This is a genomic window from Pseudoalteromonas sp. MM17-2 (assembly GCF_022347945.1).
Classification (GTDB): Bacteria; Pseudomonadota; Gammaproteobacteria; order Enterobacterales; family Alteromonadaceae; genus Pseudoalteromonas; species Pseudoalteromonas ruthenica.
This window is the reverse complement of sequence record NZ_JAKRFV010000018.1, coordinates 1-85,237: the sequence shown is the minus strand read 5'-3', so window position 1 is coordinate 85,237 and position 85,237 is coordinate 1. Positions and strand designations below refer to the sequence as shown.

69 protein-coding genes are annotated in these 85,237 nt (G+C 48.6%); 42 read left to right on the top strand and 27 right to left on the bottom strand.

What is annotated here, in order from left to right:
- Positions 1-95: 95 nt before the first annotated feature.
- From MHM93_RS14265 to MHM93_RS14240, 6 genes are all read right to left on the bottom strand, one after another.
- Positions 96-413, bottom strand: coding sequence for a hypothetical protein (locus tag MHM93_RS14265; RefSeq protein ID WP_239449520.1), 318 nt, complete (start codon positions 411-413; stop codon positions 96-98).
- A 64-nt stretch (positions 414-477) separates the two neighbouring features.
- Positions 478-741 carry a hypothetical protein gene (locus MHM93_RS14260; RefSeq protein ID WP_239449519.1) on the bottom strand — a complete coding sequence of 88 codons (264 nt, stop codon included), beginning with the start codon at positions 739-741 and terminating at the stop codon, positions 478-480.
- Positions 742-863: 122 nt separating this feature from the next.
- Positions 864-1,373: a hypothetical protein gene (locus MHM93_RS14255; RefSeq protein WP_239449518.1), complete on the bottom strand. Its 510-nt coding sequence runs from the start codon at positions 1,371-1,373 to the stop codon at positions 864-866.
- Entirely contained in the window at positions 1,361-1,657 is a 297-nt protein-coding gene (locus MHM93_RS14250) for a hypothetical protein (RefSeq protein ID WP_239449517.1), read from the bottom strand. The genes MHM93_RS14255 and MHM93_RS14250 overlap by 13 nt, the downstream gene beginning before the upstream one ends.
- A 419-nt stretch (positions 1,658-2,076) precedes the next feature.
- Positions 2,077-4,482, bottom strand: a complete 2,406-nt coding sequence (locus MHM93_RS14245; RefSeq protein WP_239449516.1) for a DUF2309 domain-containing protein — start codon at positions 4,480-4,482, stop codon at positions 2,077-2,079.
- The gene (locus tag MHM93_RS14240) at positions 4,482-6,050 is read right to left on the bottom strand and encodes an NADH-quinone oxidoreductase subunit L (protein ID WP_239449515.1); all 1,569 of its coding nucleotides are present in this window, start codon (positions 6,048-6,050) and stop codon (positions 4,482-4,484) included. Before MHM93_RS14240 ends, MHM93_RS14245 begins: the two co-directional genes overlap by 1 nt.
- Positions 6,051-6,147: 97 nt before the next feature.
- Between MHM93_RS14240 and MHM93_RS14235 the strand changes: the two genes are divergently transcribed.
- The 4 genes from MHM93_RS14235 to MHM93_RS14220 all read left to right on the top strand — a co-directional run bounded on the left by MHM93_RS14235 (position 6,148) and on the right by MHM93_RS14220 (position 12,374).
- Positions 6,148-7,035: a LysR family transcriptional regulator gene (locus MHM93_RS14235; protein ID WP_239449514.1), complete on the top strand. Its 888-nt coding sequence runs from the start codon at positions 6,148-6,150 to the stop codon at positions 7,033-7,035.
- 162 nt (positions 7,036-7,197) lie between these two features.
- A complete protein-coding gene (locus MHM93_RS14230) occupies positions 7,198-10,206 on the top strand; it encodes a TonB-dependent receptor (RefSeq protein ID WP_239449513.1) in 3,009 nt (1,002 codons plus the stop codon).
- Positions 10,207-10,333: 127 nt separating this feature from the next.
- On the top strand, positions 10,334-11,440 hold the full coding sequence (locus MHM93_RS14225; protein WP_239449512.1) for a Xaa-Pro peptidase family protein: 1,107 nt from the start codon (positions 10,334-10,336) through the stop codon (positions 11,438-11,440).
- Positions 11,427-12,374 carry an ornithine cyclodeaminase family protein gene (locus MHM93_RS14220; RefSeq protein ID WP_239449511.1) on the top strand — a complete coding sequence of 316 codons (948 nt, stop codon included), beginning with the start codon at positions 11,427-11,429 and terminating at the stop codon, positions 12,372-12,374. Before MHM93_RS14225 ends, MHM93_RS14220 begins: the two co-directional genes overlap by 14 nt.
- Positions 12,375-12,579: 205 nt before the next feature.
- Here the strand turns inward: MHM93_RS14220 and MHM93_RS14215 are convergent, their stop codons facing one another.
- Both MHM93_RS14215 and MHM93_RS14210 read right to left on the bottom strand, forming a co-directional pair.
- Entirely contained in the window at positions 12,580-13,902 is a 1,323-nt protein-coding gene (locus MHM93_RS14215) for an iron-containing alcohol dehydrogenase (RefSeq protein ID WP_239449510.1), read from the bottom strand.
- Between the two features lie 107 nt (positions 13,903-14,009).
- Positions 14,010-15,710, bottom strand: a complete 1,701-nt coding sequence (locus MHM93_RS14210) for a collagenase (RefSeq protein ID WP_239449509.1) — start codon at positions 15,708-15,710, stop codon at positions 14,010-14,012.
- A gap of 125 nt (positions 15,711-15,835) precedes the next feature.
- On the opposite strand from MHM93_RS14210, the gene MHM93_RS14205 reads away from it, so the two are divergent.
- Together MHM93_RS14205 and MHM93_RS14200 are read left to right on the top strand one after the other, a co-directional pair.
- Complete coding sequence (locus MHM93_RS14205; protein ID WP_022945818.1) at positions 15,836-16,318, top strand: glutathione peroxidase; 483 nt, start codon at positions 15,836-15,838, stop codon at positions 16,316-16,318.
- Positions 16,319-16,765: a MarR family transcriptional regulator gene (locus MHM93_RS14200; protein WP_022945819.1), complete on the top strand. Its 447-nt coding sequence runs from the start codon at positions 16,319-16,321 to the stop codon at positions 16,763-16,765. It abuts the gene before it with no gap.
- On the opposite strand, the gene MHM93_RS14195 is transcribed toward MHM93_RS14200, so the two are convergent.
- Positions 16,762-17,769 carry a mechanosensitive ion channel family protein gene (locus MHM93_RS14195; RefSeq protein WP_239449524.1) on the bottom strand — a complete coding sequence of 336 codons (1,008 nt, stop codon included), beginning with the start codon at positions 17,767-17,769 and terminating at the stop codon, positions 16,762-16,764. The genes MHM93_RS14200 and MHM93_RS14195 overlap by 4 nt on opposite strands.
- A gap of 189 nt (positions 17,770-17,958) precedes the next feature.
- On the opposite strand from MHM93_RS14195, the gene MHM93_RS14190 reads away from it, so the two are divergent.
- Positions 17,959-18,927: a YihY/virulence factor BrkB family protein gene (locus MHM93_RS14190; RefSeq protein WP_022945821.1), complete on the top strand. Its 969-nt coding sequence runs from the start codon at positions 17,959-17,961 to the stop codon at positions 18,925-18,927.
- 55 nt (positions 18,928-18,982) lie between these two features.
- On the opposite strand, the gene MHM93_RS14185 is transcribed toward MHM93_RS14190, so the two are convergent.
- Both MHM93_RS14185 and MHM93_RS14180 read right to left on the bottom strand, forming a co-directional pair.
- Positions 18,983-21,259 (bottom strand): CHRD domain-containing protein, encoded by a 2,277-nt coding sequence (locus MHM93_RS14185; RefSeq protein WP_239449508.1) that lies wholly within the window; start codon positions 21,257-21,259, stop codon positions 18,983-18,985.
- Positions 21,260-21,402: 143 nt separating this feature from the next.
- Positions 21,403-22,263 (bottom strand): DMT family transporter, encoded by an 861-nt coding sequence (locus MHM93_RS14180; protein ID WP_053910887.1) that lies wholly within the window; start codon positions 22,261-22,263, stop codon positions 21,403-21,405.
- 203 nt (positions 22,264-22,466) lie between these two features.
- On the opposite strand from MHM93_RS14180, the gene MHM93_RS14175 reads away from it, so the two are divergent.
- The 6 genes from MHM93_RS14175 (at position 22,467) to MHM93_RS14150 (ending at position 31,023) form a co-directional block, all read left to right on the top strand.
- Positions 22,467-22,901: an organic hydroperoxide resistance protein gene (locus MHM93_RS14175; protein WP_045979053.1), complete on the top strand. Its 435-nt coding sequence runs from the start codon at positions 22,467-22,469 to the stop codon at positions 22,899-22,901.
- Between the two features lie 214 nt (positions 22,902-23,115).
- The gene (locus MHM93_RS14170) at positions 23,116-25,218 is read left to right on the top strand and encodes a hypothetical protein (protein WP_239449507.1); all 2,103 of its coding nucleotides are present in this window, start codon (positions 23,116-23,118) and stop codon (positions 25,216-25,218) included.
- Between the two features lie 166 nt (positions 25,219-25,384).
- On the top strand, positions 25,385-27,103 hold the full coding sequence (locus MHM93_RS14165) for an ATP-binding protein (protein WP_239449506.1): 1,719 nt from the start codon (positions 25,385-25,387) through the stop codon (positions 27,101-27,103).
- Entirely contained in the window at positions 27,100-28,455 is a 1,356-nt protein-coding gene (locus MHM93_RS14160; protein ID WP_022945827.1) for a sigma-54 dependent transcriptional regulator, read from the top strand. Before MHM93_RS14165 ends, MHM93_RS14160 begins: the two co-directional genes overlap by 4 nt.
- Before the next feature lie 160 nt (positions 28,456-28,615).
- Entirely contained in the window at positions 28,616-29,563 is a 948-nt protein-coding gene (locus tag MHM93_RS14155; RefSeq protein ID WP_239449505.1) for a porin, read from the top strand.
- A gap of 11 nt (positions 29,564-29,574) precedes the next feature.
- Complete coding sequence (locus MHM93_RS14150; protein WP_239449504.1) at positions 29,575-31,023, top strand: SLC13 family permease; 1,449 nt, start codon at positions 29,575-29,577, stop codon at positions 31,021-31,023.
- Between the two features lie 57 nt (positions 31,024-31,080).
- On the opposite strand, the gene MHM93_RS19455 is transcribed toward MHM93_RS14150, so the two are convergent.
- The 5 genes from MHM93_RS19455 to MHM93_RS14125 form a co-directional block, all read right to left on the bottom strand.
- Positions 31,081-32,574, bottom strand: a complete 1,494-nt coding sequence (locus MHM93_RS19455; RefSeq protein ID WP_239449503.1) for a VCBS repeat-containing protein — start codon at positions 32,572-32,574, stop codon at positions 31,081-31,083.
- A 146-nt stretch (positions 32,575-32,720) separates the two neighbouring features.
- Complete coding sequence (locus MHM93_RS14140; RefSeq protein WP_239449502.1) at positions 32,721-34,070, bottom strand: O-antigen ligase family protein; 1,350 nt, start codon at positions 34,068-34,070, stop codon at positions 32,721-32,723.
- 14 nt (positions 34,071-34,084) lie between these two features.
- Entirely contained in the window at positions 34,085-34,573 is a 489-nt protein-coding gene (locus MHM93_RS14135; protein WP_151174012.1) for a hypothetical protein, read from the bottom strand.
- 17 nt (positions 34,574-34,590) lie between these two features.
- The gene (locus tag MHM93_RS14130; RefSeq protein WP_239449501.1) at positions 34,591-36,567 is read right to left on the bottom strand and encodes an EAL domain-containing protein; all 1,977 of its coding nucleotides are present in this window, start codon (positions 36,565-36,567) and stop codon (positions 34,591-34,593) included.
- A gap of 7 nt (positions 36,568-36,574) precedes the next feature.
- Positions 36,575-37,159, bottom strand: a complete 585-nt coding sequence (locus MHM93_RS14125) for a transglutaminase-like cysteine peptidase (RefSeq protein ID WP_275444263.1) — start codon at positions 37,157-37,159, stop codon at positions 36,575-36,577.
- Between the two features lie 310 nt (positions 37,160-37,469).
- Here MHM93_RS14125 and galU point away from each other — a divergent pair, with 310 nt between their 5' ends.
- From galU to MHM93_RS14025, 20 genes are all read left to right on the top strand, one after another.
- Positions 37,470-38,396 (top strand): UTP--glucose-1-phosphate uridylyltransferase GalU, encoded by a 927-nt coding sequence (galU, locus tag MHM93_RS14120; RefSeq protein ID WP_053910850.1) that lies wholly within the window; start codon positions 37,470-37,472, stop codon positions 38,394-38,396.
- A gap of 36 nt (positions 38,397-38,432) precedes the next feature.
- Positions 38,433-39,566 carry a UDP-N-acetylglucosamine 2-epimerase (non-hydrolyzing) gene (wecB, locus tag MHM93_RS14115; RefSeq protein ID WP_239449500.1) on the top strand — a complete coding sequence of 378 codons (1,134 nt, stop codon included), beginning with the start codon at positions 38,433-38,435 and terminating at the stop codon, positions 39,564-39,566.
- An 11-nt stretch (positions 39,567-39,577) separates the two neighbouring features.
- Entirely contained in the window at positions 39,578-40,831 is a 1,254-nt protein-coding gene (gene wecC, locus MHM93_RS14110; protein WP_239449499.1) for a UDP-N-acetyl-D-mannosamine dehydrogenase, read from the top strand.
- On the top strand, positions 40,831-41,376 hold the full coding sequence (locus tag MHM93_RS14105) for a serine acetyltransferase (RefSeq protein ID WP_138509604.1): 546 nt from the start codon (positions 40,831-40,833) through the stop codon (positions 41,374-41,376). Before wecC ends, MHM93_RS14105 begins: the two co-directional genes overlap by 1 nt.
- Complete coding sequence (locus MHM93_RS14100; protein ID WP_239449498.1) at positions 41,373-42,521, top strand: VpsD family glycosyltransferase; 1,149 nt, start codon at positions 41,373-41,375, stop codon at positions 42,519-42,521. Before MHM93_RS14105 ends, MHM93_RS14100 begins: the two co-directional genes overlap by 4 nt.
- The gene (locus MHM93_RS19450; RefSeq protein ID WP_239449497.1) at positions 42,514-43,932 is read left to right on the top strand and encodes a lipopolysaccharide biosynthesis protein; all 1,419 of its coding nucleotides are present in this window, start codon (positions 42,514-42,516) and stop codon (positions 43,930-43,932) included. Before MHM93_RS14100 ends, MHM93_RS19450 begins: the two co-directional genes overlap by 8 nt.
- Positions 43,925-45,172: a VpsF family polysaccharide biosynthesis protein gene (locus MHM93_RS14090; protein ID WP_239449496.1), complete on the top strand. Its 1,248-nt coding sequence runs from the start codon at positions 43,925-43,927 to the stop codon at positions 45,170-45,172. The genes MHM93_RS19450 and MHM93_RS14090 overlap by 8 nt, the downstream gene beginning before the upstream one ends.
- Entirely contained in the window at positions 45,156-45,998 is an 843-nt protein-coding gene (locus MHM93_RS14085) for an AAC(3) family N-acetyltransferase (protein WP_239449495.1), read from the top strand. Before MHM93_RS14090 ends, MHM93_RS14085 begins: the two co-directional genes overlap by 17 nt.
- The gene (locus MHM93_RS14080; protein ID WP_239449494.1) at positions 45,998-47,005 is read left to right on the top strand and encodes a hypothetical protein; all 1,008 of its coding nucleotides are present in this window, start codon (positions 45,998-46,000) and stop codon (positions 47,003-47,005) included. Before MHM93_RS14085 ends, MHM93_RS14080 begins: the two co-directional genes overlap by 1 nt.
- Positions 47,006-48,331 (top strand): phenylacetate--CoA ligase family protein, encoded by a 1,326-nt coding sequence (locus MHM93_RS14075; protein WP_239449493.1) that lies wholly within the window; start codon positions 47,006-47,008, stop codon positions 48,329-48,331. It abuts the gene before it with no gap.
- A 2-nt stretch (positions 48,332-48,333) separates the two neighbouring features.
- On the top strand, positions 48,334-49,413 hold the full coding sequence (locus tag MHM93_RS14070) for a glycosyltransferase family 4 protein (protein WP_239449492.1): 1,080 nt from the start codon (positions 48,334-48,336) through the stop codon (positions 49,411-49,413).
- On the top strand, positions 49,403-50,611 hold the full coding sequence (locus tag MHM93_RS14065; RefSeq protein WP_239449491.1) for an aspartate-semialdehyde dehydrogenase: 1,209 nt from the start codon (positions 49,403-49,405) through the stop codon (positions 50,609-50,611). The genes MHM93_RS14070 and MHM93_RS14065 overlap by 11 nt, the downstream gene beginning before the upstream one ends.
- Positions 50,608-51,630, top strand: coding sequence for an acyltransferase (locus tag MHM93_RS14060; protein WP_239449490.1), 1,023 nt, complete (start codon positions 50,608-50,610; stop codon positions 51,628-51,630). The genes MHM93_RS14065 and MHM93_RS14060 overlap by 4 nt, the downstream gene beginning before the upstream one ends.
- A gap of 9 nt (positions 51,631-51,639) precedes the next feature.
- The gene (locus MHM93_RS14055) at positions 51,640-52,374 is read left to right on the top strand and encodes a WecB/TagA/CpsF family glycosyltransferase (RefSeq protein WP_239449489.1); all 735 of its coding nucleotides are present in this window, start codon (positions 51,640-51,642) and stop codon (positions 52,372-52,374) included.
- Between the two features lie 137 nt (positions 52,375-52,511).
- A complete protein-coding gene (locus tag MHM93_RS14050) occupies positions 52,512-53,912 on the top strand; it encodes an undecaprenyl-phosphate glucose phosphotransferase (protein ID WP_026111244.1) in 1,401 nt (466 codons plus the stop codon).
- Between the two features lie 16 nt (positions 53,913-53,928).
- Positions 53,929-55,125 carry an outer membrane beta-barrel protein gene (locus tag MHM93_RS14045; protein WP_239449488.1) on the top strand — a complete coding sequence of 399 codons (1,197 nt, stop codon included), beginning with the start codon at positions 53,929-53,931 and terminating at the stop codon, positions 55,123-55,125.
- Positions 55,125-55,640, top strand: coding sequence for a polysaccharide biosynthesis/export family protein (locus tag MHM93_RS14040; protein WP_022945851.1), 516 nt, complete (start codon positions 55,125-55,127; stop codon positions 55,638-55,640). Before MHM93_RS14045 ends, MHM93_RS14040 begins: the two co-directional genes overlap by 1 nt.
- Before the next feature lie 14 nt (positions 55,641-55,654).
- Positions 55,655-57,868 (top strand): polysaccharide biosynthesis tyrosine autokinase, encoded by a 2,214-nt coding sequence (locus MHM93_RS14035; protein ID WP_239449487.1) that lies wholly within the window; start codon positions 55,655-55,657, stop codon positions 57,866-57,868.
- A gap of 8 nt (positions 57,869-57,876) precedes the next feature.
- Positions 57,877-58,599 (top strand): CpsB/CapC family capsule biosynthesis tyrosine phosphatase, encoded by a 723-nt coding sequence (locus MHM93_RS14030; RefSeq protein ID WP_239449486.1) that lies wholly within the window; start codon positions 57,877-57,879, stop codon positions 58,597-58,599.
- Positions 58,572-59,330: a hypothetical protein gene (locus tag MHM93_RS14025; protein ID WP_239449485.1), complete on the top strand. Its 759-nt coding sequence runs from the start codon at positions 58,572-58,574 to the stop codon at positions 59,328-59,330. The genes MHM93_RS14030 and MHM93_RS14025 overlap by 28 nt, the downstream gene beginning before the upstream one ends.
- Here MHM93_RS14025 and MHM93_RS14020 read toward each other — a convergent pair.
- The 3 genes from MHM93_RS14020 to MHM93_RS14010 are packed head-to-tail and all read right to left on the bottom strand — an operon-like array spanning position 59,266 to position 60,915.
- Positions 59,266-60,069 carry a Rossmann-like fold-containing protein gene (locus MHM93_RS14020; RefSeq protein ID WP_239449484.1) on the bottom strand — a complete coding sequence of 268 codons (804 nt, stop codon included), beginning with the start codon at positions 60,067-60,069 and terminating at the stop codon, positions 59,266-59,268. The genes MHM93_RS14025 and MHM93_RS14020 overlap by 65 nt on opposite strands.
- A gap of 2 nt (positions 60,070-60,071) precedes the next feature.
- Positions 60,072-60,440, bottom strand: coding sequence for a hypothetical protein (locus tag MHM93_RS14015; protein WP_239449483.1), 369 nt, complete (start codon positions 60,438-60,440; stop codon positions 60,072-60,074).
- Positions 60,441-60,495: 55 nt separating this feature from the next.
- Complete coding sequence (locus MHM93_RS14010; RefSeq protein ID WP_239449522.1) at positions 60,496-60,915, bottom strand: DUF3429 domain-containing protein; 420 nt, start codon at positions 60,913-60,915, stop codon at positions 60,496-60,498.
- A 256-nt stretch (positions 60,916-61,171) separates the two neighbouring features.
- Here MHM93_RS14010 and ahpC point away from each other — a divergent pair, with 256 nt between their 5' ends.
- The 4 genes from ahpC to MHM93_RS13990 all read left to right on the top strand — a co-directional run bounded on the left by ahpC (position 61,172) and on the right by MHM93_RS13990 (position 66,218).
- Positions 61,172-61,741, top strand: coding sequence for an alkyl hydroperoxide reductase subunit C (gene ahpC, locus MHM93_RS14005; RefSeq protein ID WP_022945858.1), 570 nt, complete (start codon positions 61,172-61,174; stop codon positions 61,739-61,741).
- A 71-nt stretch (positions 61,742-61,812) separates the two neighbouring features.
- Positions 61,813-63,381 carry an alkyl hydroperoxide reductase subunit F gene (gene ahpF / locus MHM93_RS14000; RefSeq protein WP_239449482.1) on the top strand — a complete coding sequence of 523 codons (1,569 nt, stop codon included), beginning with the start codon at positions 61,813-61,815 and terminating at the stop codon, positions 63,379-63,381.
- A 643-nt stretch (positions 63,382-64,024) separates the two neighbouring features.
- The gene (locus MHM93_RS13995) at positions 64,025-64,378 is read left to right on the top strand and encodes a 2OG-Fe(II) oxygenase (RefSeq protein WP_239449481.1); all 354 of its coding nucleotides are present in this window, start codon (positions 64,025-64,027) and stop codon (positions 64,376-64,378) included.
- A gap of 214 nt (positions 64,379-64,592) precedes the next feature.
- Positions 64,593-66,218, top strand: coding sequence for a methyl-accepting chemotaxis protein (locus tag MHM93_RS13990; protein WP_239449480.1), 1,626 nt, complete (start codon positions 64,593-64,595; stop codon positions 66,216-66,218).
- A gap of 11 nt (positions 66,219-66,229) precedes the next feature.
- Here the strand turns inward: MHM93_RS13990 and MHM93_RS13985 are convergent, their stop codons facing one another.
- Together MHM93_RS13985 and MHM93_RS13980 are read right to left on the bottom strand one after the other, a co-directional pair.
- Positions 66,230-67,081 (bottom strand): patatin family protein, encoded by an 852-nt coding sequence (locus tag MHM93_RS13985; RefSeq protein ID WP_343224174.1) that lies wholly within the window; start codon positions 67,079-67,081, stop codon positions 66,230-66,232.
- A gap of 118 nt (positions 67,082-67,199) precedes the next feature.
- On the bottom strand, positions 67,200-67,634 hold the full coding sequence (locus MHM93_RS13980; RefSeq protein WP_022944611.1) for a hypothetical protein: 435 nt from the start codon (positions 67,632-67,634) through the stop codon (positions 67,200-67,202).
- A gap of 347 nt (positions 67,635-67,981) precedes the next feature.
- Between MHM93_RS13980 and MHM93_RS13975 the strand changes: the two genes are divergently transcribed.
- Both MHM93_RS13975 and MHM93_RS13970 read left to right on the top strand, forming a co-directional pair.
- The gene (locus MHM93_RS13975) at positions 67,982-68,899 is read left to right on the top strand and encodes a cation diffusion facilitator family transporter (protein WP_045979060.1); all 918 of its coding nucleotides are present in this window, start codon (positions 67,982-67,984) and stop codon (positions 68,897-68,899) included.
- Between the two features lie 81 nt (positions 68,900-68,980).
- Positions 68,981-71,722, top strand: a complete 2,742-nt coding sequence (locus MHM93_RS13970; RefSeq protein WP_239449478.1) for an ATP-binding protein — start codon at positions 68,981-68,983, stop codon at positions 71,720-71,722.
- 33 nt (positions 71,723-71,755) lie between these two features.
- Here MHM93_RS13970 and MHM93_RS13965 read toward each other — a convergent pair whose 3' ends face one another.
- Positions 71,756-76,270: an EAL domain-containing protein gene (locus tag MHM93_RS13965; RefSeq protein ID WP_239449477.1), complete on the bottom strand. Its 4,515-nt coding sequence runs from the start codon at positions 76,268-76,270 to the stop codon at positions 71,756-71,758.
- A gap of 240 nt (positions 76,271-76,510) precedes the next feature.
- On the opposite strand from MHM93_RS13965, the gene MHM93_RS13960 reads away from it, so the two are divergent.
- The gene (locus MHM93_RS13960) at positions 76,511-77,041 is read left to right on the top strand and encodes an isochorismatase family protein (protein ID WP_239449476.1); all 531 of its coding nucleotides are present in this window, start codon (positions 76,511-76,513) and stop codon (positions 77,039-77,041) included.
- A 29-nt stretch (positions 77,042-77,070) separates the two neighbouring features.
- Here MHM93_RS13960 and MHM93_RS13955 read toward each other — a convergent pair whose 3' ends face one another.
- The 5 genes from MHM93_RS13955 to betI all read right to left on the bottom strand — a co-directional run bounded on the left by MHM93_RS13955 (position 77,071) and on the right by betI (position 82,865).
- Positions 77,071-77,772 (bottom strand): TorF family putative porin, encoded by a 702-nt coding sequence (locus tag MHM93_RS13955; protein ID WP_275444260.1) that lies wholly within the window; start codon positions 77,770-77,772, stop codon positions 77,071-77,073.
- Positions 77,773-77,780: 8 nt separating this feature from the next.
- A complete protein-coding gene (locus MHM93_RS13950) occupies positions 77,781-78,998 on the bottom strand; it encodes a BCCT family transporter (protein ID WP_239449475.1) in 1,218 nt (405 codons plus the stop codon).
- A gap of 123 nt (positions 78,999-79,121) precedes the next feature.
- Positions 79,122-80,789, bottom strand: coding sequence for a choline dehydrogenase (gene betA, locus MHM93_RS13945; protein ID WP_239449474.1), 1,668 nt, complete (start codon positions 80,787-80,789; stop codon positions 79,122-79,124).
- A gap of 12 nt (positions 80,790-80,801) precedes the next feature.
- Positions 80,802-82,265, bottom strand: coding sequence for a betaine-aldehyde dehydrogenase (betB, locus tag MHM93_RS13940; RefSeq protein ID WP_239449473.1), 1,464 nt, complete (start codon positions 82,263-82,265; stop codon positions 80,802-80,804).
- The gene (gene betI / locus MHM93_RS13935) at positions 82,266-82,865 is read right to left on the bottom strand and encodes a transcriptional regulator BetI (protein WP_138509652.1); all 600 of its coding nucleotides are present in this window, start codon (positions 82,863-82,865) and stop codon (positions 82,266-82,268) included.
- A 375-nt stretch (positions 82,866-83,240) separates the two neighbouring features.
- On the opposite strand from betI, the gene MHM93_RS13930 reads away from it, so the two are divergent.
- Positions 83,241-83,435, top strand: a complete 195-nt coding sequence (locus MHM93_RS13930) for a (2Fe-2S)-binding protein (protein WP_022944621.1) — start codon at positions 83,241-83,243, stop codon at positions 83,433-83,435.
- Positions 83,436-83,525: 90 nt separating this feature from the next.
- Positions 83,526-85,079, top strand: coding sequence for a phospholipase D family protein (locus MHM93_RS13925; protein WP_239449472.1), 1,554 nt, complete (start codon positions 83,526-83,528; stop codon positions 85,077-85,079).
- The last annotated feature ends 158 nt before the right edge of the window (positions 85,080-85,237 follow it).

The following is an 85,237-nucleotide window of genomic DNA, read 5'->3' as shown; positions in this document are numbered from 1 at the left end:
AAAAATGGTGGTGATCTTAAATTCGATGCTCAGAGATGGGGTAATGTGGGAAGCGCCAAAAGCTTAAAAAGAGCTATTGACGCCATAGTCTCTTGTTAGGTGTTTTTAAATCTTTGCATTAGATATATACCACCAGCAATTGTACCAAATGGAACACTCAACAGAATAATAATGGACACAGGCAATGCAAATTTGTGAACGGCCTCATTTTGTTTTAAGAGATACACACCACAGAGCAAAGCTAAAAAATTAATAGCCAACAATGTATTAATTAGCAAAAAAACTGAAACTGGTAAGGATTGAACGCTAGAAAGTTGAGTTACACCAAATATATAAGAACATAAAGATGCTAAAACTGCGCATGCTCCATAAATGGTAAATGCGATACCTGAAACCTTAAATTGACTATCCATAATTTTAATTTATCTCCATCCTAAAGAAACACCTAACGTCCCAGCGAGCGGTTACAGTGGTTTGTTATGCATGGCCAAACTCCAAAAGAGCCATGAATGCAAAAAGTGATAAAGCACTGCCGATCATGTAAAACCTGGCTTGCTTGTAACTATTAAGATTGTCTATTTTATTGATCATCTGCACCAAACCTGAGCAAAATGCTTGTAGGCTGGCAGTGGATATTTTCTTTTCTAAAACGATCATTCCTAGATTGGCAGCAAAGAATATAAACAGTATTAATAATATTACTGTTGAGATAATTACTGATGTACTTTCAATATTTACCAATCCCAATCCTTTCTATGCATAACGCCCCACTAAGGAGCGAGTAATTGTTGGCTAAAATGTGTAGCGAAGCGAAACCGAGCCAACGGTTACGAGTCCCGCTTCAGTGGCTTGTTATATACCGGTTAATCACCAGCCTTATTTTTAGGTAATTGCACTTTTAATAAAACATAAGCTGGTATTAAAGGGAGGAAGGCCAACCATGACAATGGAGATACAATCCAAAACCAGATAAACCAACATTCGGCAGCAACTAGCAGTAAAAATTTAATGGCACGATGAAGTAACATTAAATCACCCATAAAGGCTATAGGTAAACCAAACCCGAGCATAGCTACTAAAACAATAGATGGATGAAGTGCCTCAAAGGTTAATCCTTTAAACGAGTGATAAAATTCCCACCCATAACTGAAAAGCAATGGGCTTAGTATGCAAAACACACAAATTATAGCCCAGCTAGTATCCCGCTGATGTTTTGAATGTGCGTCATTTTTTCCTTGAAGTTTACTCAATGCATCCATAGGTATATAACGCCCGGCTTTGGGGCTGACTTGTAGCTGCGAAGCAGCGAAGAGGCAGTCCCAGCCACGCAGTGGCGACAACAGCCGCTTGTTATGCGTAATTACACTACCCATGTTGAAATCCACCCCAGCACTAGAAAAAGTGGAGGTAAGCCTACTGCTAACTGAGCCTCCAAAGAGCTAAACATACGCTGAAATAAAGCTAGCACCACCACCGCAACCCACATGCCTGCTGCGGATAAAAATGCAACGCCCGTTATCCCAGTTAGCCTACTCCATTCTTCATAGTTCCCAGTACCCGACTTGTCCATTGCTTGATCAGCTTGCCATCCAAACCAAACAAAACCGACTACCAAAATCAGTTGTACTACCAGTGCTAAATCAAAAATCCTTTTCATGAGCATCTTGCATAACAGTGTATTAGCGCGCATTTCGGGTTAAGCCAGAAACTTAAATGATAAACACTTAGTTGCACACTTAATATTTGTCCATAAATTCATAAAGTTACCAGAGTAGATTGGTAATGTCTAAATAGAATAGGGTGGTGGGAAACGAGCATTGAGATATCCGAGCCTAACTATGGCACGGTATGTAAAATAGTAACTTTAATATTTTCAGTGCTTTAGCCTGATTTTATACTTATTCGAGCCAAAAGCTGTTCTGTATAACGAGCCTCATTTTGACCTTAGTGGACAACTGCACTTATTCCAAATTTACATGCTGATGCGCATTACCACTGAGCGACTCCGAAAAGCCAAGTCGAGCAGCGGTTCTTGCTTTTGGCTGTTATGCACTCATGGCACAACAGCGTGTATGCTTAGCAGGTTTGCCACGCGCCGTCACAAAAGCGTTCAATCTGGCCATCGTCGTCCCAGCGCATTAAGTTGAGCCAACGGTTATCAACCAGGCTTTTAACGCTTTCGTGGCGCGCATAAATAGACTCAATAGGCGTTCGTGGCGCGGCGATGTACACGCTCAAACGCAGTGGCTCGTGCATCCAGCGCTTGCCATTGTGGATAGATTGCATCGCCAGGCCAATACGTAAGTCGCCGCCATTACCCTCAAAGATCCCTATGTTACCGCCTACCGCATTGTGCAATACCTTATTGCCACTGCCGTATTTGTAGTTATCGGTGACCGATGCGGTATATTGGCTGTTGATCCAATTAGTTACTATCATTGGCGCGGTCATAATAAGCTCTAAAGTGCGAAAGGCTTCATCATGTTGCCAGTGGTAGTCGTGCAAAAAGCTACGCCCTTGCAGGTTTGCATTGCGTGTCCAGCTACGCGGTGCGACGATAAAAGCGGCATTATTCGCCAGCCCCCATTCCGGGCGCACTTGCGACCAGTCGCCAGCGCGGTTTAAATAGGCTTTGTCGATGTCTTTATCGCTTTGCTCTTTAAGCTCAGGGGCAATATTGATCAGCCGTTCGCGCTGAGCTGTATTCGTGGCGTTATCGAGCCACTGACGGCTTTGCTTGTCCAATTCGCTATCAAAAATCTGAATATGGTCGGTGGTGGTGTTATGCAGCGCGGCAACAAACTCGGTGACGCTAGGAATAGTGATCCCTTTGCTTGCCACCTGTTCACGTACTTGTTCGTCATTCAATAATTGCGCTAGCACACGCACATTCACCTCGCCGCTTTGTCCGCCACAGGCGCCGCACTCAAGGCCGGCAGCGTGAAGGTTATTGGTGGTGTGGCTGCCGTGACCCACTAACAACACCTTGGGCGCATACCGCTGTATGCCCATGGCTTTGAGGACCCCATAAGCGAATTCAGCTTGTTGCGCCAAGCTTAGGTTATGGTCGTCCTTATGCAGTTGCCACTCAATGTGCTCATTGTGTGCGGCTTGTTTGGCGCGTTTAAAAGAGTTTTTCAGCATTTTCAGGGCGTACATCCAGCCTGCGGATTCCACCATCGAAAATGACGACGGCGCCGCCTTTGACCAGCCTTGCCAATGAGCACTGAAGTGGCGTTTGCGTTTTGCACCTTTAGGCGCCTGCGCTTCACTTACTTTGATAACAGGTTTAAGCAGCCCCGGAAGTTGTGGGCGTTTGAGCGCGCTGTCTGCTGGTTGATATTCTAGCGGCAAGCCAAAAAAGCCAGCAAAACCAAAGGTATGAATGTGCTCACTTTGTGCCTCTAAGGCACGGCGCATCACTTCTGAGCGCACATCAATACAAAACACAGCCTGTAGCGCACTTTCGCTAGGGGGAGCAGGCTCTGCTGCTTTGAGTGTGGCGTGCAAGTTTTGTTGGTAATTAACCTCTAACGCTTTGGCCCACACCCACAAAGGTTTTTGCGCTGCTTTAAACGCTTGCGTACGTTCAGGAAGATGCTGTTTTTCACATTGCCATTGCTCATGCAACACTGCGAACGTGCTGGCGTGTTGCGCTTTCAAATAGCGCCAAATGACCACATCCCAAGCCATGCGGATCGCCAGTAGTTGCAGCATGTCGTCCTGCGGCTGTTGGTATAGCCTGCCTTGCCAGCGAATGTAGGCCACCCATGAGGCCCAGCCGTTCATATCGAGCAATAAGGCATGGGCATAGGGCTCAAGCATATTATCATCCAGCTCTAACAAACGCAGGCTTTGCGATAACAGCTCATCAGCCGTTTCCGGTAGTTGTTGAAAATATTCGTGCAAGCCGGCTTCATCCATGACGATACTAATGCCTTTGTCAGCGCGAATAACACTGAGCCAGTGTTGATATAAGTCTGGCATTGACGAGACATTGTCACGGTACAGCATTGGCCTTAATTTCTGGTAATGGGCGGCGCAAAACTGACTGATCTGATGGATTATTTCATCCCGCCATGCCATTTTGTGGGCCGGGCGGTGGGCGTCTAGTAAATCGGCGATATTGTGCCAGTGCTGCTGTGGCAGCGCGATTTCCAAAGCACTGTGCAGTTGCTCGGGGGTGAAGTCATAGCCTAATTGACTGTTGGCCATGGCCAAATGCGCATCGGTGATGTCGCCATCGGCCCAGCGCTGGCGATAATACGCACGAGGCATGAGCAAGTCGACATTGGCCAAGGTTGCCAGCCGGGCAGCCACATCTTCAATGGCAAGGCCGCGCATTTCCCAAAACGGATTAACCGCTATCATCTGATCTAACGGCCAGTTCGGCGCTATGTATTGGCACGCTTGGGTAATAGCTTGTTGCTGCGTGCTGCTCAAGCTAAATAGCGGTGCAGGCGAGGGTTGCTGAGCGCTCATTAAAAGTTCTCCTTAGCTGAACTGGCGGACGAGTGTGAGGCAGTTTTAGCATTTTGCCGGGTGGGCAAGCGCGTAGGCCATATTCTCAGAGTGAGTCGAGTCAGCCATTCATCCAAGTACAAACCTGCGAACAAGATAGCCGAGAGTGCTTGCACTCTAGGTTTATGGTTTTGATAGCGTAAAACATAACTGCAACACATCAGGCTGACAATCAGTAATAAGGTCCACAGATCGGCAGCACTCAAGGGGGCCTCTCGCCAGTTACTTGCGGGCACAGCAACTGCAAACAGCGATTTAAGGGCTGCATAACAGCTGGCCAGAGCCAAAGCTAACAGCGCCATGGTGACAAAGTGACCGTTGGTGATAAGCCCACGACGAGTAGCAATAAGCACACTCAAGGCGAGGGCAACCAACGCCCATACACTGATGGCGCCGTAGTAACCGCTAAAATGGTATACCAAAGCTACGGCAATGCAGGAGAACACGCCACTGGCAAGCCAGTCTTTGCCATTGGGTGAGCGCCCTGGTGACAGCCGCCGAGCGATATCTTCTTGCACGGCGCTGCCTGAATTTAAAAATGCGTGTGCTTTGTAGGCTGAGTGGGTCACAAGGTGCAGCAGGGCGAGCTCAAACAGCCCTAATGCGCACTCAACCAGCATTAATCCCATTTGTGCACTGGTGGACCACGCCAAGCGTACCTTCACGCTTACTCGAGTGGTCATCACAAGGGCGCTGATCACTGTGGTGAGTCCGGCAACAACAAGCACTAACCATTGTCCCACGGTGGCTTGCATAAATAGGGGCGCGAAGATGATTAACAAAAAGCCGCCTAGGTTGATAACCCCGGCGTGTAAAAGCGCACTAACCGGGGTCGGAGCTTCAACTACTTGCATCAGCCAACCGTGAATGGGTAGCTGTGCACACTTAATCAAGGCTGCTAGGGCAATAAAAAACCCGGCGCAGTGTTCGATGAGTGTCAATGGCACCGTGTTGTTAACATAAGAAGCGGTAATTTCATTGATTAACAAGCTATCGTGATGCCAATAAAGCAGAGCAAAGGCCACTAACAGCGAGGTTTCTGCGCAGCGTGCCACAATAAACTTTTTATGGGCAGCCATCACCGCACGCGGTCTGTCAGGATAGAACATTAGCAATCTATGGAGGGCGAGGCTAATGGCTACCCAGCCCAGCCAAAACAGCACAAGGTGGTTACTAATTACCACTAAGGAGACCGCGCTTAAGGTCGCGATTAAGCGTCGCCAAAATAAGTTGATTCGCTGTTCACCGGCCATGTAATTTCGGCAAAACTTTATTAATATCAAACTCATGAAAAGGATAAGACCAAGGACGATTAAGCGCGCTGGGGACAGTGTTAATACGCTAAGGGGAGTGGCATCAAATTGGCTGTAAAGCACCGCTGTGGCGGTGAATATTAAGCCAAGTAGGGAGATAAGGCGAAACGCTCCGTTGCCATTGTTGGCACGCTTCTGCGTCCCTATATACCAAGAACTTAGCGCCAAGCTCACAGGAATAAAGGCCAGTAGAACAGAAATTAACATGTCACTCATCGATGGCTCCTTGGTTGAGTGCAGCTAGTATGGCAAAGATGCAAAAGTAAAAAAAATATATATAATTTAACGAACCGTTCTGTTTTGTAAAAGTATAATGAATCGACTCAACTATCATCACCTGTATTACTTCTGGCGTGTCGCTCGTTTGGGAAACCTAACCCAAGCAGCGCAGGAGTTGCATGTATCGCAATCAGCGTTATCGGTACAAATTAAGCAGCTCGAACAATCAATGGCAATTAAGTTGTTCGCTCGCCAAGGTCGCAACCTTGTGTTAACCGATATGGGGAAGCGGGTATTGGCCTATGCCGATGATATATTTAATAAAGGTGAAGAGCTCTCGTCGTTTTTATTAAAAGGAGTACAGCAAGAGAAACAGCATTTGTCGATTGGTGTGCTTAATACCTTATCGCGGAACTTTATCGAGGGCTTTATTACCCCACTACTGAATCATCAAGATGTGAGCTTTTCTTTGACTGCGCGGCGCATGGAGGGGTTGCTCAATGGCTTGATTGATCATGAACTGGATGTGGTGCTAACCAATCGCGCTATCAGCCCAAACCATCAAGACGATCTCTGGCAGAGCCGGTTGCTATCCCGTCAAGCCTTGGCGATAGTCGGGCCGCCGAGCACTAAAATAGACAGTGATTTTCCCTTGGGGTACGAGCAGGTGCAGTGGGTGGTGCCGAGCGAAAACTCAGAAATTCGTGACTCTTTTAACGCCTTGTGCGCGCGATGGCAGTACAAACCCGATATTAAAGCACAGGCAAATGATATGGCGATGCTTCGGCTATTGGCACGGGACAGCAGTGCGCTGGCGGTGCTGCCACCGGTGGTGGTAAAAGACGAAATAGAGCAAGGTATATTATGTCAGTATCAAAGCCTGCCAGATGCTTACGAGCACTTTTACGCCATCACCGCACAGCGCAAATTTATGCCCGATGCCCTCGCTCAGCTATTTGAGCAAGTTGCGGTGATCCCCTAACGACCCCGACCGCCGCTATAACCGCGATGATCTCTCACTCATAAGAGAATTGACTAAGTATATAAGCATTTTGTGTATATTTAATATTGTATACAATATGTAAAAGCGATATGGTGTGTTCGCCTTGAGCAATAAAACAACAACATCAAACAGGATAAAACCATGGCAACAGCATCAAAGCGCCGCTCCCGCAAGGGCATGCAGGCATCGTTAAATCGTCTTTTTCAAGTTAGTACCTTGGCCCTTGCAGTAGCCAGCGCCACGCCTGCAATGGCGGTGGATGGCAGCAGTATCGTTAAAGGCACCATAGTCAGCAGCGCCGGTGAAGATATTACCCGCGCCACCATCACTTTAGTGCATATCAGCAAGGGGTTAACTTATGAAGTCCGCACCGACGCCGATGGCGAGTACATTTTGCGGAACGTGCCGGTGGGCACTTACAACGTCACCATAAGCAAAGAGGGTTATCAAAACGTCATTGAGCAAGGTGTGAAAGTAAGCATTGGTCAATCCATCATCTTAGATGCGCAAATGCTACAGGCCGGTGCGCAGCCCATGGAGCGCATTGCTGTTACCGGGGCTGCCATTCGTCGTGTCGATTTAGGTTCATCGACTTCTGGGTTAACTTTCTCTGATGAGGAAATCAAGGTTATGCCCGTGCAAAGTGGTTTTGAAAGTATCGCTTTACTGGCACCGGGCACCGCTGCTGCTGGTGGCAGCAGTTTTAATGGCGCTTCTAGCTTTGGCGGCGCATCTTCTGCGGAAAATGGCTATTACTTTAATGGTTTGAATGTAACCAGCATTCGCACTGGGCTGGGCTCTATTCGCCTGCCTTGGGAAGCTATTTCGCAAACCCAGGTCAAAACCGGAGGGATCAACCCTGAATTTGGCGGCGCAATGGGGGGTATTGTCAATGCAGTGTCTAAATCCGGTGACAATGACTTTAGCGCTGGCGCCGAGGTGCGCTGGGAGGGGGATAGCCTGCGCTCCCAGCATGACTCAATTTATCAAAGTAATGGCACCATCAGCACCAATACCCAGCGCAGTGCCTACGACTTTAGTGAGCTGCAAGTATGGGCCAGTGGCGCCCTGATTGAGGACACATTATTTGCCTATGCTTTGTTTAATCCGCGCCGCGAAAGCTCAGAGGGCGCAGGGCAAACAACCTTTAGTGATTTCTCCCGCGATGAAGATCGCTGGTTCAGCAAGTTAGATTGGTTTATTAATGAAGATCACGCCGTTGGCTTTTCAGCGATGAACAACAAGCGCGAATGGGAAACGGACACCTACGGCTACAACTGGCAGCAGGATAGCATTGGCGATCAGCAGGGAGTGACGGCACCCGGTGAGGACGGCGGCAACATGTATAGCCTGTCGTACAATGGCTACCTCAGTGATTATTTTTCTGTGTCGGCGGTAGCCGGGCGCGTTACCGAGAATGTTGAAAATGTAGTTGCTTCAACTAACCCGGGAGTTTGGGATGAACGCGATGGGTTTATTACGCTTTCCGAGCACACCAATGCCAATGTCTCGGCAGAGGAATATACCCGAGACCAACTGCGGCTAGATTTTAACTGGGACTTAGCCGCCCATGCGCTGCAGTTTGGCGTCGATTACACCAAGGTCGAGGTGGATTACTTCTCCGGACAAAATGGCGAGGGTGATGCCATGGGCTGGTGGACCATTGCCACCGCCGCAGACAATGATATTTCCGGTGCCGCCGCTGGTGAAGATTACATTGAGCGACGAGTACGCACTCGGGCCGTTGATTCCGATACCAGTGCGTTGGCGTTTTACATTAACGACTCATGGCAGGTCAGCGAGCAGCTGGTGCTGAATTTGGGCTTGCGCTATAGCCAATTTGAAAACACCGTCAGTGACGGGCGCGCCTATGTTGATATCGACAACCAGATAGCGCCGCGCCTGCAAGCCATATATGACTTATGGGGCGATGGAAGTGCCAAGGTCTATGCCACGTATGGGCGTTATTTTCAGCCCGTGTCGGCGAATATGAACATTACCCAAGGTTCGGCATCGGTGGAATGGTTTGAATACTTTGAGCTCGACGAGCTCAATGGCTCGGGCGAACCTATCTTACTTGCGGATGGCTCTCCTAGTCGGGGCGCGATGCTACGCGACAGACGCTGGCGTCAACGCGGGATCACTGAGCCGGGGCTGATTGCATCCAGTAATCTTAAACCCATGTATTCCGATGAGTGGACTGTTGGCTACCAACAAGAAGTGTTCAGCGACATGACCTTTGGGGCACGTGCCATTTATCGCAAGCTTGGGCGCAGTGTTGAGGACACAGATGTAGGGCCGGTGCTGGCGAAAAAGCTGGCTGAATTAGGTATTGCCGATAATGTCGGTCAAGGCTCCTATTATGTGCTCAATAACCCCGGCGAGAGTGTACAAATGAGCTATGACTTTGACGGGGATGGACAAGTTGATGAGGTGACCTTAAGTGCCCAAGAGCTGGCATTGCCAAAGGCTGAGCGCAAATACCTGGCTTTTGAGTTCACTTTGGATGGCGCCATCACCGAGCAGCTGCGCATTGACGCTTCTTACACCTGGTCGCACAGCTGGGGCAACACCGAAGGCTTGGTGAAAACCGACAACGATCAAGCCGATCCCGGTTGGACAACCTCCTATGACTATGGCGATTTAATGGACCATGGTTATGGCAACCTGCCGAATGACCACCGTCACGCAATTAAGCTCTCGGGAACGTATGATATTACCGATAATTTAACCTTTGGCCTGGTTGCTCGGGGCATATCAGGTCGACCGAAAAGCTATTTCAGTGTGCACCCCGAGGGCGTTGATAGCTGTGCCCCAGGCAACCCCTGGGATGCGTGTATCAGCCGCTACTACGATCATGCCTCGCATTATGATGAAAACGGTGAGCCAGCACCGCGTGGCAGCAAAGGCAACTTGCCCTGGAGTACACAAATAGATATGTCGTTAAGCTACTACGGCGAGCTATTTGGTCAAGAAGTGATGGTTAAGGGCACCGTGTATAACATGCTCAACGATGATACCGCCATCGCCATTAACGAAGAGCGCACGCAATATGGTGCCAACGGCCTCGAGCTTAACCCAGATTATGGTATGACAACTTGGCGTCCAGCGGCGCGTTACGCCTCATTGGTGGCGCGTATTCGTTTTTAATTCCCTGAACTGCGTTATTACGCAACCCCGCCGGGCACCTTAGGTGCTCGGCATTTTTCGTTAACGACTAAGGTGCGGTATGTGCGCCTTAGCGGCAATCACTATAGAGGAACTAGAGCGAGGAGTTATGGCGATACCATTTGATTTTCAGCGCCGTATGGCGCGCTTAAGAGCTCAGCTTGAGAGTCATCACGTACAGGCATTGATCATTCACAGCGGTGAAAACATTGCTTATCTCAGCGGGTTTAGTGGGCATGGGGCCACCTTGGTTGTCAGCGCCGAGCAAGCGTTACTGATCACCGATTACCGTTACTACCTGCGTGCGCTAGAGGAAACATCAGGGATGGAGGTTATCCAGCGCGATCGCGACCGCGAAAGCATTGGGCAATGTTTAGCTCGGGTGTGCGCCAAACACAGCGTTCTGGGCTTTGAAGCAGAGCATTTTAGTGTTGGTCAATGGCAGCATATCGCCGAGCATTTGCGCGCTAATACCTGTGTTGCCACAGTGCAGGTGGTCGAGAGGTTACGCCGTGTTAAAGATAGCCAAGAGATAGCCTGTATCCGTGGCGCTGCTGAGATTGCCGATGCGGCCTTGGCCGATACGCTTACTTTGCTTGAAAGCGGCATAACTGAGCGAGAGTTGGCAATAGAGCTTGATTATCAAATGCAACGACGTGGCTCGCAAGGGGTGTCTTTTGACACGATTTTACTGTTCGCTGAGCGTACGGCCTTGCCCCACGGTGAGCCAGGAGCGAAGCGCTTATGCGAGGGCGATTTAATATTGATTGATTTTGGCGCCGTGCGCAGCGGCTATCGCTCAGATATGACCCGCACCTATGTTTGGGGCAAGCCCACTAGCGAGCAGCAAGCCTTGTTTGACACCGTTGCCAAGGCACAACAAGCAGCGCTGCAACAGGTCTGCGCAGGCATTTGTTGCCATGAGTTAAACCACGCCGCTCAGCAAGTGTTGGCATCGAGCCCGTATCATCGTTATGCCGGCGAAGGGTTGGGGCACGGTGTTGGCCTAACCCTTCATGAGTTGCCTTTTATTAAAGCCAATGCCCCCTATCAACTAGAAAGTGGCAACGTCATCACCATTGAGCCCGGCATTTACATTCCCAACTATGGCGGTGTGCGTTTGGAAGAAGACATTGTCGTTACCGAGACCGGCTATCAGCGCCTGACTCAGGCTCCTCAACAATTCGCGCTAAGGAGTGAACATGGAGATTATTAATCAACAGCAAGTACAGCAAGTGATGGCCTATGCGCCATTGTTAAAAGCGCTACAACAAGGCTTTGCTGGTCAAGCCACTATGCCCAGACGCAATGTCTACCCGCTCAGCCCCGATAGCGATAACCATGATGCATTTGCGGTGCTACCGGCATGGAATGAGCAAGTTATCGGGGTTAAAGCTTTTACTTATTTCCCTGATAATGAGCACCATGGCAAATCCAGTTTGTATTCCAAGGTGATGTTATTTTCGCGCCAGCATGGCGAGCCGCGAGCGCTGGTGGATGGCACCGAAATCACCTTGTGGCGCACCTCAGCGGTGTCGGCATTAGCGGCCAGTTATTTGGCTGTGCAGCAGGCGAAAAAGCTGGTGGTATTTGGTTCGGGCAAGCTCGCTCCGTTTATGATCCGCGCGCACCTGAGCGTGCGAGATTATCAACAAGTCAGTCTGGTTGCCCGCAACACCGCCAAAGCCAAAGCCATCCTCGCGCAACTGCGCCAAGAGTTTGCTCATTGTCAGTTTGAGCATACTTCAGCTAGCGAAGCGCTTATTGCCAGTGCCGATACCATCTGCTGTGCGACCGGCAGTCACGCGCCGTTGTTTCGTGGTCAATGGCTAACGCCAGGGACTCATATCGACTTAATAGGCAATCATCATCGCGATGCTCGTGAGTGCGATAGCGAAACGATAAAACGCAGTCGCGTGTACGTGGATAGCCGCGATAACGTCCTCAATGAAGCCGGGGAGCTATTAATCCCCATCAGTGAGGGGGTGTTCTCACCCGAGCAAATACAAGGGCAACTCAGTGATTTGGCCAGCATCAATCGTCCGGCGCGCCAGGGTGATAATGACATTACCTTATTTAAATCCGTGGGGACTGCGCTCAGTGACCTCATTGCGGCCAATTATGTGTACCAGCAACTCAGCGACCGCTAAAGTCAAAGTGCAGTGCTGCGAAGTACTGACAATCACCCGAGGACGTAGCCTACGGGCTATGCCTATGGAGCTGATGAGCCTCAGGCCTTATTTGTTGACCTACCGATACGGCGGCCGAGTCAATTCATATATGTTTTATAGCCATACGCCACCGCCGCGCTGGCTTTATATTAGCAAGCGCGGGGACGTTGTTATGCATTCACGCTCAGCGATACTGGCCTGTCAACGACTGTTGCTCGTTTGTTTGCTTGGAGTGCTGCTGTTGTGGCAGTAGCGAATACAGTATTGTTTCGATGTCGTGCTGGTTAAAAAAACAGGGCACCGGGTAGTCAGGATGGGCTTCAGCAATCGCTCGTTTGGCTATTGTGGCGATGTCTTCTTGGCGCAGTTGCGCAATGGTACTGGGGATAGCGCAGTCATGTAGCAAGGTGGCAATCGCTGCGCGCATATCTTGAGCATCGCTATTTGCTGCCAAAGTTTGTTGTGCCAGCGCCGTGAGCTGAGCATCGATGCGCTGTCCATAGGCATTGAGCACTGGCGCTAACAGCAGGGCGTTGGCTAGGCCGTGGCTAATGCCGTACAGCGCTCCCAATTGATGGGCAATAGCATGCACATAACCCACCGAGGTGCGGGTAAAGGCTTGGCCAGCATAAAAGGCCGCCCATAACATGTGCATGCGCGCATCGATGTGGTTGGGCTGTTGGTAAACCAGGGGTAAATGAGTGAGGATCAGCTTAGTGGCAGTCACGCTTTTTGCTTTACTAAAGCGCGTTGCATTAATGCCAATATAGGACTCAATAGCGTGAGTGAGGGCGTCTATGGCGGTGGTTGCACTGAGCTGTGGGCTCAAACCAAGGGTTAACTCTGGTAGCAAGAGTACCCCTTTTGGTACTAAACATAAGTCATTGATGGCGAATTTTATTTGTCGCTGATGGTCGCTGACTACGGCGGCTACCGTGACTTCCGAGCCGGTGCCCGCCGTGGTTGGCACTGCATAAAGTGGCACCAAGGGGCGCAACACCTTAAATAACCCCTGCATTTGCTGCAGAGATTTACTCGGTCGAGCAATGCGTGCGGCGATCAGCTTGCCGCAGTCCATCACCGAGCCACCGCCAATGGCGATAATGCCTTGGCAATGGTGTTGCTGAAAGCTGCTTACCCCTTGCTCAATGCAAGGTATCCCTGGATTGGCCTCAACATCGCTGTAGAGCACCGTATTAATCCCTTGCTGATGTAGCGCAGCAATAATGGGTTGCTGCAAATTCAAAGCAACGATTCCCGGGTCGCTAACCACTAACAAGGTGCGCAGGTTTTGCTTTTTAACTTCACAAAGCCATTGCGACAACGCTTGCTGCCCGGCATAAACATGCGGCGTGCGAATGGGTAAAAGCGCCGCCGCGAGGCGAAGACCGAAATGATAAAGCCGATATAACCTGTGTGTGAACGTCACTTCGCCTCCAAGATGATATTGCTGTGCAGATACAGGGCGCGCACCCTTGCTTACCCATAGCATTATAGATGTTTTCACAAAACTGACCATAAAACATTAAGTTATAGTTTTACTACGGTAAAGAAGCGAGGGGCAATCACGGTGCTAACACCTTATCTTAGCACCGTGCGTAAAGGGGCTTTACATTACAACAAGTGACGGTGATGCGCGTCATAGCCTAGGTGTGAGGGCATTAGGTAGTCACGATAAAGGTATCGGTATAGCCGGTTTTTTGTCTCATCCTGTTGCTGCTTGGGCTCAGTAGCTGCAAGCGCATTCACAAAGCGCGCAAATTGCGTTTGATGCTGCTTAGCGATACGTGCGAGTGTGCGCTTATAGCCTTTATAAAAATCACCCCTAAGGTGGCGCTGCAGTGAGCGCAGCGCATCAATATCATGTTGCTGTAAATAACGCATGGCTAAGTATGACCATTGATAGATTTGCTCGCTGCTATCGTTGTAATCAGTGGCAAAAATAGCCTGTAAGCTTGGTCGGTCGTTGGCATCAGTGTCTTTTATGACTGCTATTGCACGAGGGTTGTGTTGAACTTTGGCGATGAGTTCTGCAAGGCCTTCGCTCCACCATACTAGGTGCGTAGCAAAGTGGCCAAAACCGCCATATTTATTATAACGGCCATCAAGGTAGTGCACATATTCATGATTAAGATTCCACACCCGGTTAATATCGGTTAGCCAAAACGCACGGAATGAGTAAAACGTTGCTTGGTTTTGCGGATCGCTGGGCGTCCCTTCTATGTACATCCCACCATTGTTAGTTTGAATATCAAACAGTAGCTGGCCATAACGATTGTAGTCGCTGTAATTGTCGAATATGACCACCCGTAGGGCATGGTTGTGATCGTTGGCCACGGGCGTATAGTCGCTGGCGAATAGTTTATGAAAGTCTTGTTCTTGGGCGATTAAGCGGCGGCAGCTGTATTGCAGTTGCTCACTATTGAGGGAAGTGGCGCGGATAAACAAGCGTTCACTGCACCGGTGGTTAATCGGTAGTACATCATCAATATTGGGGCTTGCACAGCGCGCTTGGAAGCCCTCTTTACAGTAGCTCAAACCACGAAAACTGTTGACCAAATATACGGTCGAAAATAATCGCTGTTGCTCGTTTTCATCGTCAGTACTTTGTTGCACTGCTTGCCAAATCGCGGCATCAAGCGCGTGTTGTTGTGACGGTGGTAACAATTGATGCCAATAGCCCAATACCCAAAGTGCATGCTGTTGTTGCCATTGCGAGCGGGAAAGGGCATCACTAAGCACCGTCAAGGTTGAGGGCGAGTGGACAAGCGTGTGTTGCAACGGTGCTTCGGTGCGCGCGCTGAAAGCCAAAAAGGCCAGTGCCCGATAACTTTCCCACAGCGCATAGTCAGCGTGAATGGTTGTAGTATCAGGCTGCATGGCAATAAAGTCAGTGAGCGTGCTAATCCAAGAGTATGCCTTGGGGTGCAATGCGGGGGTATCAAGCAAGCGATAGATGCTCACCGCATAATGCTCCATAAAGCGATAATACTCGGCGCTATCTGTCTCTTTGGCCTTGTTAGCTAAGCGTTGTAAAGAGTTGGCGAGCTTAGTTCGCAGGCGCTCGCTGAGTTTATCGGGTTCGCCGAGATAGCTATATGAGCGTAAGAAATAAAGCACCGCATTAATCTGCTGCCACTGTGGGTGTGTCTGGTTCGCTTGGCTGTGCAAAAAGATAACGGCTTGCTTTGCCTCGGCCAACCTTGGCGTACTCGACCAGCCATCGATTGCGGGGGCAAGAGTGGATTCATCACGAGGGAGTGATGCACACCCTGTGATGAGTATTAGTAAAAGGATGAGCGTTATTATCTTCATACTGAATCAGTTTTTATTGTTTAGCTAAAAATATACACTTAATGTATATTGTATACAATAAATAAACTTGAAAGCATTTAGATTGTGATCAATTATATTGTGCACAATATAATTGCGAGGTGTTTATGTCTATTTATCAGTTTAACGCAGTCAATAACCGTGGCGAGCAAGTGTCACTTGAGCAATATCAAGGCAAAGTCTTACTGATCGCCAATACTGCAAGTAAGTGCGGCTTTACACCGCAATACCAAGGGTTGAACGCGCTTTATCAAGACTTTGAAAATAAGGGGTTGGTGGTGCTCGCTTTTCCATGTAACCAGTTTGGCGCTCAAGAGCCCGGTGATGATGCGCAGATAAGTGAGTTTTGTGAACTTAATTACGGCGTGTCGTTTCCGGTAATGACTAAGGTGGATGTTAATGGTGCCGATGCCCACCCTTTGTTTTCCTACTTAAAGCAACAAGCGCCGGGCGTGCTAGGCTCTAAGGCCATAAAGTGGAACTTCACTAAGTTCTTAGTTGACCAGCAAGGGCAGGTAGTGAAACGTTACGCACCGACGACAAAACCCGAAGCTATACGCGCCGATATTGAACAACTATTAGCCCCCTAAATGACAGATAACAGCACCTTATATTTGCAAAATCAACTGTGTTTTAAGCTCTACACGGCCTCTCGGCTAGTTGTGCGGGGCTATCAACCTATGTTGAATGAGCTGGGCCTGACCTATCCTCAATATCTAGTGCTTTTGGTGCTTTGGCAGCGCCATGAACAGCAACAATTGCCCATGAGTCTTAAATCACTTGGCGCAGAGCTGCACCTTGACTCAGGCACATTGACGCCGCTGTTAAAACGGATGCAAAAGCAGGAGCTGCTATCTCGAGTGCGCAGTGATGATGATGAACGGCAATTGCAAATAGCGCTTACTGAGGCGGGTTTGGCGCTGCAAAGCAACGCTAAGCAGTGGCGAGACACCCTAAGTCAATCTCTGCAGTGTCAGCGAGAAGAACTTAATGCCATGGCACTGCAACTTGATGCGCTGATAGCTGAGCTCAGCTAGATAATGTTGTTGCCTTGTTCAGGCTCTCGGGATTTTTGCGCCTGTTCACGGATATCTTCGGCGTCGCTACTGATGTCATCCACCGCTTGATTATGGCTGCTGGCGCCAGTACTCGGCTTTGCCTTTTGTGGCTGTGCATGCGTAGTCTCGGCTGAGGCGTCAGGTTGGTTAACGATAATGCGCTCTCGAGCATCGTCAGGCATGCTGATCTCCTGTTTGGTAAAGGTATCGACCACCTCGCGCATCAGGTGCGAGGCCACTTTAAGCACACTGAAGCGTTCGCTATCAACCCAGAAATAAACCTGCAGGTTAGCGGTGGATGCACCGAGATTATCAATTAACACTTGTGGTGGTGGGTCGCTCAATACCATGGTTTTACTGCTAATACACTGTAAAGCAAGCTGTTGAGCCTGCCTTAGGTTATTGTCGTAACCAACGCCGATAATAAAGTGACCCCGCATCTTGGGGTTGGCTGTGAAGTTTTTGATCACATTTTTGTACACGGTGGCGTTGGGGATCTGAATATGGTTGCCATCAAAGTCAACCAAAGTGGTCGCGCGAGCGGTCACTTTACGCACTACGCCTAAACGGCCGTCCACCTCGATTACGTCATCGATTTTAAAAGGTCGCTGTATGCTTAGCAGCATACTAGAGATGAAATTCTCGGCAATGTCTTTAAAGGCGAAGCCGAGAATGAGTCCGATAAGGCCGGTACCACTCATTACTGCGACAGCAAATTCAGTCAGTGCGGCCAGACGAAGAAACACATAAACACCCAGCAGCATAATGAGAATACTGATAAAACGGCGCATGACCACCTGAACTAAACGGCTTTGGCTGAACCGATGCAAAGGTTTGATCAACAGGTAGGCCACAGGGCGAGCGAGCAGGCAGCATAGGATCATGACTGCGAGGCCAAGGCTGAGATTAGGTAACATTTTCCAAGCATTGTGTAAAAACTGCCTAAACTGTTCACTCAATACTTGCCAAGAGGGCTCAGGCATTGGCGGTGCAATGTGCTCAGCAGCCTTTAAAATCACAGTGGTGAGGTCAATACTCATGGTGTTTTTAGCCCACAAATGAACGAGTAGGGGTATATGCGAGCAAATCCAGTGCCACTATGTTGGCGCTGTTATTGCTAGTTTATAAAGTACGATGACGGTGCGGCTGTGCCGCCAAGATAACGGAGTAATATGTTGAAAAAGCGAGGTTATCAGGCTCAAAAGCCCAGTGATGTTCCACTACGGGGGTGGTGGGATATAAGCAAACGGCTGGTCCATAATTTAGGCCAAGACAACTTATCCCTCGTCGCTGCGGGGGTAGCATTTTATGGCTTGTTGGCGATTTTTCCAGCTCTTGCGGCATTATTATCACTGTATGGCTATTTTTTCTCAGCAGCAGATATGGTTGAACAACTTGATAGAGTACTGAGCTTACTTGCACCGGCGAGCCAAGACTTGGTCATGAGCCAAGTACAAGAGCTGAATGCGCAATCTCAAGCAAGCCTAAGCATCAGTGCTATTGTCGGTTTTGTGTTGACCATCTGGAGTAGTTCCAAAGGCGCGCAAGCGATGATCACTGCGTGCAATATTAGTTATCACGAGAGTAAAAAGCGCAATTTATTTATTGCCCTATTAACGCGCTTTGTTTTTGCTTTTGGCGCCATCATTATTGCGGTGGTGGCCCTTGCCACCATTGGGATATTGCCGGTAATACTCAATTATGTGGGCTTCGAGCGCAACATAGACTGGACTATAAAATTAATCACGTGGGCGCTGTTGGCTGCCATCTTTTTATTGTCACTGAGTATTATTTATCGCTATGCGCCGCATCGTCGAGCGGCTAAGTGGCGATGGCTCTCTTGCGGTGCGCTCATTGCCACCTGCATGTGGGTTGTTGCCTCAATTGGCTTTTCTTTTTACGTCTCACGGTTCGCCTCTTACAGTGAAACCTATGGCTCACTGGCTGGTGTGGTGATCATGTTGATGTGGCTCTATATCAGCGCCTATATTGTCATTCTGGGCGCAGCGATTAACGCCAGTATTGAGCAACAAACCTTGACAGATAGCACCATAGGCGAGCCTCGCTCAAGAGGGGAGCGTGGGGCAACCGTAGCCGATGAATTAACCACTAAGCAGCGCCAGCAGGTAGATAAAGAATGAATTAGCACGGCGAGGAAATAAAAAAGGCCAGCTTTGCTGGCCTTATATGTAAGCTTTATTGAATCTGCCCGCGTATTTCTCCGTCTGGAAAGGCAGGCGTATGGATATTCACGTAATGGCCACCACTGGCTAAAATGGCGAAAATTTCTGCGGTAATGGCCGTCTCCGCTGGTGCCATCCAACGGTTGGCGTTCTCCATGTCTTGCTCTAGAGCGACTAAGACCGGGCCATTCTCACCCAGATTACCGGTATGAATGTGCGCCATAGTGGCATCACTGACACCGCTAGTAAGCACTTGCAGCTCGACGCCATAGTCGTTGGTGTTAACTAGGGCATAGCCATCACCAAAAGCGTCTGTGGTCACCATTGGTACTTGCTGATCGCCACTCAAAGGAAAGGCGACAAGTACATAGTTATCGGTGAGGATTTGCCCGCGCAGTTCACCCCCGGTATTTGCCGGTGTATGCACATTGACATAATGACCGCCTGAAGCCAGCACTGCGAATATGTCGGCATCAATTTGTGTGCCCTCTGGGGTCATCCACACTCCTGCATCCTCCATGGATTGCTCAAGGGCAACAAACACCTCGCCGTTGGTACCAATACGGCCGGTGTGAATATGGGCTGCCGTGGCATCATCGACGCCTTCGGTGACAACCCGTACTTCGGTGCTGTAGTCGCTGGTATTCACCAAAGCGTAACCGCTGCCCATGGCGGTTGTACTAACAGCAGGCACTTCTTGTGCGCCGGAGAGGGCAAAGGTGGCCAAGGCAAAATTACGGGTCAGTATTTGTCCGCGTATTTCTCCGCCGGTATTTGCTGGCGTATGCACGTTGACATAATGACCGCCTGAGGCCAACACTGCGAATATGTCGGCATCAATTTGCGTGCCCTCTGGGGTCATCCACACCCCGGCATCATCCATCGACTGCTCCAAGGCAACAAACACCTCGCCATTGGTACCCACACGACCGGTGTGAATATGGGCGGCGGTGGCATCATCGACGCCTTCGGTTACCACCCGTACTTCGGTGCTGTAATCGCTGGTATTCACCAAGGCGTAACCGCTACCCATGGCGGTCGTACTAACAGCTGGCACTTCTTGCGCGCCGGATAGGGCAAAGGTGGCCAAGGCAAAATTACTGGTCAGTATTTGTCCGCGTAACTCGCCGCCGGCATTGGCTGGGGTATGCACATTGACGTAGTGACCGCCAGAGGCCAGCACAGCAAAAATATCGGCATCAATTTGTGTGCCTTCAGGGGCCATCCACGTACCGGCATCGTCAAGAGATTGCTCAAGGGCGACCAACACTTCACCATTGGTGCCTACACGGCCGGTATGGATATGCGCCGCGCTGGCATCATCAACGCCGGTGGTGTTGACCTTCAGCTCAACGCCATAGTCGTCGGTGTTAACTAGGGCATAACCGTCACCAGATGCCATGGTCTCAACCGCTGGAACTTCTTGAGCACCTGATAGAGGGAAAGTCGCGACAACAAAGTTATCTGTCAGAATTTGCCCGCGAATTTCACCATCGGGAAAGTCAGGGGTATGAACATTAACGTAATGGCCGCCAGAGAGCAGAACAGCGAGTGTATCAGCGTCGATTTGCGTGCCCTCAGGTGCAACCCAATCGGTCATGACCTCATCATCTTGTTCGAGTACCACTAACACCTCACCATTGCTACCTATGCGTCCGGTATGAATATGTGCGGCGGTGGCATCGTCCACGCCCATGGTTACGGCGCGCAGCGCTAACTCATTATTGGTGCTGTCAAAGGCAGCATAGCCATAACCAAAACCGGCGCTGTCGTTAGCGGGAACTTGCTGCTCACCGCTTAGTTTAAAGGTGATAATGGAGGTGGTATCAGGTACAATCTGGGCGCGAAGTTCTCCGTCTGGGTAGGCGTCGGTGTGGACATTAATGTACCAGTCGCCGTCCATTAAGTCCGATACTAAGTCTTCACTTAGATCGGTGATAGCCACCTCTAACATGCCTTCACTGGCGGCACTAAAGGTGAAGGCAACATCGCCATTTTCGCCGATATCTCCATCATGAATGTGGGCAGCACTAAAGCCTTCGACATCACTGACATCGAGAGAGGCTCGGAACTGCATCAGGTTCTCATCAAGCTCAACAGTGGCAGCAGCGCTTTGCATGGAGTCGTTCATCGGTACTTCTTGCTTGGCGCTGAGCGTTAGCTCATAAGTTTGTGTGGCAGAAAATTCTGGTGCGGGAGGAGGGGGAGGCGGTGTAGTAACGTTGTCGTCATCGTCATCACTACAGGCACTCACAAATAGTAGACTACTCAGTAACAGTAGGTATCTCATAATGGCTTCCTATAAATTGATTGCTCACAGAGGGACGTGTACTGCGTGTCCAACTAGGGCGATTACGAAAGCCATATGAGAAACGATCAAATTCGCTTACATTAATTAACTTTTTATTTTCAAAAGCAGTGAAATAGACCTGGTTATGCTTTATTAGGTTGTAATGATGAGCCAATGGACGCGGTGATCACTAAGGCTACGGCCAGCCATTGTAATGGCGTCAGCAATTCGCCCAAGATCATGAATCCGGCCAAAGCGGCAATGGCTGGTTCCATACTCATCATCACGCTAAAGCCTTGGGCTGGCATATTTCTAAGAGCAATCATTTCCAGCGTATAGGGTAAGGCGCTGGACATTACACCGACCAATAGGCCGAGCGGGATCACCTGCCAACTCAGTAGGGCCATGCCTTGAAATGCAGCGCCATAGGGAACTAATACCAAGGCTGCCACACTCATGCCTAAAGCAACAGTGCGTCCACCGGAACTTTGCCCACCGGTGCGCTTCCCAAAGAGGATGTAACCTGCCCAGAAACCACCGGCCGCTAATGCGAGAATAACACCGATGGGGTCGAGGCCCGTTTGCGCATCTATCTCCGGCAGCAGCAACACAATACCTGCGATGGCCAATGCCACCCATACTAAATCACGTTTACGTTTTGAGCTCAGCAATGCAACGCACAAAGGCCCAGTGAATTCCAGCGCTACACCGATCCCTAAGGGGATACGCTCGATGGCATAATAAAAGGTGATGTTCATACCACCTAAGCACAAGCCATAGGTGATAATACTGCGCCACTCGGTGCCTTGGGGAAGCGCTTTCCAGGGGCGAAAAACCAGACACAGTACCAAGGCTGAGAAGCCCAAGCGCAAGGCTGTGGTCCCTTCTGGACCTACTAGGGGAAATAGCTGTTTGGCAATAGAAGCGCCCGATTGAATCGTGACCATGGCCAATAAAACACAAAAAATAGCGCTGAGTAGCACACGGTATTGGGGAGAAAACATAGCAATCATCCGTGTTTGATGAGGTGGCGCTAGTGTAGCTAAGGGAGCTGGTGGGGTAAACATGGCCACTGGTCGCTGGTCGCATTTTTATTGTCATTGGTCTTGAAAACCATCGCTCGCGTCGCAACACCCATTATAGGCCCAAGGAAAACTTGGTAATTCGCTTATCACACTTAGCATCAACTGCTAAAGAGGAGCACAGTATGAAGACACTTAATGAGGTTGCTTACACCGCGAAAGTACATACCGAAGGTGGCCGCGAAGGCCATGCTCAATCAGACGATGGTCGCTTGGACGTGACCCTGTCCACGCCTAAAGGGTTAGGCGGCGATGACGGCCAGGGGACCAATCCGGAGCAGTTATTTGCAGCAGGGTATTCAGCGTGTTTTATCGGCGCTATGCGCCACGTTGCCAACGAGGGAAATACCTCCCTGCCCGAGGGCACCGCCATTGATGCGCAGGTCTCGATAGGGCCGATTGAAGGCGGTTTTGGCATTAAGGCCAAATTAGAGATCCATCTGCCAGATATGGCTACAGATGAAGCGCAACAATTGATTGAAAAAGCCCATCAAGTCTGCCCTTACTCTAATGCGACCCGAGATAATATTGAGGTACAACTGGTACTCAAAGACGCTTAAGGCGTTTTAATTACTGAATAAGGGGTATCATTACCCCTTTTAAATCAGATGGTTGTCAGTTTTTCACTGATAATTTTAATAATTTTGCATCCAATCGTGAGGTTAAGCCGTTACGCCCCTGATGTAACTAAAGATAGCGACGTCATGGCTAGGACGTGAAGCAGTATAGCGAAGACACGTTATAACACGGTTTAACAACTTGCGAGGAATGGATATGCGTAATCAACATACTTCTGCTGCATCGCAGCAGCTCACACCTTCTACCCACTCCAATGCGATAAAGCTGAGTATCATCGCCTTGGCCTGCGCCGGACTCATTGCTGGCTGTAGCGGTGATGATGGCAGTGATGGTGCGCCAGGAGCTGATGGCGCGCCAGGCAGTGATGGCAACGACGGAGAAGACGGCCGCCCGGCCTTGTCAGCAGGCACCTACTTACGTGCAAATAATGGCAGCGATAATGCCGGCACCGTTGATGTCATCAATGAATACGGTGAACTATTATACACGCTAGAAACCACCAACAATGAAGGGCTGGTATACGGCCATCAAGATCAGCTTATTCAAGCCGGCGATGCTGATACAGGCAGTATCAAAACACTGTGCGCAACATCGCTACGGGCGCAAAACAATGGCTTCTCTAGCACTTGGGATCGCGTAATATCTGGCGCCAATAGCACCTTGGTAAACCCCAAGGGGATGACGCTCGCCAGCGCGCACGGGATTTTATTGGTTGCTGACTTTGGCGCTATGCAAATCAGCGCCTTTGGTGCAATGGCCAGTGGTGATAATGCGCCAATTGCCGTAACCGCTACCGATGCCGCTCCTTGGGATCTCGCCTATGACGATATTAATGACCGCCTCTACGTTGCGCTCACCAATGGCACTGTCGCGGTGTACGACAATTACATTGCTTCAGGTATGACAGCCACCCCAGCTCGTACGATTGTTCCAAGCGACGGTAACGGCGACGCCATTGGCGTAAATTTACATGGCATCGCCTTCGATGGCAGCCAAAACCGCTTAGTGTTATCTGATGTTGGCAGTGCGCAGAGTCCCGATGATGGCGCGTTGTTTGTCATCGAAGGTGCGGCAATGGCTGACGGTAATACTCCTGTAAGCCGTATGATAGCGGGCCCAAGCACCCGCCTAGGTAATCCGGTTGATATTCTTTTAGAGGGCGCTACCTTGCGAGTGGCCGAGAAATCGAACGATGCGATTTTGGTATACACCAATATTTTCAATGGTGCCAGCGGTGATATCGCTCCTGATTTTGTGACCATGACCAGCAAACCCGAGTCTCTAGCTCGCAAACAACACACCACGCATCTTGATGCTTCAGATATTGATAGGCCAGCCACGGTACGTGGCGTGGCGGTGTCATCTAATCCGGGGACTGCTGGGCCGACAACCGGAATGATAGCGCAACTAAATGCGCCGCTGTCGGCTATGAGCATGGGCTTTGATACCCAAGCGACCATTGAAAGCGTGACCTTTGATATTGAGGGTAACGGTTACGCCACTTTCGATAGCAGTGATGGCAGCTCTGGCGGTATTATCATCGCAAACCGTATTGCTAACACCCGTGATAACGGCATGTTCACCTTGAGTCAGGATCGTATGGTAAGTGGCAGCAACACCACGTTAACCTCACCGAAAGGGATCGATATCGCATCAAAGCAAGGGCTCGTGTTTGTTGCCGAATTCTCGACTAGTAATCGCGGTATAAAAGTGTTTTCGCGCTGTGCGTCGGGCAATGTGGCACCGCTGATGACCTTGCTGCCAGCCAACGATGCACGCCCTTGGGATGTGGATTATGATGCCCAAAGCGACCGCGCTTATGTGGCCTTAACCAATGGCACCATTGCCGTGTTCGATGAAGTCAGCGCTAAGATGTATGGTGGAATGAGCACCTTAGCCGGCGAAGACCGACTTATTGTCCCGGCAATGTCAGGTATGGCTGTGGCGGCGCCCACCAATATTCATGGCATTGACTACGACCCGGTGAGCGACGCCTTAATCGTGACAGATGTGGGCAGCGCCGCCGATGCCACCGACGGTAAAATTTATGTGCTCAATGGCGCGGCCATGGCCTCTGGGCTAACTAACATTGATATTGCCATTAGCGGACCTAATTCGATGTTAGGAAACCCAGTAGACATTATGTTCAGTGGGCGCGATTTATACCTCGCAGAAAAGTCCAATGGCTTGGTGATGCGCTGGGATAATATCCTTAACCGCGCCAGTGGTGATGTCAGTGCAGATGCCAGCTATGCTTTCGTCGCGCCAGAGTCCATTGCGTTAGTGCTACAGAAATAGCCCTTTGCAGCGTCATCGCTGTGTCTCCTGTTGGCCGCATTAGCGGCCTTTTTATTGCTCGAATGCGCGCTAAACCCGTGCATCGCTCGTCGTTGTGCAGCTACCATCATGGTCGTCACACTGGTAGACTAAGGGGCGAATATCACCATCAATAAGTGAATAATAAGTGTCAAATAAGCTGGTCATTAAGCTTCTTGTTTATAGCGTGGTGCTGGTGGTCGCTATGGTGTTGACCGTGCAGGTGACCGTGCAGCAGCAGGCGCAACGTGCGCACCAGCAAGCAAGGGTGCAAGGGGCGCACCTCAGTGACTATATCGATAGGCAATTTAGCCGCTATCAACGTATTGTCGATTCCTTGAGTCGCAGTAAAGCAGTGCACCAAGCCTTGGATATAAAGCGCGCGGCCAGTCAAGATACCGACCGCTATCTGCACGATATGCAACTGGCCAGTGGCGCCTCTGATGTATATTTACTCAACACATCAGGCACTGTGGTTGCGACCAGTAATTGGCATTTACCCTACAGCTACAAAGGCAATAACTTTGCTTTTCGCGGCTACTTTCGAGATGCTATGCGCCACCATAGCGCCATTGATTTTGCCCTAGGGCAGCGCTCTCGCAAGCGCGGTTTTTACTTTTCTCAAGCTGTCATAGTCGCAGGTGAGGCGGCCGGCGTCATCGTTGTTAAAGTGAATGCCAGCCAGTTTGAGGCCGATAAAGCGGCACTCGATAGCGTGCAAGATACGCTATTTGCATTGGTTGATGAGAATCACGTGGTGTTGATGTCGAACGCTGAACCGTGGCGATTAACCTCGTTGTCGCCAATGACGACGCCGCAGCGCCAGCAGCTAAAGCAGTCGCAGCAATTTCTTGAACGCACCATCGTACCGGCGCCTTGGCAGTGGCAAGGTCAAGCCCAGGTTTACATTGCAAAACGCAAGCGTACCTTTGTGATTGATGACACCGCTTTGGCGCGTGCACCTTATCAACTATTGACCCTTGTGCCTCGCAACTACCTTAATGAAACCTTGGTGGCGCGCCTTGGTGTCACCCTCATGTGTTTATTGGTCTTGATTGCCTTGGTTGAGTATTTATTGGTGAAAGTAGCGGGGTATCGGCAACTGCTTTACAGCGAGCGCTCCCTTGCCGAGCAGGTGAAGCAGCGAAGTCAGGAGTTGGAGCAAGCCCAAGATGCCTTAGTACGCACCGCTAAACTCGCCACTATCGGTCAACTCAGTGCCAGCGTTAACCATGAAATTAATCAGCCGCTCAGTGCCATGAGTGCGTATATTGCCGCCAGTAAACGGCTTATTGCTCGTGGTCAATATGATAAAGCGCTCAGCAACTTACAGCTAATCGAGCAATTAGTTAATCGCGTTCATGCCATTGCGGCGCAACTAAAGTCTTTTAGTCAAAAGCGTGAGCATAAAATGCAAGCAACGTCATTGGCGCAAACCATAGATAACGCTTTGTTGGTTGCAGGGCCGCAACTTAAAGAATACGGTGTTGAGGTAAGCTACCACCCGCCCAATGTGACGGTGTGGGTTGACCCTTATCAATTCGAGCAGGTGTTGGTGAACCTTTTTGCTAATGCCTGCCAAGCCATGGAAAAACAGGCGGTGAAGCGGTTGCGTATTGAAGCTGATAGTGACGGCGAGAATGTGTATTTATCCATTATCGACACCGGCTCGGGGATAGAGCATCATGCGCTAAGCAGCATTTTTGAGCCATTTTACACCACCAAATCCGAGCATGGCCTAGGGTTGGGGTTATCCATTTCTAAGCAAATTATCGAGTCTTTTCAAGGCACGCTTAGCGCTCATAATCACCCTGATGGCGGCGCTGAGTTTTTAATTAGTTTGCATCAACAAGAGCCACAAATATGAGCAATGCACAGACTATCTACGTTATTGACGATGAACCGAGTATCCGTGACTCCTTAAAGCAACTGTTAGAGCTTGAGGGCTATCAGGTCGTGTGTTTTGATGATGCCAATAAAGCCTTGCATAAGCTTAACCGTAGCTTTGCCGGTGTGGTGCTTAGCGATATTAATATGCCTAAACTGGATGGGTTGGCGTTTTTGCAGCAGGTTCAGCAGTTTGACTCTGAGTTGCCGGTGGTGTTTTTAACTGGCTACGCCGATGTGAGTACCGCAGTAAAGGCGATGCAGCAAGGGGCCTATGATTTATTTGAAAAACCGGTCAATGAACAGCTATTAGATTGTCTGGCGCGGGCCTTGGATAAACGCAAACTAGTGCTCGAGAATCGCCAATTAAAACGGCAAATAGAGCACCATTGTGCTCCTGGGGTGCGTATTTTGGGGGAGACCCCACAAATACAGCAGATGATGCAGTTACTTGATGCGATTAGAGACACCCCCGCAGATGTGTTAATCGAAGGCGAAACCGGTACCGGGAAGGAGCTCGTCGCGCGTTATTTACACGAACATGGCGATCGCAGCCAAGGCCACTTTGTAGCAATTAACTGTGGCGCAATTCCAGAAGAGTTGATTGAAAGTGAGCTCTTCGGTGCTGCCAGTGGTGCGTATACTGGAGCTAATCAGGCACGCGAAGGCAAGTTCGCTTACGCCAATGGCGGAACGGTTTTTCTCGATGAAATCGAAGCGATGTCAGCAAGCTTACAAGTTAAATTACTGCGTGTGCTCGAAGAGCGCCAAGTCACCCCCGTCGGCTCTAACCAGAGCATTGATCTTGATATGCGAGTGATTGCGGCAACCAAGGTCGATTTGCAAACCCTAGTGGATACTGGACAGTTTCGCGCCGACTTGTTCTTTCGCCTCAATCTTTTAAAAGTACCGATCCCGGCACTACGGCAAAGAAAAGCCGATATCCCCCTTTTGTATCAGCACTTTTTATCTATCGCCGCCACGCGTTTTCATAAACCCAGTATGGCGTTAACAGAGCCCCTGCGTGCGCAACTGATGCAATATGATTGGCCGGGGAATGTACGTGAGCTGCGCAACCATGCTGAGCGTACGGTATTGCTTGGCGAGCAATTAGCCACTCACTCAATACAAGCGCTTGAATCGCAGCAAGAAGTACTGAGTTTGGCGCAAAAAGTCGCTTACTATGAGCAGTCACTCATTGAAGATGCATTAGCCCAAAGCCAAGGCAGTATCAAACAGACCATGGCACTGTTGCAAATCCCACGCAAAACGCTGTATGACAAAATGGCCAAGTACCAGCTCACCCGAGCAAGTTATACCGAACCTAATTAATGGGTGGAATTGGTGATAAATAAGTAACAGAATGTGCGGTAATCCACACATGTCACGCCTCATACATGCTTTAAATTATGACAACTCATTGTTTATATTAGGTTATTAAAATTGGTCAGGTTCTTGAGTGTAGTGTTGCAGACAACAATAGGACAACACTATGATAAGACCAATAACATTATATTCATGCGTGATACTTGGGGTGGCTGCACATGACGCTGCGGCCGGCGACTACAGCATTTATGGTAAAGCACAGGTGCAACTTGAGCACACCGATAAAGGGTTGATGCGTTACACCGATAAGGGCACCCATATTGATGCGCCATTCTCGCGCATTGGCGTAAAAGGCAAGCACGATATCAGTGCGCAAGCCCAAGTGGTATATAAATACGAAGTGCAGGTGAAAGGCTTTGAAAGCGACGACACCACTGAGCCATTCAGTGCGCGCAACACCTACTTAGGGGTGCAATCAGCTTATGGCACGGTGCTATTTGGTCGTAAAGACAGCCGCTTCAAGTACAGTGAGGGCAAAATTGATCAATTCAATGAGACCCAAAGTGACATAGCGCAAACAATAGGCGGTCAAGACCGTATTGCCGATAGCATTACCTATACCTCGCCAAAGTGGGGGCAATGGCAATGGGCGCTGACTTTTACGCCGAAAGATGACGCTAAAACCGAAAAGAACGGCGTCGCCGCCTTATTGAGTTATGGCGATCGCGCCCTAAAGCAGACCCCCTATTATGTAGCCCTAAGCTACACCGATGCCTTAGCTGATATTCAAGCGTTGCGCGTCAATGCGGTGTATCAATGGCAACGACTGCAAGGTGGGGTGCTGGTGCAGCGCAGTGAAAACTTAGCCGGCGATAAAGACGGCAACAGTGTGCTTGTGAGTTTGCGCTATTATGCAAGTGACGCATGGCAACCCAAATTGCAATATGCGCGTGATACCAGCCAGCTTCGTCATGACAGCGATAGCGAGCAGCTCTCAGCGGGTGTTGACTACGTAGTTGATAAGCAAACATCTTTTTACTTTTTAGCGACTAAACTTGAGCTCAACCAAGTCTCCGATACCAGTACTGCAATTGGACTAAAATATAAATTCTAAGAGGTCTTAGCATGTCAGATTCGAAATTTACTCAACTTCGGGGTCAACTGTTGTTGGCCTTCGGGCCATGCGTCATGTTGTTGACCTGTTTGCTCGAGCCGCCAGCGGGGATGTCTATGGCCGCGTGGCGCACTACCGGCTTAACAATTTGGTTGGCATCTTGGTGGGTCAGCGAAGTGGTGCCTATTCCGGCCACCTCGTTGCTGCCTTTGGTGATTGTGCCTTTGGCTGGGATTGCACCGATTAAGGCGGTTGCAGCTCCTTACGCCCATCCTCTTATTTACCTCTTTTTAGGCGGCTTTTTACTGTCAATTGCCATGGAGCGTTGGGGGCTGCATAAACGCATTGCTTTGACTACCTTATTGCTGGCGGGTAGCAAGCCAAGCTTGCAAATCATGGCGATGATGGCGGTGACCGCGTTTTTATCAATGTGGATGTCAAACACCGCAACAGCCGTGATGATGCTACCGATAGCTTTATCGGTGGTCCATTTGTTAAAGGATAATGGCAGCCAATGTGATAATTTTGCCAAGGCGCTGCTATTGAGTATTGCCTATGGCGCTAGCATTGGTGGTATTGCCACCTTGATAGGCACGCCACCGAATGCCTTGATGGCTGCGTATCTAGCCGACAGTTACAATATCGAAATCGGCTTTGCTACCTGGATGATGATAGGCGTCCCTTTGTCTTTAGTGATGCTGACGTTAACCTGGCTGTGGTTAACGAAAGTGATGTATAAAGTGGATAAAACTGCCAGCCAAGTAGAGACCAAAGGCATGTTTCGCAATCAATTAGCGCAGTTAGGAGCGATGTCTCGGGCCGAGAAAAGTGTCCTAGCAGTATTTGCCTTGGCAGCGGTGAGTTGGGTGTTGCGCCCTGTGCTCGCTGATATCACCGGGCTGGCGATATCAGATACCGGTATTGCGATTGCTGCAGCGTTGCTGCTGTTTATGTTACCGGCAGAGAAGAACTCTCAAGAGCGGGTTTTAGACTGGCAAAATGCGGCAAACGTGCCTTGGGGGATTTTGTTGCTCTTTGGTGGCGGTTTGACCTTAGCGGCGCAGATAAAAAGCTCAGGCCTGGCTGATTACATCGCTAACCTGCTCAGTGGCGCCAGTGCGATGCCGTTGGTGATAAGTGTTCTCGTGGTGGCCGCGTTAATTACTTTCCTAACCGAGATCACCAGCAATACGGCGACGGCCGCCGGGTTTTTGCCTTTACTTGGGCCGGTGGCAGAGTCGATTACTGGTACGCCCTTAGTGTGGGTGGTGCCCGCTGCGATTGCCGCCAGTTGCGCCTTTATGATGCCGGTGGCCACGCCACCGAACGCGATTGTATTTGGCTCGGGGGAGATAAAAATTACCGATATGATCCGTGCAGGCTTTGCTTTGAATATTATTGCTATTGTGCTGATCACGCTGGCAACTCTGGTGATAGCGCCGATGGTGCTTAACTTTTAATGGTTTTCTCAGGCAGCGCGGCCATAAATAATGCGCTGCCTGTGATTACGTAGCCAGTTATTTAGCGACCAATAGGGTTAAGCGCTTGTGCAGCTTGGCACTATCGAGTTTGCCATAATAGGCGATAAGGTCGGCTTTGTTATCGCCATTGATATCGGCATGGCTAATCTGTGCTGCGGATTGTGGCAAGGCTATATCTTGACTGCTTTTGCGGGAGAAGCCGCCGTCTTTGTTACCTAAGCGATAAATAAGCTCATCGCTGTCCTCAGAAAGTAGTAAATCAAGAATGCCATCGCCACTAATATCGGCGAGTTTCACCAAGGGTTCGCTGGCGCGGCCTTTGCTGATACTAAAGCCCATTTCGGTTTCATAGTCCATGCTCGGTTGTTCCGGGTAGTGCCCTTGCGCATTTTGGCGATAGAGCAGCACGTCTTGGTCAATGCTACTTGCTAGCAGCGCAGAGACTACCTGCGAGACCCCTAACTCAAAGCTGGATACCATCACTTCTTTGCGGCCATCACCATCAATGTCTTGCAGCTCAAGGCCAGTGAGCGTTCCTTCTGCACGCACTGTGGTATCGGCCTGCGCACCATAACGAAGCTCGCCATCAGCGGTGTTTTTGCCATAAAATATCTCGTAGTCGTTTTTTCTATCTAGCACACCGGAGCTTTGGGTATAGCGCACCACCATATCCACTATTGCATCGCCGTTAACGTCTTCAAAGCGCTCCAACTTACGGTAGTTGAGATCGCTTTGGTCCAAAGAACGGCCATCATCATCGAGTTGATCCCACCAATCGATGGCGTGAATATCCTCGCGAATGGCCACTGTTTGATGGTCAAAATGGCGCTTGGCAGCAGTGTAAATGTGCAGCTGCCCGGAGGTGAGATGAACAATATCCATGCGCTCATCGTTATTAATATCTAAGGTAAAGGTTTGTGCCGGAGTCACACTCAAGCCATCGCGAGTCAATACGTTTTGGCCGGTAATAGCCAATTTGGAGAGCTTGTGCGCTTTATCTTGCTGGCTAAACCACACCTGTAACTCATTAAAGTTAGGCAGCATCACATCAGCACTTTCATCGCCATTAAAGTCAAATATAAATGGCATGCGGCGCATAAAGTTGCTGCGTTGAATTTGGAATACGGAGCTGACTTCGAGATAGGACAATAACCTTGGCTCTGAAGGGCCTTGTGGGTACTGATAACGACCAACATGGTCTTTGGCGAGGAAATACAGGGTCTGTTTGCCCTGCGGGTCGTTGCCAATGTCATAGGCAAAATACTGCTCACCAATGGCAAAGCGGTCCACCTGGGTTAGTGTCCCGTCAATCAACGCCAGAACGGCCACTTGCTGTGCTTTGGCGCTGCTGCGGCCGATAGCGATTATCTCTTTACCCGGATGAGGCGAAATATCGGCGCTAATAGGGGCCCGAGTAATGTTAAAGTCAACATCAAGATGGTGTTCACTAAAAGCGTCGGCCCATACTGGTTTGCTTAGCAAAAGCAGTGCGGCGATGGCACTTTTAATTGGCAAGTGTCTTCCTGTCACGTTAAACCTCATTATTGTTATGTATTGTCACTGGTATTTACCTTGGGGCCAGCGACTCACGCAAGTACAGGCCCAAGATGACTTCTTTACAGTGACATAACTTTTAATGCCTCGCCAACATTCAAATGTAAGTAAGTGTATAAACGCTAATTACGGGCAAGCACAGGCGGTGATAAGGTTTTGCATAATAGCCCAATACATAACACGGTAATAAAAGTGAGCGCATTGGCCATGGCTTGCAGGGAATAATCTACACTTGCGTGCAATAACATAAATATAATGGCGGCGATTGCTCCGAATGCGAGCCCCTGATAAAGCCGCGTTCTGCGCTTTTTCATTACTTGTACCGAGACCCATAAGCAACCACCAATCGCCACTGCCAAGGCAATGCTAGCAGGCCAACCAAGCTCAATTAAAAACTGCAGATAGTCATTATGGGCGTTATCGTAATATCCTGAGTAGGGCCCTTGTTGGACACTTGGAAATACAGTGTAGAAACTCCCCGCACCATGGCCTAAAAAAGGGTGTTCGAACAGCAGTGTCCATGCGTCACGAAGCACTTCATCACGGCTTTCGAAAAGCAAAGCGGTGTTACTCAAACGTTCCTTCACTTGGGAAACCCCAAACAGTGCGCCAATAAGAATGAAATCAAGCACGAAAAAACTAAAAATTAACCACTTAAATTGCTTTGAGGGTTTGCGGTAAAAAAACAGTGCTAATAAACAGGCTAAGGCCAAGGCAATGAAAAAAGCAGCATTGCCCATGCGTGAACGGGTCAGGATAAGTGCGATGACCATAACCATTAATGCTAAGCGAATCATTAGTTTGGGGCTTAACCATACTTGGATCAGACGTTTAAAGCTGAGAGGATTTTGCCCGGTGCTTAGCTGAGCGATGATGAGCCCAACGCCTAAACTTAAAACCAAACCAAGGTAATTAGCTAAAAAGTTCTGGTAGGTGAAACTACCGAAGGCTTTATCGTTGCGTTGCCACTGTAAGACTAGGCTAGGTAAGTCTGGGCTTAACACCAAAATACAGGCATAACTTGCCTGCACCAACCCGGTTATCACCAATAACACAACCAGTGCCCGCAATCGTTGATAGCTAGTGCAGTAAGTGAGCAGCAAAACGGCGTAGAGGGTCAGTGCTACCGTGACCAGCAAAGCATGCCTGGTCGCACCGGGGCTGGCGCTCAGCTTTAGTACATCCTGCATAGCCACTACAAACACACAACTTAGCATGGGGATGATAAGCCAGCGGTGCGTCTTATCTATATTCCATAGCGGTTGTTGAGTCGTCACAGCATAAGCACAATGCAAAGCGCTGACTACAGCGATAGCTAGGCACAATAATGCACTGGCCCAAAGACGAAAACCCCCTAATAAAAAGGGGGCTATAAATAAGATGATGAGTAGCAGCCCAAAGATAGCACGTGAACCATGCGCTTTAAGGCGATTATCCGAGCTTTCGGATGTCTTCAGAGACAGGCTTAACACTGAAGAATCAACGCTTATTGGTTTGACTCAGAAATTCCGCCATCCCCGCCTGAACCACCGAGACCGACGATGGGGGATGGTGCGAAGTTTGGGGCTGTTGCTGGCCCTGCTGCAGTTGCTTGTGACACTAAGGTTGCATCCATATTGTTGGCAATAGCTAACGCGGTCACATTATCAGGGTTCATGCCAGCACTGAGCGCCGCTGCAACGATATTCATGGCCTCATCTGAGGTCACGCCCACGTGGACTAGGGCTCGGGAAAATAGCTCATTGGCTGCGCGGGTATCAGCCCCAACAGCAGTGATAGCAGAATTAACCAAAGCCGCATTTAATGCTGGGTAGCGGCTCATAAGTGCGGTAATTTGTTCACTGAGTGGCTGCCCTTGGTCGATAGCCTCAGTAATAATCGCATCGCTTTTAGCGGTCGCTTCGACAGCGTGCGCATTGCCTATCATCATGGCGCATATCATCCCTATGCACAGCACTAAACCGGTCTTTTTCATGATCGACTCCTTTATCGCTATAATGTTCGTGTTTGAAAGTTGAAGATAGCCTGTTCGGGGCCTTCTTCTAATTGCATCGGCGGCTTTATGTAGTTTCCTTGCAGGCCGTCAAACTGTAGCTGCATGGCTTTGTCAAAACTCACCGCATTTTCGATATGACAGGCAATTGTTTTTATTCCAATACCTGTGCAAGTGGTGACTATGGAGCGTAACAAAGCAAGTGCATCATCGTTCTGCTGTAAGTCCTTGGTATAGGCCGCATCCACCTTCACGTAATCTATATTGAGGTCACGCAAATACCTAAATGAGGTAAGGCTGGAACCAAAGTGCTCTATACACACTTTAATATTGAATGCTTTCAGTCGCGCCAACACATTCTTGGCCATGGCGATGTCGGCCAATAGGGTGGCTTCACCTATTTCTAACACCGTGTTGTGGCGTAAGCACCCGTAATGATGAGCCTGACGACACACCCAAGTAATAAAATCTTCATTGTAAAACGCCTCTTTACTTAGGTTTACTGCAAGGGCTAACTCTGTATGGGTATTACGAAAGTTAATAAAAGCTTGGAATAGCTTTTTCTCTAACTCACACGCTAAGCCGAGGCGCTCAGCCATGGCAAATAGTTGTTGGTTATCAATAGACTTCCCTTGGTCGCTAATGCGCACGAAGGTCTCAAAATAATGGGCTTGCTGCTGCTGTTGTTTGCGAACGGGTTGAAATGAATAACTAAAATTACCTTGCTCAATAATTCTCACAATGGTCTCTCGCCATTGGCTTTGCGATTGCACTAGATTGTGTGTGTGACACATTGCCGGCTTGTCAGGGCTTGCTGTTGAAATGGCGGTATCCAGTTCACTCAGTATACTGCCCACGGTACTGCTGCTGTTAACGGAGGCGATACTCAGATGTGCAAAGCCCTTCTCATAACGATGGTGTTGCTCTTTTTGAAGGCTGTGGTGCAAGCGCGATAATGTTTCAGCAACAAAGTCGCAAGGGTAGGGCATATGAATAGTGAATGTACCACCGCTAATGCGATAGATATGGTAGTCACCTAGGTGGGTGAGGTAGCGTTTGATGACTTCCAACACCGCGAGCACGTAGGCGTCACCTTGACGGTAATCATGATGTTCATTAATTAATTGCAGGCTAGGCAAGGTGACCATTGCCACGCTGTGGGTATGCTCATCTTGCAGCTGTTCAGTCACGGCGCTAAGTTGATTATCAAAGGCGCGACGATTGCCCAACCCAGTTAACTCATCACGATACGCTTGGCGGTAGTAGGCATCGCTTTGTTTGGTTAACGCATCAAAGGTACGCTGAATACTTGTCACCATGTCATTCATCGCTTTTGTGACTGAGAACAGCTCTCGAGATTTCGGACTCGCGTTGTTTTGAACAAACTGTTTTTGGCCAATGCGTTGTGCCTGCTGTTCTACTTTGCGCAGTGGCCTGAATACCGAGCGCAGCACGAAATAAGCAAGACTCAGAGCAATCACTAAAATCATTGCTGAGCTGATTGCCGCTTGTTTCACCTGCTGCCAAAGCTCGATGTATGCAGCACCTGGATGTGTAGTGACACTTAAAAAGCCACCCACTTTCCAACCACTATTGAGCTCCTTGGTGTAGGTCGGTGCTTGGAGCTGAAATAGGCGCATAAACCATGATGGCACCCCTTGTATTTTGGGGTTGTGATTGAGGTTAACAAGCGACTTATTTTGATCATCCTTAAGCTCTATCTGAGCATAGTAACCAGAGTCAAAAATAGCTTGAACCATGGTGCGTGCCACCATCATCTCGCGCTCATTTAAATAGGGTGAAATAGCCAGACCTAAACTGGTCGCGGTATCACGAGCGTGCGTCGCCATTTGCTGCTGATAAAAGGCTTGGGTTTGTTCGCTACTAAGCTTTAACTTCACTGCAAAAGTGATGATTCCCAGTAACACGATGAGGGCATAGACTTGAGTTTGTAAACTCATCCTTGGTTTGTTCATTGACTTTTCACTCCTTGTTCGCTGATTCCTGTTCGATCTGCTTAATCAACTCCTCCCAAGCAGACACTCGACTGCCAGTGGCTTGGCCACTGAGGTTTTGCGCTTTAGCCAACCATAATCCCTGGCCATTGAAACTATAAATCGGTTTTAAATCTTCGCGTTCACTGGCTTTGACAATACGATTATCAAAATTATCAAGTACGTAAGGCTCATCATCTTGACCATCAAAATACAGCACTACCATATGTGGTTGATCAAGCGTTAAATGGCGCACATACATTAAGCGTAGCTGCTCATCGGGGATGCCTAAACTAACCAAGGTAAAAAACTTGGCGATGGCGTAATCTTCGCAATCACCGGCACCTTGGATCAGCAGTTGAGCCGGTGTGGCCCAATAGTCACTTTGATGCCATAGCGTTTCGTCACTTTGGTAGGCCACCACTTCATTAAAGAACTGGTTGACGCTCTGCAGCTGGCGCCATGCATCTGCATGTTGCTGCATAACAAGCATCTTTAGCCAGTGTTGGGCTCGCCTTGATGCGCTAATGTTCCCTTTATTTTGCACGTACTCAACGAGCTGCTGCGGCTGCAACAATTGTCCGTAGGTCAATGCAGCCGTGCAACTTAAGGCGACTGCGACAGCAAATCTTACTGCTGTTTTGATTCCGGTTACAATTTTGCAGTCCCTTATAAGTTTGCGTTCATTCCCAGAATGATATCACTTAAATGTACAACAGGTACACGCGAAATAAAAACTTAATCTAATTCTTTGGTGCTAGTTATTGAAATCTATTTGTTAACAAGTACAATGTTTAGTACTTATCGACTAGATGTGCAGTGCCAAGGACGGAGTGGGCTCACTGAGTGTTTTGCCACTCACACCGTTTTCAAAGGAAATATATATGAAAGTGCAAAAGGCGGTATTACCGGTCGCAGGTCTCGGAACACGTATGCTCCCAGCGACCAAAGCCATCCCTAAAGAGATGCTCCCATTAGTGGACAAACCCCTTATCCAGCATGTGGTCCGTGAAGCCGTTGAGGCGGGGATCAAGGAAATTGTGCTGGTGACTCATTCCTCAAAAAACTCAGTAGAGAATCACTTTGACACCAGCTTTGAGCTCGAAGCGACGTTGGAAAAACGAGTCAAACGTAGCTTGCTCGAAGAGGTGCGCAGCATTGTGCCAGACGATGTCACTATCATTTCAGTACGCCAAGCCAAGCCGCTAGGGTTAGGCCATGCGGTATTAGCAGCGCGTCCAATCGTTGGTGAAAATCCGTTCGCGGTGTTACTGCCTGATGTGATTATTGATGAGTTTGCGTGTAATTTGCGCAGCGAAAACCTTGCGCAGATGATTGCACGTTTTGAGCACAGTGAGCATTCGCAAATCATGGTTGAGCCTGTAGCAGCCACTGATGTCGACAAATATGGCATCGTAGACATTGATGGTAAGACGATTCATGCGGGTGACAGCGCTGTTATTCGTGACATGGTAGAGAAACCCTCACAGCAACAAGCGCCAAGCCGTTTGGCGATAACCGGCCGTTATGTACTCAGTGCGCAAACATGGGATCTGCTCGAACACACGCCCCCAGGAGCCGGTGGCGAAATCCAATTAACCGATGCCCTACATCAGCTTCGCCAACTTCAAACCGTGGAGGCATTCCATTTGAAGGGTCGCTCTCATGACTGTGGCTCTAAACTCGGATACATGATTGCCAATGTGCACTATGCCATGCGCAGCCAACAGTTTGGCAGCGAATTTCAAGCTGCACTGGAAAGCATGTTAGCCATCGAGCAAGCCAAGCACAGTGCCAGCGCATCGGCATAACACCTGTTAAGCGAATTAAAAAATTAGAGGATTTATATGGCCACTAAGGTACTGAGTGTATTTGGTACACGTCCTGAGGCAATCAAAATGGCGCCGGTAGTGAAAACCTTGGCGAATGACTCTCGCTTTGAAGCGCGCGTGTGTATCACGGCACAACACCGAGAAATGCTCGATCAAGTTATGGCCCTTTTTGCCATTAAAGCCGACTATGATCTTGATATTATGCAAAAAGGGCAGTCACTCAATGATGTGACATGTCGTATTTTGCAGGGCTTAGCTCCTGTGCTTGATGAATTTAAACCCGATATCGTATTAGTGCATGGTGATACCGCCACCACCTTTGCGGCGAGTTTGGCGGCGTTCTATCAGCAAATTCCCGTCGGCCATGTTGAGGCAGGGCTGCGCACCGGGAACTTATATTCGCCGTGGCCTGAGGAGGCGAACCGTAAGCTTACAGGCGCATTGACACAGCTGCACTTTGCGCCAACAGACACGTCAAAGAACAACTTGTTGAAGGAAAATATTGACCCGAGCAACGTGCACGTAACCGGTAATACGGTGATTGATGCGTTGCTGGATGTTGTCGATAAGGTCAATACCGAGCCAAGTCTTAGCGAACAGTTGCAGCAGCAATTAGCATTGGCCGCAGACGAGAAAGTGATTTTAGTGACCGGGCATCGCCGAGAAAGTTTCGGTGGCGGCTTCGAGCGTATTTGTCAGGCATTGGCGCGCATTGCTAAGCGCTTTCCACAAAGCCGGATTGTTTATCCTATGCACATGAATCCGCAAGTGCGTGAGCCGGTTAATCGTTTGCTCCAAGGCTTGGAAAATATCTCACTTATTGAGCCATTGGATTACCTTCCCTTTGTTTATTTAATGAATCGTGCGCACCTTATTGTAACTGACTCTGGCGGCGTGCAAGAAGAAGCGCCAAGCCTTGGAAAACCTGTATTAGTTATGCGTGATACCACCGAACGCCCAGAAGCGGTGGCGGCGGGCACAGTCGAGCTGGTAGGCACTGACGAGCAAACCATTTTCACTGCCGTTGAACGTTTAATGACTGATGAGCAGGCCTACCAGCGCATGAGCCGTGCTCATAACCCCTACGGTGATGGTCAAGCCAGTCAACGTATTGCCGATGTCATCGGCGCTCACTTTCATGCCCAATAAGGATAGTTACTATGAATTTTGACACAGTTTCAGTTATCGGTTTGGGCTATATCGGCCTGCCTACCGCCGCCGTTGTCGCCTCGCGTGGCATTAATGTCATTGGCGTTGATGTAAATCAGCAAGCAGTGGATACCATTAATGAAGGAAAAATCCATATCGTTGAGCCTGATTTAGACATTGTGGTACGCGGTGTGGTTGCCACCGGCAATCTGCGAGCAACGACCGAAGCTCAGCGAGCGGATGCGTTTATGGTCGCGGTGCCCACTCCCTTTAAAGATAATGACAGTGGAGCAGTGGAGGCCGATTTAAGTTATATCCAAAGTGCGGCGCAAGCGATTGCGCCGGTGCTGGAAAAAGGCAATCTAGTGGTTCTTGAATCGACCTCTCCGGTTGGGGCCACCGAACAACTCGCTGCTTGGTTAAGCGAAGCGCGTCCAGATTTGAGCTTTCCACAGCAAGTGGGTGACAACGCAGATATTAAAATTGCCCATTGTCCAGAGCGCGTACTACCTGGCTACGTACTACAGGAACTAGTTTCCAATGACCGCGTCATTGGTGGTATGTCGCAAGCATGCTCAAAACGCGCCGTTGAGCTGTATGAAAACTTTGTTCGCGGCGAGTGTATTATCACTAATGCACGCACCGCAGAAATGGCTAAGTTAACCGAAAACTCTTTCCGCGATGTGAATATCGCTTTTGCCAACGAATTATCGTTGATCTGTGACAAGCTAAAAATCAACGTGTGGGAACTCATTCGCTTGGCCAATCGCCACCCCCGCGTCAATATCCTTAATCCCGGTCCAGGGGTGGGGGGTCACTGCATCGCAGTCGACCCTTGGTTTATTGTGAGCAGTGCTCCCGAGCAGGCAAAGCTGATTAAACAAGCGCGCTTGGTCAATGACGGCAAGCCAAGCTATGTGGTTGAGCAAATAAAGCAAGCGGCGGATGAGTTTAAACGCCCGGTTATTGCTTGCCTTGGTCTGTCATTTAAGGCTGATATTGACGATTTACGAGAAAGCCCCGCTTTAGACATTGTCAGTGACTTAGCGCAACAGCAAATCGGCGCCGTGTTGGCTGTTGAACCGAACATCGATGAGCTTCCTAGTCACCTTGGTGCTCAAGGGGTTGAACTGACTTCCTTGGAGCAGGCGCTAGAGCTTGCAAATATCGTCGTTGTACTGGTTGATCATAAGCAATTTAAAAATGCCGACAAAACCGAGTTTGCCCGTAAAGTGGTGATTGATACCCGAGGTGTGTTGGCGTGATGACACCTAAGCAGCTCATTAAGGCCGATTTATATCGGCAAACCGGGCGGGTTTCTAGGGTGTTACTGATCAAGCATTTATTAGTGAACCCCTCGTTCAACTATGTGTTTTGGTTTCGCTTGTGTCGTGCTCGCAGCGCACTGGTGCGCGGCTTTGCGCGATTGATGCATAAACATTTATCAGTACGGTATCAGATTCAGTTACCCAAGGAAGTGCAGGTCGGGCCTGGGCTGTACTTAGGTCATGGTACCGGCATTATTGTTAATGCCAGCGCTAAAATTGGCGCTAACTGTAATTTAAGCCCTTATACCGTGATTGGTTCAAACCATGGTCACGCAGCGCATATTGGTGACAATGTATACATTGGACCACACACCAGTGTGGTTGAACACGTACACATTGGCGATGGTGCTCAGGTAGGCGCGGGAGCTGTGGTGATCAAGGATGTACCTGCGCATGCCACTGTTGTCGGGAACCCGGCTAAAGTGGTGCGCGAACATGGTGAGGCAACCTATATTGCAAATCCAGTGCAGGTTAATTCATGACCCAAGTAGTGATTGTTGCACCGTTAAGCACCATTGACTGGGGCTGCGATAACGCCGGAGGCGTCGATAGTGTGTGCCAGCAGTTATTGCAAGCACTCATCGCGACGCCAACGCCCGGGTGTCAGTACGAAGTGCTCGCGTTGAAAGTTGGTCAGTCTTCAGCAGAGTATTTCACGCGTTATCGCTTAAGCGAACAAGTGCATGTGACCTTTGTACCTAGCAAGGGCAAGATCGCGGGAGTGCCAGTACCTGGTGTGATTTATCAGTGCTGGCAAGTGCGCAAGTTTTGCAGGGCACACCGTGCGGATGTGGTGCACAGTCATTATTGGTCGTTGTTGCTTGGCGTGCCCAAACACATTGCGAAAATGGTGACAGTGCATTCGTTTGGAAAGTTAGGACGTAAGTCAGTGTCGATGCTCAATGACTTGCTCTATGAGCGTATTCTGCCGAGCTTGTCACGCCATAGGGCGAATAAAGTTACCTGTGTAGGCGAGCAGCTGCGACAGTGTATTGCCCAGCAAACGGGAATAAATGCAGAGGTCGTTGCAAACCCCATTAATCCCACTTTTTTTGCTGTAAATACAGCGTCAATAGAGAAGTTTAACACCCTCACCTTAGTGACCTGTGCAATGATCCACCGGAAAAAAGGCATTCATGTCGCTATTGATATTGTGGCGAAGCTAAATCAAAGCCGTGAGGTGAATTTGTGTATTATCGGCCCGGTACGTGATCATGACTATAAAGCGGAGTTAGACGCTCAAATCGAGCGACTTGGGATCTCGGCTAACGTGCAATTTACCGGTGCCTTATCAATGTCTGAAGTGGCGCAGCATTATGCCAAAGCACATGTGGGCTTGTTTTGTTCACAAGAGGAAACTTTTGGCTTGGCCCCCTTGGAAATGGTTGCTGCTGGTCTTAACGTGGTCTCGACGCGCGTGGGTGTATTGGCTGAGCAGCCACAGTTATTCATCAGTGCGGGTGGCGCCTTTATCGATAGCAATGATATCGACGCTGCGGTGCAAAGGGTTAGTCAGGTGCTCGAGGATAGCGGCAGTGCTGAGCCTCAGCTCATCGCCGACGCTTTTTCGGCGCAACGAGTCAATGCCCAGTATCAGCAGTTGTACAAGGAGCTAGCGGGTGTTTAATAAATTACTCAGCTACGCCCCAGTACAGATATTTTCAGCATTGAGTGTGTTTGCGCTCATAGCTATACAAACTCGGTTTCTCACGGTAAGCGAATACGGTCTTTTGGCAGTACTGCTGGTGATCATGGAAAGCACACGCTCTATGTTTGCGCAGTGGATTAACACCGCACTGCTACGCTTTTACCCCAGTGCACAAAGTCCAGAGCGTGAGCAGCTTTTGTGCCTCAGTAGCTCGTTGTTATGGTTATTTGCAGCGGTAGCAGTACTGGTTGTAGCCTTATGCTTGTGGGTGTTTTCGCTGTTTTCATGGAGCAATATGCTTTGGGTTGCTCTGCTGTTCGTTGCCAAAGGAACATACACCTACTACCTTGAGCGCGCTCGAGTGTGTGAGCAAGTTAATCGTTATCGTTATGCGGCCTTGACCCAAGCGGTGTTATCCGTGGCGCTTACCTTGGGTTGCCTGTGGCTTGATGGTGCCCTGCATAGCGCCTTAATTGCTTTGGTAGCGAGTAACGCCATCGCCTTGTTATTTACTTTGCGTAGAAACCCTCAGGGACATAAGGGCACACCGGTGCTGCGCCGAGAGTTTCTACACTATGGTTTGCCTTTTATGTTTACCGGTGCTCTCGGAGTATTGGCAACGCGCAGTGACCGTATCGTCATTGCTCAGCTTACCTCGTTAGAGCAAGCTGGGCTCTACGCCGGCATAGCCAACTTGTTAGTGGGCTTAATGGCACTGGTGTTTATGGTCGTGGCTTTGCCGTTGTATCCAGAGCTGACCAAACTCACCGACAAACCGCAGCAATTGCGTCAGGCTCATAGCCGCTATGGTGGGTATTTGTGTGCGTTAGCGATACCGGCGCTGACCGGGCTGTGTTTACTGGCACAGCCGCTGATCACTGTGTTTTTAGGTGAGCGCTATCAGCAGCTAGATTTACGCGTATTTTATGCTATTGCCGCCGCCACCTTTATTTTGAATCTACGCGGCCACTATTTAGACCATGGCTTACAGTTTAGGTTGCGCACTCAATGGCTGCCGCTGATCACTGCTGTGGGCTTTGCCTTGCAGCTCGCTTTAGCGTTTACATGGGTACCCAAGCTAGGTGCTTTAGGTGCTGCATTGGCGTTGCTTATTGCTATGTGTGTCGCAGCGTTGCTGTCGTTGATAACTGGGCGTTATTACCGTTACCACTTTACCTGGCCAGCACAGCTTTATAAAACGTTACTGGCGACAACGGTGATGGGCGCAGTGCTTTATACATTGTTGAAAAACCTTGTATCACTTGCGCCTTGGCAGCAGCTTGTTATTGGTGTACTGGTAGGGATCACGACCTATGCGCTGATGCACTGGTTACTCAATACTTTCGCTATACGTAGCCAAAGCCTCAACTGGAGGCGGCGCAGTGTCTGAGATTAAATTAGCAAAATACCTACAATTAGCCTTATTCAGTGCGGTGGTACTCGGTGGCTACCTGCTTGAAAACCTCGGTATTGCCTACGTATCAGAAGGCGGCTCGCCGGTGGTTAAAATACACCTTTATGCATACATTTTACTGGCGTTATTTGGGTTATTGGTGTTGAGCAGAGGCATGGCAGCAAGTGTTGCTGAATTAGGTCAGTTAGCGTCTATTTGGTGGTGGTCATTTATCGCTCTAAGCGCTGTTATCGTCTATGGCCTAGCCACACAAGGCACGTCAGGCATGGCCTATATGGTTAATACCTTTTTAGCGCCATTGTTGTTGTTAGTGCTACTCGCGCAATTATCACACTCGCAGTTGCAGCGTATTTTGGTGCTACTTGCTTACTTGTTGCTGTTTAATTCCTTACTTGCCGTAGGGGAGTACGTATTAAATACTCGTATTGTAAGCGTTGAGTTTGACTCCTTTGCTTTTTTTCGCTCAACCGCATTGATGACGCACCCCCTGAACAATGCCCTGATCACCGTGGCTTTAGCCTTGTTGCTCTGCTCCTACACTCGACTCCCTGCTTTTGCTTATATCGGCCTAGTGATTTTGGCGCTGTTTGCTTTTGGTGGGCGGGCAGCGTTAGCACTCTTTTGCCTTGGCGCCTTGGTGTGTGCCGTGCCCGCATTGTGGCGATTTTTAACCCGTGGTGTGGCCGTTGACAGGCGGTATCTAGCGGTACTTATGATGCTCGGCTATTTCGCCTTTATTGCTTTTATTGTGGTGCTTATTGAGTCGGGGATCACGGAACGTATCACTTCGAAAATGTATATCGATCACAGTGCTACAGCGCGTCTAGATGTGTTTTATCTGCTTGAGCAGTTAAGCCCAAAAGAGTGGGTGTTCGGCGCCTCAGCGAGTTTGATGGCTGCTATCGAGTTTTATATCGATATCTCGGTTATTGAAAACTACCTCGTAGGATGGATTTTTAATTTTGGCTTGATTGGTGCTGTGCCGCTTTTTATCGCCGCTTTCTTGCCTCTAGGTTATTTCTTTTATCACGGGAACTTAGTCAGCCGTACCGCGATTGGTGTGTTTATGATTGTGGGGGTAACCAATAACTCATTAACAACAAAAACACCGGTATTGTTACTACTTTACTGTGCCTTGTTCTGTGCTTTAAAACTTCAACAAAAAGCCCAACAATCGATTCGGGCCCAAGGAGCTAGCCATGCTTGCGCGACTTAAGTCATCGTCTATTTATGCCTATTTACGGCAAATAAAGTACCGTCGCCAACGTCAGGCTTTTAACGCGCAACCTAAAACCACGCTGGCGCAGATGCGAGCGGTGTTGCTCGATGATTTGCAGATAGCGCAAGGGGATGCATTGTTAGTGCACTGTGGTTTTGGGTTTTTGCATGCTGATTTTACTCCCAAGCAATTGCTCGAGCTACTAAAGCAAATTGTCGGCCCTACAGGGACCTTGGCCATGCCATTTTACCCGCCAGGGTTGTCGCAAGATTGGCTAAAGGCCGGACGTATTTTTGATAGCGCACATATGCGCTGTGGCACCGGGGTATTGGCGCAAACTCTAGCTGATGATGAGCACAGCCACATCAGTATCCACCCTATCAAAGCCGTTGCCGCTTGGGGCCAGCACAGCCGACTAATTACCGCTCATCACCAGCGCAGCCAGACGCCTTATGATGCGCACAGCCCCTATTACTTGCTAGCACAATTGGAGCACTCCAAGTCCATCGGTTTGGGCGTACGTAATTGCTCGATGGTGCACTGTGCTGAAGACCTGTACGAGCAAGACCTGGGGTATCTCTATGGCGACAAGCCCTTTGCAGCAACGGTGATTTATGAAGGCAAACAACATCGCGTAACCACTTTTGTGCATGATATTCGCGAGCCGCTGATGGAGTCGAGCACATTTTTTGATTTGCATTGTCCCCAATTGGTTACCTTAAGTCAGCGTTTAGTTTCGCCTTGTTATGCTATCGACAACTCTAAACTGTTGCCGCAATGCCAGCAGCTATTCGCGCAAAACATCTCAAGGAAGAAGAGCTAATGAAGTACATTTTGACGTTTGATTATGAGTTGTTTGGCAGTGGCAAGGGCGATGTGCTTAAGCACTTGGTCGCGCCCACAGACAAAATGCTCGAAACCATGCAACGTTTGGGAATACGCGCTACTTTTTTCATCGAATATCTTGAGCTCGAAGCGATTTTTAAAGAAGCCGACAGCGGCAACGCTCTTTTTATCGACGATGCCAAGCATATTAAAGCCCAGCTCGAGCGTATGGTGTCTCTAGGTCACGACTTACAATTACACCTGCACCCTCAATGGTATCAGGCACAGTACCGTCAAGGACAATGGCAGCTCAACTTTGACTGGTGGCGATTTTCTGCCTTGCCTTATCGCACCAGTGCTGATGGCACCCCAGGTCAGCTTGATTTATTGCTCGCCGGTAAAGCCTTTCTGGAAGCATTAATTCAGCCCCTCAACAGCGAATATCGTTGTCATGCATTTCGTGCAGGTGGCTACAATGTCGGCTTTAATCCGCAGAGTGTGAAAGCGCTAAGCGCTGCAGGCTTTGATACTGAATCATCTTTGTGCCCGGGCTTTTACGCCAATAAGGCCTTGTGTCAATACGACTACACCGATTGTGACTCATTCTTACCTCATCCTATGCCCGGCAGTGATGAGCCTACACAAGTCATCGAGTACCCGTTGCTTACGCTGCGCAGCTCGTTACCAGAAAAAATCTCTCTGGCACGTTTATACACGCGGTTATTTAATAAAAAATTAAAGCACATTGGTTATCAACATAGCGTTAAGCCGGCAGCCCCTTTGCAGCCACACAAATTGACAAACAGTAACTTCGATGTGTGTTTAAGTAGTCGAGCACAAGTACAGCGATTTTTAGCTTTGGCGCAGCAAAAGTGCTTGTCTACCACCGTACTTATTGGACATGCCAAAGACTATTCATGGTTTTCTCCTTTTACATACACGCTTAAACGAGCACAGCGTCAGGGTCAATTTATCACTCTCTCAGATGCGCGGGAGACGGTGTAAATGTATACCTCTCGTATGTACAAGCGCAGTCCGATTTGGCTGCAAAATGTGTTGGCCTCGGTCTACGGTGGTTTACGTCAGAAGCTGCGAGATAACCGACACACTCGCTCGCTAACAGCGCAGCTTGAACAGTTGCAATACGATGTGCACAAATGCGATGCCTATCGCCAAGCGCGGCTTAAAAAAATGCTTACACACGCGGCTCGCCGAGTCCCTTTTTATCGCGATAAAGGCACTGATTTAGGGCAATACAGTGTGATTGATAAAGCCACTGTCAAAGCTCAGCATCGTGATTTTCTAGACTCCGAACATCAAGGGGTCAAGATCAAAGGGGCAACCAGTGGCACCACAGGCAGTCCTTTAGTGATTTACCAATCGAAAGAGTCGGTCATGCGTGAGCGAGCTTTTACTAATCGCCACCGACAGTGGGCGGGGTATCAAAAAGGAGATAAGCGAGCGTGGCTTCGCGGAGATATGATTGTCCCAGGTGAGCAACGAAAGGCGCCGTTTTGGCGTTATTCGTGGTTCGAAGATATGATCATGCTGTCTTCCTTTCATTTAACCACAGCTAATATGGCGAGCTACATCGACGCCATGGTCGAATTTGGTGTCGATGTTATCCAAGCCTACCCGTCGTCGATTGTCAGCTTGGCAAAATATTTACAAAGTTGTGATACCTATTACCCCGCGCCATTAAAGTCAGTCATCACCTCATCAGAATCTTTAAGCGCCGAAGACAGAGCCCTGATTGAGTCACGCTTTAAGTGCAAAGTATTTGATTGGTATGGTCTATTTGAGCGTGTTGCAGCGATCGCCAATTGTGAGCATGGTAACTACCACCTTCTCAACGATTACGCTGAAGTTGAGCTGCACCATATCGATGGTAATCGTTATGAACTGATCGGAAGTAACCTTAACAACTCTTTATTTCCACTCATTCGCTATCGCACGGGCGATTTTGTCCAGCTGAGCGATGAACAAAGCTGTCCCTGTGGTCGTCATTATCCTGTTATCAGCGCCATTGAGGGCCGCCAAGGGGATTACTTGCTGGCTGAACAAGGGCAGAAGGTCTACGTGCTTAACCATATTCCTAAAGGGGTTGACGGCTTACTAGGGTGTCAGTTTGTGCAACATCACCCAGGCGCGGTTGAGGTTAGAGTGCAAATAGATGATAGGCGCTTTGATGAGCACCAGCGCCAGCAATTAATAAGCAATACCAAGGAGCGCTTGGGTCAAAGCATGCAGGTGAAAGTAACACCGGTATCGCAACTAGAAAAAACCGCATCGGGCAAAGTACGCCAAGCGCTTTGTAGCATTGAGGAATGAGGATGAAACAGTACAAAAACATTACGTTAGCCACCGCGCGAGGCGGCCAAGGCGGTATAGCTACGGTCTTGCATACGTTGGAATCTTCGGGGTTTTTCTCCCGCTGGCATGTAAAGCATATCGCCACCCATCAGCGTGACACGTCAAAGTTGGGCCTAAAACGGCTGTTTACTTTTCTCTTCGCCTATATCCAAACAGCGTGGACTCTATTGAGCTCCCGTGTGGCGGTGGCACATATCCATATGGCATCGCGGGGCAGTTATCAACGCAAATCGCTGCTTATTAGATTGCTAAAACGCTTTCGAGTGAAGGTTGTGTTGCATTTGCATGGCGCTGAATTTCGTGAATTCTTCGAAAACGAATGTGACGCGCGAAAACAAGCCCATATTCGTCACACTTACGAACTCGCTGATAAGGTGATTGTGCTCTCCACACAGTGGCAAAGCTGGGTTGAGAGCTTAGTTAATGACCCCAGTAAAGTACAAGTGATATACAACGCCGTGGACTCTTTGCAATTAGGGACTGAGCGCACCGAGCCTGGATTGATTCTATTTTTGGGCCGTCTAGGCCAGCGCAAAGGGGTTGGAGATTTAATTACGGCATTTGCTGAGGTAAAAAAACAGTGTCCTAACGCACGCTTAGCACTCGGTGGCGATGGTGATATGGCCACCTTTAAAGCTCAGGTTGCTGAATTAGGATTAGAGCAGGATGTTAGCTTTTTAGGGTGGATCAGTGGTGAGCAAAAGCTCGACTATCTTGCGCGAGCGGATATTTATTGCCTGCCTAGCTACAACGAAGGCTTTCCTATGGGGGTGCTCGAGGCCATGTCTGCGCAAAAAGTCGTGGTCGCCTCTAATGCCGGAGGCATACCTGACGCCTTGCTACATCAACATAGCGGTTTGATGTGTCCTGCCGGTGACGTTAAAGCGTTGGCCCAGTTGCTCATCAATGCCATTGGCGATCGTGGCCTTAACGCGCGATTAGCCGCTAATGCGAAACAACGCTTTGAAGACAACTTTTCCAAGCAGGCGGTGATCCCGCAGTTAGACGCCCTGTACCGGGAGCTACACGATGAACACTGAAACTGCTAATACACTGGCTCAGCAAACTTTAAATTTAGCGCAAGCGGATGATTATGCCGGCTATGACCCTTTTGATGGCCTGAACAGCCGACTGTTTTCTGTTGCTCCTATGTTGCGCAAGGGCGTATTCGGGCTGGCATGGACGCAGCTGTTCAAACGCTCGCCCATCAACTTCAGGCCCTTATGCTTGGTGCCCAAGAAACGCAACCCCAAAGGCGTGGCATTATTTATCTTAGGCTTGGTGAATGATTATCAGCGCAGTGGTGAGCAAAAGTACGTGCATGAGGCACAACGTTTAGCCGACTGGTTACTTACGCAGAAATGCGACGAGCAGCAGTGGGGAGCGCCTTGCTGGGGGTATCACTTTGACTGGAATGCCCGGGCGTTTTATGTGCCCAAAGGCAAGCCCAATGTGATCACCACCCTGTATGTTGCCAAAGCCTTACATGCTTTTGGGCAAGTGACGAAGCAAGATAAGTATACACAGTGTGCAATGCAAAGCGCCCACTTTATGGTAAACCATTTATATACGCAGACCACGGACGAACAGGGGCGAGAGCAATGCTATTTTGCCTATATTCCAGGTGAGTCGGCATTCGTACACAATGCCAGTTTGTGGGCTGCGGCTTGGGTGGCGACCTACGCTGCGTACTATGATGACAGCTTATACGGCGACTTAGCCTTGCAGGTTGCGCGACAATCAGTACAGGCACAAAATGAGCAGGGCGCGTGGGTCTATGGAACACGTCATCATCATCAGTTCATTGACGGTTTTCACACCGGGTATAATCTCGAGGCGTTGGATATTGTGCGTTCGCAATTGCAAACGACAGAGTTTGACGCGGCGATAGAACGTGGTCTGCAGTTTTATACTGAGCACTTGTTTGATAGCCAAGGCACGGCGAAGTACTATCACGATAATCCCTACCCACTGGATATGCACAGCGTCTGCCAGGCGCTATTAACTTTGCTAAAGGTTAACCCCAATGCCGAGCAATTGGCATTGGCGGGTAAAATACTGGCCCGCAGCGTGGAGTTGCTCTACGAGCAGCGCAGTGGCCGTTTTGTGTATCAAAAAGGCAAACGCTACACCAATAAAGTCAATTATATGCGTTGGACCCAGGCCTGGGTGTATTACAGCTTTAGTGAATTGGCGCTTGTGCAGCAACGTCCCCGCGTTGAGCAGGAGGCAGCGTGAGGCTTGCTGGGATTGACGCAATGCGCTCACTGGCGATTATTTTAGTCGTCGCGCAGCACACCTCATTGATGGGCGACGACAAAACTGCTGTTGACTATCTATATAAAAATTTGGTCGCTAATTCATCGGTATTCTTTGTTGCTTTGTCTGCTTTTTTAGCGGCGCATATCAGCTGGCCGAAGCAGTGCTGGACTGATTTTATGCGCAAGAAAGAGGCGCTGTTGATTCCACCTTTTGTGTGCATCTCTTTATTGGCGCTTACCAAAGCGTATTCTAAATGCACCTTAGGTTTGTACTGCCAAGATTATCAGCTTATAGAGGTGGGCTTAGGGGGAGCGTTATTCCCGCTTTGGTATGTGCCCTTTATTATGGTGATGTTCTCGCTTACACCAATGCTCAAACTGTATCATGCTCAGCCGCTTTGGTTGCAAGCCCTAGTGCTAATCCCCTTATGCTACCTCTCCATGCGTATTGGGCGCCCGCAAGAACTGACCCATCTCGCACACAATTTACTCTATTTCTTACCTGCTTTTTTACTGGGTTTGAGCTGTGAAAAGCTGCAGCGCTGTCGACCAGTATCGACAGCATTGATAGTCAGCTTAGCTGTGGCTGCTACTGGCGTATGGCTATATCAAAGCCTGCATTTACAGCAGTTTGGCAATGCTCATCATCCACGCTTAGGGTTGTATGGAGTTGATTGGCTGTTTGTGCAAAAAGCGATGCTCAGTTGTGTGTTGTTATTGTTATTAAGCGATTTACGCGTAGAGCAGTGGTTGCAACGACACCCCAGTTTACTCAAGCCGCTGTCACAATTGGCGATGATGAGCTTTGGCATTTTCTTTATTCACGGCTTGTTTACCTACGAGTTGTATCTACTTACCAAACCCTTGGCACACTTTAGCTATGTACTTAGCTCCGTGGTCGCAATGGCGCTGTGTCTTGCGCTTGCGTGCAGTGCGCTCACTATTGGTCAACGGCTTATCGGCAAGCGATACAGTCGCTATATTGCCGGATATTAAGGAGAAATCATGAAAAGAATTCAATTTTTAAATGCCCCTATGGATAGCGCCACAATGACGGAGACGGTAACGGTGATCCGCGATCATATAAAGGACGGGCACTTTCTTCAGCACGTGGTGGTTAATGTCGCTAAGTTGGTCAATATGCAACGTGATGCTGAGCTCGCTGACTCAGTCAAAGCTTGTGACATCATCAATATCGATGGCATGGGTGTGGTGTGGGGAGCAAGAGCCTGTGGTCATGACATACCAGAGCGCGTCGCTGGCGTTGACCTGTTCCATGAGCTACTGGCAATGAGCGCCGAGCAACAATTCAGTGTGTTTTTACTTGGCGCTAAACCCGAAGTGGTGGCTCGTACAGCGGAGGTGGTGCAAAAGCAAAATCCGCAATTAAATGTAGCGGGGTATCACCACGGCTATTTTTGGGATGATGAGCAGGCCGTGGTTGAGAAAATCAAGGCATCCGGTGCACAGCTACTTTTTGTGGCCATCACCTCGCCGAAAAAAGAGAACTTTATCAACCGCTGGCAAGACCAGCTCGGCGTCAACTTTGTTATGGGCGTTGGCGGCACTTTTGACGTTGTTGCCGGCAAGGTGAAGCGGGCGCCAAAGTGGATGCAAAATGCGGGGTTGGAATGGCTATATCGCGTTTTGCAAGAACCCGGAAGAATGTGGAAACGCTACCTTGTTACGAATAGCCGCTTTGCTTATTTGTTAATGAAAGAACGTATGACAAATAGGTGACAGCGCTTATAGTTAATTCGTTGTTCATGGTTAAATGTTTATTATAGATAAGTTAGTGAAATCTATTTTACTTGGTGGGATTGTAGATTATAATTTTACCTGTTACTAGGATGGCTGAATTTAAGCTTGGAGCACCCATGACCAGCGATAAAACATTTAAAAATAACCCAACCTCCAGCGGTGTTTTCTACCGCTTGATGGATTTGTTTTCGATCACTGCCGGGCTCTTTATAGCCGCTGCTATACGTGGTGTAGAGCTGGATCAGCATTACCTGGTAGCATTTCTTATCTTGATGATTTGTTACCTCTACACTGCGGAAGTTTTTAACGTCTATCGCAGTTGGCGAGCAGGTAAGTTTCAGCATATGGTGAGCTGGTCTTGGCTCTCTTTAGTTATTGCAAGTGGTGCATTATTCATCTTTGCTTTTGGTTTTAAGTTTAGTGAAAATTTGTCACGTTTAACTTTGTTTATTTGGTTTCTTAGTTCATTTATATTTCTGTTTAGTTGGCGGTTGTTTATTCGTTTATATAAAGTTAATAAACGAAAGCTTGGGTTTAGCTTAAAACGAGTCGCTATTATTGGCGCGACCGAGTCAGGGGCCAATTTATTTAGGGAAATAAGTCAGCATGATGAGTTAGGCTTTGATTTCGTGGGCTTTTTTGAAGACCGCCAACCAGATAGAGTATTCGAGCAGTTGCATTTCCATGTTCAAGGAGCAATTTGTGAGGCCGTCAACGCTGCTCGTCGCGGTGAAGTCGATGTTCTGTTCATTGCTCTGCCGATGAAAGCCGACAAGCGTATTGCCGATATCTTGCGTCAACTTGGGGATACCACTGTTGACGTACACTTTGTCCCTGACTTTTTACTCTCGAACTTGATTCATGCGCGCATCGACCATGTCGGAGGGTTTGATACCCTAAGCGTGTTTGAGTCGCCTTACTTAGGTGCGCGAGAATTTATCAAACGCTCTGAAGATATCGTCGTCGCGGCGTTAATCCTATTGCTCATTTCACCACTGCTTATCGCTATAGCAATTGCAATTAAATTAACCTCTGCAGGGCCGGTATTGTTTGTACAAGACCGGTATGGCCTCGGCGGCGAGCGTATTCGAGTATGGAAGTTCCGTTCAATGAAGGTGATGGAAAACGATGCTGTGGTGCGTCAAGCGACGAAAAACGACGCACGCATTACCCCCATTGGTGGGTTTTTGAGGCGCACCAGTTTGGACGAATTACCGCAGTTTTTTAATGTTCTATTCGGTGATATGTCCATTGTCGGCCCTCGCCCGCATGCTGTGGCACATAACGAGGAATATCGTAAGAAAGTCGAGTTTTATATGATCCGTCACAAGGTTAAGCCAGGGATCACAGGTTGGGCACAAATTAATGGCTGGCGCGGTGAGACAGACACCTTAGAGAAAATGGAAAAGCGGGTGGAGTTCGACCTCCAATACATTAAAAGTTGGTCTTTGTGGTTTGATATAAAAATTATATTTATGACTATTTTCAAAGGCTTCGTTGGAAAAAATGCGTATTAATATCAGGGAGTGGATAATGAGAAAGTCGATGCTGGCAGCAGCGTTATTGAGTGCGACAACAGCCCATGCAGCGATGCCAAAACCAGGCAGCTATATCACCCAAAATGGCCTTGAATTAACGCCCAAGCTCAGTGTTGGCGCGATGTACGATGATAATATTTTCAGTACGGCCGACAATGAACAAAGCAGTATGATTTACACTGCCACGCCAGAGTTAGAGATGGCGTATGATGACGGCATTAACCGTCATCAGCTTACTACACGGTTAAGTTCAGCGGCCTATATTCAAAGTAGTGCAGACAATTATACCGATGGTCATATTGGTTACTTGTCTCACTTTGAACTGTCACGACGTCATCGCTTCAATGTGCGTGTTGACGCTGATTGGAATGTTGAGCGCCGTGGTGAGGGTCTGTCTGAAGGGCAACCTAACGCGTTTGCTGAGCCGCTTACTTACGAGCAGCAAAATTACCACGCCGACTATGAGTTTGGCGCACAAACAGCGATGTACCGTGTTAAGTTTGATGCGGGCTATTACAACAAAAACTACACGCGTTTTGAGACCATTACGCAGTATCGTGACTACGACAAAGCAAATTTCGGCGCCACACTTTACTTTAATTCACAATCACGCTCAGACGTGTTCGTCTCCGTACATCAAAACAACTATCGCTACGATGTCGTTGACATCAATGGTGTCACTCGCGATTCCGATGATTATCAGGCTTATGCTGGATACAGCTGGGAAGCAACGGCGCTAACAGAAGGTGAGATCAAAGTCGGTTATCAAAAAAAGGACTTTGCTAATGCTGCCCGTGAGAACTTTTCTGGGGTCAGTTGGCAGGCCAAGATTAAGTGGCAGCCGCTGACTTATAGCCACTTCCGATTTACCACTTCACGCAGTGCTCGCGACCCTTTAGTTGAAGGCGATTATGTTCGTGAGACGTTCTACGAGGCGCAGTGGGTGCACCAATGGCGTGAAAACCTGCAAACTAAGGTGGCGTATTCGTACACCGATGATGAGTTCGTCGGTGTAAGCCGTCAAGACTCGCTACGCGGGCTTACTTTGGCGATGGATTACGCGTTGAGCCCAAGCGTGGTGCTATCAAGTTATTACGAACTGCGCAATGACAACTCTACTCGCGACGATTTAGCCTTTGACCGCAATCGCATTGGTTTAACTGTACAGTTTGCGTTGATGGGGAGTCGTTAATGCGGTGGCTAGCTGCAGTGCTGCTGGCACTATGTAGTCAATGGGCGGTTGCCAACAGCGATTATAAGCTCGGGCCGGGCGACCAAGTGCAAATTAGAGTGTTTGGTCAGCCGGACCTTAATATAGATGCTTTATTGGGCAAAAGTGGCGTAGTCAGCTACCCCTTTTTGGGTGAGCTTACCTTGACAGGACTCACAGTAAAAGAAGTGGAGCAGCTGATCTACAGTGGCTTGAAAGGCGATTACCTCGTTGAGCCCAATGTCTACGCCCAAGTGGTCAGCTACCGACCTTTCTATATTCATGGCGAAGTTGAAGAGCCTGGTGCCTACCCCTATCAACCAGGACTGACGGTGGATCAAGCTATCGCCTTGGCCGGCGGCCTCACTGAGCGAGCCTCCACAGACAAAATCTTTTTGCTCAGTGAACAGCAGCAACAGGCAAAGCGCAGTAAAGCGTCTTTGCAATCTCAGGTCGCCGCCGGTGACACCATAAAAATAGAGCAACGGTTCTTCTAATTTCAGGGTAGAGAATGAAAACAGCAACACGCAATACAGGCGCCGCTGAGGTTGTGACTCTGGGCTATTACTTAAAAGTCATTAACAAGTTTAAGTGGCGCATTGCGCTCTTGGCGATTTTAGTTACCACCCTCGCTATGGTGTGGGCGCTGCAATTGACTCCTTCATACCGTGCTAGCGCCACCTTACTTATTGAGGCGCAGCAGCGTAAAGCGGTCAGTTTTGAAGAGGTCTATGGTTTAGATGCCTCAAAAAAAGAGTACTATCAAACCCAATATGAGATTTTGCGCTCCAGAGCCATAGCCAGAGATGTGATAGAGCAATTGAACCTGCTTGAGCATCGAGATTTTCAACCCAAGCCTAGTATGCTCAGTTGGGTTATGAATGATATTAAGCAATGGGTGAAGCAATATATTCCACAAAAGCCACAGACACTGCCAAGCACCGCCGATGCGCAGCAAGCTTACGAAAAACGAATGCAGAAAATTATCACCGCGTTTTCGCGGCGCCTGAGTATTCATCCGATCCGTAAAACCCAGCTGGTGGTTATCGCCTATGAGTCGAGCGATCCGGCGCTGGCTGCTGATGTCGCCAATGCCGTTGGTGAAGCGTACATTACTCATGCGATGCAAGCGAAAATGGGCATTGCTAAACAGGCCTCGGGGTGGTTAAACGACCGCCTAAGTATCCTGCGAGAGCGCTTGGATAAGTCCGAACAGAAGCTGCAAAGCTACCGAGAGCGTGAGGATTTAGTTGATATTGAGGGCGTTGTAGGGTTAGTGCGTCGTGAATTAGAGCAAACCGCGCAACAATTGGTGGAAGCGAAGCGTAACCAAAGCGAGCTCAACGCGATTATGCGCGTGGTGGATGAGTATGGCCGTGATGACATTACCAGGTTGGAATCGATCAACGAAATCACCACTCACAAAGTGATTCAAGACGTGAAGCGTGAGGTTGTGACCGCGCAGCGCAAAGTGAGTGAATTACGACAAGTATATGGCCCTAAACACCCTAAAATGATTGCCGCGCGAGCGGAGCTTGCTACTGTGCAGGAAAACTTATCGGCACAAATTCGCTCTTTGGTGATGGGCTTAGAAAAAGAGATGCGCACCGCCAATAGTACGGTGTCAGCGTTGCAGCAAGATGTGGAGCGATTGCGTCAGCGTTTTCAAATGCTAACGCGTAAAGAAACTGAGTATCACCAGCTCAAACGCGAAGTGGAAACCAACCGCAATATCTATGATACCTTTTTATCGCGCTCCAAAGAGACCGAAGTCACCAGTGATTTCAATTCGCCAATCGCTCGGTTTACCGATTATGCCTACCAGCCGACGAATCCAGCGAAGCCAAACCGTAAGTTAATCGTCGTATTGGCCTTCGTTGCGACCTTAGGTTTCGGTATCGTGCTGGCGTTTCTAACCGACGCGCTAAACGACACACTGAACAACGCTGAAGAAGTAGAAAATAAGCTCGGTCAGCGACTGCTAGGGGTGTTGCCAAGTTTACCGTCATCAAAACGTAAGCCGCTGCCAACGCACACCTTCTTTGATAAAGGTAAGTTGGCTTTTGCGGAGGCGGTGCGCACCTTTAGAACGTCGCTGGTACTCAGTCAGATGGACCGCGACAATCAAGTGATTGAAGTGACTTCATCGGTGCCGGGTGAAGGGAAATCAACCACGTCCATCAACCTTGCTTTCTCGCTAGGGCAAATGGAAAAAGTGTTATTAATTGATGCTGATATGCGTCGCCCTTCATTGGCTGGGCGCTTCTCTCTTCCGGCTTACCAGCCAGGTCTGGCGAATGTCCTTGCGAACACTCAGCAGCTTGAGGAGTGTATTCACGTTGATGAACAGTCGAATATTCACGTGTTGTGTGCTGGGCAAATCCCATCTAACCCGTTAGAGCTACTCAGTAGCGAAAACTTTAAGGCCCTGTTGGCACACTTGCGCCAGCAATACGATTATATCGTGCTTGATACGGCACCTTTAGAGGCGGTGAGTGACGCGCTTGTTGTTTCCCAGCACAGTGATTCAGTGATCTATGTCGTTAAATCAGGCTCGACACGTCAAGGATTAGTGAAGGCCGGGCTACACCGTTTAATTGATGCTAAAGCAAACGTTTGTGGGGTGCTGCTGAACCAAGTTAATGGCAAACAAAAGCAGGGTCATAATGCCCATTATGGCTACTACGATAGCCATGGATATACCCAAGCAAATGCACCAACTTAAGGCTTGCTATGATTGATATTCACAACCATGTGTTGGCTGGGATAGATGATGGACCGCAGCAGTGGCAACACAGTATCGCCATGCTCGAACAAGCTAAGGCGCAAGGGATCTCCCATGTGGTTGTCACACCGCATCTGCACTTTGGTCGCTTTGACAACACCCAACCCGTAGTCGCGCAAAGTTTTGCGCGGTTGCACCAAGCTATACGTGAGCAACAGCTCGATATTCACGTTGCTTTTGCCAGTGAAGTGCGCATTGACTCGCAAATTATGGCAGCCCTCTCCAGGGACCTCATTGCGCTATTTCATGGTCAAGGCCCAGAGCGCGCAATCCTCTTAGAATTGCCGCACTCGCATGTACCTCTCGGTGCCGACAAGCTGATCACTTGGTTAAATCGCCAAGGCTTAACAGTGGTGCTGCCGCACCCTGAGCGCAATAGAGAAATTAAGGCGAAGCCACATTTACTAGCACGATTTAAGCGCTTGGGGTGTTTAATTCAAGTGACGGCAGGGAGCTTGTTAGGGGATTTTGGTGATGACAGTGAAAAACTCGCAGTGCAGTGGCTAGAGCAGGGTAACGTTGACCTGATAGCCAGTGATGCCCACAGTTGCGAACGTCGACCTTTTCGCCTAGCGCAGGCCCGTGAGCGTTCTGAGCAACTGGTCGGCAAGGAGCTGGCCCAACGCTACACCAAGGAGAACCCATGGCGTCTATGCCAAGGTCTATTTTAGCTCGGTTAACTCCTCGGCACTTGGCAGCCACCGTGCTTATGCTGATCAGTATTGGCTTGGCAGCGGGCTCCATTGCTGCCTTGCAGGGCAATCTAGCCTATTTACAAGGTAAAACATTGCTGTCGCACTTGCAGCTGCAACAAGATGAGTTGGAGCCAGCCGTCGGCTCGACCCATTACATGCGCGCTCACATGCGTCTACAGCGCGCTGCTGAGCTCGTTCCTAACCACGCACAATACCACACGATTCAGGCGCAGCTATCATTGTATGGCTTTGCGCATGGCTATGCGGATGGCGTTGAACTGCGAACAGCCAAAGAACAATTGTTGCACTCACTGAGCTTGCGACCGAGCTGGCCGTATACTTGGCTGGAGTTGGCAAAAGTAAGCTATTCTCTGGACGGAATCAACGATTCTGTGTGGCAGTATTTAAAACAGGCGCAACAATATGGGCCCTTTATAAAAGAGGTTAATATCACCAGTGTTGAGTTTTACCTTTTATATTACGCTGAACTCAACGCCGAGCAGCGCCAAGCACTGCGTACTCAGCTGCAACGAGCGTTAGTGCAACGAGATGGCGCCTGGTTATTGTGGGAACGAGCCCAACTGCGAATGCGCAAAACCTTGTTATGTCATGAAGTGGCGAAATTGCAACAGCAGCATCAAGTCATGAATAATCTTTGTAAGCGTGCGCAAGCCAATTTTGCCAGTGTTGCTGATAACCCAGCATAAGCTGGTGTTGACGACTCTCGAAGTGTTGTGCCTGGTCTTTTTCATTGCAAAAAGGCCCAGCATGGCACAGTGGGCAATAGTTGGTATCATCCAAATAAAGCGGGCGGTGATAGGGAAAGTCAAGGTTTTTGGGGTTCAGCGCGTAGCTGTAGGTGACTCCTTTGGTGTCTTTGACATGTTTATTGCGGTCCACGTTACGGATACGGTAACCGGGGAAATCATCAATATTAAAGGGCTGCTCACCGACATACTGTAGATCAAGACCAGTACACAGGGCGTGGTCAAGACCCCAATGACTGTAAGGCTTGACGTCTTTTGAGGTGATATAGCAAAGCCCGGCGCCGTGTTTAGCTAGGCCATAGGCGCTACCGTGGCGTAAAAATTGGTGTAACAGGGCGCGATTCAAGGTGTTGAGGCCACCTTGTTGCTGCGCTGCAGCAAAGGCGCTTTTAGAGCCTAGTTGGCTGAGCAATGGAAACTGAAAAATGATGACATCAAAGCCCGTGCTAAGACGCTGCCAGCAGGCCTGGTTGGTCACATCAAAACTGAAATACAGCGGTACCTGGGCTTGGCGTAACTCATCAATGCCGTGACTGGAGTACTTCTCTCGCAGTACCGCTTCTGAGTCATACACCGAACCGACGATATGGGCGTCTGCAAAACGTCGTTTAAGCGCCCGGGTAAAGGTTAAATCGCCGTCGCCGACCGTTAAAATACGCCACTGAGCACTTAAGTACATCGTTACTCGTGACTCTGCGGGGCATCATTGGAGCGGGGTTGCAACAAATAGAGCCGAGCTTTCAGTGATTCAATAGCCACCTGGCGGATTATTAAACGCAGGGCCACAAAAGCGGCAATGGCAAAGTGGATAGGGCCGTGGGTAAGACCAAGCTCAGGCTGATAAATTAATGCCCCGAATAAAATAAACAAACACACCAACCACGCATCTATAAATTGGTTAGCATAAAAGTGCAGGGTGCCTTCGTGCTTATGGTCTTTTTTAATGCGTACCGAGCAAAAAAACGGCACCACCTTTACCTTGAATGCGGCGTTTTTTTCGCTGAACTGTTCGCCCAACTGCTCAAGGGCACTGCGTAAATCGTCAATCATGGCCATCTCACCGAAAAATCAGAGCGCGCAGTGTACTGTATTGCTGTGAAGCTGTCTAAGGTCTGTCGAGCATGGCGGCAATCATCAGCAAGTGACACACAAACACCACTGAGGTAAGCACAAAGCGCATCTTGCGATAGTCCTTGTGGTGCTCTGCCCATTGCGGCTGTTTTACTTCAATGGCCAGCACCAGCCAAAAGCTGGCACTTAACCACGCCAATGAAAACAGCTCATTGCCCAGCGCCAACAGTGGCAGCGGGATGGTGGGAATAACGGCAGCAATGGCGCGCCCATAGCTTTGCTCACCGGGGCGCCATAACTGACCGGCAAGGAAGCTCATAATCGCGATGCCATAATAAATGAACATGGTGCCAGCGTACTCAGTGCGACCACTGAGCATGCTCCATCCAACCAAGGCTAAAAACGGCAGTAATCCTAAGTAACCTAATTGGATATGATTGATATAACGGGCAATAGACAAAGTAGACCTCAGCGCGGATGCTTTTCCTAATTGTACGTGGCGCAGGTTAAAGAGTTCAACGAGTTCAGGCGAAAAAGCCATTAACGGTCTGAGAAATCGCAGTAAGTTTAAGTTTTAATCACATTTATCGATGGCTGTAATCGAATCAATCTGTTTTATTTGTTAAAGCACAACCTCTATCTTATTCATCAACGCAGCGGTACACGCCGCTAATTATTTAAAACTGATGACAGACAACATGAGGTAATTTATGAGCAACTCATTGATCAACACTAAAATCCAACCTTTTAACGCAACGGCTTATCACCAAGGTGACTTCGTTGAGCTAAGCGAGCAAGACCTATTAGGCAAATGGTCAATCGTGTTTTTCTACCCAGCGGACTTTACTTTCGTATGTCCTACGGAGCTAGGTGACTTAGCTGACTACTACGCTCAATTGCAAGAAATGGGTGTTGAAGTTTATTCAGTGTCTACGGACACCCACTTCACCCACAAAGCGTGGCACGATTCTTCTGAAACCATTAGTAAAATTGAGTTCCCAATGATTGGCGACCCAACTGGCAAAATCACGCGCAACTTCGGTGTGATGATTGAAGAAGATGGCCTAGCGCTACGCGGTACGTTCGTTATCAACCCTGAAGGCGAAATTAAAGTGGTTGAAACGCACGACCTAGGCATTGGCCGCAGCGCTAAAGAGCTAGTACGTAAAGTACAAGCGGCGCAGTACATCGCTACTCACGACGGTGAAGTATGCCCAGCCTCTTGGCAGCCAGGTGAAGAAACGCTTGCACCTTCGCTAGACCTCGTCGGCAAAATTTAATAACGCCTAAATCGCAACACTCGGGCGGTGGCAACACCGCCTTATTTTTCTAACGCTTGAAGAGGCTAACCATGTTAGACAGTACCATTAAGAATCAATTATCAAGCCATTTTAGTGCATTGACGGGCAATATAGAGCTGGTTCTAGCCCTCGATGAAAGCAGCAAAAGTAAAGAATTAGACACTTTGGCCAACGATTTGGCCGAGTTGAGCCCGCGCATTAGTATACGACAAGACCACCAAGCAGCGCGACGCCCTGCGATGCAAGTACTCGGCGAGCAAGGCACCTCGATTACATTCGCTGGGGTCCCGATGGGTCATGAGTTTACTTCATTAGTGCTCGCTGTACTGCACAGCGGCGGTGTGGCAACCAAGGCCGATGAGGCGCAACGTACGCAAATCCAGGCCTTAGATAAAACCCTTAATTTTGAAATTTACATCTCGCTGAGCTGCCAAACCTGCCCAGCCGTCGTGCAAGCGCTCAATACCATGGCGGCTTTGAACTCTCAGGTGAATGTGACCATGATAGACGGTGCCTTGTTCCAAGAGGAAGTAGAGCAGCGCAACATCATGGCGGTGCCTACGGTGTACTTGAATGGCGAGCTATTTAGCCAAGGCGCTATCAGCCTCAATGACATTCTTAACAAGGTCGATGAGGGAGCTGCGGCGCGCCAAGCCGAACTATTGAATGAAAAAGACCCCTATGACGTATTGGTAGTCGGCGGTGGTCCTGCGGGTGCATCGGCTGCTATCTATGCGGCGCGAAAAGGGTTGCGCACCGGTATTGTCGCTGAGCGCTTTGGTGGCCAAGTAGCCGATACCATGGCCATTGAAAACTTTATCTCGGTTAAGGCCACAGAGGGTCCGAAACTGGTAGCTCAGCTAGAAGAGCATGTTAAAGAATACAATGTCGATGTCATCGATAATCAGCGCGCTGCGCGTTTAGACAGCGATACCCGCGCCATTACCTTGGATAATGGTGCCACACTGCAAAGCAAATCCCTGATCCTCGCCACGGGGGCACGCTGGCGGGAAATGAATGTGCCAGGTGAGCGTGAATACCGAGGCCACGGGGTTGCTTATTGCCCCCACTGTGATGGTCCGCTCTTTAAAGGTAAGTCGGTAGCGGTGATTGGTGGCGGTAATTCAGGCATTGAAGCAGCGATCGATTTAGCCAACATTGTTGAGCATGTTACGGTGCTGGAATTTGCCGATACCTTACGTGCTGACGACGTGCTGGTTAAAAAGGCGCAAAGCCTTACTAATGTCACCATCATTACCCATGCCGCGACCACCGAAATTGTTGGCGATGGCAATAAGGTAACTGGTCTTAATTACACCGACCGCGAAACACAACAATCGCAGCATGTAGCCTTAGCCGGCGTATTCGTACAAATCGGCTTAGTGCCTAATACCGAGTGGCTGAAAGACAGTGGTCTGGATTTAAGCTCTTTTGGTGAAATAACGATTGATGATAAAGGCGCGACTAACTTGCCAGGGGTCTTTGCCGCTGGGGACGCCACCACCACGCCTTTTAAGCAAATCATTATTGCTATGGGCGCAGGAGCCAGTGCCAGCCTGGGCGCCTTTGATTACTTAATTCGTCACAGCGACGACCAAGCGCAAAGTGATGCCGCTTAAAGTAGATACTGCACACACCCTGAAATCTCCAGATGTGTAGTCCCCAAGCCGCTCAATGAGCGGCTTTTTTACTGTGCTGTGAAAATTGAAAGCAGCTGCCACTGCAAGCGGTAACGCTGATTGTGCATGTAACCCTACCGATTAAGCGGTTTTATTTGAATGCCGCCCACTTATACTTATGCCGCGCTACCGGTGTTGTTAGCTGTCATTGTTCAGTTTATTTTTCATTGCTTTACCTTCATTAGCGAATTTCAATTTTACAAGGTATGCTAGCGTGTAAAGCAGGGACAATATAAACATATTCTCAATTCGGGCAAGCGACTTTGCTGCAGATGAAGGAGTGTTGAGCGCAAACACAGTGCAAAGCGACATCTGCGTAGTGCAAATACCTGACGCTCGCCATAATGATCTTTCGGATCACGGCCCAAGATGGTTGCAAGATAAAATTAAGCAACGAGTACGCGGCTATTTAGTAGGCCAGCCCTGTGCGATGCTCAACAAAGCTTAACACCTGGCTCAAGGTTGGCAGCCAAATTTGGTTGATTTGCACTTTTTTCACCTTTACGCCTGCGAGTTATGGCGGCCGTATTGAAATAAGTGAATAACTGAGTGTTGAAAAAGAAAGTGAGTTCCTAAGGTGGTTATGCACATGTTCAATACACTTTTTAGATGGCAAAAAGGCCGCCAGAAAAGCGGTTATGAGAAAATGTTGCTGGCAAGGGCATGGTGGCCGCTAAAATTCGATGTCTACTTGCTCAAATTCCCACAAGGCTGTGAGGTGCCCAAGCACACTGACAAAGTAACCACAGGCAGGCATTATCGGCTTAATATTATCCTCAAACAAGCACGCTGTGGCGGTCAGTTTGTTTGTAAAACGCCTATTTACAGCTCTAAACGAATCAAGTTATTTCGCCCCGATATCAGTGAGCATGCAGTTACGAAAGTCACTCTAGGCAATCGTTACTTGTTAAGTATTGGTTGGGTTCGCGGTCATTAAAAGACCAGCTGTCGTCCATAGTATTTATCACATATGGGTTAGCGTGAATCGCTAATCACACTCGTTTTTTAAATATTATCTCGGGGTGAGAACAGTAATTTTTAAACTGGATTGGCGCATTTGCTTATCTTCGAAAATAATTAAGTAGCAACTGCTGTTGCATGAAGTGCATGGATAGGCACAAAAATCTTAGTTTAAATTACGAGGGTGTCCCATGCTCAATACCATGTCTGTGAAGATGCGACTGATTCTTTTGTCCATAATTCCACTTGTATTACTTATTATTTCAGCGGCGCTGAGTATGTCTCAACTCAATACCATTGGCGAGGGCGTTGACAGTATCTATAAAGATAGGGTGGTGCCATTAAAGCAAATTAAAGTGGTGTCAGATAATTACGCGGTCAACATTGTTGATCTATTGCATAAGTATCGCGCTGGCGTTATCGACAAATCGCAAGTTGTATCTTTGATTGAGCAAGCGAAAGCCACCGCACAGCAAAATTGGCAGGACTATTTACAAACCAAACTCACACCCGAAGAGCAGCGCTTAACCCAAGACGTGGATGAGTACCTCGCGCCGGTGGCTGAGAAAATTGATGTGTACACGCGGGCCATAGAAAATGGCACTTTTAAAGCGATGGACCAATCGCAGTTTGTTGCCGAACTTTACAGTGTTTTTGACCCACTCAGTGGTAGCTACGCGGCGCTTATCGATTTGCAGCTATCAGAAGCGCAGCGGTTTCGCGACAGTGCCGATGAGCAAGTTTCCCAGGTCACCACCTTATTGTTAGTTTTTATCATCTTGACCATTGCCTTTATGGCCCTATTGGCTTGGTTTATCTACCGCTCGATTCATGGGCCTTTGAGCCACTTGCAGGGCACTATTCAAACCATTGCCGAGCAAGCCGATTTGACCCTGCGTGCCAAAGTCACCGGGAAAGACGAAATAGCCACCACAGCTGAGCACTTCAACCATATGCTGAGCCGAATCCACACTTTGGTTACTGACGTTACGGGTGCGACACTGACGTTGTCATCGGCGTCAGAACAAATGCAAGCGATCAGCGCGCAGGTGGCCTCGACTGCAACCCAGCAAGAGCAACAAAGTGCGATGATAGCCACCGCCATTACACAAATGAGTGCAGCGATTCAAGAAGTGGCTCAAAACGCGCAAAATACCTCGCAACATGCTGCATCTGCTGATGGCTTGGCAGAGCAGGGCAGCCAAACCATCGATGATAACCTTGAGGCTATTCGCACTTTATCTCGTATTGTTGCGCAAAACGCCCAATTGATTGGTGAGCTCAATGCTCAGTCAAATGAGATCAACCAAGTGGTGCTAATGATTCAAGGGGTGGCTGAGCAGACCAACTTGCTAGCGCTGAATGCGGCCATTGAAGCTGCCCGCGCCGGAGATTCAGGGCGTGGCTTTGCGGTGGTTGCTGATGAAGTGCGTACACTGGCACACAATACTCAACAGGCCACAGAAAATATCAATACCATGATTGCTAAGCTGCAGGATATGGCTGGCCAGGCGGTGGCAGCGATGCAGAGTGCCGATGACAGCGCCAAAGAAAGTGAACATCACAGCCAAGAATCGGCAACCGCCATCAACCGTATTCGTGAAGCGGTCGCTGACATTGCCGATATGAATTTACAAGTATCTACAGCCACCGAAGAGCAAACGACAGTGGCTGCGGAGATAAGCCAAAATATTAATGAATTTAACGACAGCATTACCAGCGTATCGCAAAGCTCACAGCAAAACGCCGATGCCAGTAAAGAATTGGCGCAGCTCGCTGATAGCCTGCAACAGCAAGTGAAAGCTTTTGTGGTCTAAATACGCACTCGCTAATTGATGCTTAGCCGCTGCAAATAGTCTAGCCCTTGCTGACAGCCTAGAGTGTAGCCGTGGCGTAATTTGGCGGCGTCGCGTGTGGTTCTGCCCACAGCAAACTCTGGTTCGGGGGCAATGACCTCGATATGGCAATCCGGCGGCGGTGAATGGATAAATTCTAAGCTTTGATTATATCCCTCGGCTCGGCGGCTCGAGGCACTGATCAGCGCCGGGGTATCGCGCAGTAAGCGTCGTGTTACCCAGTGTGAGCGACTCGGTTTTTTGCGATAGCCCAACGGCTGGGACAAAATCACGGTAATGCGTTTCGCTCCTTGTAAGTAAGCCTGTTGCACGGGGATGGAGTCGCTCAGACCCCCATCGGTATATCGCTTATCGCCAATCTGCGGGTAATCACGATAGGCCAAAGGCAGCGCACAAGAGGCTTTTAAAATCGCTTCTAAATTATCGGCGTTGGCTTTTAAATACTCAGCTTGACCGTCGGCGATGTTGGTGGCCACCACATAAAAGGGTGCTACTTGCTTCGCAAATGTCGCTAAATCTAAGCGGATATCAGCAATGGTCTGTTGCCATAGCCAATCCAAATCAAACAGGTGCCCACCGCGTGCAAAACGTAGGTAATTAATAAATTCAGGTCGGCACGAGTAATCCGTGATCACCTTATAGTTGCGCTGGTGTTGTTGGCACAAATAAGCGGCGATATTGGTTGCGCCAGCGGACACACCAAAATACATATCAAAGGGCTGGTAGCGTTGTTGCAGCCACGTATCGAGTACGCCGGTGGCAAAAATACCACGCATCGCGCCCCCTTCGACAACAAGGGCATGGCTTAGAGATGAATTGGAGATAGGTAAAACCCTGCATACGCTTTTATTTATTACCTCAGCAACTTAGCATGAATTTTATTTGCGCAGCAATGGGCAGTAAGGGCAAAAGGCGGTGTATAGGGCACCGCCATAAAAGTGATCAACGATTGGTAACTGCATCCTTCCCATCGACATAGTGTTTAACATCGCTGGCTTTACCCGCTTGTTCACGCAACAAATAGAAGCAGCCGCGAGAACCTGGATTGTCGGAGTAGCCTTGAATGCCAACAACGGCATCTTTAGTCACATTACCCACGTACTGCAAAGTCGGGTAGCTATCGAAAGAGATGATCACCAATCCCTCTTCTTGCCACCAGTTACCGCCTCCGTATGGGTAGCTCCATGTGCCATCGGCATTAATTGTAAATAACGCAGCGGTAATCGGCGTTGAGCCCGCAGTATTACAATTCCAATTGACATGGTTGCGCCAAGTGCCGACTACCGAGGTCGAAGACGCAGCTAATACAGAGGAGGTTGAAGCAAGAGATAGGCCGATAACACAGGCCACAGTAGAGAGTGATTTCACTAGTTTCATAATTATATTTCCTTATATAAATGTGTTTTTGCGTTTTGGTTACACACAAGAGCAATCCTTCAGTCCTGTTGTGTCGCCACGCGACTTTGAGATTAGCTAAAAAAAACATACTTTCAATATTTTTTAACAGAAAAGTTACATATGGATGATTTTTAGGGAAATTTAGTTATCGATATGACTGGCAAATTAGAGCGGTGACTGGTTCCAAAGCGGGCAGTGGCGCCTATCACTCTTTTATGAGCAGTTCTTGTGCATTCACAACGGGTGGTGATGAAAACGGGTGTAATATAGTCGCAAAACAAGTACAATTGCGACTATATATCATTCCCGAGTATCATCCGGCGCGCATGACCGACATCACCACACACCAGGCTTCTCGCAAACGCTTACTTATTGCGCTCGCTATAACCTGTAGCTTTATGGTCATCCAGCTAATAGGGGCTTATCACGCAAACTCTCTAGCGGTGTTCGCCGATGCCGGTCATTTATTTGTGCACAACAGCACGTTATTTATCGCTATTTTGGCCTCCTCTATCGCTATTCATTTGGCTCGCAACTTTAATGAAGGCTATAAAAAAGCCGAATTAGTGGGCGGACTTATTAATGGCAGCCTGTATTTGGGAATTAGCTTAACCATTTTGTTTCTTGGCTCTGAGCGGTATTTTGAAATGCATGAGGGGCATCACAAAGACGTTAACACCACCATTATGGCGTGGGTATCAAGTATCGGCTTTGTCTTTCATGGATGCGCCGCATGGGTGTTATACAAGGGCCGCAAAGACAGCATTAATGTATACGCGGTGTTTCTCCATACGTTCTTTGATTTACTCTCCACCGTCAGTACCTTAGTGGCCGGTGTCACTATCGCGCTCACTGGGTGGCAGCAATTGGATGTGCTTTTTAGCATGGTGATAGCCGTCTTCGTGTTATTCACCGGTTTGCGCCTTATTGTGCAGTGTATAAAGCGGTTGCAGAATCAAGAAGGGCGTCTACCCAGTGCACAAGCTATTGAAAAGGCGATGACTAAACTCGCTCACGTACACAGTGTGCACAATGTAACCGTATCTCGAATTGACAAGCAGCTCGCCGTTGGCGCGCATATCGTGTTGAAACATCAATGTACTGTCGCGGCTCATGATGCAGTCTGTCGAAACAATGCCGAACAGATGTTAAAACAACGCTTTAATGTTGAGCACAGCGTACTGCAAATAGAGGCCCATCCGCACTCCGAAGATGGACAAGCGCATCACTGTGTACAACACTAAGACTATGCAGTTCCTATAAGTTGTTAAGCTTTCCTACAAATGAGCACAATTCGCACCAGACTTCAAAGCAGCAACAAGTTCATGATGGCTTGCTTACTCGGCCTGATTGGCGGGTTGACGCACCTAATCCCTGTATGGTTTTTGGACAGCTCCGAGTTTTTATTCGGGCAAATTTTTGTGTTGCTGAGCCTCGTTGCCTTGGGCTTACGCTACAGTGTCATCACCTTGGCTATCGCCTCTGCTTTTATCTTTTATCGCTGGCAACATGCTTGGCCCAGTATCGCATTTTTGCTCGAGTTGATATGGCTGCATTGGTTTTGTTGTCGCCGCTTAAGGCGTCCGTTATTGCCATGGGGTGGGGTCTTTTGGTTGTTGATTGGTTTGCCGCTGCTGGTGGTTTTTGGTCATTGGATGGTCGAGTTGCCGTGGTTATCGCTTACCACTGCTATTTTCAAGTATTTACTTAACGCCATTATTTCATTAGCTGTAGTTGACCTATTAAGCTACTTTTTACCCTTTATAGTTTGGCACTATCGGCAAAACTCGCTCAAACATATCCTCAGCTACGTGGTCAGTGTATTGATTCTATTGGTGGTGTTGTTGACGACCGTGATTTTGGTTAACGATCACTATGAACGTATAGAGTATGAGGTCAATACACAATTACGCGCCCATGCAGATAGGGTCTCGCAACAAATAGATAGCTACCTAGAACAACATCAAAATGCTATTGTTTCGGCGCGCGATACCTTGGCGCAAGGTGTTGATGAGCGTTGGCAGCTTAGTCATTTAGGGCAAATGTACCCTGGCTTTATTTCTACGGTGCTGATTAATCAGCAAGGGGTGGCGTATGTGGGATGGCCCAAGTCACTTCTCGATGGGCTCTCCGCACAGCAGCGAGATGTGACAGACCGCGACTACTTCACGCAAGCGCATAGCCACCCTAACGGCTATATTTCCAGTGCTTTTCGCGGTCGTGGTTTAGGTGACAACCCCATTGTTGGCATCTCGGCACCGATATACGAAAAACAACAGTTTGCAGGCGTGATTGAAGGTTCGCTGCGATTAGAGTCCTTTCGTCGCTTTCGGCCCTACTTGTTTGAGCAACAAGGGGAATTGCTGGTAATGGATGCCAATAATCACGTGGTGTATAGCAGTGTAAATACTTTCAAAGTGCTAAGCCACCTCGAGCAACCTGCTTTAGCGGAGTTTAACGGTGATTCAAGCGCTTTGTACCGCTCTGCTAACAATGAGCTGTATTACAGCCGGTCACTTAATAGCTCCCAAACAGGTTGGACGGTCATCGCTATGATGAACCGCCTTCATGTAAACACTGTGGTCGCTTCAACCTGGCTGTACGTGTTGTTGCTTACGCTGGTACTCTTGCTGCTGGCGGGGATTTTCATTCGCCAGTTAAGCCAAAGATTGGTTGCGCCACTTAATTTTTTAACCCAAGTAATGCAGCGCTACCCGATGCTGCCAAATAAGGCGCCGCTTAGCCAAAATGAGTGGCATGAAGTTCAGCAACTACACGAACAGTTTGATTCGCTGGTGGTGCAACTGCAGCAGAGTTTTGAGCAGTTAGCACAATCCGATGACCGCAACCGCGATTTGAACAAACAACTAACGCGCTTTAACCAAGAGTTGGAGCGTAAAGTACAAGAGCAAACTGCAGAGCTTAAGACTGCGGTGCATAGGGCGAACCAGGCCAGCCGAGCAAAGTCACAATTTTTAGCTAACATGAGCCATGAGCTGCGTACACCCATGAACGGTGTGCTCGGGATCACCGATATTTTGCTGCAAGACTCGCAGCTGAGCACCCAGCAACGCCAGTATTTAACCACCTTGGGTGCAAGTGCACAAAACCTACTGCAAATTCTTAACGACATACTGGATTTTAGTAAAATAGAAGCCAATGCCTTGGAATTGAATGCACAGCCACTGGCTACTCGGGCATTTTTCACTCACGTAGAGCAGGTATTTAATAGCGCCAACGACAACAAAGAGGTGCGCTTTGCGTGCGATGTTGCCCCGAATGTGCCCTATAGTATTCGTGTTGATGAGCTTAGACTCAACCAAGTGATCACCAACTTATTAAGCAACGCGAAAAAATTCACCGAGCGAGGAGAGATTGTCCTTAGTGTGCAATACCGCGATGATGAGCTTCAGGTGACGGTGCGTGATACTGGCATAGGCATGAGCGCAGAGCAGCAAGCACGTATCTTTACGGAATTTACTCAGGCTGATGTGTCAACAGCTCGGCGATACGGGGGCACTGGTCTGGGACTGGCAATCTGTCGCTCATTGGTACAAAAAATGGGCGGCGATATCTGCGTTTCCAGCGCTGAAGGAGAAGGCAGCTGCTTTCGTTTTACCATCAAAGCGCCAGCCTGTGATGACATCGAGGTGAACCAACATAGCGAACTCTCGGCGCCAGATTTAACTGAGCGACACGTCCTTGTGGTTGAGGACAACGCTGTAAATCAATTAGTCCTTGCCAAGATGCTTGAACCTTTGGGCTGTGAGGTGGCCATCGCTCAAGATGGGGTACACGCTTTGGATATGCTCCAGCAGCAACGCTATGATGTGGTGCTCATGGATTGCCAAATGCCGCACATGGATGGATATCAATGTACCCAACATATTCGCAAAGAGCCGCATAAATATGGCGTCATGCCTGTTATCGCGATTACTGCCAACGCCTATGAAGAGGACAAAAAGCGTTGTTTAGCGGCGGGGATGAATGCCTTCGTTTCCAAGCCACTGCAAGCGCATGAGTTGCACCGCAATATTCGCGCTGTGTTAAAACTTCCCACGAATTAAGGGTGAACTCAAAGCATCGACGACACTCAAGCACTACAAACTCTTGGTTTTATCAATCACGCCATCGATAAACTCACTCGATAGCAGTGTTTGTGCGTCCACTGGTCGAGCAAAGAAGAATCCTTGTAAATGGTGACACCCTAACTTATTGAGGAAAAAGATTTGCTCTCTGGTCTCCACCCCCTCGGCGATACAGTATAAGCCAAGGCTACGCGCCAAGTTGTGAATGGTGCGAATTATGGATTCATTGGTTGGGTTTACCCCAATTTGTCGTACAAAGCTTTGGTCTATCTTAATGACATCAATAGGGAATTGACTCAAATAGGTCAGTGATGAGAAACCAGTGCCAAAGTCATCAAGGAAAAGTTTGAATCCGGCGCTGTGCAAGCGGTTAAGTTGCTCTGCCGCTTTGGTTTTATCCTCGAGTAGCGTATTTTCGGTGATCTCCAAGCGAAGCTGTGTGGGGCTAACATGGTGAAGTGCCAATATATCTTGTAGGCGGTCGCTTAAGTTCGACTTTAAGATATGAATAGGCGACAGGTTCAAAGATAAATAGAAATCATCAGAGCTCTCAAACCAAGGCTTTAAATCGCGCAGGGCTCTGTGTAGTGCTTGCTCGGTAATGGCATCGATTAAGCCTATTTCCTCGGCGATGGGGATAAACTCTCCCGGAGAGATAAAAGTGCCTTCATGTGGCCAGCGCAGCAGTAGCTCCACACCTACAATACGTTTTTGGAAGTCATGCACAATGGGCTGGTAGTGGTTAAGTAACACCTCATCGCGATAGGCATCTTGTAACGCATTTTCTAGCATTAACTTGTGGGTAATGCGGTTGTTCATTTGTTCGGTGAAGAACTTATAGCCATTACGGCCCGCATTCTTGGCATGGATCATCGCCATATCGGCATTACGAATAAGATCTTCGGCGTTATCCGCATCGAAAGGAGATAGAGCAATCCCCACACTGACAGAGATATTGATAGTAATATTACCAATTTTTATGGGTTGCTCTAACACCTTGGCTAAGTGCTCAGCAAATTCACTGAGCATCTGTGGCGAATGGACATGTTCTATAAGTAACAAGAACTCATCACCACTTTGACGCGCGAGCAGCGCATTGTCGTCTAACTGTTCGCTGATGCGCTCACAAATGCAGCACAGCACTTGGTCACCAACGGCATGGCCAAACGAATCATTAACCGGCTTAAATTTGTCCAAATCAATAAATAATAGTGCCAAAAGTGAGGCATTTTCTTTCGCATAATCAATTGCTTCGGATATTCTTGAGCGCATCATAGTGCGATTCGGTAACCCGGTTAAGGGGTCATAATTGGCTAAGTAGCGTAACTCGTCTTCAGCACGCTTTTGCTCGGTCAAATCGGTGATCACGATGACGTAGTAGCTCACCTCATCACGGTTGTCGTTATTATCACGGCACACCGCAGTGACGCTTATTTGCACCGGATGGTGGCGGTTATGCTTGGTGCGGATCTGTTCTTCACAGCGCCAGTTCTGCCCCGCTTTTAGACGGCCGATGATACTCATGTACTTCTTATATTTGTGTTTACCTAGAGCACGCACAAATGGCTGAATATTAAGTTGTGGCGCTTGCTGGCTGGCAAAGGCTTGCAGGAAACTATGATTGGCGGAGAACGGCTGCATATGCTCATCTAAAATCAGTAACCAATCGCTGATCTGGCTGATGGCTTCACCTAATACTGTGGCTTGCTGCGCTGAGGCCTTCGCGTCGGTGATATTGGTATAGATGCCTGATACTACTCGCGCATGACCCTGTAAGTCGCATTCGGTAATGCGCCCAACTTCGTGATACCACAGCCATTCACCACTGCTGTGAGCAATGCGATAGGTGCACTCCCAAGTGCCTTGCTCTCCTTGCCTTAAAAAGCGTTTCCACTGGGTACGATAGCGCTCCACATCATGAGGATGAATAAGTTCGGCATGTTGCTCAAATGAGCAGCTCAAAAAACTGTTAGCATAACCGAGCTCGTCGCTTAGACGCCGCTGCGCAAATTGGCGCTCAGATACATAGTAGTGCCACACACCGCTGTTACTGCTTTGCAGAGCTAGGTTGGTTTGCTGTTGCGAGTTGACCGCCACACTGTGGGCGTCACGTAGTTTGCGTTGTTGTGCGCGTAAGTACATCAGCCAAGCGCCAATAATCGCAATGGCGAGTAAGGCATACATGGTTTTTGCAAGCGGCGAACGCCATGGCGCGTAGGCCACATTAACAATAAGACGCGCCTCTCGTGAGTACTTGCCGGAGACAGGGTCGAAAGCACGAATGCTTAGTTCATGGCGCCCGGGGTTGAGTTTAGCAAACTGTAAGGTGTTGTCTTTGTAATCGTTATAAGTAAAGTCGCTGGCACCCGATAAACTAATGCGGTAGCGCACTTGGCTACGGTGTAAAAAGTTAAAACTAGAAAAGGATATTGTCAGCCCGAGGTCGTCGTGCTGTAACTGCAGCGGCTTATCAATATAACTGATAGGGGAGTAATCGATTGAACGAGACAATAAATCAATATTGGTGATTTGCGGTGGTGGTGCAATATACTGGGTGTTGCCAGAGACGAAGTCTGTCGGGTCTATTTCCAATAACCCTTTTACGGTACCAAATACTAGCTCGCCGTTGCCTCGCTTAAGTACCGCGAAGGCGTTAAACTCCGATGCGGATAGGCCATCTTCTACGGTGAAATAGCGCACGTGTTCAGAATTTATATTTAATCGATACAAGCCATTGTTGGAGCCAAACCACAAGTAACCTAAATCATCCACCACCGGCGTATACACGCCAAGGTTCTTTAACCCTTGTTCAAGGCCTATTCGGGCGCGAACCTCAAGTGTTTCCATATCAAGAGCAACTAAGCCCTCGTTATCGATGCTCAACCACAAGGAGTTATTCTGATCGACCGTCCAACCATCAATATAATTAAAGTGCTGTGGATTCGTATTGGCGGATTCATAAACCACCTCAACTTGTTGGCGCGAGGTGTCATAGCGATAAAGTGTACCGCTATGGCTGAGCAGTGGGTCGTTCGGATGATTAGGCAGCGGCGATAGAAAGTGCGTGGCTAAATCAGGCAAAAGCGCACGATTTAGTGCTGGCACATCGGTAATGCGGTTGGCCTCAGGGTCATACATATAAAAGCCACTGGGGGCGATGAAAAACGCCCGGTTGTCAGGTAACTGCACAAGCCCGCCATAGTAACTCTGGGGGTCGAAGCTTTGTGGTCTATCTGCTTTTTCTAACGGGTGTGTCAGAGTGTTGGTTTTAGTATTAAATAGCTCACTGCCATAGCTCGAATCTAACCATAGCGAGTCTGGTTGATGTGTCGCTGGTGAGATACGATAGATAGTTTGTTGGCCAATGGCGAGCTTATCGTCCTTGTTGACCAAGTAGGCCTCACTCTCACCATCGGCACTGAGGCGATTGAGGCCGTTATCGCTGCCCACCCACAATGTACCATCGGCCTGCTCATACATTCCCCAAGCGATATGCCCATGTTTATATTGGCCGCTAGGAAGCGTTCGCTGGCGAAAACGCATAGACAGCGGCGACCATGAGTAGACTCCTTGGGAGCGAGAGCTAAGCCACAACATGCCACCTTTATCACGAAAGAGTACCTGGATACTGTTATCGCTGACGGCAAAACGCGATTTACTAAATTGGACCAGTGTTTGTGCGCGCAAAGATTGCCGATTAAATTGTTTTAAGCCCTCATCTGTGGCGATAAAGTCATAAAGCCCATAACGTTGGAGGCCCCATATGTTGTAGCTTGGCAATAATGTTTTAAATGTGTTGGGGTTTGAGAGGCTCATGCTGTACAAGCCTTCAACTGTGCCGATCATCAGGCCAAATTCACTGTCAAAGCGTAACAGTTTCACGTTTTGCTGATCGCCGCTCGGCGCTTCGCTCTCGGGCAGGTAGTTAATTTGCTTCACTCGGCCTTGTTGATAATGGTAAAGGCCATTGGATGCACCGACATAAAGCCCATCTTGGTGTGGCAGCAAGGTGCGGATGATATGGGTTTCATTGGCAATACTAAAGGCATGAGTGAGTGAGTTATCGGTTAAATCGAGACTGAAAATATGGTGATTTAAGCCAAGCCAAACACGCTCAGGGTTCAGGGGATCTTGAGCGATGGCAGAGACGGCAACATAGTCTATTTTGTGTTCACTAAGGGCGTTGGCAATGATTTGCTCGGAAGTAAGCGTGGCCGGGTCGACCAAGTACACGCCGCTGAATTGCGTCGACACGAGTAGTTTGCCATTTGCTAGTTTAAGCATGGTCAAAATAAAGTCACTACTTAGCGCCGAGTGTTGGCTCTCAAAAAGTGTCACCTTATAGCCGTCGTAGCGATTTAAACCACGCCCTGTAGCGAACCACATATAGCCGAAATCGTCTTGGGCTATGGCACTAACCGAGCCCTGAGCCAAGCCCTCATTAGTGGATAAACGTTGGAGCTGATAGCCGTATCCAGCATCGTTGACATGCGCCTGTGAGGGAACAGAAAATAAATGCAAAAGCATGAAAAGCACAGTAATACATGCGCTATGTAGACGACGCAATGGCTGACCCCAATTGAAGTTGAAACCAACATATTAGCCTTAAATCCCTCAGGGCATTTAGGCATCAACTAATCGTTAACAATAATACATAAATTTAGCATAGAACCTTGGTTCGTCACTATATCTTTATAATTTTACTTTGAAAAAACCACACCTTATGATGAATTTCGTCATACACAAAGGAACAAAATGGAGCATTTAATGAACAATAATGCACAAAATGCAATCTTAGTGGTTGTTGATATGCAGGCTAAGTTAGCACCCGCTATGAGCGAGTACACCGATATACGTGCTCAGGTGCAGTTGCTACTTATCGCCAGTCACTGCCTTGATATTCATCGTGTGGTGACAGAGCAATACCCTGAAGGCCTTGGGCCAACCGATGCACAACTTAAAATAGGGAACGCCAACTATATTACCAAAACAACGTTCAGTGCCGCCCAGCATAAAGATTTTGAGCAAGCATTAGGCTCGCATCAGCACGTCTATTTGTGTGGTATGGAAAGTCATGTCTGTGTTTACTTCACGGCAATGGATTTATTGGCCAAGGGCTACACAGTGAGTGTGATAGCCGATGCGGTGTGTTCACGAAAACAAGAAAATAAACAATGGGCGCTTTTGCAACTGCGCCAAGCTGGCGTGCAGGTATACTCTGCAGAGACGGCTATATTCGGATGGATGCATAGTTGCGAGCATCCGCAATTTAAAGAGGTTTTAGCGTTAATAAAATAGGCGCCATGGTCGGCGCCCATTGTGGGGATTTACAGTGAGAACGTTTTGCTCACTGACAGTACCAAGCGCTCATCAGCGTATTCGCTATCAAGGTTGGTATCTTCTGCCGCCAACTCGAAATCAAAGCCTGAATAGGAGGTTTGATAGGCGAGACGGTAATGTATGTAGGATTTGCCATCCGCTTGCCACGCGAACTTATCGCCATCTAGCGAGTTTGAAGCGTCTACGCTTAAGCGCAAGTTATGACCCTCTGCCAGTGCATAGTTATGAGCTAGCATGGAGATAACATGGCCAGCATCGGTGCCAAAGTAATCCCAGGTGTACCAGAAGTTGGCCTCGGTAGTACCCAGTTGCGAGTCATAAGCAAATTTGGTGTAGGCTTCAAAATAGTTACCGTCACTGGAGCTAGACGCGCCGTGATAACTGTAATAAGCGATACCATAATCCATAGACAGCTGGTTGTTCAACTGGCGAAATTGGCCGACGTAGAAATCCCATTCTAAGTCAGTGCCATCGGCAAAGTCGACGTTTGACGCCCAGCTGCCGGCGTAGAAACCGTTATCGGCAGCGTAATCAATGCTCCCTTGCAGCGCGGGGTCGTTTTCAGTTTGGCTTACACCATTAAAGGTGTAGTCGCTAGCACCAGTAATTGTTGCTGACCAATCAGCCAATGCGACCTGTGAGGCCATCATCAACGAGATTGCGCTTAAAGAGTAAATTGTTTTTCTCATCATTGCTCCTAATGTACGGATTCTATTTTTTTATAATCAAGACGGTTTTCTTTTGGTGAGCTATCAATGTTGCTCACGGTTTTGAATTTGGTGTAAAAAATGTAGCCTAAACAACTAAAGAATAGACCAATTACTAAGGCACCGACCCATTGGATTTGTAAGAAGTCAAAAGTAAACAACAGTGTCAGCGCTGCTAAGGCTAGAAAATGAAAGCCCATGTAACGCCATTTACCCAGACGTTTAGTCGTCAGATTGAGGTTGTCACTATAAAGACGGATTAATGAGTCCAACGAATTGATCACGAAGATAATGCCGACAAACACCATGGCGAAGTTACGGATACCCGTCGTATCTAGCCCGGCGTCGTGATAGTGGTGTAACACCGCAAACCACAGCGCAATTGGAATAGAGGGGAAGATCAACATCGCTGCTAGCACCTGATAGGTTTTAAGACCACCGACAAAGCGGGCGGTGAATTGGCCAATCATGATGCTCCATGCGAACCACCAAAACAGGTAGAAGGCGTGATAATCATTGATAGGGAAGATAAATTCGTGGATGTTGCCGAAATAGCCTCCCAGCATGGCCACTGACTGAGCGTACTCACCCATGGCGCTATCACCCCATAAGAAGGCGCTGCCCCACATAAAGGCGATAAGACCAATAAAAACCCACGTCGTGGATACACTCAATACACGTACATATTTAATGTCGGTACTGGAGTAAACCGAAAAGGCAATAGCGGCAAATACAATGAGGTAAAATAACGGAATGATGCTCTCGCCATCACCGATGCTAGGCAAATACCATGGTAAGTTGGCCAACAATAATGAAGCGGTAAAGGCACAAGTGCCAATAATCACCACGTTATTAATAAACTTCACCCAAGGGATCTCAAAGAACTTTACTTTGGGCTCAATTACGCAGAAATAAAAGCAGGTGAGGAAGTAAAAACTCCAGATGAAAAAGCCCCAAAAACCAAACTCAATGGCGAGCGGGTTAGTGAATGCATATTCTGGGCTTGCGTTTATGTCTGCATAACCGCCAAACTCGGTCAATGGGAACATGATCAGTCCCACATCCAGGCCGGAGGTGAACAAGATAGCAATAAAGGTGAAGGTTCGTACTGGGGTGACACCCACGCACTGCACATTCCCCCACTTCGCCAAGATAAAGACGATAGCAAGTAGGGTAAATAAAATGCCAGCACTAAGCCATAAAGTCATTATCACCCTCCCAATATAAGTAGAAATAGTTCATATTTTCTCCATTTTTTTGTTTTTAAAATATAAGGCGCCCAAGGCGCAGCTATTGAGCTGCACCAAGAAAGCCATGTGAAATCGTATTAGTTACAGAGTTTGGCTACGCTGTCGCTGCTGCCATTGCGGGTCGTTGACCACTTCAACATGTTGCGACGTAAGCGGAGTATTTCCTAAAATATGGTCGGCTGCCTTTTCCGCTACCATAATGGTGGGCGCATTTAAGTTGCCATTAGGAATGGTCGGGAAAATTGAGGAGTCAACCACACGCAGACCCTCAACACCATGTACTTTTGCCTGACTATCAACCACGGCCATCTCATCTTCACCCATTTTGCACGAGCAAGAAGGGTGATAAGCACTTTCAACGGCTTGGCGCACAAAGGCATCAATTTGCTCATCGGTTTGCACGTCTGTACCCGGTTGAATTTCCTCATCGCGAAATGCATCAAGTGCATTTTGATTGATAATTTCGCGCGTTAGGCGCACGCAGGCACGAAAGCCTTCGATATCGTCTGGGTGTTGAAGGTAATTAAATTGAATTTTTGGCGCACAGTCAGGGTCGCTGTTTTTAACCAACACATGACCGCGACTTTTCGGCTTATTGTGACCAATATGGACTTGGAAGCCATGGCCAGCGAAGGCGCTCTTGCCATCGTAACGAATCGCCGCAGGTAAAAAGTGATACTGTAAGTCAGGCCACTCAACCCCTTCTTTGGAGCGAATAAAGCCACAAGATTCAAAGTGGTTGGTCGCCCCTAAGCCATCTTTGAATAATAACCAACGGGCCCCAATCATGGCTTTTGAAAACAGCCCAAGCTTGCCATTGAGGGTAATAGGTTGCTTACACTTAAATTGGAAATAAAACTCCAAGTGATCTTGCAGGTTCTGACCTACACCGGGTAAATGGTGTGTACAGTGAATGCCAGCATTGTCTAAATGGGTTTTGTCACCGATGCCAGACAACTGCAACAAGTGTGGAGAGCCAATGGGCCCGGCACTTAAAATCACTTCTTTGTTGGCCATGGCTTTATGAACTTTGCCACCAACGCGATACTGAATACCACGAGCTTGCTTGCCCTCTAGTAACACTTTTTGCGCTTTCGCATGAGTGACGATGGTGAGATTGCTACGCTCTTTGACCGGATCCAGATAGGCACGCGCCGCCGAACAACGTTTGCCGTCTTTTACGGTCATGTGCATAGGGCCAAAGCCCTCTTGCTGTGCACCATTATAATCTTTGCTAAAGGCATAGCCTGCTTGCTGACCGGCATCAACAAAGGCTTTATACAACGGGTTTTTCATATCGTTGCCGTTATTCACGCCTAATGGACCATCGCCACCACGATAGCTGTCACCGCCGAGGTACCATTGCTCGGCCTTTTTGAAATAGGGTAAGCAGTCCTGATAGCTCCAGCCTTGTGCACCGTGTTGTTGCCATTCGTCAAAGTCTTTGGCGTGACCGCGCACATACACCATGCCGTTGATAGACGATGAACCGCCGAGTACTTTGCCGCGAGGACAATGCATTTTGCGATTGTCTAAATACGGCTCTGCCTCAGTGTGGAATTGCCAAGCATATTTGCTGGTATTCATAGGGATCGAAAGCGCCGTAGGCATTTGAATAAAAATACTTTTATCACTGCCGCCGGTCTCAAGTAACAACACCCGGTTGTTATTATCGGCACTCAGGCGGTTTGCCAGTACACAACCCGCTGAACCAGCGCCAACGATAATATAATCAAATTCGCTGTTCATGATGACACCTCCTTAAAACGGGCTCTCAAGTTGGTTCATACCCACGTACACCGATTTCGTTTGCAGATATTGGTTGATAGCCTCTAAGCCGTTTTCGCGGCCGATGCCCGATAGCTTATAGCCGCCGACAGGCATCTCTGCCGGGGAGGCGCCATAAGCATTAATCCAACAAATACCGGCTTCAAGCTGGTGGATCACACGGTGGGCGCGGCGTAGATCTTGGCTCATTACGCCAGCGGCCAGGCCCATAGGCGTGTTATTGGCACGCTCAATGACTTCTTGCTCGTCATCAAACACTAATACGCTCATAACCGGACCAAAGATTTCTTCGCGACAAATAGTCATGTTGTCATCGCAATCGGTAAACACGGTTGGGGCAACAAAATAGCCTTGCGGCGCACTTGTTGGGGTCAGTGCGTGACCGCCGATGGCAACGGTAGCCCCTTCTTGTTTACCCTTGTCAATGTACTCAAGCACGAGCTGTTGATGCTTTTTCGAGATCAGTGCGCCTAAGTTCACTTCAGGGTCTAACGGATCGCCAGCAATAATATTCTTTTGTGTGCGCTCGAGCAGTTCACTCATAAATTGCTCATAAACACCACGCTGCACAAACACGCGAGTACAGTTGGTGCACACTTCACCTTGGGTGTAGAAGTTGCCAAGCATCGCGGCACTGACCGCTTCGCTAATATCGGCATCATCAAATACCAACAGTGGCGATTTACCGCCGAGCTCCATGGTGACGTCTTTTAAGTTGCTAGCGGCGCTTTGCATTACTTTTTTACCTGTGCCCACTTCGCCGGTGAAAGAGACCTTCTCGATTTCTGGGTGGGTTGTAAGCCACTGACCCACCTCGGCGGCGCCATGGACGACATTGAAAACGCCTGCTGGTACGCCGGCTTCAATGAAAATTTCCGCTAACATGTTGGCGCCTTTCGGGGTTTCTTCCGAAGGCTTAAAAATCATGGCGTTACCTGCGGCCAAGGCCGGTGCAGATTTCCAGCACGCGATTTGCAGGGGGTAGTTCCATGCGCCGATGCCGGCGCACACCCCTAACGCCTCTTTGCGGGTGTAATAAAAATCGCCGGCCACCTCTTGCTGCTGGCCGACCACAGTGGGCGCTAATGAGGCAAAGTACTCAATGGCGTCGGCACCGGTGACTACATCGACGCACTCGGCTTCTTGCCACGGTTTACCGGTATCTAATACTTCAATTTTTGCCAGCTCATCGTTACGCTCGCGTAACAAGGCCACCGCTTTGTGCAAAATGCGGGCCCGCTCGATAGGCTGCATCGCTGACCACTGCGCGAAACCAGCTTTAGCGCTGTCGATGGCGGCCTGCTGGATATGCTCATCGGCCACTTCGACCTGATAGATGACCTCGTCAGTTGCTGGGTTAATGACATCAAACACATCGCCACTGGCGTTGGCCATGGGGGCACCATCAATAAAATTTTGTAAGCGAGGGTAAGACATTTACTGTTCTCCAAATTGCGCTATCAGGGTATCGATATAACTTTTACTTAACTGCTCAGCGTGATGAAAGTCATCGGCTTCGCCGCGGCTGAGTACACAGCGTAGCCATAATCCGTCAATCATGCCTGCGGCCAACTCGGCGGCCTGCTTGGCTTTGTCGCGTGGCATCAGAGTATTAAACGACACCTGTAAATTACTGCGTAAGCGACGACTGTTGACCTGCTGCAGTCGGAATAGGGCAGGGTCGTGCAGTGACTGCGCCCAAAAGCTCAGCCAAGTTCGGGTACTATCATGCTGTTGCTGTACGGGGGCAAAGTTTGACTCAACGATTAAGTTTAGTCGCTCTCGTGGACTGAGCGTGTTGTCAGCGGTGGTCTTCGCCAGCAAGTTAATTTTCAGCTGGGTTAATAAGTAACGCACCGTTGCTTCAATCAAACCTTGTTTACCACCAAAGTAATGGCTAATGATGCCCGAAGATAATCCGGCACGTTTGCTAATGCTGTTGATGGTGGTGGCATGTAAGCCAAGCTCAGCAACTGAGTTTAAAGTGGCGTCGATTAACTGTTGACGCCGCACAGGTTCCATTCCGACTTTAGGCATATTTTTATTAATTGACCGTTCAATTAAAATAAAGATTAATAGTTTGAGCTGAAATGATCAAGCTTCAGAGTTTGTTCAGATCAAAACGTAGGCAAAGATCTATGTTGACTAGGAGGCAAATTTTCACTGGTCGGTGAATTTAGAAATATCAATTTAAAACATTGAGTTATAGGTATATCAACGTGCTTTTTTGGTGGCGGGTACAGCTCGAGAATAGAGATAGAAAATTTTTTTATCAGCACCAATGATTAGATGTCTAATTGCTTGTTAGCAAAGTGTAGATAGCGCAATAAAACAGCAACAATTTTTTATTGATAACTATTTTTGTTTAGATTAAACTAAAGCCAATAACGCAATTGAGAGTGGTTTGTATTCGTGTATATCTGTTTATGTCATGGTGTATCAGACAAAAAAATTGAGCAGGCGATTGATGATGGAGCCCGCTCAATGCGCGATCTTACAAAAGAATTAAAGGTTGGTTCGCAGTGTGGCAAATGCTGCAATTGCACCAAAAAAATCCTTAACCAAAAGCTGATTGATATTGTTGATGTGACTGACGACGTCGCTTAATCCCCATAGCGACGTGTGACCTCCTACCTCCTTTTATATCCCCCTGAATTTGTTATAGTAACGATAGACTACGTTGCTTAGGTAATCACAATGGATGCCCTTATCAACGCGCGTTTATTACTTGTCTTTGCCGTGGTGGTTCTTGCCGGTTGCGTAGCCCCTAAAGCGTATAACGTGCACAACTTAGACAATGCCAGTTATTCCATGCCTGCGAAGGGAACAGCTTTGATATCGAATGTTATAGACGAACAGCCCAGCCCTGAATTGTCGGGGTTTTATCCCTTGATTGATGGCCTGGATGCCTTTGCTGCGCGTATTGCGCTGATAGAGACAGCACAATACTCTGTCGATTTACAGTACTACTTGTATCATCGCGAAGAAACCTCACAGCTGTTGAGTGCCTATTTATTGCGTGCTGCCGAGCGTGGCGTGCGAGTTCGCCTGTTACTTGATGACCTATCTCAAGCGAACTTAGAGCAAGATTTAAGTGCTTTGGCGGTGCATAACAACGTTGAAGTGAGACTGTTTAATCCTTTGAATCACAGGCGATTGCGGTTCTTGAGTTTTATCACTGATTATTCCCGTGTATCGCGGCGTATGCACAATAAAAGCTTTATCGTTGACAGCGAGCTCTTCATTACTGGTGGGCGAAACATCGGCAACGCCTATTTTTCCGGTGATCATAACTCACAATTTGTTGATTTTGACGTCTTGGGTGTCGGCCCAATCGTTGATAAGGCAACCATGGCTTTCGATTTATATTGGAATCATCCACTCGCTGAGGATATCAATGAATTGTCTGGCAGTGCTGACAGCCAAGATTTGGCGCAGTTATCAAGTCGCCTAAGTCGTTACGTTAGCACCGCATTTCACAACGAAAGCCCCTATATTCAAAGGCTCAAAGAGTCCACTTTAGTACAAACATTGGTTAAGGGTAAGCTGTCTATGGACTGGGCAGAAGCGCAGTTGTATGTGGATGACCCTAATAAGCTGTTAACCGATAGCCGTAATAACAGTACGCACATGGCACCGAAGCTGTTTGCAGCTATGGGGGAGCCTCGCCAGCGCGTGAACATTATCTCCCCTTATTTCATTCCCAAAGATAAAGGGTTAGAGCTTATTAAGAAATGGCGTGAGCAGGGGGTCGCTGTGACTGTTCTCACCAACTCGCTTGCCGCTACCGATGTGCCGGTTGTGCATGCTGGGTATGCCGACTATCGCCAGCAGCTGTTGGCTATGGGCGTCGAATTATGGGAGCTTAAGCGTAATCTGGACTTAGCCGCGCAGCAACCGAAACGTAAAGGGTTTCGTGGCTCTTCCACTGCCAGCTTGCACGCCAAAAGCATGACCATGGATGATGACAAAATATTTGTAGGTTCGCTAAATCTAGACCCGCGCTCGTTTAATTTAAACACAGAGCAAGGGTTGTTGATTCACTCCGAGCGTATGAATCGCTTATTAAGTCGATGGATCACAACGGAAATGCCTAAATATGCGTGGCAGCTAAGCCTAGATGAGCAGGGCGATATTGTGTGGCAAGACAGAAAGAACCAACAGCGATTGACCACTGAGCCTGATACCAGTGCATGGTTGCGTTTTAAAGTATGGCTTATGTCTTTATTGCCGATAGAAGATGTTCTATAGCGCAGCTATGTTGGCCACACTTAAATAAAAAAGCCGCAACTAAGCGGCTTTTTTTAATGAAGTGACCCGTCCTAAATAGCGTTGACACTTTTCAAACTTAATTTGGAGAGTGTAATGAAATCAAATAGCAAACGAACTCAACGAGATTATTCCCTCGC

Bases quoted from the DNA above. Each gene is read 5' to 3' on its own strand.
- MHM93_RS14265 (WP_239449520.1), bottom strand. From the start codon at position 413: ATGGATAGTCAATTTAAGGTTTCAGGTATCGCATTTACCATTTATGGA.
- MHM93_RS14255 (WP_239449518.1), bottom strand. From the start codon at position 1,373: ATGGGTAGTGTAATTACGCATAACAAGCGGCTGTTGTCGCCACTGCGT.
- MHM93_RS14250 (WP_239449517.1), bottom strand. From the start codon at position 1,657: ATGAAAAGGATTTTTGATTTAGCACTGGTAGTACAACTGATTTTGGTA.
- MHM93_RS14245 (WP_239449516.1), bottom strand. From the start codon at position 4,482: ATGAGCGCTCAGCAACCCTCGCCTGCACCGCTATTTAGCTTGAGCAGC.
- MHM93_RS14240 (WP_239449515.1), bottom strand. From the start codon at position 6,050: ATGAGTGACATGTTAATTTCTGTTCTACTGGCCTTTATTCCTGTGAGC.
- MHM93_RS14235 (WP_239449514.1), top strand. From the start codon at position 6,148: ATGAATCGACTCAACTATCATCACCTGTATTACTTCTGGCGTGTCGCT.
- MHM93_RS14230 (WP_239449513.1), top strand. From the start codon at position 7,198: ATGGCAACAGCATCAAAGCGCCGCTCCCGCAAGGGCATGCAGGCATCG.
- MHM93_RS14225 (WP_239449512.1), top strand. From the start codon at position 10,334: ATGGCGATACCATTTGATTTTCAGCGCCGTATGGCGCGCTTAAGAGCT.
- MHM93_RS14220 (WP_239449511.1), top strand. From the start codon at position 11,427: ATGGAGATTATTAATCAACAGCAAGTACAGCAAGTGATGGCCTATGCG.
- MHM93_RS14210 (WP_239449509.1), bottom strand. From the start codon at position 15,710: ATGAAGATAATAACGCTCATCCTTTTACTAATACTCATCACAGGGTGT.
- MHM93_RS14205 (WP_022945818.1), top strand. From the start codon at position 15,836: ATGTCTATTTATCAGTTTAACGCAGTCAATAACCGTGGCGAGCAAGTG.
- MHM93_RS14200 (WP_022945819.1), top strand. From the start codon at position 16,319: ATGACAGATAACAGCACCTTATATTTGCAAAATCAACTGTGTTTTAAG.
- MHM93_RS14195 (WP_239449524.1), bottom strand. From the start codon at position 17,769: ATGCCTGAGCCCTCTTGGCAAGTATTGAGTGAACAGTTTAGGCAGTTT.
- MHM93_RS14190 (WP_022945821.1), top strand. From the start codon at position 17,959: ATGTTGAAAAAGCGAGGTTATCAGGCTCAAAAGCCCAGTGATGTTCCA.
- MHM93_RS14185 (WP_239449508.1), bottom strand. From the start codon at position 21,259: ATGAGATACCTACTGTTACTGAGTAGTCTACTATTTGTGAGTGCCTGT.
- MHM93_RS14180 (WP_053910887.1), bottom strand. From the start codon at position 22,263: ATGTTTTCTCCCCAATACCGTGTGCTACTCAGCGCTATTTTTTGTGTT.
- MHM93_RS14175 (WP_045979053.1), top strand. From the start codon at position 22,467: ATGAAGACACTTAATGAGGTTGCTTACACCGCGAAAGTACATACCGAA.
- MHM93_RS14170 (WP_239449507.1), top strand. From the start codon at position 23,116: ATGCGTAATCAACATACTTCTGCTGCATCGCAGCAGCTCACACCTTCT.
- MHM93_RS14160 (WP_022945827.1), top strand. From the start codon at position 27,100: ATGAGCAATGCACAGACTATCTACGTTATTGACGATGAACCGAGTATC.
- MHM93_RS14155 (WP_239449505.1), top strand. From the start codon at position 28,616: ATGATAAGACCAATAACATTATATTCATGCGTGATACTTGGGGTGGCT.
- MHM93_RS14150 (WP_239449504.1), top strand. From the start codon at position 29,575: ATGTCAGATTCGAAATTTACTCAACTTCGGGGTCAACTGTTGTTGGCC.
- MHM93_RS14135 (WP_151174012.1), bottom strand. From the start codon at position 34,573: ATGAAAAAGACCGGTTTAGTGCTGTGCATAGGGATGATATGCGCCATG.
- MHM93_RS14130 (WP_239449501.1), bottom strand. From the start codon at position 36,567: ATGAACAAACCAAGGATGAGTTTACAAACTCAAGTCTATGCCCTCATC.
- galU (WP_053910850.1), top strand. From the start codon at position 37,470: ATGAAAGTGCAAAAGGCGGTATTACCGGTCGCAGGTCTCGGAACACGT.
- wecB (WP_239449500.1), top strand. From the start codon at position 38,433: ATGGCCACTAAGGTACTGAGTGTATTTGGTACACGTCCTGAGGCAATC.
- wecC (WP_239449499.1), top strand. From the start codon at position 39,578: ATGAATTTTGACACAGTTTCAGTTATCGGTTTGGGCTATATCGGCCTG.
- MHM93_RS14105 (WP_138509604.1), top strand. From the start codon at position 40,831: ATGACACCTAAGCAGCTCATTAAGGCCGATTTATATCGGCAAACCGGG.
- MHM93_RS14100 (WP_239449498.1), top strand. From the start codon at position 41,373: ATGACCCAAGTAGTGATTGTTGCACCGTTAAGCACCATTGACTGGGGC.
- MHM93_RS14085 (WP_239449495.1), top strand. From the start codon at position 45,156: ATGCTTGCGCGACTTAAGTCATCGTCTATTTATGCCTATTTACGGCAA.
- MHM93_RS14080 (WP_239449494.1), top strand. From the start codon at position 45,998: ATGAAGTACATTTTGACGTTTGATTATGAGTTGTTTGGCAGTGGCAAG.
- MHM93_RS14075 (WP_239449493.1), top strand. From the start codon at position 47,006: ATGTATACCTCTCGTATGTACAAGCGCAGTCCGATTTGGCTGCAAAAT.
- MHM93_RS14070 (WP_239449492.1), top strand. From the start codon at position 48,334: ATGAAACAGTACAAAAACATTACGTTAGCCACCGCGCGAGGCGGCCAA.
- MHM93_RS14065 (WP_239449491.1), top strand. From the start codon at position 49,403: ATGAACACTGAAACTGCTAATACACTGGCTCAGCAAACTTTAAATTTA.
- MHM93_RS14055 (WP_239449489.1), top strand. From the start codon at position 51,640: ATGAAAAGAATTCAATTTTTAAATGCCCCTATGGATAGCGCCACAATG.
- MHM93_RS14050 (WP_026111244.1), top strand. From the start codon at position 52,512: ATGACCAGCGATAAAACATTTAAAAATAACCCAACCTCCAGCGGTGTT.
- MHM93_RS14045 (WP_239449488.1), top strand. From the start codon at position 53,929: ATGAGAAAGTCGATGCTGGCAGCAGCGTTATTGAGTGCGACAACAGCC.
- MHM93_RS14040 (WP_022945851.1), top strand. From the start codon at position 55,125: ATGCGGTGGCTAGCTGCAGTGCTGCTGGCACTATGTAGTCAATGGGCG.
- MHM93_RS14035 (WP_239449487.1), top strand. From the start codon at position 55,655: ATGAAAACAGCAACACGCAATACAGGCGCCGCTGAGGTTGTGACTCTG.
- MHM93_RS14030 (WP_239449486.1), top strand. From the start codon at position 57,877: ATGATTGATATTCACAACCATGTGTTGGCTGGGATAGATGATGGACCG.
- MHM93_RS14025 (WP_239449485.1), top strand. From the start codon at position 58,572: ATGGCGTCTATGCCAAGGTCTATTTTAGCTCGGTTAACTCCTCGGCAC.
- MHM93_RS14020 (WP_239449484.1), bottom strand. From the start codon at position 60,069: ATGTACTTAAGTGCTCAGTGGCGTATTTTAACGGTCGGCGACGGCGAT.
- MHM93_RS14015 (WP_239449483.1), bottom strand. From the start codon at position 60,440: ATGATTGACGATTTACGCAGTGCCCTTGAGCAGTTGGGCGAACAGTTC.
- ahpC (WP_022945858.1), top strand. From the start codon at position 61,172: ATGAGCAACTCATTGATCAACACTAAAATCCAACCTTTTAACGCAACG.
- ahpF (WP_239449482.1), top strand. From the start codon at position 61,813: ATGTTAGACAGTACCATTAAGAATCAATTATCAAGCCATTTTAGTGCA.
- MHM93_RS13995 (WP_239449481.1), top strand. From the start codon at position 64,025: ATGCACATGTTCAATACACTTTTTAGATGGCAAAAAGGCCGCCAGAAA.
- MHM93_RS13990 (WP_239449480.1), top strand. From the start codon at position 64,593: ATGCTCAATACCATGTCTGTGAAGATGCGACTGATTCTTTTGTCCATA.
- MHM93_RS13980 (WP_022944611.1), bottom strand. From the start codon at position 67,634: ATGAAACTAGTGAAATCACTCTCTACTGTGGCCTGTGTTATCGGCCTA.
- MHM93_RS13975 (WP_045979060.1), top strand. From the start codon at position 67,982: ATGACCGACATCACCACACACCAGGCTTCTCGCAAACGCTTACTTATT.
- MHM93_RS13970 (WP_239449478.1), top strand. From the start codon at position 68,981: ATGATGGCTTGCTTACTCGGCCTGATTGGCGGGTTGACGCACCTAATC.
- MHM93_RS13965 (WP_239449477.1), bottom strand. From the start codon at position 76,270: ATGCTTTTGCATTTATTTTCTGTTCCCTCACAGGCGCATGTCAACGAT.
- MHM93_RS13960 (WP_239449476.1), top strand. From the start codon at position 76,511: ATGAACAATAATGCACAAAATGCAATCTTAGTGGTTGTTGATATGCAG.
- MHM93_RS13955 (WP_275444260.1), bottom strand. From the start codon at position 77,772: ATGAGAAAAACAATTTACTCTTTAAGCGCAATCTCGTTGATGATGGCC.
- MHM93_RS13950 (WP_239449475.1), bottom strand. From the start codon at position 78,998: ATGACTTTATGGCTTAGTGCTGGCATTTTATTTACCCTACTTGCTATC.
- betA (WP_239449474.1), bottom strand. From the start codon at position 80,789: ATGAACAGCGAATTTGATTATATTATCGTTGGCGCTGGTTCAGCGGGT.
- betB (WP_239449473.1), bottom strand. From the start codon at position 82,265: ATGTCTTACCCTCGCTTACAAAATTTTATTGATGGTGCCCCCATGGCC.
- betI (WP_138509652.1), bottom strand. From the start codon at position 82,865: ATGCCTAAAGTCGGAATGGAACCTGTGCGGCGTCAACAGTTAATCGAC.
- MHM93_RS13925 (WP_239449472.1), top strand. From the start codon at position 83,526: ATGGATGCCCTTATCAACGCGCGTTTATTACTTGTCTTTGCCGTGGTG.